The organism is Nonomuraea fuscirosea (genome assembly GCF_035917475.1).
Lineage (GTDB): Bacteria > Actinomycetota > Actinomycetes > Streptosporangiales > Streptosporangiaceae > Nonomuraea > Nonomuraea fuscirosea.
Genome location: NZ_CP109074.1, coordinates 8,717,416 through 8,831,862, shown reverse-complemented (window position 1 = coordinate 8,831,862; position 114,447 = coordinate 8,717,416). Strand labels below are relative to the sequence as shown.

Annotated in this window: 98 protein-coding genes, 1 other RNA gene and 1 pseudogene (2 of these 100 cut by a window edge); 58 read left to right on the top strand and 42 right to left on the bottom strand. The window is 71.4% G+C overall.

What is annotated here, in order from left to right; all coding sequences use genetic code 11:
• Together ptsP and nagZ are read left to right on the top strand one after the other, a co-directional pair.
• On the top strand, positions 1-1,386 hold the 3' portion of the coding sequence (gene ptsP, locus OIE67_RS40125) for a phosphoenolpyruvate--protein phosphotransferase (RefSeq protein ID WP_326630329.1). It extends 294 nt beyond the left edge of the window; the window shows 1,386 of its 1,680 coding nt (coding positions 295-1,680); its start codon lies off the left edge, out of view; the stop codon is at positions 1,384-1,386.
• 59 nt (positions 1,387-1,445) lie between these two features.
• The gene (gene nagZ / locus OIE67_RS40120; RefSeq protein ID WP_326630327.1) at positions 1,446-2,747 is read left to right on the top strand and encodes a beta-N-acetylhexosaminidase; all 1,302 of its coding nucleotides are present in this window, start codon (positions 1,446-1,448) and stop codon (positions 2,745-2,747) included.
• A gap of 18 nt (positions 2,748-2,765) precedes the next feature.
• Here nagZ and OIE67_RS40115 read toward each other — a convergent pair whose 3' ends face one another.
• Positions 2,766-3,560, bottom strand: coding sequence for a F0F1 ATP synthase subunit A (locus OIE67_RS40115; protein ID WP_326630325.1), 795 nt, complete (start codon positions 3,558-3,560; stop codon positions 2,766-2,768).
• Positions 3,561-3,701: 141 nt separating this feature from the next.
• On the opposite strand from OIE67_RS40115, the gene OIE67_RS40110 reads away from it, so the two are divergent.
• The 5 genes from OIE67_RS40110 (at position 3,702) to OIE67_RS40090 (ending at position 7,036) form a co-directional block, all read left to right on the top strand.
• Positions 3,702-4,358, top strand: a complete 657-nt coding sequence (locus OIE67_RS40110) for an HAD family hydrolase (RefSeq protein WP_326630323.1) — start codon at positions 3,702-3,704, stop codon at positions 4,356-4,358.
• Between the two features lie 85 nt (positions 4,359-4,443).
• Positions 4,444-4,953, top strand: a complete 510-nt coding sequence (locus tag OIE67_RS40105) for a DUF6912 family protein (RefSeq protein WP_326630322.1) — start codon at positions 4,444-4,446, stop codon at positions 4,951-4,953.
• A 136-nt stretch (positions 4,954-5,089) separates the two neighbouring features.
• Entirely contained in the window at positions 5,090-5,497 is a 408-nt protein-coding gene (locus OIE67_RS40100) for a DUF2690 domain-containing protein (RefSeq protein ID WP_326630320.1), read from the top strand.
• Between the two features lie 114 nt (positions 5,498-5,611).
• Positions 5,612-6,238: an HAD family hydrolase gene (locus OIE67_RS40095; protein ID WP_326630319.1), complete on the top strand. Its 627-nt coding sequence runs from the start codon at positions 5,612-5,614 to the stop codon at positions 6,236-6,238.
• A 90-nt stretch (positions 6,239-6,328) separates the two neighbouring features.
• Positions 6,329-7,036: an HAD family hydrolase gene (locus tag OIE67_RS40090; protein WP_326630318.1), complete on the top strand. Its 708-nt coding sequence runs from the start codon at positions 6,329-6,331 to the stop codon at positions 7,034-7,036.
• Between the two features lie 40 nt (positions 7,037-7,076).
• On the opposite strand, the gene OIE67_RS40085 is transcribed toward OIE67_RS40090, so the two are convergent.
• On the bottom strand, positions 7,077-8,687 hold the full coding sequence (locus tag OIE67_RS40085) for a penicillin-binding transpeptidase domain-containing protein (protein WP_326630317.1): 1,611 nt from the start codon (positions 8,685-8,687) through the stop codon (positions 7,077-7,079).
• Positions 8,688-8,774: 87 nt separating this feature from the next.
• Here OIE67_RS40085 and OIE67_RS40080 point away from each other — a divergent pair, with 87 nt between their 5' ends.
• From OIE67_RS40080 to OIE67_RS40070, 3 genes are read left to right on the top strand one after another with little or no spacing between them, the layout of a single operon-like run.
• Positions 8,775-9,692, top strand: a complete 918-nt coding sequence (locus tag OIE67_RS40080; protein WP_326630316.1) for a LysR family transcriptional regulator — start codon at positions 8,775-8,777, stop codon at positions 9,690-9,692.
• Entirely contained in the window at positions 9,689-10,546 is an 858-nt protein-coding gene (locus OIE67_RS40075; RefSeq protein WP_326630314.1) for a serine hydrolase, read from the top strand. Before OIE67_RS40080 ends, OIE67_RS40075 begins: the two co-directional genes overlap by 4 nt.
• 58 nt (positions 10,547-10,604) lie before the next feature.
• The gene (locus OIE67_RS40070) at positions 10,605-12,563 is read left to right on the top strand and encodes an acetoacetate--CoA ligase (RefSeq protein WP_326630312.1); all 1,959 of its coding nucleotides are present in this window, start codon (positions 10,605-10,607) and stop codon (positions 12,561-12,563) included.
• A 15-nt stretch (positions 12,564-12,578) separates the two neighbouring features.
• On the opposite strand, the gene OIE67_RS40065 is transcribed toward OIE67_RS40070, so the two are convergent.
• Entirely contained in the window at positions 12,579-14,243 is a 1,665-nt protein-coding gene (locus tag OIE67_RS40065; RefSeq protein WP_326630310.1) for an alcohol dehydrogenase catalytic domain-containing protein, read from the bottom strand.
• Between the two features lie 117 nt (positions 14,244-14,360).
• Here OIE67_RS40065 and OIE67_RS40060 point away from each other — a divergent pair, with 117 nt between their 5' ends.
• Both OIE67_RS40060 and OIE67_RS40055 read left to right on the top strand, forming a co-directional pair.
• Positions 14,361-15,299, top strand: a complete 939-nt coding sequence (locus OIE67_RS40060) for an AraC family transcriptional regulator (RefSeq protein WP_326630309.1) — start codon at positions 14,361-14,363, stop codon at positions 15,297-15,299.
• 296 nt (positions 15,300-15,595) lie between these two features.
• Positions 15,596-16,549, top strand: coding sequence for a L,D-transpeptidase family protein (locus OIE67_RS40055; protein ID WP_326630306.1), 954 nt, complete (start codon positions 15,596-15,598; stop codon positions 16,547-16,549).
• Positions 16,550-16,770: 221 nt separating this feature from the next.
• On the opposite strand, the gene OIE67_RS40050 is transcribed toward OIE67_RS40055, so the two are convergent.
• The 5 genes from OIE67_RS40050 to OIE67_RS40030 all read right to left on the bottom strand — a co-directional run bounded on the left by OIE67_RS40050 (position 16,771) and on the right by OIE67_RS40030 (position 22,165).
• Complete coding sequence (locus OIE67_RS40050; RefSeq protein ID WP_326630305.1) at positions 16,771-17,208, bottom strand: hypothetical protein; 438 nt, start codon at positions 17,206-17,208, stop codon at positions 16,771-16,773.
• Between the two features lie 191 nt (positions 17,209-17,399).
• Positions 17,400-19,028 carry an NADH-ubiquinone oxidoreductase-F iron-sulfur binding region domain-containing protein gene (locus OIE67_RS40045; protein ID WP_326630303.1) on the bottom strand — a complete coding sequence of 543 codons (1,629 nt, stop codon included), beginning with the start codon at positions 19,026-19,028 and terminating at the stop codon, positions 17,400-17,402.
• Between the two features lie 34 nt (positions 19,029-19,062).
• Positions 19,063-19,899 (bottom strand): hypothetical protein, encoded by an 837-nt coding sequence (locus OIE67_RS40040; RefSeq protein WP_326630301.1) that lies wholly within the window; start codon positions 19,897-19,899, stop codon positions 19,063-19,065.
• 71 nt (positions 19,900-19,970) lie between these two features.
• Entirely contained in the window at positions 19,971-21,524 is a 1,554-nt protein-coding gene (locus OIE67_RS40035) for a DUF1996 domain-containing protein (RefSeq protein ID WP_326630298.1), read from the bottom strand.
• Positions 21,521-22,165 (bottom strand): DUF4142 domain-containing protein, encoded by a 645-nt coding sequence (locus OIE67_RS40030; RefSeq protein ID WP_106236724.1) that lies wholly within the window; start codon positions 22,163-22,165, stop codon positions 21,521-21,523. Before OIE67_RS40030 ends, OIE67_RS40035 begins: the two co-directional genes overlap by 4 nt.
• A 117-nt stretch (positions 22,166-22,282) precedes the next feature.
• Here OIE67_RS40030 and OIE67_RS40025 point away from each other — a divergent pair, with 117 nt between their 5' ends.
• The 3 genes from OIE67_RS40025 (at position 22,283) to OIE67_RS40015 (ending at position 28,282) form a co-directional block, all read left to right on the top strand.
• Positions 22,283-22,828, top strand: a complete 546-nt coding sequence (locus OIE67_RS40025) for a sigma-70 family RNA polymerase sigma factor (protein WP_106237069.1) — start codon at positions 22,283-22,285, stop codon at positions 22,826-22,828.
• Positions 22,828-23,028, top strand: a complete 201-nt coding sequence (locus tag OIE67_RS40020; RefSeq protein ID WP_326630293.1) for an anti-sigma factor family protein — start codon at positions 22,828-22,830, stop codon at positions 23,026-23,028. Before OIE67_RS40025 ends, OIE67_RS40020 begins: the two co-directional genes overlap by 1 nt.
• Before the next feature lie 379 nt (positions 23,029-23,407).
• A complete protein-coding gene (locus OIE67_RS40015; protein WP_326630291.1) occupies positions 23,408-28,282 on the top strand; it encodes an NAD-glutamate dehydrogenase in 4,875 nt (1,624 codons plus the stop codon).
• 300 nt (positions 28,283-28,582) lie between these two features.
• On the opposite strand, the gene OIE67_RS40010 is transcribed toward OIE67_RS40015, so the two are convergent.
• Complete coding sequence (locus tag OIE67_RS40010) at positions 28,583-29,602, bottom strand: hypothetical protein (RefSeq protein ID WP_326630289.1); 1,020 nt, start codon at positions 29,600-29,602, stop codon at positions 28,583-28,585.
• A 47-nt stretch (positions 29,603-29,649) separates the two neighbouring features.
• On the opposite strand from OIE67_RS40010, the gene prfB reads away from it, so the two are divergent.
• Positions 29,650-30,765, top strand: a complete 1,116-nt coding sequence (gene prfB / locus OIE67_RS40005) for a peptide chain release factor 2 (protein ID WP_326630287.1) — start codon at positions 29,650-29,652, stop codon at positions 30,763-30,765.
• On the opposite strand, the gene OIE67_RS40000 is transcribed toward prfB, so the two are convergent.
• Positions 30,751-30,942, bottom strand: coding sequence for a hypothetical protein (locus OIE67_RS40000; RefSeq protein ID WP_326630285.1), 192 nt, complete (start codon positions 30,940-30,942; stop codon positions 30,751-30,753). The genes prfB and OIE67_RS40000 overlap by 15 nt on opposite strands.
• A gap of 201 nt (positions 30,943-31,143) precedes the next feature.
• Here OIE67_RS40000 and ftsE point away from each other — a divergent pair, with 201 nt between their 5' ends.
• From ftsE to OIE67_RS55655, 7 genes and pseudogenes are all read left to right on the top strand, one after another.
• Entirely contained in the window at positions 31,144-31,833 is a 690-nt protein-coding gene (gene ftsE / locus OIE67_RS39995; RefSeq protein ID WP_091079803.1) for a cell division ATP-binding protein FtsE, read from the top strand.
• A 20-nt stretch (positions 31,834-31,853) separates the two neighbouring features.
• The gene (gene ftsX / locus OIE67_RS39990; protein ID WP_326630280.1) at positions 31,854-32,762 is read left to right on the top strand and encodes a permease-like cell division protein FtsX; all 909 of its coding nucleotides are present in this window, start codon (positions 31,854-31,856) and stop codon (positions 32,760-32,762) included.
• 47 nt (positions 32,763-32,809) lie between these two features.
• A complete protein-coding gene (smpB, locus tag OIE67_RS39985) occupies positions 32,810-33,277 on the top strand; it encodes an SsrA-binding protein SmpB (RefSeq protein ID WP_106236735.1) in 468 nt (155 codons plus the stop codon).
• 19 nt (positions 33,278-33,296) lie between these two features.
• Complete coding sequence (locus OIE67_RS39980; protein ID WP_326630276.1) at positions 33,297-35,153, top strand: penicillin-binding transpeptidase domain-containing protein; 1,857 nt, start codon at positions 33,297-33,299, stop codon at positions 35,151-35,153.
• Between the two features lie 308 nt (positions 35,154-35,461).
• Positions 35,462-35,845, top strand: a transfer-messenger RNA (tmRNA) gene (ssrA, locus tag OIE67_RS39975).
• 153 nt (positions 35,846-35,998) lie between these two features.
• Entirely contained in the window at positions 35,999-36,703 is a 705-nt protein-coding gene (locus OIE67_RS39970) for a hypothetical protein (protein WP_326630273.1), read from the top strand.
• Positions 36,606-36,977: pseudogene (locus OIE67_RS55655) on the top strand (hypothetical protein); the annotation flags it as partial. The gene OIE67_RS39970 and the pseudogene OIE67_RS55655, both read left to right, overlap by 98 nt.
• Before the next feature lie 44 nt (positions 36,978-37,021).
• Here the strand turns inward: OIE67_RS55655 and OIE67_RS39965 are convergent.
• Entirely contained in the window at positions 37,022-37,177 is a 156-nt protein-coding gene (locus OIE67_RS39965; RefSeq protein WP_326630272.1) for a hypothetical protein, read from the bottom strand.
• 664 nt (positions 37,178-37,841) lie between these two features.
• On the opposite strand from OIE67_RS39965, the gene OIE67_RS39960 reads away from it, so the two are divergent.
• Complete coding sequence (locus tag OIE67_RS39960; RefSeq protein WP_326630269.1) at positions 37,842-39,680, top strand: serine/threonine-protein kinase; 1,839 nt, start codon at positions 37,842-37,844, stop codon at positions 39,678-39,680.
• Positions 39,681-39,714: 34 nt separating this feature from the next.
• On the opposite strand, the gene OIE67_RS39955 is transcribed toward OIE67_RS39960, so the two are convergent.
• Together OIE67_RS39955 and OIE67_RS39950 are read right to left on the bottom strand one after the other, a co-directional pair.
• Positions 39,715-40,125 (bottom strand): hypothetical protein, encoded by a 411-nt coding sequence (locus tag OIE67_RS39955; RefSeq protein ID WP_326630267.1) that lies wholly within the window; start codon positions 40,123-40,125, stop codon positions 39,715-39,717.
• 212 nt (positions 40,126-40,337) lie between these two features.
• Entirely contained in the window at positions 40,338-40,655 is a 318-nt protein-coding gene (locus OIE67_RS39950) for a hypothetical protein (protein WP_326645626.1), read from the bottom strand.
• Positions 40,656-41,387: 732 nt separating this feature from the next.
• Between OIE67_RS39950 and OIE67_RS39945 the strand changes: the two genes are divergently transcribed.
• Together OIE67_RS39945 and OIE67_RS39940 are read left to right on the top strand one after the other, a co-directional pair.
• Complete coding sequence (locus OIE67_RS39945) at positions 41,388-42,311, top strand: hypothetical protein (protein ID WP_146178098.1); 924 nt, start codon at positions 41,388-41,390, stop codon at positions 42,309-42,311.
• Positions 42,308-42,922: a hypothetical protein gene (locus OIE67_RS39940; RefSeq protein WP_106236757.1), complete on the top strand. Its 615-nt coding sequence runs from the start codon at positions 42,308-42,310 to the stop codon at positions 42,920-42,922. Before OIE67_RS39945 ends, OIE67_RS39940 begins: the two co-directional genes overlap by 4 nt.
• A 21-nt stretch (positions 42,923-42,943) precedes the next feature.
• Here the strand turns inward: OIE67_RS39940 and OIE67_RS39935 are convergent, their stop codons facing one another.
• The gene (locus OIE67_RS39935) at positions 42,944-43,357 is read right to left on the bottom strand and encodes a hypothetical protein (protein ID WP_106236758.1); all 414 of its coding nucleotides are present in this window, start codon (positions 43,355-43,357) and stop codon (positions 42,944-42,946) included.
• A 97-nt stretch (positions 43,358-43,454) separates the two neighbouring features.
• On the opposite strand from OIE67_RS39935, the gene OIE67_RS39930 reads away from it, so the two are divergent.
• From OIE67_RS39930 to OIE67_RS39910, 5 genes are all read left to right on the top strand, one after another.
• Entirely contained in the window at positions 43,455-44,423 is a 969-nt protein-coding gene (locus tag OIE67_RS39930; protein WP_106236759.1) for a GlxA family transcriptional regulator, read from the top strand.
• Between the two features lie 38 nt (positions 44,424-44,461).
• Positions 44,462-46,426: a serine/threonine-protein kinase gene (locus OIE67_RS39925; RefSeq protein WP_326630262.1), complete on the top strand. Its 1,965-nt coding sequence runs from the start codon at positions 44,462-44,464 to the stop codon at positions 46,424-46,426.
• On the top strand, positions 46,423-49,494 hold the full coding sequence (locus OIE67_RS39920) for an AfsR/SARP family transcriptional regulator (RefSeq protein WP_326630259.1): 3,072 nt from the start codon (positions 46,423-46,425) through the stop codon (positions 49,492-49,494). The genes OIE67_RS39925 and OIE67_RS39920 overlap by 4 nt, the downstream gene beginning before the upstream one ends.
• A 75-nt stretch (positions 49,495-49,569) precedes the next feature.
• Positions 49,570-50,175, top strand: a complete 606-nt coding sequence (locus OIE67_RS39915; protein WP_326630257.1) for a hypothetical protein — start codon at positions 49,570-49,572, stop codon at positions 50,173-50,175.
• Positions 50,159-50,701 carry an OmpA family protein gene (locus tag OIE67_RS39910; protein WP_326630255.1) on the top strand — a complete coding sequence of 181 codons (543 nt, stop codon included), beginning with the start codon at positions 50,159-50,161 and terminating at the stop codon, positions 50,699-50,701. The genes OIE67_RS39915 and OIE67_RS39910 overlap by 17 nt, the downstream gene beginning before the upstream one ends.
• Positions 50,702-50,789: 88 nt before the next feature.
• On the opposite strand, the gene OIE67_RS39905 is transcribed toward OIE67_RS39910, so the two are convergent.
• The 3 genes from OIE67_RS39905 to OIE67_RS39895 form a co-directional block, all read right to left on the bottom strand.
• The gene (locus OIE67_RS39905) at positions 50,790-51,872 is read right to left on the bottom strand and encodes a S1C family serine protease (RefSeq protein WP_326630253.1); all 1,083 of its coding nucleotides are present in this window, start codon (positions 51,870-51,872) and stop codon (positions 50,790-50,792) included.
• 18 nt (positions 51,873-51,890) lie between these two features.
• Complete coding sequence (locus tag OIE67_RS39900) at positions 51,891-53,321, bottom strand: AMP-binding protein (protein WP_326630251.1); 1,431 nt, start codon at positions 53,319-53,321, stop codon at positions 51,891-51,893.
• Positions 53,322-53,508: 187 nt separating this feature from the next.
• Positions 53,509-53,829, bottom strand: a complete 321-nt coding sequence (locus tag OIE67_RS39895) for a hypothetical protein (RefSeq protein ID WP_326630249.1) — start codon at positions 53,827-53,829, stop codon at positions 53,509-53,511.
• A 223-nt stretch (positions 53,830-54,052) separates the two neighbouring features.
• On the opposite strand from OIE67_RS39895, the gene OIE67_RS39890 reads away from it, so the two are divergent.
• Together OIE67_RS39890 and OIE67_RS39885 are read left to right on the top strand one after the other, a co-directional pair.
• The gene (locus tag OIE67_RS39890; RefSeq protein WP_326630247.1) at positions 54,053-54,979 is read left to right on the top strand and encodes a hypothetical protein; all 927 of its coding nucleotides are present in this window, start codon (positions 54,053-54,055) and stop codon (positions 54,977-54,979) included.
• Positions 54,980-55,053: 74 nt separating this feature from the next.
• Entirely contained in the window at positions 55,054-57,291 is a 2,238-nt protein-coding gene (locus tag OIE67_RS39885; protein WP_326630245.1) for an acyl-CoA dehydrogenase, read from the top strand.
• A 30-nt stretch (positions 57,292-57,321) separates the two neighbouring features.
• On the opposite strand, the gene OIE67_RS39880 is transcribed toward OIE67_RS39885, so the two are convergent.
• On the bottom strand, positions 57,322-59,286 hold the full coding sequence (locus OIE67_RS39880; RefSeq protein WP_326630243.1) for a hypothetical protein: 1,965 nt from the start codon (positions 59,284-59,286) through the stop codon (positions 57,322-57,324).
• A gap of 82 nt (positions 59,287-59,368) precedes the next feature.
• Here OIE67_RS39880 and OIE67_RS39875 point away from each other — a divergent pair, with 82 nt between their 5' ends.
• The 5 genes from OIE67_RS39875 (at position 59,369) to OIE67_RS39855 (ending at position 67,415) form a co-directional block, all read left to right on the top strand.
• A complete protein-coding gene (locus OIE67_RS39875) occupies positions 59,369-61,021 on the top strand; it encodes a hypothetical protein (protein ID WP_326630241.1) in 1,653 nt (550 codons plus the stop codon).
• Between the two features lie 121 nt (positions 61,022-61,142).
• On the top strand, positions 61,143-61,277 hold the full coding sequence (locus OIE67_RS39870; protein ID WP_281262581.1) for a hypothetical protein: 135 nt from the start codon (positions 61,143-61,145) through the stop codon (positions 61,275-61,277).
• Positions 61,278-61,288: 11 nt separating this feature from the next.
• Complete coding sequence (locus tag OIE67_RS39865) at positions 61,289-62,092, top strand: glycosyltransferase (protein ID WP_326630239.1); 804 nt, start codon at positions 61,289-61,291, stop codon at positions 62,090-62,092.
• Positions 62,089-63,285, top strand: coding sequence for a glycosyltransferase family 4 protein (locus OIE67_RS39860; RefSeq protein ID WP_326630237.1), 1,197 nt, complete (start codon positions 62,089-62,091; stop codon positions 63,283-63,285). Before OIE67_RS39865 ends, OIE67_RS39860 begins: the two co-directional genes overlap by 4 nt.
• The gene (locus OIE67_RS39855; protein WP_326630235.1) at positions 63,282-67,415 is read left to right on the top strand and encodes an alpha-(1->3)-arabinofuranosyltransferase domain-containing protein; all 4,134 of its coding nucleotides are present in this window, start codon (positions 63,282-63,284) and stop codon (positions 67,413-67,415) included. Before OIE67_RS39860 ends, OIE67_RS39855 begins: the two co-directional genes overlap by 4 nt.
• Here OIE67_RS39855 and OIE67_RS39850 read toward each other — a convergent pair.
• Positions 67,342-68,487, bottom strand: a complete 1,146-nt coding sequence (locus OIE67_RS39850) for an acyltransferase family protein (RefSeq protein WP_326630233.1) — start codon at positions 68,485-68,487, stop codon at positions 67,342-67,344. The genes OIE67_RS39855 and OIE67_RS39850 overlap by 74 nt on opposite strands.
• A gap of 167 nt (positions 68,488-68,654) precedes the next feature.
• Here OIE67_RS39850 and OIE67_RS39845 point away from each other — a divergent pair, with 167 nt between their 5' ends.
• Positions 68,655-69,578: a DUF3068 domain-containing protein gene (locus OIE67_RS39845; protein ID WP_326630231.1), complete on the top strand. Its 924-nt coding sequence runs from the start codon at positions 68,655-68,657 to the stop codon at positions 69,576-69,578.
• A 162-nt stretch (positions 69,579-69,740) separates the two neighbouring features.
• Positions 69,741-70,847, top strand: coding sequence for an NAD(P)H-dependent flavin oxidoreductase (locus OIE67_RS39840; RefSeq protein WP_326630229.1), 1,107 nt, complete (start codon positions 69,741-69,743; stop codon positions 70,845-70,847).
• A gap of 10 nt (positions 70,848-70,857) precedes the next feature.
• Here the strand turns inward: OIE67_RS39840 and OIE67_RS39835 are convergent, their stop codons facing one another.
• Together OIE67_RS39835 and OIE67_RS39830 are read right to left on the bottom strand one after the other, a co-directional pair.
• Entirely contained in the window at positions 70,858-71,106 is a 249-nt protein-coding gene (locus OIE67_RS39835) for a type II toxin-antitoxin system Phd/YefM family antitoxin (protein WP_326630227.1), read from the bottom strand.
• Positions 71,107-71,155: 49 nt separating this feature from the next.
• Entirely contained in the window at positions 71,156-71,965 is an 810-nt protein-coding gene (locus OIE67_RS39830) for a crotonase/enoyl-CoA hydratase family protein (protein WP_106236787.1), read from the bottom strand.
• Between the two features lie 227 nt (positions 71,966-72,192).
• On the opposite strand from OIE67_RS39830, the gene OIE67_RS39825 reads away from it, so the two are divergent.
• From OIE67_RS39825 to OIE67_RS39805, 5 genes are read left to right on the top strand one after another with little or no spacing between them, the layout of a single operon-like run.
• A complete protein-coding gene (locus tag OIE67_RS39825; protein ID WP_326630225.1) occupies positions 72,193-73,746 on the top strand; it encodes an acyl-CoA synthetase in 1,554 nt (517 codons plus the stop codon).
• Positions 73,736-74,635, top strand: coding sequence for a Zn-ribbon domain-containing OB-fold protein (locus OIE67_RS39820; RefSeq protein ID WP_326630222.1), 900 nt, complete (start codon positions 73,736-73,738; stop codon positions 74,633-74,635). Before OIE67_RS39825 ends, OIE67_RS39820 begins: the two co-directional genes overlap by 11 nt.
• A complete protein-coding gene (locus OIE67_RS39815) occupies positions 74,632-75,651 on the top strand; it encodes a thiolase domain-containing protein (protein ID WP_326630220.1) in 1,020 nt (339 codons plus the stop codon). Before OIE67_RS39820 ends, OIE67_RS39815 begins: the two co-directional genes overlap by 4 nt.
• Before the next feature lie 2 nt (positions 75,652-75,653).
• Positions 75,654-76,802, top strand: a complete 1,149-nt coding sequence (locus OIE67_RS39810) for a thiolase domain-containing protein (RefSeq protein WP_326645624.1) — start codon at positions 75,654-75,656, stop codon at positions 76,800-76,802.
• Positions 76,802-78,388 carry an acyl-CoA synthetase gene (locus tag OIE67_RS39805; RefSeq protein WP_326630219.1) on the top strand — a complete coding sequence of 529 codons (1,587 nt, stop codon included), beginning with the start codon at positions 76,802-76,804 and terminating at the stop codon, positions 78,386-78,388. The genes OIE67_RS39810 and OIE67_RS39805 overlap by 1 nt, the downstream gene beginning before the upstream one ends.
• 101 nt (positions 78,389-78,489) lie before the next feature.
• Here the strand turns inward: OIE67_RS39805 and OIE67_RS39800 are convergent, their stop codons facing one another.
• The 3 genes from OIE67_RS39800 to OIE67_RS39790 all read right to left on the bottom strand — a co-directional run bounded on the left by OIE67_RS39800 (position 78,490) and on the right by OIE67_RS39790 (position 87,381).
• Positions 78,490-85,764 (bottom strand): hypothetical protein, encoded by a 7,275-nt coding sequence (locus OIE67_RS39800; RefSeq protein WP_326630217.1) that lies wholly within the window; start codon positions 85,762-85,764, stop codon positions 78,490-78,492.
• A 108-nt stretch (positions 85,765-85,872) separates the two neighbouring features.
• Positions 85,873-86,499: a LysE family translocator gene (locus tag OIE67_RS39795; RefSeq protein WP_326630215.1), complete on the bottom strand. Its 627-nt coding sequence runs from the start codon at positions 86,497-86,499 to the stop codon at positions 85,873-85,875.
• A 21-nt stretch (positions 86,500-86,520) separates the two neighbouring features.
• Positions 86,521-87,381, bottom strand: coding sequence for a LysR family transcriptional regulator (locus tag OIE67_RS39790; protein WP_326630211.1), 861 nt, complete (start codon positions 87,379-87,381; stop codon positions 86,521-86,523).
• A 110-nt stretch (positions 87,382-87,491) separates the two neighbouring features.
• Here OIE67_RS39790 and OIE67_RS39785 point away from each other — a divergent pair, with 110 nt between their 5' ends.
• From OIE67_RS39785 to OIE67_RS39775, 3 genes are all read left to right on the top strand, one after another.
• Positions 87,492-88,019 carry a cysteine dioxygenase family protein gene (locus OIE67_RS39785; RefSeq protein ID WP_326630209.1) on the top strand — a complete coding sequence of 176 codons (528 nt, stop codon included), beginning with the start codon at positions 87,492-87,494 and terminating at the stop codon, positions 88,017-88,019.
• Between the two features lie 129 nt (positions 88,020-88,148).
• Positions 88,149-88,736, top strand: coding sequence for a winged helix-turn-helix domain-containing protein (locus tag OIE67_RS39780; RefSeq protein ID WP_106236803.1), 588 nt, complete (start codon positions 88,149-88,151; stop codon positions 88,734-88,736).
• A gap of 33 nt (positions 88,737-88,769) precedes the next feature.
• Positions 88,770-88,958, top strand: coding sequence for a hypothetical protein (locus tag OIE67_RS39775; RefSeq protein WP_326630207.1), 189 nt, complete (start codon positions 88,770-88,772; stop codon positions 88,956-88,958).
• A gap of 8 nt (positions 88,959-88,966) precedes the next feature.
• On the opposite strand, the gene OIE67_RS39770 is transcribed toward OIE67_RS39775, so the two are convergent.
• A complete protein-coding gene (locus OIE67_RS39770; protein ID WP_326630205.1) occupies positions 88,967-89,374 on the bottom strand; it encodes an ester cyclase in 408 nt (135 codons plus the stop codon).
• A 90-nt stretch (positions 89,375-89,464) separates the two neighbouring features.
• Between OIE67_RS39770 and OIE67_RS39765 the strand changes: the two genes are divergently transcribed.
• Entirely contained in the window at positions 89,465-89,992 is a 528-nt protein-coding gene (locus OIE67_RS39765; RefSeq protein ID WP_326630203.1) for a TetR/AcrR family transcriptional regulator, read from the top strand.
• A 66-nt stretch (positions 89,993-90,058) separates the two neighbouring features.
• Here the strand turns inward: OIE67_RS39765 and OIE67_RS39760 are convergent, their stop codons facing one another.
• On the bottom strand, positions 90,059-90,913 hold the full coding sequence (locus OIE67_RS39760; RefSeq protein ID WP_326630201.1) for an NAD(P)H-binding protein: 855 nt from the start codon (positions 90,911-90,913) through the stop codon (positions 90,059-90,061).
• An 87-nt stretch (positions 90,914-91,000) separates the two neighbouring features.
• On the opposite strand from OIE67_RS39760, the gene OIE67_RS39755 reads away from it, so the two are divergent.
• Entirely contained in the window at positions 91,001-91,783 is a 783-nt protein-coding gene (locus OIE67_RS39755; RefSeq protein ID WP_326630199.1) for a helix-turn-helix domain-containing protein, read from the top strand.
• 43 nt (positions 91,784-91,826) lie between these two features.
• Here the strand turns inward: OIE67_RS39755 and OIE67_RS39750 are convergent, their stop codons facing one another.
• The gene (locus OIE67_RS39750; RefSeq protein ID WP_326630197.1) at positions 91,827-93,182 is read right to left on the bottom strand and encodes a dipeptidase; all 1,356 of its coding nucleotides are present in this window, start codon (positions 93,180-93,182) and stop codon (positions 91,827-91,829) included.
• 271 nt (positions 93,183-93,453) lie between these two features.
• Between OIE67_RS39750 and OIE67_RS39745 the strand changes: the two genes are divergently transcribed.
• Both OIE67_RS39745 and ald read left to right on the top strand, forming a co-directional pair.
• Positions 93,454-94,836 carry an aspartate aminotransferase family protein gene (locus OIE67_RS39745; RefSeq protein ID WP_326630195.1) on the top strand — a complete coding sequence of 461 codons (1,383 nt, stop codon included), beginning with the start codon at positions 93,454-93,456 and terminating at the stop codon, positions 94,834-94,836.
• Positions 94,837-94,888: 52 nt separating this feature from the next.
• On the top strand, positions 94,889-95,998 hold the full coding sequence (ald, locus tag OIE67_RS39740) for an alanine dehydrogenase (protein ID WP_326630193.1): 1,110 nt from the start codon (positions 94,889-94,891) through the stop codon (positions 95,996-95,998).
• 106 nt (positions 95,999-96,104) lie between these two features.
• Here ald and OIE67_RS39735 read toward each other — a convergent pair whose 3' ends face one another.
• From OIE67_RS39735 to OIE67_RS39700, 8 genes are all read right to left on the bottom strand, one after another.
• Entirely contained in the window at positions 96,105-97,490 is a 1,386-nt protein-coding gene (locus tag OIE67_RS39735) for a tetratricopeptide repeat protein (protein WP_106236819.1), read from the bottom strand.
• Positions 97,491-97,543: 53 nt separating this feature from the next.
• On the bottom strand, positions 97,544-98,443 hold the full coding sequence (locus OIE67_RS39730; RefSeq protein WP_326645623.1) for an urease accessory protein UreH domain-containing protein: 900 nt from the start codon (positions 98,441-98,443) through the stop codon (positions 97,544-97,546).
• 20 nt (positions 98,444-98,463) lie between these two features.
• Positions 98,464-98,664: a hypothetical protein gene (locus tag OIE67_RS39725; RefSeq protein WP_106236821.1), complete on the bottom strand. Its 201-nt coding sequence runs from the start codon at positions 98,662-98,664 to the stop codon at positions 98,464-98,466.
• 179 nt (positions 98,665-98,843) lie between these two features.
• On the bottom strand, positions 98,844-99,137 hold the full coding sequence (locus tag OIE67_RS39720) for an SHOCT domain-containing protein (protein WP_326630189.1): 294 nt from the start codon (positions 99,135-99,137) through the stop codon (positions 98,844-98,846).
• Between the two features lie 244 nt (positions 99,138-99,381).
• Positions 99,382-99,753 (bottom strand): VOC family protein, encoded by a 372-nt coding sequence (locus OIE67_RS39715; RefSeq protein WP_106236824.1) that lies wholly within the window; start codon positions 99,751-99,753, stop codon positions 99,382-99,384.
• Positions 99,737-100,501: a class I SAM-dependent methyltransferase gene (locus tag OIE67_RS39710; RefSeq protein WP_326630186.1), complete on the bottom strand. Its 765-nt coding sequence runs from the start codon at positions 100,499-100,501 to the stop codon at positions 99,737-99,739. Before OIE67_RS39710 ends, OIE67_RS39715 begins: the two co-directional genes overlap by 17 nt.
• A gap of 46 nt (positions 100,502-100,547) precedes the next feature.
• Entirely contained in the window at positions 100,548-101,003 is a 456-nt protein-coding gene (locus OIE67_RS39705) for a Clp protease N-terminal domain-containing protein (protein ID WP_326630184.1), read from the bottom strand.
• Between the two features lie 10 nt (positions 101,004-101,013).
• Entirely contained in the window at positions 101,014-101,217 is a 204-nt protein-coding gene (locus OIE67_RS39700; RefSeq protein ID WP_181449102.1) for a helix-turn-helix domain-containing protein, read from the bottom strand.
• 52 nt (positions 101,218-101,269) lie between these two features.
• Here OIE67_RS39700 and OIE67_RS39695 point away from each other — a divergent pair, with 52 nt between their 5' ends.
• Positions 101,270-102,781 carry an FAD-dependent monooxygenase gene (locus OIE67_RS39695; protein ID WP_326630182.1) on the top strand — a complete coding sequence of 504 codons (1,512 nt, stop codon included), beginning with the start codon at positions 101,270-101,272 and terminating at the stop codon, positions 102,779-102,781.
• Positions 102,782-102,788: 7 nt separating this feature from the next.
• On the opposite strand, the gene OIE67_RS39690 is transcribed toward OIE67_RS39695, so the two are convergent.
• Positions 102,789-103,436 (bottom strand): response regulator transcription factor, encoded by a 648-nt coding sequence (locus OIE67_RS39690; protein ID WP_326630180.1) that lies wholly within the window; start codon positions 103,434-103,436, stop codon positions 102,789-102,791.
• The gene (locus tag OIE67_RS39685) at positions 103,433-104,548 is read right to left on the bottom strand and encodes a sensor histidine kinase (RefSeq protein WP_326630178.1); all 1,116 of its coding nucleotides are present in this window, start codon (positions 104,546-104,548) and stop codon (positions 103,433-103,435) included. Before OIE67_RS39685 ends, OIE67_RS39690 begins: the two co-directional genes overlap by 4 nt.
• A 95-nt stretch (positions 104,549-104,643) precedes the next feature.
• Between OIE67_RS39685 and ggt the strand changes: the two genes are divergently transcribed.
• Positions 104,644-106,389 (top strand): gamma-glutamyltransferase, encoded by a 1,746-nt coding sequence (ggt, locus tag OIE67_RS39680; RefSeq protein ID WP_326630176.1) that lies wholly within the window; start codon positions 104,644-104,646, stop codon positions 106,387-106,389.
• On the opposite strand, the gene OIE67_RS39675 is transcribed toward ggt, so the two are convergent.
• Together OIE67_RS39675 and OIE67_RS39670 are read right to left on the bottom strand one after the other, a co-directional pair.
• Positions 106,379-107,833 (bottom strand): flavin-containing monooxygenase, encoded by a 1,455-nt coding sequence (locus OIE67_RS39675; RefSeq protein WP_326630174.1) that lies wholly within the window; start codon positions 107,831-107,833, stop codon positions 106,379-106,381. The genes ggt and OIE67_RS39675 overlap by 11 nt on opposite strands.
• A 168-nt stretch (positions 107,834-108,001) precedes the next feature.
• Positions 108,002-108,175, bottom strand: coding sequence for a hypothetical protein (locus OIE67_RS39670; RefSeq protein ID WP_326630172.1), 174 nt, complete (start codon positions 108,173-108,175; stop codon positions 108,002-108,004).
• Positions 108,176-108,280: 105 nt separating this feature from the next.
• Here OIE67_RS39670 and OIE67_RS39665 point away from each other — a divergent pair, with 105 nt between their 5' ends.
• Positions 108,281-109,066, top strand: a complete 786-nt coding sequence (locus tag OIE67_RS39665; RefSeq protein ID WP_326630170.1) for an SURF1 family protein — start codon at positions 108,281-108,283, stop codon at positions 109,064-109,066.
• 2 nt (positions 109,067-109,068) lie between these two features.
• Complete coding sequence (locus tag OIE67_RS39660; RefSeq protein ID WP_106236832.1) at positions 109,069-109,380, top strand: DUF3817 domain-containing protein; 312 nt, start codon at positions 109,069-109,071, stop codon at positions 109,378-109,380.
• Between the two features lie 39 nt (positions 109,381-109,419).
• On the opposite strand, the gene OIE67_RS39655 is transcribed toward OIE67_RS39660, so the two are convergent.
• The 3 genes from OIE67_RS39655 to OIE67_RS39645 all read right to left on the bottom strand — a co-directional run bounded on the left by OIE67_RS39655 (position 109,420) and on the right by OIE67_RS39645 (position 111,733).
• On the bottom strand, positions 109,420-109,611 hold the full coding sequence (locus OIE67_RS39655) for a hypothetical protein (RefSeq protein ID WP_106236833.1): 192 nt from the start codon (positions 109,609-109,611) through the stop codon (positions 109,420-109,422).
• Positions 109,612-109,734: 123 nt separating this feature from the next.
• Positions 109,735-110,826 (bottom strand): protein kinase domain-containing protein, encoded by a 1,092-nt coding sequence (locus OIE67_RS39650; protein WP_326630167.1) that lies wholly within the window; start codon positions 110,824-110,826, stop codon positions 109,735-109,737.
• 52 nt (positions 110,827-110,878) lie between these two features.
• Positions 110,879-111,733 (bottom strand): arylamine N-acetyltransferase family protein, encoded by an 855-nt coding sequence (locus tag OIE67_RS39645; protein WP_326630165.1) that lies wholly within the window; start codon positions 111,731-111,733, stop codon positions 110,879-110,881.
• Positions 111,734-111,806: 73 nt separating this feature from the next.
• On the opposite strand from OIE67_RS39645, the gene OIE67_RS39640 reads away from it, so the two are divergent.
• A complete protein-coding gene (locus OIE67_RS39640; RefSeq protein ID WP_245955703.1) occupies positions 111,807-112,490 on the top strand; it encodes a response regulator transcription factor in 684 nt (227 codons plus the stop codon).
• Positions 112,487-114,447: the 5' portion of a DUF4153 domain-containing protein gene (locus OIE67_RS39635; RefSeq protein WP_326630162.1), read on the top strand. Its footprint extends 1,192 nt past the window's final position; only the first 1,961 of its 3,153 coding nucleotides appear in the window; the start codon lies at positions 112,487-112,489; its stop codon lies beyond the right edge, outside the window. The genes OIE67_RS39640 and OIE67_RS39635 overlap by 4 nt, the downstream gene beginning before the upstream one ends.

Here is a 114,447-nt window from a genome sequence, read left to right as displayed (position 1 = left end):
GCGGTCTTCGAAGCTTTCACGAAATATCGGGACGTACTCGCGGGGTCCGGCGGCTACCTGGGCGAGCGGGCCGCCGATCTGGGCGACATCAGGGACCGGGTGATCGCGCAGCTCTACGGGCAGCCCGTGCCGGGGCTTCCGCTGGCGCCCGAGCAGCCGTACGTGCTGGTCGCCAGGGACCTCGCCCCCGCCGACACGGCGCTGCTGTCCAGGGACGAGGTGGTCGCGTTCGTCACCGAGGAGGGCGGCCCCACCAGCCACACCGCGATCATGGCCAGGGCGATCGGCGTGCCCGCCGTGGTGGCCTGCCCGGGCGCGACCGGCATCCCGGCGGGCGTGGAGGTGATGGTGGACGGCACCTCCGGCGAGGTGCGGGTCGCGCCCGCCGAGTCCGACGTGGCCGACGCGGTCGGCGCCGCGACGGCCCGCCGGGCCGCGCTCGCGTCGTGGAACGGTCCAGGGGCGACCTCCGACGGCCATCCGGTGCCGCTGCTGGCGAACCTGGGCGGCCCGGCCGAGCTGGACGCCGCCGTGGCCGCGGGCGCCGAGGGCATCGGGTTGTTCAGGACCGAGTTCCTCTACCTCGACCGCGCCGATCCGCCTTCGGCCGAGGAGCAGCGGCGGGCGTACCGGGCGGCGCTGGCGGCGTTCCCCGGGGAGAAGGTGGTGGTGCGCACGCTCGACGTCGGCGCGGACAAGCCGCTGGCCTTCCTGCCCGCGCCCGCGGAGCCGAACCCGGCGCTGGGGGAGCGCGGGCTGCGCAGGTTCATGCGCTCGCCCGGGATGATGGACGTGCAACTGGCCGCGCTGGCGGCGGAGGCGGCCGAGAGCACCGGCGCGGGGCTGCGGGTGATGGCGCCGATGGTGGCCACCGCCGAGGAGGCCACCTGGTTCACCAGGGAGTGCGCCGACCACGGGCTCACCGACGTGGGCGTCATGATCGAGATCCCGGCCGCCGCGCTGCGGGCCGCGGACCTGCTGGCCATGGTCGACTTCGTCTCGATCGGGACCAACGACCTGAGCCAGTATGCTTTCGCCGCCGACCGCCGGCTCGGGGCCGTGAGCGCGCTGCACGACCCCTGGCAGCCGGGGCTGCTCGACCTGGTGGCCATGACCGCCGAGGCCGCCACGCGGGCGGGCAAGCCGTGCGGGGTGTGCGGGGAGTCGGCCGCCGATCCGGCGCTGGCCTGCGTGCTCGTCGGGCTGGGGGTCTCGTCGCTGTCGATGGCGCCGTCCGCGCTGGCCGGCGTACGCGCCGGGCTGGCCGCGCACTCGCTGGAGCAGTGCCGTGCGGCGGCGCAGGCCGCGCGGGCGCAACCGTCGGCGTCGGACGCGCGCACGGCGGCCCGGGTCCACCTGCCGGGCCTCGCCGGTCTCGGATTCTAGCCCTCGCGTCCGGACGGGCGCGGACCCGGGCGGGTCGTCGGATGGATACCTTGGGAGGCATGCTTCGACGGATCGGTACGGCAGGGCTCCTGGTGATCGCGCTCGCTGCGTGCGGCGGTGGCGGCGGATCGGTGGGGGCGGAGCCGACCGGAGGCAAGGCCGCGCCGCCCGCGCGGATGGCGCAGAGCACGCCGGCCACCCCGGCCGAGCGGACGCCGGCGGCGCCCAGCCCGGTCCAGCGCGCCCTGTCGGGGATGAGCGTCGAGGAGAAGGTCGGCCAGCTCTTCATGCCGGTCCTGTACGGCACCGCCGCCGACACGGTCTCCGGCGAGAACCAGGCCCGCTACGCTGCCGGCACCCCGGCCAAGGTGGTCGCGAAATACCACCTGGGCGGGGTGATCCTCTTCCCGCACAACGTGAAGAGCACCGGCCAGGTCGTCGGCCTCACCAACGGCCTGCAGCGCGGCTCCAAGAAGATCCCGCTGCTGATCGGCACCGACCAGGAGAACGGCCTGGTGTCCAGGATGTCCGCGCTCATGACGGACTTCCCCGGCGCCTCCCAGATCGGCGCGACCAAGGACACCGGCCTGTCGCGGGCCGTGGCCAAGGCGACAGGAGAGGAGCTGCGGGCGCTCGGCGTCAACCTCGACTTCGCGCCCGTCGCCGACGTGAACGTCAACCCGCGCAACCCCGTCATCGGCCGCCGGGCCTTCGGCGACGATCCGAAGCGGGTGGCCACGATGGTGAGCGCGGCGGTCAAGGGCTTCGCCGACGCGAAGATCGCGGCCACCGCCAAGCACTTCCCCGGCCACGGTGACACCTCCGTCGACAGTCACACCGGGCTGCCGGTGATCAAGCACACGAAGGCGGAGTGGGAGCGGATCGACGCGCCGCCGTTCAAGGCCGCCATCGCGGCGGGGGTGGACGCCGTGATGAGCGCCCACATCGTCTTCCCCAAGCTGGACCCGTCCGGCGATCCTGCGACGCTGTCCAAGCGCATCCTGACCGGCCTGCTGCGGGAGAAGCTCGGGTTCAAGGGCGTGATCTCCACCGACGCGCTCAACATGGCGGGGGTGCGCAAGAAGTACGACGACGGGGAGATCGCGGTGCGGGCCGTGCTGGCCGGTGCCGACCTGCTGCTCATGCCGAACGACCTGCCGAAGGCGTACAAGGCGGTGCTGGGGGCGGTGAGGTCGGGGCGGATCTCGCGCGAGCGCCTCGACCAGTCGGTCACCCGGCTGCTGACGCTCAAGCAGAACAGGGGACTGCTGGCCGAGGCGCCGGTGGCGTCGGCTGAGCGGGCAGGCGACGTGCTGCGCTCGTCCGCCCACCGCAAGCTGGCCGCCCGCGTGGGAGGCTAGCGGCGTACGCGGCAGGCGTCAGTGTGAGCCGTGCAGCCCGCTGGCGATGAACATGCCGGCGAGCATGGCGAACAGGAACGCCTGCAGGAACTGGACGAGCAGCTCGAACGCCGTCATCACGATCGCCATCAGCACGCCGAGGACGCCGAGACCGGCGCCGAGCGGGGTGAGCCGCTCGAACAGGAACCAGAAGCCCACCGAGCTGAAGAAGGCCACGATGATGTGGCCGGCGAACATGTTCGCGAACAGCCGGACGAAGTGGGTGAACAGCGAGGTGAGGAACACCTCGGCGAGGATCATCGGCGCGTAGAGCGCGTACGCCCAGCCGGGCAGCCCCGGCAGGTGCACGATGCCGCGCAGGTATCCGCGTACGCCGTGGTGGCGGACGCCGAGGTAGAGCTTGATCACGTACACGCTGATCGCCAGCACGGCGGGGAAGGCGATGTGGGCGGCCACGGGGAACTGGACGAGCGGCACGATGCCCATCAGGTTCCAGCCGAGCACCGTGAGGAAGACCGTCAGGAGCAGGCCCATCCAGCGGTCGGCGTCCTTGCCCAGGTTGGGCCGGGCGATCTGGTCACGGACGAAGACGTAGGCGTACTCGCCGAGGCTCTGCCAGCCACGCGGCACGATCTTCGGTCTGGCGAACGCGGCCCAGCACACGGCGATGACGACGACCGAGCTGAGCAGGGCTATCAGAACGGGTTTGGTGAACCACTCGGGGCCTCCGGGGATGATCGGCGCGAACTGGAAGAGGTCGAGCCCGGGGGCGGTCCACTGGTCAGGAGAGATGATCAGGATCGTCGTCCGCACGGCGGTCCCTTCTGGGGCGCGATGAACGCTGGACGGTCACCTTAACCGGATAAATCGGACGTCCTTTTATGGGGTTAAATCCGGAGTTGAACGGCGTACCCGGCGGTATGACTACATTCCCGGACGCTCTACCCTAGAACGATGGTTACCGGTGTGCTCATCGACTGGGGCGGAGTGCTGACCACCAGCCTCTCCGACTCCATCGCGCGCTGGATCGTGGCGGACAGGATCGACCGCGACCACTACTACGCCGTGATGCGCGAGCTGATCGACCACGCCTACAAGGGCGGCGACGGCGAGAGCGTCGTGCACGCCCTCGAACGCGGCGAGATCGACGGGCCCTCCTTCGAGCGCGACCTGGCCGCCCGCCTGATGACCCTCGACGGCGTGCCGCCGGTGGCCGAAGGGCTGCTGGAGCGGATGTTCGCCGGCTTCGAGCGGGTGGATGCCATGCACGACATGCTGCGCGACGTCCGCGCGAGCGGTGTCAGGACCTGCCTGCTGTCCAACTCCTGGTCGAACACCTACCCCCGGGACGACTGGGACGAGCTCTTCGACGAGATCGTGATCTCCGGCGAGGTCGGCATGCGCAAGCCGGAGGAACGCATCTTCCGCCACGCGCTGACCCGGATCGGGCTGGCCGGCGAGGAGTGCGTGTTCATCGACGACATCGAGGCCAACATCGTCGCCGCCCGCGCGCTGGGCATCGCCGGCATCCATCACCGCGACGCGGACACCACCATCGCGGAGCTGGAGGGCGTGCTGCGGCTCACCCTGCGTGAAACAGGCCGGAAGTAGTCCCGTCCGCACGGTCGTGACCAGGCGCTATGAGTAAGGTTGCGGTCTGGTGAGGCAGGTTCCCCGTGGTTTGGAAAGGTTCTGCATGCGCGTCTATCTGCCGTGCACTCTCGTGGCCCTGGCCGCGGCGGTCGAGGCGGGAGAGCTCGGCCCGGCCCCGCTGACCGGCTACGCGGTGACCCCCGCGCTGACCGAGTGGTACGCCTCCGGCGACACCGAGGAGCTCGAATACGTCGCGCTCACCGAGGCGGCCCGCGCTTCCCTGCGGCTGCTGGCCGCCGGCCGCGCCGACGGCGTCGAGGTTCCGCCCAGGCGGGTGGTGGTCGCGGCCGAGGTGCCGGATCGCGCCGCGAGCGCCGGCGCCGACCTGGAGGAGCGGGCGAGGGTACGCCTCGCCGAGCCGATCCCGATGGCCAAGGTGGCCGCGGTGCACATCGACGACGACTACGCGGCGGCCGACATCGAGGCCGCCGTCGCCGCCCTGCCCGACTCCGACGCGGGCGACGACGACGCGCGCTTCACCGTGGACGGCGCCGAGGCCCACGAGCTGATGTGGTACGCGACCCAGGAGATTCCCGACCTGCTGAGTTTGTAACGGTGAGATCACGCCGGGTGTGCTTCCTGACCGCGCGGTGTCAGGTGTCGCTAGGGTCCCGGACGAAGCACTGTTATCTTCTCAAAGGAGTCGGTTCCACGTGATGCGTCGATTTGCGGCGATTGTCGTAGGAGCGGTGACGTTGCTGGCGGGTTCGCCCGCGCACGCCCAGTCCGCGAAGCCGTACGACCACAAGGACCCCTACAAGAGCGGCTGCGGCACGTCCGCGCGGGTGGTCAAGTCGGCCAAGGTCACCAGCCGGGTGAACGGCGAGGTCGGGACGATCAAGCTCATGTGGTCGGGCCGCTGCAAGACCAACTGGATCGAGGTCAAGACCGGCACCAGCATGACCGGCACGATCAACGTGTACACCAGGGACGGGCGTCACGACGCGTTCCGGTTCAAGCGCGGCAACGGCGGCCGCCACTGGGGCAACATGCTCTGGGCGAACAACATGTGCGCCTGGGGCAGCGTCTCCGTCCAGTGGAACGGCGGTCGTGGCGGCCAGAACGGCTCCGGCACCACCCCCAAGGCCTGCAAGTAGCTCCGGGCCTCTCCGGCGAGGCTCGCAGGGAGCTCCCGGCCGGGGGTGGCGGCCACATGGTCCGCGCCCCCGGTTCACCGGGATGTCACACCCGCCGTCTAGGCTTGGCGGGAAATGACGAAACACATCATCTGGGATTGGAACGGCACCCTCTTCCACGACATCGACGCCGTGGTCGGCGCCACCAACGAGGTCTTCAAGCCGTACGCGCTGCCCGTTCTGACCGCTGACGGATTCCGCGCGGTCTACACCCGCCCCATCTGGCTCGCCTACGAGCGCCTGCTCGGCCGCCCGCTCGACGAGGGCGAATGGGAGCTGCTCGACGACGGGTTCCACGAGCACTACTTCCGGCTGGCCGACATCTGCGGCCTGGCCGTGGGCGCCGAGGCGGCGCTGACCGGCTGGACCGGCACCCAGTCGCTCTGCTCGATGGCGCCGCACGCCCACCTGGTGCCCAAGGTCGACTCGTTCGGCATCACCCGGCACTTCACCAGGGTCGACGGCCTCACCGGCGCCACCGGCGGCGAGAAGGCCGCCCACATGACCGCCCACATCGCGGCCATCGGCGTCGACCCGGCGGAGATCCTGGTGATCGGCGACAGCGTGGACGACGGGCTCGCCGCCCGGCACGTCGGCGCGCGGGCGGTGCTCTACACCGGCGGCATGACACCGCGGGCCGAGCTGGAGAGCACGGGGCTGCCGGTGGTCGACACCCTGGCCGAGGCCATGGATCATGCCTGATCGTGATGAGATTCCCGAGGCGGGAGCCCTGAGGGCGGCGACGGCCGTACCCTTGCAGGAATTACTCAGGAGGCAGCCATCAACCGCCTTGTGCTGTGGAACGTCGACCTGACCCTCGTCGACGTGGCCATCGTGACCAGGGACGCCTACGCCGAGGCGTTCCGCTTCGTGACCGGGCGTCCCCTGGTCAAGCTCGTCCCCCCGATGGGCCGGCCCGACTCGGAGATCGTCTTCGAGACGCTGGCCGTCAACGGCGTCGTGGCCGAGGACGGCCATCTGCCCCAGTTTCTGGCCGCCCTGGCCACCGCGTTCGCCGACCGGCGCGGGCGGCTGGCCAAGGAGGGGCGGATGATGCCCGGGGCCAAGGACGCGCTGAAGTCGGTGTCGCGGCTCGACGGTGTGGTCCAGACCGTGCTGACCGGCACGATCAAGAGCAACGCGGTGCACAAGCTGAAGGCGTTCGGGCTCGACAAGCACGTCGACTTCGAGCTCGGCGGCTACGGCGAGGAGGTCTATCCCAAGGCGACGCTGCTGCAGGTCGCGCAGTCGCGGGCCAAGCAGCGCTACGGCACGCCGTTCACCCCGGCCAACACCGTGGTGATCGGCGACTCCACGCGCGACGTGCAGGCTGCCAAGATCGGTGGGGCGGCGATGATCGGGGTCGCCTCCGGGCGGTCGATGGCGGCCGAGTTGCGCGAGGCGGGGGCCGACGTGGTGCTGCCCGACCTGTCCAACGCCTCCGAGGTGGTGGCCGCGGTCGCGGGCCTGACCTCGCCGCTGGACCGCAAGGCGGGCTGAACGGCCGCCGGCCGCAGCCCGCCCCGCCCGGTCACGGCCGTCAGCCGAGGGCTTTGAGGAAGCGGGCCGCGATCGGGGCCGCCACGGCCGAGCCGGCCCCGCCGCCCTCCACGATGACCGAGAACGCCAGGTCCCCCTGGTACCCGACGAACCACGAGTGCGCGGGCGGCTCCTTGCCCGAGCCGTACTCCGCCGTCCCCGTCTTGCCCGCCGTGCCGGCCGGGAAGCTCACGCCGTGCGCGGTGCCGTCGGTGACGACGGCGGGCATGAGCTCGCGCAGCGCCGTCACCACCCCCTTCTCCAGCGGGCGCGGGTTGCCGGGCTGCCCGTCGGGGATGTGCTCGGCGGTGACCAGCCGGGGCGGGATGTACGCGCCCGAGGCGATCGCGGCGGCCACCGAGGCCATGTTGAGCGGGCTCGCCAGCACCCGGCCCTGCCCGATCGCGGCGGAGGCCAGGTCGGTGTCGTCCTTGGGGTCGGGGAACTCGGCCCGCACGGCCGGCACGCCCGGCGTGATCGCGGAGCCGAAGCCGAAACTCCTGGCCACCTCGGCCAGCCGCCCGCCGTTCAGCCGGGCCACGCTCATCTCCCCGAACGTGGTGTTGCAGGAGTGCGCGAACGCGTTCTGGAACGACAGCGTGCCGAAGTCCTCGAAGCCCGCGTTGTGGAACGGGAAGCCGCCGATGTTCTTCTCGGCCGGGCACGACACCCGCCGGTCCGGCCGGACGCCGTCCGCCACCAGCGCGGAGGCCGTCACGACCTTGAACGTCGAGCCCGGCGGATATTTGCCGAGCAGCGCCCGGTTGAACCCGCCCGGCGCGTTGACCACGGCCAGGATCTCCCCGGTCGAGGCCCGCAGCGCCACCAGGGAGACCGGTTTGTCCACGCCCTTGACCGCCTGGGCCCCCGCCCGGTGCACCTTCAGGTCGATCGTGGTCTGGATCGGCCGGTAGCCCCCGGGCTCGACGACGTTCCTGACCAGCCGGTCGCCCTGGTAGAGGGCGATCCCGGAGCGGATCGGCGAGTCGAAGCGGTCGGGGAAGGTCTGCTTCATGCCCTCGACGAGCTGCTGCACCGAGCCTGGGGCGTCCGCGCCGCCGACGTCGGTGCCGTCGGCGGCCAGGATCCGTACGGGATCGGCCCGCCGCGTCGTCACCCGCAGCGCGAGGCCCTTCTTCAGCAGCGGGTGGAGTGCGGCGGGCGTCCAGGCCACCTTCCACGTGCCGCCGCGCTCGACCAGCCGCAGTTCGCCGTCGTAGTCCCAGTCGAGCGGCCCGGTCAGCTTCGCCTGGAAGGAGACCTTTCCGTCGGGGGAGCTCTCGCTGGCGAAGACCCCCGTCGGGCGCGGACGGACGAAACTCGCCTGGGTGAGCTTGAGGTCGGCGCGGAAGCGGCGGTGCCAGGCTTCGAAGTCGGCCGGTGGGTCCGCGACGAGCTCGCGCATCGCCGCGTAGTCCTGCTCGGCCCAGGCGGCGAGGTAGCGGTCGGCCGTCTCCTCGGGCGAGCCCTCCGTACGCAGCGCCCAGACGACGCCGCCGGCCGCGAGGAGCGGGACCAGCAGCCCCGCCAGGATCCACGGCCATCTCCTGCGGCGCCGCACCGGCCGCTCCGGCCGCAGGTAGGCGTAGTTTGTCCCCGTTTGTGGTGCCATGACGCAGAGGACATCAGAGATGCGACATAGGTGTCCAATACTGATATGAGGGTCACATAGATATAAAGCTGGATATAGTGGCTGGTCATGGACCTGGTCCGGCACCTTCGCTACTTCATCGCGGTGGCGGAGGAACTCCACTTCGGCAACGCGGCCATCCGGCTCGGCATGGCCCAGCCGCCGCTCAGCCAGCGCGTCAAACGCCTGGAGGAGGAGCTCGGCGTACGGCTCTTCGACCGCTCGGCCCGCCAGGTCCGGCTCACCGAGACGGGCCGGCTGCTGCTCGGCGAGGCCCGCGAGATCGTCTCCAGGGTGGAGCGGCTGCACGAGCTGGCCAGGCAGGGCGAGGGCGCCGTGCTCAAGGTCGGCGTGCCGCCCGACCTGGCCGCCACCGTGCTCGCCGCCCTGGTCGCGGGCTTCCGCGAGACCAGCCCCGACGTACGCCTCGCGCCCGCCGAGATCTGGACCGCCGACCAGGTGACCGCCCTGGCCGAGGGCACGATCGACGTCGGCCTCGTCCGCCACCCGGTCAATGCGCCCGGGCTGCGCTTCGGGCAACTGCTGGTGCAGGCCCAGGGCGTGCTGCTGGCCGCGGCCGACCCGCTGGCGGACGTGGGCGAGGTGCACCTGGCCGACCTCGCGGGGCGCGAGCTGCTGATGCCGCCCAAGGAGGGCGAGCCCGGCTGGCACGCCGAGGTGCTGGCGGAGTGCCGCCGGCAGGGGTTCGTCCCCCAGCAGGTGCACGAGGGCGCCGGGCTCGGGCTGGTGCTGGCGGGGGCGGCGGTGGCGTTCGGCCCGAAGATGGAGCTCCCGGGGCTGGCCTGGCGGCCGCTGCTAGGCTCGCCGATCGCGAGCCGGGTCTCCACCGCCTGGCGCGCGGTGACGGTCGCGGCCACCGACTTCTCGGCCATGGCCGTACGGACGTTGAAGGAGAGCGCCGGGATGACGGACGAGGGCGCCGCGACCGCGCGGCGGGTGAGCCGCAGGCCGGGGATGCTGGCATGAGCGCGCCCGACTTCGAGAGCCTGTTCCGCACGGCCGGCGTCTCCGGCTGGCTGCACGCGGCCGACATCGACACCGGGCGCGAGATCGGGATCGGCTCCGACGATCCGCTGCCCATGGCCTCGATGTTCAAGGTGCCGCTGCTGGTGGCGCTGTGCAGGCAGGCCGACGCCGGCCTGCTCGACCCGGCCGAACGGATCACGGTGACCGGGGCCGGCCGCTCGCCGGGGCCGACGGGGATCTCGGCGATGCTCGACGAGGTGACGATCTCGCTGCGCGACCTGGCGTACCTGATGATCGCGGTGAGCGACAACACCTCGGCCGACACGCTGCTCGCCCGGATCGGGCAGGACACGATCAACGCCATGCTCGACGCGTTCGGGCTCGACGGGACGCGCGTCGTGCAGGGCGCGGGGGAGAGCGTCGACAGCCTGGGCCGCGACACCGGCCACGGGTGGCCGTTCGTGGATCCCGACGACATAGAGCGGCTGAGCGCGCTGGATCCGGCCCGGTCCAACCGCAGCACCCCACGGGAGATGACCCGGTTGTTCGGCCTGATCTGGCGGGACGAGGCCGCCTCCGCCGCCTCGTGCGCCTGGATGCGGGGCGTGCTCAACGCCCAGGTGTGGCCGCACCGGCTGGCCTCGGGATTCCCGTACGACGACGTGGCCGTCAGCGGCAAGACCGGCACCCTGCCGACCCTGCGCTGCGAGTCCGGCGTCGTCGACTACCCCGACGGCGGCCGGTACGCGGTGTCGGTCTTCACCCGCTCGTTCAGCACCGCGCTCAACCAGCCGCGCGCCGACGCGGTGATCGGAACCTCCGCGCGTATGGCGGTGGACCACCTACGGAGGTAGCAAGTTATGGGGGAAGGCGGGTATGACATTCCCCTGGACGGGCGACAGGATGGGGCACATGGTTGCTGAGGGTGAGCTTCTGTGGGAACCGGGCGAAGAGATCAAGGCGTCGGCGAAGCTGACCCGCTACCTGCGGTGGCTGGGCAGATCCGGCGACTACGAGGACGCCTGGCACTGGTCGGTCGAGCATCCCGCCGAGTTCTGGACGTCGATCTGGGACTACTTCGAGGTGATCGGCGACCGGGGTGACGGGCCCGTGCTGTCGGGCAAGATGCCGGCGGTCACCTGGTTCGGCGGCAGCTCGATCAACTACGCCGAGAACGCGCTGCGCCGTACGGAGGGCACCGCGCTGGTGTTCGTCTCCGAGGACGGCGGCCGGCAGGAGCTGACCTGGGCCGAGCTGCGCGAGGAGGTCGCCCGCGTCAGGACCGGCCTGGTCCGGCTCGGCGTGGGCCGGGGCGACCGGGTGGCCGCCTACCTGCCCAACATCCCGCAGGCCCTGATCGCCTGCCTGGCCACGGCCTCGCTCGGCGCGATCTGGTCGGCCGGCTCGCCGGACTTCGGCGTGCCGAGCATCGTCGACCGCTTCAAGCAGATCGAGCCCAAGGTGCTCATCGCCGTCGACGGCTACCACTACAACGGCAAGAGCTACGACCGCTCCGCCGCCGTCAACGAGATCGCCGCCGCGCTGCCCACGCTCCGCGCGACCGTGTGGATCCCCTACCTGGCGGCGGCCGACGACGGCCAGGCGCCGCAGCACGCCGAGCCCGGTCCCGGGCACACCGAGGAGGTGCCGCACGGCGAGGTGATCGGCTGGGAGGGGCTGCGCGCCGAGGAGGGGCCGCTGGAGTTCGAACGGGTGCCGTTCGACCATCCGCTGTGGATCCTCTACTCCAGCGGCACGACCGGGCTGCCCAAGCCGATCGTGCACGGGCACGGCGGCGTGGTGCTGGAGCACCTCAAGTCGCTCGCCTTCCACCAGGACCTGGGCGAGGGCGACGTGTTCTTCTGGTACACCACCACGGGCTGGATGATGTGGAACTACCTCATCGGCGGCCTGCTGGTGGGGGCCACGCCCGTGCTGTACGACGGCTCGGCCACCTTCCCCTCGCCGGCCGCGCTGTGGCGGATCGCCGACTCGGAGGACGTGACGTACTTCGGGGTCGGGGCGCCGTACATCATGGCCTCGCTGAAGGCCGGCCTCCATCCCGAAGGGCTCGAACGGCTGCGCGGGGTCGGCTCGACCGGCTCGCCGCTGCCGCCCGAGGGGTTCGCCTGGCTCGCCGCCGAGTTGCCCGGCACGCCGCTCGGCTCGTTCTCCGGCGGCACCGACGTGTGCACCGGGTTCGTCGGGGCCACCATGCTGCATCCGATCAGGGCCGGCATCATCCCGTGCCGGTCGCTGGGGGCGCGGGTGGAGTCGTACGATCCGGCCGGCGAGCCGGTCGTCGGCGAGGTGGGCGAGCTGGTGATCACCCAGCCGATGCCGTCGATGCCGGTGAAGTTCTGGAACGACCCCGGCGGCGAGCGCTACACCGAGAGCTATTTCGACGTCTATCCCGGCGTGTGGCGGCACGGCGACTGGATCAAGATCAACGAGGACGGCAGCTGCGTCATCTACGGCCGTTCCGACTCGACGCTCAACCGGGGCGGCGTCCGGATGGGCACCAGCGAGTTCTACCGCGTCGTCGAGCGGTTCGAGGAGATCGCCGACAGCCTTGTCATCGACACCGGCCAGCTCGGACAGGAGGGTCGCCTGCTCCTGTACGTGACCCTCGCCGAGGGGGCCGACCTCGAAGAGCCACTGCAGCGGGCGATCTGCGACGCCCTGCGGACCGAGCTGTCGCCGCGACACGTGCCCAACGAGATCCACGTCGTGCCCGGCATCCCGCGCACGTTGTCGGGCAAGAAGCTCGAGGTGCCCGTACGCAAGATCCTGCTGGGCACGCCCGTCGAGCAGGCCGCCAATCCGGACGCCATGGCCAACCCCGAGGTGCTGCGGCACTTCGTGAGGTGACCTCGCCGCTCTGGTTCAGGGGATGAGGGTGATCTTGCCGCGCAGGTCGCCCGCCTCGGCCCTGCGGTGGACGTCGGCGAGGCCGGAGAGCGGATGCGACTCCGCGACCTCGACCATCAGCCCGCCTTCGTCGATCAGCTCGGCGAGGCGGGTGAGCTGACCGGGGTCGGCGCGCATCACGAAGTGGGCGCCGCCCTCGATCGGGGTCGCGATCGAGACCGTGACCCGGGCGAGCCCGGCCAGCTCCGCCGCCGTGCCGTCGGCCAGCGGGATCAGGTTCAGCAGGACGTCCAGGTCGCGGGGGAGCGGGGCGGCGGTGTAGTCGATCACCTCGTCGGCGCCGAGCCGGCGCACCGCGGCGGTGCTGCGCGGACTGGCCGTGCCCGTGACGTGGGCGCCGGCCAGCTTGGCGAGCTGGACGGCGAACAGGCCGACGCCGCCGCCCGCGCCGTTGACCAGCACGCGCCTCCCGGGAGTGACGTGGGCGTGCTCGTGGACCGCCTGCCAGGCGGTGAGCCCGGCCACCGGGACGGCCGCGGCGTCGGCGAGCGGAATCCGGCGCGGCGCGCGGACCAGTGACTCCGCCGGGGCCACCGCGTACCCGGCCGCCGCGCCGCCGGCCATCCCGAAGACCCGGTCCCCGGGGGTCAGGCCGGTGACGTCCGTCCCGGTCGCCACCACCGTGCCGGAGACGTCCCAGCCGAGCGTGTGCGGCAGTTCCACCCGGAACACCTCCGGCAGCAGCCCGGTACGCAGGCCGACCTCCGACGGGTTGAACGCGGTGGCGGCCACCTCCACCAGCACCTCTCCCGGTCCGGGCTCGGGCGTGCGGACCGTGTCGTACCGGATCACCGAGGCGTCGCCGAAGCCGTGCATGCGGGCCGCCCGCATCGTGGGGGCGGCCACGGGCACGCGGAAGTCCTCCGCGTGCTCCTCCACCCACTGCCGGAACGGGATCGCCGGCTCCTTCGTGACCTCCTCGACCACCGAGGTGGCCGGCAGCGGCCGCCGGGCCAGCTCCGCCTGCGCGCGCAGCACTTCCTCGACCGCCTCGGGCGGCAGGCCGTCGGACTCCAGGGCCGCGCGGGCGTGCTCGGGCGGGACCTCCACCCAGCGCGCCGGGAGGCCGGTGACCTCGGAGATGATGCGCACCTGGTCGGCCTGGGAGATCGTCTCGGGGCCGGTCAGGTCGTAGGCCGCGCCGTGGTGACCCTCGTCCAGCAGCGCCCGCACGGCCACCGCCGCGACATCCCGCTCGTGCACGGGTGGCATGGCCGCCGCCCCGTACGCGCCGCGGACCGCCCCCGCCCTGATCCGCCTGGCCCAGCGCAGCGTGTTGGCCGCGAACGCGTGCGGGCGCAGGAACGTCCACGCGCCGGCCGTCTGAGCGATCAGCCGCTCGATCTCGCGCTCGTGCTCCCTGCGCGCGGCCGAGGACAGGTAGACCACGCGCCCGGCCCGCCCGGCGACGGCCTCGATCACCTCCCGCGCGCCCTCTGCCGTGCCGAACGGCCACACCAGCAGCGCCGCGCTCACGCCGTCCAGCGGCAGCGTGCCGGGGTCGCGCAGGTCGCCCGTGGCCCTGCTCGCCGGCGCCACCTCGGCTCCGGCCCGGCGCAGCAGCGCCACCGCGGACCGTCCGACCGTGCCGGTCGCCCCGGTGACCAGAATCCGTCCCATCACGCCCTCCTCGCCTCAAATCGCATCGAGGGAAACCGTAGAGGGGCTGGATGAGATGGCCAATGTGTTCTCGTCTCGCTGTCATACGCGAGCGTCTTGCCGATTAGAGTTCTCGGCATGGACGTGCTGAGCGACGTGATCACCATCATGCGGACCGGGCGGCCCCGCTCGGCCCGCGTCGAGTGGCGCGCCCCCTGGGGGCAGCGCTTCCCCTCGGCCCCTGGATCGGCCGGCTTCCAGGTGGTCCTGCAGGGCTCGTGCTGGCTGCTGCCGCCCGGCGAGCCGGCCCTCGCGCTGTCCGCGGGTGACGTGGTCTTCTTCCCGCACGGTCACGGCTACGCCATGGCCGACCACCCGTCCACGCCGGTGACCGAGCCCGCGTGCGACCCCTCGGAGGAGCGCGGCCTGTTCGCCTCCGCGTCGGTCGGCGGGCAGGGGGCGAGCACGGTGCTGCTGTGCGGCGGCTACCGGCACGACCCCGACCGGGCCCATCCGCTCCTGCGCGATCTGCCCGAGCTGATCCACCTGCCCGCGGGGCCGGGGCTCAACTCCGAGGTGCGCGCCGCCGTCCACCTGCTCGGGGCCGAGATCCGCCAGCCCAGACTGGGCGCCGACACCGTCGTGTCGTCCCTGCTCGACATGCTGCTGCTGTACATCCTGCGGGCCCACTTCAGCAACGATCACGGCGACTGCCAGGTCGACGGCTGGGCGGCGGCGCTGGCCGACCCGGGCGTCAGCGCGGCGCTCGACGCCATCCACCGCGATCCGGCCCATCCGTGGACGGTGGCCGAGCTGGGGGCGCGGGCGGGGCTGTCGCGGGCCGCGTTCGCGCGCCGGTTCGCCGCGCTGGTGGGGCAGCCGCCGCTGGCGTACCTCACCTGGTGGCGGCTGGCCAGCGCCGGGCGGCTGCTGCGGGAGACGGACGCGCCGTTGAGCGAGATCGCGGGGCGGGTGGGGTACGGGTCGGAGTTCGCCTTCGCCAACGCGTTCAAGCGGGACTACGGCGTCGCACCCGGCCGGTACCGGCGCACGGTCGCGGAGTGCGTGCGGGAGTGAGTGGCGGTTTCGCGGGATCACTGCCTATTTTTCCACTAAAGGCCGATTTAGCGTGATCGGCTTTATTAGCCGGGACTTTTGCTTGATAAAAACCATGAATTCTCGGCGGTGGGGGTAGGCGTTGATTTATGAGGATAAAGCTTCAAAGAATTGCCGCTCTCGGACTCGGAACCATGGTCGCCTGCGGCCTCCCGGCGGTCGCGGAGGCAGGCACAAGCCGGTCGGAATCGGGTCGGCCTGGGGCGGGCCGGGCCGAGACGGGTCGGACGGAGACGGGCCGGCCAGGGGCGCGACGGATGGACCCCGGCAGGCCGGGGGCGGGGCGCGCGGACACGGGGCGGCCGGGGGCGGACCGGGCGGACGCGCGCAGGTCGAAGAACAGGTGGGCGGACGCGGGGCGGCCGGGCTCCAGGTGGGTGGAGCGGGACCGGCCGGGCACAGGCCGGGCGGGGGCGTCGCGGTCGGACACCAGGTGGTCGGACGCCAGGTGGACGGACACCAGACGGGCGGACACGAGACGGGCGGACACGACGCGAGCGGGCGGCACGCAAACGAGCACGACGCCGACGGGCACGACCCGGACGGGCACAGGGCGGACGGACACCGGGCAGGCGGGGAGCGCGTCCACGGGGGCGGTCGCGGGGGCGCTGCTGCGGCCGGGTGACCGCGGCGAGGCCGTCAGGCTGCTGCAGCGGCGGCTGCACGCCGGCCACTACTACTACGGCAAGATCAACGGCGTCTACGACGAGCAGACCAAGTTCGCGGTGTGGGCGCTGCAGAAGAACCGCAGGATGGCGCCCAAGGGCGAAGTCGGGCGCCAGGTCTGGAACGCCCTCGACAAGCCCGCCCGCCGGCGCCCGCTGGTCCCGAACGGCGGCCCCGACCGGGTGGAGATCAACCTGCGCGACCAGTTCCTCACCGTCTACCGCGACCGCAAGCCGGTGCTGTTCTCGCACATCTCCACGGGCGCCGAGGTGCGCTACTGCGAGGGCGGGCGCTGCGGGACCGCGATCACGCCGGTCGGCGACTTCCGTGTGCAGACCCGCGCGCCGGGCTGGACCACCGGACGCCTGGGGTCGATGTTCAACTCGCTCTACTTCACGGGGGGTATCGCCATGCACGGCTCGACGAAGGTGCCGCTGCGTCCGGCCTCCCACGGCTGCGTACGCCTGCCGATCGAGACGTCCAAGCGCCTGTACGAGATGGTCAAGGTGGGCGAGCCCGTGTACGTCCGAGGCAAGATCATGTGAGCCCGGTGATAAGCATTTCGCCGAATATCCGGATTCGCGCCGATATAACTCGCATGTGCGTAACCCGGGAAATATCGGGATGTGTTGCCGGGCGATATTCACCGGGCCGGCGCGCGCCGAAAAGGGACGACGGCCACGCGCCGGAAAGACGACGGCCGCGCCGAACGCCATCCGCCCCCCACCGTCCGCTGATCCGCGGCGGCGAGAGGGCGGATGACTCGCTACAGCGGCGTGCCGGTCCCGTTCAGCCAACTGCCGTAGAGGGTGCTGGTCCTCGTGCAGCGACCCGCGAAGCAGACGAAGCTCACCTTGATCGACCGGTGCCGGTAAACCGTCGGATTGAACTTGCGGACGATGCGTCCGTTGATGCACTGGTCGTAAACCTTGGCCGTGCGCACACCGTTCTGGTTGTAGATCTCCGTCTTGCTGGTCGACGACGTCTCGGTTCTCTTGTGCCGCTTGACGCTGTGCGTCGCCGGGTTGTAGGTCCTCGTTCCGAGGTAGTTCCTCCACTCGCCACCACAATGACCCCGGTCCTCCGACCAGTAGAGGTAGGGCTTGACGGTGTCGGCAGCGGCGGCCTGCATCCCGCCGGCTCCGGCTGCCATCCCGGAAGCGAGCATCGCCGCCGCCATGAACCTTGTGAGCCACTTGCGCATGATTCGTCCCCATTCCGGAGTAGTCGCATCCTGTGGAACCCGGCTGCCTGCCACAGTGCCGCAGGGCGGAATACGCACAGAACATCTCCGGTACACGCGAGAACCCGGCGGGTCACGGCACCTCCCGACGATCATGAGAGATCATCGGGGAGCCCGCGAACAACCGCCGGGTTCGTCACATACGCGTCAGGTCACGCCGTTCCTCCGACTCCCGAGATCCGGGGGATGCCCACCCGCGTGAGCCGGGGCACACTCTCTCCCGCCTTCTTCAGCACGCCGTCCTTGACCAGCCGCAGCTGCTTGCCCGGGGCCGGCTTGGGAGCGCCGCCGTGGTCGCCGCCGCTCTGGGCCAGGCGCAGGGCCAGCGCGGGGCACATGTCGACGGCCCGGCGCGCCTCCTTGGCCATGAACCCGGGGATCGTGTTGAACGACGGGAAGCCGTAGTCGTCCAGCTCCACGAACTCGGGCAGCAGGTGCGCGCACAGCCCGTGCCCCGCACAGCGGGACCAGTCGACCTCCAGCCGGTACTCCGGCTCGGGCTCGCGCTCGGGCATCGGCAGCACTCCGCGTACGGGGCGGCCGCAGGAGCCGTGCTCCAGGTGCTGGGCGATCTCGATCTCGAACGCGTCCAGCGCGGACAGCACGAACTTGGCCGTGCCGTCCGGGTGGAAGCAGGCCCCGCGTCGCTCGACGCCGCGCACGCAGCGCCGTACGGCGTCCACCGAGCCGGTGCCCTCGACCAGGGCGTACATGGCCCTGGCGATGTCGGGCAGGCCGAGCCGGCACGGCCCGCACTGGCCCGCGGACTCGGCCGCGAGGTAGGCGGCGACCCGGGCGGCCTCGCCCAGGGCGCAGGTGGCCTCGCCGAGCGGGACGATGATCCCGGCCCCGAGGGTGGCGCCGGCCTGCTTCATGCCCTCGCGGGAGAGCACGGCGGTCTCGACGACGTCGGCCGACAGCCACGCGCCGTGGTAGCCGCCGATGAGGACGCCGTCGCCGACCTCCGCCTCGCACAGGCCGAGCACGTCCGCCAGGTACGTCCCGGTCGGCGCCTCGATGACGGCGCCGTTGGCCGCGCCGCCGCTGACGGTGAGCAGGATGGTGCCGGGCTCCTTGGCGGTGCCCACCTCGGCGTACTTCTCCGGCCCGTACTCGGCCAGCAGCGCGAACTGTGCGTACGTCTCGGTGTTGGACAGCAGTGTGGGCAGCCCGTCCACGCCGCTGGTCGCGGCCCGCTTCTTGCGGCCGGGAGGAATGCCCTCCTCGCCGTTCACGGCCTTGACCAGCGCGCCGCCCTCGCCGGAGATGAACCGCTCCTTGATCCCGACCACGCGGATCGGGACCCGGCTCTCGGCTCCGCCGGAGACGTTGGCCGCGCGGCGCTCGGCCACGGCGGCGGCCACGGACGCCTCGGCGACCTCGCCGCCGGCCGTGGCGACGACCACCTCGCGGGCGCCGAGCGCCTCGGCCGCCAGCACCGCGCCGTCCAGCACGAGGTGCGGGTTGCGGGTGAGCAGCATGGCGTCCTTGGAGCTGGCCGGCTCGCCTTCCGCGCCGTTGACCAGCACCACGCACTCGCCGCCTGGGCCGGTCGCGTCGGCCACGGCACGCAACTTGCGGGCGAAGGGGAAGGCCGCTCCCCCTCGCCCGCGCATGTCCACCTCGTTGGCGTACGAGATGAGCTCGCCCAGCTCCCTGGGCTCGACGAGCCCGTGGAGCGTGCGGTGGGCGGGCAGGTCGAGCCGTCGGCAGTGGTCCAGCCCGGCGGTCAGCCGGGCCGGACCCATGCGTAAGACCCGTGGCACTCTGGCCGGAATCACAGTCGCTCCTTGGGACGCGCGAGCAGGACGGTGGTCATCCTGCCTCCCGATATCTGCGCCGGGCCTCTGCGAGGCTCACGGGTGCGGCGGCCGCTCTCGGTCCTGACGCCGCCGCGCCGGCGGCGACAGGAGCCTTCATCGGACGTTCTGACGGGACGCCCACGGCGGCGGCCGCGGTCACCGGGGGCGCTTCGACCTTCTCGGGTACGATCGGCGGCCGGCGCAGCGAGGCCAGCACGCGGACGATCAGCGCACCGCCGACCGCCGCCATGCTGGCCACGTACGACCAGGCCACCCAGCCGGCCGGCGGACGGCCGGCCGTCAGGCCATGCATGATCCCGACGGGCCAGGCCAGGTAGGCGGCCGAGTGGAAGATCCGCCACATCCATGGCCTGCTCCGTGTCGCGAACCGCCCCCTGAGCATTCCCGTCACCACGGCCACGACCATCAGGTCGAAGGCCAGGGTGCCGAACCCCACGTAGATGCCCGCGACCGGCACGACCGCTGCCCCCGGCGGCACGTGACCCAGGCTGATCATGAGCGTGATGTGGGTGATCAGGTACGCCAGGCCGATCAGCGCGGTGGCCCGGTGCGCGAGCTGTGCCCTGACCCGGTTGGCCGGCGACAGGAACACGCGTTCGGTGGTGAGCAGGCCGAGCGCGACGGTCGCGGTCAGCAGCACCAGGGCGAACACGCCCGCGTAGAACTCGAGGAAGCCGACCCCCTGGCCCAGCATCCCGATCCCGCGCTCCGTCCTGGTCAGCGCGAATGCCGACAGGAGGATCGCCATGACCGAGGCGCTCGCCCCCAGCCGGACACTCCTGGTGTCCAGCTTGGTGGGGGCGTGCCGGGGGCTACGTCTGTGGAGCATGTATTTCCCTCCAGGGTCGAGTGAGGGTGCGACTCGGAAGGCTGCGCCGCCCGAGGGGCGGGGGGTTCAGGTCAGCAACGGCGCCCCCGGTTGATGCACGAGACGACGGTCTGCATCAACCGGTCAGGCATGACGTTGACGAAGTCACCGTGGTCCGTGACCGGGTTGTGCTTCTGTTCCGGGAAGGCGTCCACGGCGTACGAGGGGCCCTGGGGCACGGTGTACCCGAGGGTCATACGCAGTCGCGGAATCGCCCTGGTGCCTTGCGGGCAGGCTCCGTTCTGGCCGGGGAAGACAATGTGGTTCCGGTGGTTCGCGCTGTCGGTGTTCTGACCGTCCCAGCAGCTGGGGAAGTCCAGAATACGGAGGACTTGGCTACCGCGCGGGCAAAGCGTGTATTTGTCCGGACTTATGCGGTTTTGGAATCCCGAGCAGCTCCAGCCGGCGCGGGCGTTGGCGGTGCCGTTCGTGGCCGCCTTGGCGTCACCGGTGATGATCCGGATGAACCTCGGCATCGCGACCACCTGGGAGGTGGCGTTGCCGCCGAACTCCAGCCGCACGAAGCGCGGGCGCAGCACGGTGCCGACGTTGCCGTCGGGGTCGTTGGCGTTGACGTCCGACTTGCGGTCCCTGAGCACGGGCCAGTAGTACGTGGACTTGTCGCCCAGCCGGCAGGTCGTGCCCGCCGCCGCCAGGCTCTCGTCGGTGGAGAAGGCGTCCGTCGACAGGTTGCCCACGTAGTCGTGCAGGTGGTGCGCGCCGTTGCTCACACCGGGAGCGACGATGAAGTTGTCGGGGTTGTTGTGGCCGTTACGGTTCGTGCCGCACTGCGAGACGAAGGAGCCGCGGGAGCCGTTGCGGGCGGGCCGCGCGTCGAGGCGCACCTGCCCCACCTGGCGGATGTTCACGAAGTCCTCGGGGAACGGGCCGAGGTCGGCGCAGGCCTCCTCCTCGCCGTTGCCGCCGGTCGCGGTCGGGGAGGCCGAGGGGGAAGCGCTCGGGTCCGCGTCGCCCCCGTCATCGGGGTTCTGCGTCTGGCTGGGGCTCGGGCTGGGGGAGTTGGTCGGCCGGCCGCCGTTGCCGTTGCCGCCGCGGCGGCGGGACTGGACCGTGGGGTTGTCCTCCGGTGCGGTCTGGGAGGCGTCGGCGCCCTGGTCCTGACCCTGGCCTTGATCCTGACCCTGATCCTGACCCTGGTCCTGGCCGTCAGGGTCCTGGGCGGGGTCGAGCGCGACGCTGCCGCCCTGAGGGGCCTGCTGGTCGTCGCCGGTGCCCTGCTGGTCCTGCTGCCCCTGCTGGTCCTGCTGGTCACCGTTCTGGCCGGTGCCCTGCTGATCGCCGTTCTGGCCGTTGTCCTGCTGATCGCCGGTGCCCTGCGGGTCCGGCTGCTGCTGGTCCTGCTGCCCCTGCTGGTCCTGATCCTGGTCCTGGTTCCGGTTCCGCTGGCCCCGCTGGTCGCGGTTCGGCTGCTGCGACTGGCTCGCCTGAGGTGACTGCTCGGCGGGGTCGCAGTGGTCGGCGAAAGCCGGGCTGCCGCTCACGCCGATGACGGCCGCCGATACCAGGCCGCCTGCCGCCATGGCCAGAGCGGATGCGGCCGCGGCCATGCGTCTGGATCTCCTCATGTGTGTCTCCTCTTTTCAACCGCCATTGCGACGGGTGGAGCGGGTGCGGGAGTCGGGGGTTCGGGCAACTGGCTGTGATCGACCAGACCGGTCGACTCCAGGTACGCCATATGGCGCATCACGTAGTTGATGCCTTCTCCGGCGAATTTCCGGATGTCGGAGTTGCGCGTTCCGGCTCGTACGCTCGCCAGGGTGCTGAAGACCTTGCCGTGAGCTGCACGCAACAGGTTCACGTAGTCCTTGTCGAAGGCCGGTCCGCTCTCGGCGGCCATCTGGGCCATCCAGCGTTGCTGGTCGGGATTGGGCTCGTCCGGCAGGGCCACGCCCAGCTTCTTGGCGGTCTGGCGAGTGATCAGGTCGAGATCCATGTGCTCGCCCATGATCAGCTTGCCGACCTCCTTCACGCGCTGGGACTCGGCGCGGGTCTGGGCGTACTCGCCGGCGGGCATCTCCCATAGCCCTGCCTGACGGACTTTGATCAGCAGATCGCGGTCGGCAGCTGTGAGCGGTCCTGACGACGTCTGTGACCATTGGGCGGCCGCGGGATCGATCGATGGTGGCATGACCAGCACGATCGTCACGGCGGCGGCTACGACGAAGCCGCCGAGCATGAACAACTCGCCGCGCAAAAGCCTGTGCATGGTCGGAGGTACGCGCCTGTACCGGTCCTGGTTCACGTATGGCCGGAGATAGTTAGAAATGACTGGAGTTATCGGAGTGGCTACCGCTTGGATAACGAAGGTGTAAAGATGTGCCCCGTGCTAGGTCACCTCGACGGCAGGTTCGAGAGTGCGGATGCCGAGGCGGAGCATCGCATCGCGGTGCTTTACCAGGAGTTCGGCGGCCCTCTGCTGCGACACGTCCGCAAATCCACAGGTAACGACCTTCAGTGGGCTGAAGACGTTGTGCAGGAGACGCTCGTCCGAGCCTGGCGGAACTCGGCAAGACTGCAATGGGAACCGAGCCTCATATGGGCATGGCTGCTTACCGTGGCCCGCCGCATAGTCATTGATGGGCGTCGGCGTAAGAGCGTGCGGCCACAGGAGGTTGAGCCGCCCGAAGTCGACATGATGTCGGTCCCGGACGGATCGGAGCGTGCGCTGTCGGCGATGGTCGTCGCGGACGCTCTCCGGTCGCTGTCCGAAGAACACCGCCAAGTCATTGAGCACACCTATCTCCGAGACCGTACGATAAGTGAGGCGGCGGAGATTCTGGGGATCCCGCCGGGCACGGTGAAGTCCCGGCTCTACTACGGGATCCGGGCTCTCCGCGAGCTGCTGCGGGACAAGGGGGTAGCCGGCTGATGCATGACGGGGTGGCCGCTTACGTCCTCGGTGTCCTCGACGATGAGGAGCACGAGGCCTTCGAACGCCACCTCGACACATGCGAGCGCTGCCAGGCGGAACTGGTCGAGCTCGTCGAGCTGCCGGACCAGCTCGACGAGCTCAAGAACTCCCCCTCCTCGACCTCAGGCGACGACCCCCCGATGTCGATGTCACATTGACGTTTATGTCCTTTTCGGGTGGTATCGGTACGGCGAGGCGTTGCGCCCGGCCCCGCGGCCAGGCGGTCAGGGGGAGGTGTTCGGTGGGCATCGAAGGCGATGCGCCCGTTCCCCCGCGTCGGCGGTCCGGTGATGAAGGCGGCCGGCTGTCGTACAGCGGCCGTTTTCGCATGTTCCGGCCCCGGCCTCTGTCTCGGCCCCATCCCCGGCCCCTCGCCCAGCGGCGCCGCAGGCTCTCCGAGTCCGCGCCGTGGGATGCTGGTCCGACCGCCCTCACCCAGCGTGGTAGCACACGCCCGCACTACTTCCCGCTGCTGTGGGAACCAAGGGCCTGGCTATGAACAGCCATGGCGAACCCTCACAAAGGAGTGAGAGCGAAATGCCGCTCGACGAGGCCAAGGACGAGCTGCTCCAGAGAGCCGCAGAGAGTTGCGCGGTGGGCAGCGAGCATCTGAGCGCCGAGGAGGCTCTGTCCTTCCTCCGGTTCTACTACCGGCATGTCGCGCCGGAGGACCTGCTCGACCGCAACCCCGTTGACGTGTACGGCCCCGCGATGTCCCAGCGCCGGCTGGCCGAGCTCCGCCCCCAGGGCAGGGCCGTGGTGCGGGCCTACACCCCCACGATCGACGAGCACGGCTGGGACCCCGGCCGCTCCGTGGTGGAGGTGGTCACCGACGACATGCCGTTCCTGGTGGACTCGGTGACGATGGAGCTCGACCGGCACGGCCTGGGCACCTATCTGGTGGTCCATCCGCAGATGCGGGTGCGCCGCGACATGACGGGACGGATGCTCGGCCGCGGCCAGGAGGACGTGACCGGCCAGATGCTGGTCGAGTCGTGGATCCACATCGAGATCGACCGCCAGTCCGACCCCGAGGCGCTCAAGCGGGTCGAGGGCGACCTGCAGCGGGTGCTCACCGACGTGCGCCACGCGGTCGAGGACTTCAGGAAGATGCGGGCGCTGGCGGTGCAGACCGCCGAGGACCTGAGCATGAACCCGCCGCCGCTGGAGCCCGCGGAGGTGGAGGACAGCCTCGACCTGCTGCGCTGGCTCGCCGACGGGCACTTCACGTTCCTCGGCTACCGCGAGTACCGCCTGGAGCACACCGACGAGGGCGAGACGCTGCGGGCGCTGCCGGGAGCTGCGCTGGGCATCCTGCGCGACGACAGGGCCGGCTCCGACAGCTTCGCCGCGCTGCCCGCCGAGGTGCGGGCCAAGGCGCGCGAGAAGCAGCTCATGATCATCACGAAGGCCAACTCCAGGGCCACCGTGCACCGCGCCACCTACCTCGACTACATCGGGGTCAAGCTGTTCTCCCCCGACGGCGAGGTGATCGGGGAGCGGCGCTTCCTCGGCCTGTTCACCCACGTGGCCTACAGCGAGTCGATCTCCAGGATCCCCGTGCTGCGGCGCAAGCTGGGCGACGTGCTCGAAGCGGGCGGGCTGACCGCCGACAGCCACGACGGCAAGGACCTGATCGAGATCCTCGAGACGTTCCCGCGCGACGAGCTCTTCCAGACCTCGGTCGACCAGCTCCTGCCCATCGCGATGGGCGTGCTGCGGCTGCGCGAGCGCAAGCAGGTCAAGCTGTTCCTGCGGCGCGACGACTACGGCCGCTACATCTCCTGCCTCATCTACCTGCCGCGCGACCGCTACACCACCAAGGTCCGGCTGAAGATGGAGGAGGTGCTGCTCAAGGCGCTGGGCGGCAGGTCGCTCGACTACAGCGCGATGATCGGCGAGTCCGTGCTGGCCCGGCTGCACGTGGTCGTGCGCGGCGAGCGCGGCACCCCGCTGCCGCGGCCGAGCGTGGACGTGGAGGAGCTGGAGGCGCGCCTGGCCGCCATCACCCGCTCCTGGGAGGACGACCTGGCCACGGCGCTGGGGGAGATGACCTCCGAGGAGGAGGCGCCCGCGCTCATCAAGCGGTACGCCTCCGCCTTCCCCGAGGGGTACAAGGTCGACTTCCCGCCCAAGGTGGCCGTGGTCGACCTGCGGCGGCTCGAACATCTCGTCGAACAGGGCGACGGCGAGCGGGTCGAGATCAACCTGTACGAGCCGTACGACGCCGAGGAGGGCGAGCGGCGGCTCAAGGTCTACAAGGTCGGTTCGCCGATCTCGCTGTCCCAGGCGCTGCCGCTGATCCAGCGGCTCGGCGTGGAGGTCGTGGACGAGCGGCCGTACGAGATCGACCGGGACAACGACCCGCGCACCAAGAACGCCTGGATCTACGACTTCGGGCTGCGGTACACCCCCTCGGACGAGGTCGACAGGAACGACTTCAAGCGCCTCTTCCAGGACGGGCTCACCGCGCTGTGGCACGGGCGGGTGCAGGCCGACGACTTCAACGCGCTGATCCTGGCCGCCGGTCTGACCTGGGAGCAGGTCGAGATCCTGCGGGCCTACGCCAAGTACCTGCGCCAGGCCGGGAGCACGTTCTCGCAGCCGTACATGGAGCAGGTGCTCAGGGACAACGTGCGGCTGGCGCGGCTGCTCGTGCAGCTGTTCGAGGCCAAGCTGGATCCGCGGCGGGGCGAGGACGTGCGGGTGGAGCTGGTGGACGCGCTGCACGAGGAGATCCTCGGGGCGCTGGACGCGGTGGCCTCGCTGGACGAGGACCGCATTCTGCGGGCGTACCTGGAGATGATTCAGGCGACATTGCGCACTAATTACTTCCAAACAGTGGATGGTCGTCGCAAATCGTACATATCACTCAAACTCGACCCCGGGGCCATTAGTGTCCTGCCGTTGCCGCGGCCGAAGTACGAGATTTTCGTCTACTCGCCGCGCGTCGAAGGCGTGCATCTGCGTTTCGGGAAAGTCGCCCGCGGCGGGTTGCGGTGGTCGGACCGGATGGAGGATTTCCGGACGGAGATTCTCGGCCTGGTCAAAGCACAGATGGTGAAAAATACCGTTATTGTGCCGACTGGGTCCAAGGGCGGCTTTGTTGTTAAGCGTCCGCCAAAGTCTGGTTCGCGGGAGGACGTGCTCGCCGAGGGCGTGGCCTGCTACCGCACGTTCATCTCCGGGCTGCTCGACGTCACCGACAACCTGGTGGACGGCAAGGTCGTGCCCCCGCCCGACGTGGTCAGGCACGACGGCGACGACACCTACCTCGTGGTCGCCGCAGACAAGGGCACCGCCACCTTCTCCGACATCGCCAACAGCGTGGCCAAGGAGTACGGCTTCTGGCTCGGCGACGCCTTCGCCTCCGGCGGCTCGATCGGCTACGACCACAAGGCCATGGGCATCACCGCCCGCGGCGCCTGGGAGTCGGTCAAGTACCACTTCCGCACCATGGGCGTCGACGTGCAGAGCACCGACTTCACCGTGGCCGGGATCGGCGACATGTCGGGCGACGTGTTCGGCAACGGCATGCTGCTGTCGCGGCACATCCGGCTGGTGGCCGCGTTCGACCACCGGCACATCTTCGTCGACCCCACGCCGGACGCCGCCCGCACCTACGCCGAGCGGCAGCGGCTGTTCGAGCTGCCGCGCAGCTCGTGGGAGGACTACGACGCCAAGCTGATCTCGGCCGGCGGCGGCGTCTTCCCGCGCACCGCCAAGTCGATCCACCTCACGCCGCAGATGCACGAGGCGCTCGGCATCCCGGCCGGCGTCACCTCCATGGCGCCCAACGACCTGATCAGCGCCATCCTGAAGGCTCCGGTCGACCTGCTGTGGAACGGCGGCATCGGCACCTACGTCAAGTCGGCCGCCGAGTCCAACGCCGACGTCGGCGACAAGGCCAACGACGGGCTCCGGGTCAACGCCTCCGACCTGCGCTGCAAGGTCATCGGCGAGGGCGGCAACCTGGGCTTCACCCAGCTCGCCCGGATCGAGTTCGCGCTCAACGGCGGGCTGGTCAACACCGACTTCATCGACAACAGCGCCGGCGTCGACACCTCCGACCACGAGGTGAACATCAAGATCCTGCTCGACCAGGTCGTCCGCGACGGCGAGCTGACCGACAAGCAGCGCAACCAGGTCTTCACCTCGATGACCGACGAGGTCGCCGACCTGGTGCTGCGCGACAACTACGTGCAGAACGTGGTCCTGGCCGCCTCCCGCTCCCAGGCCGTCGAGATGCTCCACATCCACGCCCGCTACCTGCGCAAGCTCGAACGCGACGGGCTGGTCAACCGGGAGCTGGAGTTCCTGCCGTCCGACAAGACCCTCGCCGAGCGGCGGCAGGCCAGGCTCGGGCTGACCGCGCCGGAGTTCGCCGTGCTGCTGGCCTACACCAAGCTGGTGGCCGACGCCGAGCTGCTCGGCTCCGACCTGCCCGACGACCCCTACCTGGCGTCGTGGCTGGTGTCGTACTTCCCGTCGGCGCTGCGGGAGCGGTTCCGCACGTACATGGACGAGCACCCGCTGCGCCGCGAGATCATCACCACCTGCGTGGTGAACGAGCTGGTCAACTCGGCGGGCACCACGTTCACGTTCCGCTTCGGCGAGGAGACCGGCGCCTCGACGCCCGACATCGTGCGCGCCTACCTGGTCGCCAGGGAGGTCTTCGACCTGCCGAGCTTCTACCGGGCCGTGGAGTCGCTGGACAACGAGATCGACACCGCCACCCAGATCGCCATGCTGCTGGAGGCGCGCAAGCTGGCCGAGCGCGGTGCCCGCTGGCTGCTGGTCAACCGGCGGCCGCCGCTCGACCTGGCCGGATCCGTCAGCTTCTTCATGAAGGGCTTCAACGGGCTCCTGGCCCACATCCCGAAGCTGCTGACCGGGCCCGACCTGGCGGCCTACGAGGACCGCCGCGACTCCTTCGCGGCCCGTGGCGTGCCCATGGAGCTGGCCGAGCGGGTCGCGGGGATGGTGCCCGCGTACTCGACGCTGGACCTGGTCGAGATCTCGTCCCTGACGGGGCGGCCGGTCAGCGAGGTGGCCGAGGTCTACTTCGACCTGGCCGACCGGCTGCAGCTGGCCCGGCTGCGCGAGCGGATCATCGCGCTGCCCCGCGACAACCGGTGGAACTCGATCGCCCGCTCGGCGCTGCGCGACGACCTGTACGCCGCGCACGCCTCGCTGACCCGGGACGTGCTGGCCCACAGCAAGCCGGGGCTGCCGCCGGAGGAGCGGCTGGCCCGGTGGTCGGACGCCAACTCGGCGGCGGTGTCCCGGGCCCGCCAGACGCTGTCGGAGATCTGGGAGAGCGACAACTTCGACCTCGCCACGCTGTCGGTCGCCCTCCGCGCCATCCGCACCCTGGTCGCCGCCAGCAACCTCCCCCACACAGAGGCATAGCTTTTCGTGTTTCGGGCTTCTCCTGCTCGTCCGGGAGAAGCCCGTCCATCCTTTACGCGCTGCCGTGGCCGGCCACCCGCCGTCGTAGGCGGGTGCCTGTCCAGGGAAACGCCCTCTGACCGGTCTGTGGCGCGCCACCGTAACGGAGCGCACGTCGGCCCCGTTCCGTGGTCGTTCGTCGCCTGGCGGCCCCATGGAGCGCCGTGTCACGCCGTTCAAGCCGGCACAGACGCCTGATCTCCGAGAGATGGGCGGGCGCTGATCGCGGTGGCGCGTGAAGGACGGGTCGCCGACAGAGTGTTACTGGCCGACGGCGCCGGTCAGCCCGCCGTCGTGGGCGATCACGGCGGCGGCGGCCGGAGCGGTGAGCGGCGGCACCAGCGTCGCGTACTGGTGGACCTCGGTGAGTTTGAGGCTCAGCCGGACGGTGCCGCCGGTGAGATAGCGGCTGGCCTCCTCCGGCACCGGGATCTTGTACGACTTGTCGACCATGTTCTTCGTCGTGCTCGTGCGCGACAGCGAGTACTGGATCAGCGCCCCGCCGTTCTCCGTCCGCAGCCCGTAGACCGGGTAGTTGTCGGCGCTGAAGATCGAGTCGTAGCTCAGCTCGTTGAACTTGGCGTCGCCGCGCAGGGTGGCGATCTGCTCGGCCACCTCCGTCGTGTAGGGCCCGGGGGCGAGCAGCCCCGCCGTGACCCCCGACTTGCCCGTCTCGGCCACGCTGGCGTGCACAGGGCCCATGAACTGCGGGCTGATCGTCACCGACTTGTCGTCGGCCGCCACCGCCGTGGCGTAGCCGTCGGCGTCGAGCGCCACCGGCGGCATCTCCTGGCCGGGCAGCAGCCGCGCGGCCGAGCTGAGCTGCCAGTTGTCGCCGGACCTGGCGAACGTCACGATCGTCGGCTGCTCGTCGCGGGTGACCAGGGCGCTGAACCAGGGCGCCCGCTCGCCCGGCGCGAACCGGGGGACCAGCAGCGTCGGCGAGCCCCACCGGTAGCGCGGCGGCGCGTAGTCGGTGGTGGAGTAGGCGGCCACGGTGAGCGCGGCCTGGCCGCCGGCCGTGAGGTCTTTCGCGTACTGCAGCCTGCCGCGCAGCTCGCTCTCCACCCGCAGCAGGTCGTCGGTGGCGATGAACTCGGCGAACGCGTCCGCCGCCTCCTCGCGGGTGACGGCCGGCTCCGGCGCCGAGGGCGAAGGCCGGGCCGGGCCGGACTCGGCCGCCTTGGTCGGGGCGGGCGGGGCGCCACCGCTGCAGGCGGTCACCCCGGCGAGCAGGCCGGCGGCGAGCGCCAGCATCATCCGCCGACCGTAAGCACGCACCTCGCCATGTTATTCGGGCCCGCGAGGGTCGCGTACCCTTGGGAGACGTGGCAGGCATCGATCCGGCAGAAGAGATCAACGAGCTCGCGGGCACGGTCCGCAGCATCCAGGACGTGCTCGACCTCGACGCGATGCGCAAGCAGATCGCTGAGCTGGAGCAGCAGGTTGCCGCGCCCGACCTGTGGGACGACCCCGACCAGGCCCAGAAGGTGACGAGCAAGCTCTCCCACCTCCAGGGCGAGCTCAACCGGGTCGAGGGCGTGGCGCGCCGGCTCGAGGACCTGACGGTCCTCTACGAGCTCGCGGCCGAGGAGGCCGACGACGACACGCGGGCCGAGGCCGACAAGGAGCTCGTGACGCTGAAGTCCGACATCGGCGCCCTTGAGGTGCGCACCCTCCTGTCGGGCGAATACGACGCCCGCGAGGCGCTCGTCACCATCAACTCCCAGGCCGGCGGCGTCGACGCGGCCGACTGGGCGGAGATGCTGCTGCGCATGTACCTGCGCTTCGCCGAGCGCAAGGGCTACGCCACCGAGGTCTACGACACCTCCTACGCGGAGGAGGCCGGCATCAAGTCGGCCACGTTCACGATCAAGGCGCCCTACGCCTACGGCACGCTGCGCGGCGAGCACGGCACGCACCGGCTGGTCCGCATCAGCCCGTTCGACAACCAGGGGCGGCGCCAGACCTCGTTCGCGGGGGTCGACATCGTGCCGGTGGTCGAGCAGACCGACCACATCGACATCAACGAGGACGAGATCCGCGTCGACGTCTACCGCTCCAGCGGCCCCGGCGGCCAGGGCGTCAACACCACCGACTCGGCCGTGCGCATCACGCACCTGCCGAGCGGCATCGTCGTCTCCTGCCAGAACGAGCGCTCCCAGTTGCAGAACCGGGCCACCGCGATGAACGTGCTGCAGGCCAAGCTGCTGGAGCGCAAGCGGCAGGAGGAGGCGGAGAAGATGTCGGAGCTGCGCGGCGCCACCACCACGTCATGGGGCACGCAGATCCGCAACTACGTGCTGCACCCGTACCAGATCGTGAAGGACCTGCGGACGGGCACCGAGGCCGGCAACCCCTCAGCCGTGCTCGACGGCGACCTCGACGAGTTCATCGAGTCGGAGATCCGCTGGATGCGGCGTCAGGAGTCAGGCACTGACTAGGTGCTCGGCCACCAGGCTCAGCAGCAGCAGGACCAGCAGCAGGCCGACGACGAGAGCGGGTGACAGCCCGGCGAAGCCGTGGTTGTGCATCCGCTCCCTGTTGGCGCGGCACAGGGGGCAGCGGCCCTCGATCACGGGGTGGGCGCACTGCGCGCATACGAGGTGTTGGCAACTCATGTCAGCCCCAAGTCTAGCCGCACAATCGTTTTGTTTCCGTTATGGACGTTCCATGCCAGTCTTCCCCCTAGACTGTCGTCTGGCCAATCGGAACGTCGATCATCAGTAAAGAGACGCCCCCGATCGGCCGGTGGCGGGAAGTGGGCATGTGCCACCCTCGCTTCCGTCCTGACCCCTAGACTGGCATGCCGTGATGCTCTCGTGATCCATTTCGATAATGTCACCAAGGTCTACGCGAACCAGAACCGGCCCGCTCTCGACCACGTCTCCGTCGACGTGGACAAGGGCGAGTTCGTGTTCCTCGTCGGTCCCTCGGGATCAGGCAAGTCCACGTTCCTGCGCCTGATCCTCAAGGAGGAGCGGCCCAACTCCGGGGCGATCCACGTCGCCGGCAAGGATCTGGCCCGCCTGTCCAACTTCAAGGTGCCGCACCTGCGCCGCCGCATCGGCTGCGTGTTCCAGGACTTCAGGCTGCTGCCGAACAAGAACGTCTACGAGAACGTGGCGTTCGCGCTCGAGGTCATCGGTAAGCCCCGGCGGTTCATCCGCAAGGTGGTTCCCGAGGTCATCGAGCTGGTCGGCCTCGAAGGCAAGGCGCACCGCATGCCCGACGAGCTGTCCGGCGGCGAGCAGCAGCGCGTCGCCATGGCCCGCGCGTTCGTCAACCGGCCGATGATCCTGCTGGCCGACGAGCCCACGGGCAACATCGACCCCGCGACGAGCATCGGCATCATGAAGGTGCTCGACCGCATCAACAGGACTGGCACCACGGTCGTCATGGCCACGCACGACGCGGCCATCGTCGACTCCATGCGCAAGCGTGTCGTGGAGCTGGAGGACGGCAAGATCGTCCGTGACCAGTCGCGTGGCGTGTACGGCCAGGCGTACTGACAGGGAGCTGCAGACAAGACATGCGGGCGAATTTCATCTTCTCCGAGGTCTGGATCGGCCTCCGTCGCAACCTGACCATGACGATCGCGGTGATCATCACCGTGGCGGTCGGCATGGCGATGCTCGGCGTCGGCCTGATGATCAACAGTCAGGTCGGGCTGATGAAGGGCTTCTGGAACGACAAGGTCGAAGTGTCGGTCTTCCTGTGTAAAAAGGGAACGGCCATGCCGGCCTGCAACGGCAAGGCGATCACGCCCGCGCAGACCAAGGCGCTCGAAGCGCACATCAAGGGCACCCAGGGCGTCAAGCAGGTGTTCTTCGAGAACGAGACGACCGCGTACGAGAACTTCAAGCAGTCGTTCTCGTCCAACAAGGCCCTCGTGGACGCCACCAAGGTGGAGGATCTGCCCCAGTCGTTCCGGATCGCGCTCAAGGATCCGGACAACTACGAGTCCGTCATCCAGGCCGTCACCGGTCAGCCCGGTGTCGCCCAGGTGATGGACCAGAAACAGCTGATCGCCCCGTTCTTCAACATGCTCGACAAACTGGCCATCGCCGCGCTCACCGTGGCGATCATCCTGGTGCTGGCGGCGGCGCTGCTGATCGGCAACACGGTCCGGCTGTCGGCGTTCAACCGGCGCCGGGAAACCGGCATCATGCGGCTGGTCGGCGCCTCCAACCTCTACATCCAGCTGCCGTTCGTCATGGAAGGCGTCATCGCCGGCCTGGTGGGCGGCGTGTTCGCGGCGGTCATCCTGATCGTGGCGAAGGTGTTCCTGTTCGACCAGATCGTCGCCTTCTTCGGCGGCGCCACGGCCCTGCTGGGCTGGAACGACGTGGCCCAGACGATCACCATCACCATGATCATCGGTGTCGTGATCTGTATCCTGGCCTCGTTCGTGACGTTGCGGCGCTACCTGAGGGTGTAGTCGTGCACATGGGTCGTCCCCGCCCCGGTCGCCGGTAAAGTCGAACCATGCCACGTGAGACCGGGCGGAAGGTCATCGCCCAGAACAAACGTGCTCGGCACGACTACCACGTCGAGGACACTTTCGAGGCGGGTCTCGTGCTCCAGGGCACCGAGGTGAAGTCGCTCCGCGAGGGTCGCGCCTCGCTCGTCGACGGCTACGCCAGCATCGACGGGAACGAAGCGTGGCTGCTCAACGTGCACATCCCCGAATATTCGCAAGGGACGTGGACCAACCACGCGGCGCGCCGCAAGCGCAAGCTGCTGCTGCACCGCAAGGAGATCGAGAAGCTCGCCGCCAAGACGAAGGAGGGCGGGCTGACGATCGTGCCGCTGGTCCTGTACTTCAAGGACGGCCGGGCGAAGGTCGAGATCGGCATCGCCCGGGGCAAGAAGGACTGGGACAAGCGGCAGGCGCTGGCGGAGCAGCAGGCCAAGCGGGAGATGGCCCGGGCCCTGCGCGGCCGCAACCGATGAGACGGCGGCACCGCAACCGATGAGACGCGCCCGCCGCACCCTGGCCGCGACCGTCACCCTGGCGGTCGCGAGCACCACACTGACCGGCTGCTTCGAGGAGCCCTCGCCGCACGACGCGGTGCGCGACTTCCTCGTGGGCTGGCAGACCGAGGACTACGAGCTGGCCGCCGGCCGCACCGACGGCGACCCGGCGAAAGTGCGCAAGGCGCTGGCCGACACCAAGCTGGAGCTCGACGCGGCCTCGTTCCGCTTCAAGATCACCAGCCTGGGCGTCGAGGGCGAGGAGTCCAAGGCCAACTTCCACGCCGAGGTCGATCTCGGCGAGAACAACCCCCTGTGGGAGTACGAAGGGGTGCTGCCGCTGCACCTGGTCGACGGGATGTGGCGGGTGCGCTGGTCGCCGTCCGTGCTGCATCCGCAGCTCAAGGAGGGCCAGCGCTTCGCGGTCGACACCGAGCCCAACGCGCGCATGCCGGTCGTCGACCGGGTGAACGACCCGCTGCAGAGCGACACCATCCTCTACGTCGCGGGCGTCTACCCGGCCAAGCTGGGCGACCGGGCGGAAGAGGTGGTCGCGCGGCTGTCCGAGGTCACCGGCTACGCCCAGGACCGGCTGCTCAGCCGGGTCAGGTCGTCGCCGCCCGAGAAGTTCGTGCAGCTGGTGACGTTCGGGCGCTCGCGCTATCAGTCGATGCGGGCGAAGCTCGACGCCATCGCCGGGATCGTGGTCCAGCCGCAGGACCAGCCGGTCAACCCCGATCCGCCCCGGCAGATCGTGGGCAGCGTCAGCGCGCTCACCCCCGAGACCGAGCAGAAGCTGGGCGGCCCGCAGCGGGCCGGCGACTCGGTCGGCAAGAGCGGCCTGCAGCAGGCCTACCAGAACTACCTGACCGGCTCCACCGAGACCAAGGTCATCACCCTCGACCTCAAGACCGGCAAGGAGGTCACCCAGCTCAAGGAGTGGCCCGGCCGCCAGAACGTCTCGGTGAAGACCACGATCGACCGGGCCGCGCAGCAGGCGGCCGAGCAGGCGGTGGCCGACACGGAGACGAGCGCGCTGGTCGCGGTGCAGCGCACCACCGGTGAGATCCTCGCGGTCGGCACCAAGGGCCTGCACCAGGAGCGTGACGCGCTGGCCGGCAAGTTCCCGGCCGGCACGGCGTTCTCCATCGTGGCCGCGGACGCGCTGCTCAAGGCCGGCGTCAGCCCCAAGCAGCGGCTGGCCTGCCCGCAGGAGCGCACGGTGGGCGGGGCCAAGTTCGTGCACGTCGGCCAGAACACCGGAGTCACGACGTCGGCCACGTTCCAGGAACACTTCGCCAAGGGCTGCGTGACCGCGCTGGCCTCCCTGGCCCGCCGCGTCACGGCCGGCGACCTCGACCGCAGCGCCCAGGACTTCGGCATCGGGCAGCCCTGGCGGCTGCCGCTGAAGTCGTTCAGCGGCGCCCGTCCCGCGCTGTCCAGCGACGCCGACAAGGCCAAGGCCATCGCGGGCCAGAACGTCCAGGTGAGCCCGCTCAGCATGGCTCTGGTGGCGGCCACGGTCGCCTCCGGCACCTGGCGGCCGCCCGTGCTGGTGACCGAGCCCAAGACGGCCGACCCGGCGGCCGAGCCGGTGCCGGCCACCCAGCCCGCGCCGATCCCGATGGACCCGAAGATCCGCGCGACGCTGACGACGATGATGCGGGCCGGCGCGGCCGGCACCCCCGCCCAGGCGGGCAAGGGCAAGGTCTACGGCGTCACGGCGTACGCCGGCGACCAGCAGACCTGGTTCGTCGGCTGGCAGGGCGACGTGGCCATCGCGGTGCTGGCGAAGAACTACAACGCCGGAGCCGTCGCGGGCAGCTTCTTCGCGGGCCTCGGCAGCTCTTCGTGAATCAGTCGCTACGCGGAGCAACCATTCGCGGGCCCGGTTGCGTCTTACCTGATGACTGGGCCCGCTCGGGGGGTTGCGGTTCCAGTCGCCGTGATGAGATCAGGACTTCATCTCGGGGGAAGTCCTGCCGTCCGGACCGGCTCGACCCTGCCGGTCGGCCCCCGGGAGCGTGTGCCTCTGTGCCGCGCTCCCGGGGGTTTCGCCATGAGGAATTAAGTTGGCGTTGAGGGCGTTGTCCACTGTAGATTCGTGTTGCTCGCCGTGGAGCTCCGGAAGTTCGGGATCCAGGGCGTGTTGACAAGTGCACAGGGGGTGACTGGCTTCGACTTTGGCCTTGCAAGCCAGGTGAAGCGGGCCGAGGACTGCGGACATAACCTCGTTAATCCTGTGACCGCAAACAACAAGTGCCAATTCCAAGAGCACTGTGGCTGCCAGGGATTCCCTGGCGCTCGCTGCCTAAGTAGCGAAACCACTGTCAGCCCGGGAGTGCCTTCGGCCCGGGACCTGGCATCGCTAGAAGGCTCAACCGTTCGACCCGGCCACGGGGAAGATCGGGAAACTAAACAGTGGCTGAGCCCGTCGGCGACTCGCCTGCGTGATCGCCGGGGCTGAGAAAAGCACAGCAGGCTGCGCCCGGAGAAGCCCTGACTTGGGGTTGAAGGACGCGGGTTCGATTCCCGCCACCTCCACTGTGTGAAACCGCCTCTGACCTGCCGATTCATCGACAGGCAGGGGCGGTTTTTGTTTGTGGACGCACCATGGACGCACAGGCCATCGGACGGGGACGTAAGCCCAGGTCCTTGCCTACGTGCACGGAACCGCCCCCCCGAACGGACAAAGGTTCCGTGGCAAAGAAGGCCGAAGGCGTCGACTACAGACGGAAGAAGGACAACTCCGTCTCCTACCGAGTCCGCCGGCGCGAGGGCGGACGCCGTGACGGCCCGACCGGGTCCTACACCTACGACGACCTGGAGTCAGCGAAGATCTTTCGTGGGGCTCTCGTGGCCGACGGCTTCCGAGACCCGTACAAGAACCCCGCGTTCGCTGAGATGCTCGGCTTGGCTGCTCAGCCGGCCGAAGTCCTCACGTTCATCCAGGTCGCCAACAAGTATCTGGCGACGCTCGTGGACGCTGAGCGGCGGACCATCGGTCAGTGCCGCACGACCCTGGAGGACCACTTCTTCTCAGCCGTGGTCACTTTGCCTGACGGCACCAAGGTAGGGCCGCTGGGCCGGTTGCCCATCGACGAGTTCACCGGGGACATCATCCAGGCGTGGATCAACCAGATGCGGGAGAAGCAACACGGGAAGACCGTCCTGAAGCCCTACTCGCCGAAGACGATCCTCAACATCCACGGGACGGTCATCTCGCCCGTCTTCGAATACGCCATCGACAAGGAGTACAGCTCACTGGCAGCCGTGCCGGAACGTCCGGCTGCCCGAGCGGCTGCGAGTGTGTGCTGTGGATTTCGACGCCGGCACGCTCGCCGTGGCCCAGGTCGTCCGCGAGGACGAGAACCGGCGGCCCTACATCGAATCCACGGAGGGTAAGAGCGCGAACGCGTTCCGGACTATCAGCCTGGCCTCAAAGGCGCTGGCTGTGCTTCAGAGGCGCGCGAACGGCAAGGGCAAGCTGGCGCTCCTCTTCCCTGCCCCGGGCACCCGCGGCGGCACCCTGTGGCGAAACGCCAACTTCAACGAGCACCGTTGGCAGAAGGTGAAGGTGATCGCGGCGGAGCGCGGGCTCATCAAGGACCCCAACATTCACGGCTTGCGGCACGCTCACGCGAACGACCTTATCCCCAAGGTGGGGATTGAGCCTGTGTCCAAGCGGATTGGGCACGCCAACGTGACCGTGACCAGCGTGGTCTACTCGCACCTCACGTCCTTGCGGTACAGCTCCCGGTGCTTGTTCAGGTCGGCAGGGGTGACGCCGAGCTCCTGGGAGAGCGCGGCCACCGGGATGTCGCCGGACGGGGTGATGGCGATGGCGATGGCGATCTCGTCCGGCCACGCCATGCGCATGAGGCGGACGGCGCGGTCGGTGCCGACGCCGAGCTCTCACAGTGGGCCGACCGGGGTTGGTCGCCCACCGTGACCGCGTCTCGGCGATCAGGTCAGCGTCTGTCCTGCGGCGCGCGTTGGGCTTCGTGTCCTGGTCGCGGTTGTCCTTGCGCCCGTTGTCCTGACCCGGCTTGCCCTCGTCCTGTCCCGACGGGGCGGGGTTGTCCTGCTGCTTGTTGTCCCGATCAGGCAGTGGGGGCGCCGGTGTCCTGTCCTGGACGGGCTCCTTCGGCGGGACGGGGCGCGACTTGGGACGGCGAGGCAGGACAGGCGGTGTGTCCTGCGGCTGTCCTGTCTCCAGGCCGTGCTCGTGGGCGTTGCGGTACACGCGGGGCAGGGCGTGGTCGCGCATGACGCCTTCGTCGAGCATCCACAGCAGGTCAGCGGGAGCGTCCAATCGCCAGGGGCTGCCGTAGCCGAAGGAGCAGGTGAGGAACGTGCCCTGGTTGATGGCGGGCAGTTTGAGCTCACCGGGCAGGCCGACAACCCTTCGTGAAGTGATTTTGTGGGGACCCTGCCCCTGGGCCAGAACGACTTAGTCGGGCTTGGGCGACAACGCAGGACAGAAGCCTCGAATCCTGGGAATATCAGTTCTTGTCGCGCGTATCTTTCGAAAGGGTGGCGTATGGAGCCGCTGCGGGCGGGTGATCCGCGCCAGGTGGGCCCTTACCGACTGCGGGGGCGGCTGGGTGGCGGCGGTATGGGACAGGTGTTCTTAGGCCGTTCCCGGGGTGGTCGGCCGGTCGCGGTGAAGGTGGTGCGATCGGAACTGGCCCACGATGAGGGGTTCCGGCGCCGGTTCGCGATCGAGGTGGAGGCGGCCCGGCTGGTCGGTGGGTTCTACACCGCGCAGGTGGTGGACGCCGACACCGACGCCGATCAGCCGTGGCTGGCCACGGACTACATTCCCGGTCCGTCCCTGCAGCAGGCCGTCGCCGCACACGGACCGCTGCCGCCCGCCGCGGTCGGTGTGCTGGGGGCAGGCCTGGCCGAGGGCTTGACCGCGATTCACCAGTGCAAACTCGTGCACCGTGATCTCAAACCCGGCAACGTGATCCTGGCCGCTAACGGTCCCCGTGTCATCGACTTCGGCGTCGCCCGTGCCTTGGAGATCACCTCCCACACCGCCACGGGAGCCGTGATCGGCACTCCGGCATTCATGTCCCCCGAACAGATCCGAAGCGATGAGGTCGGCCCTGCCAGCGACGTGTTCTCCCTGGGAGCGGTGCTGGTGTTCGCCGCCAGCGGCCGCGGCCCGTTCGGGGACGGCCACCACCACACGATCATGTATCGCATCCTCCATGACGATCCCGATCTGTCCGGCCTGCCAAGCGACCTGACCGACCTGGTCGGTGCCTGCCTGGCCAAGACACCCCAGAACCGGCCCAGCCTCAACGAACTTCTCGACCAGCTGACCGCACCGGCTGAGAGCGCCACACGGTGGCTCACGTCGGAGGTCACCACGATGATCACCCGGCTCGAACAGGCACGCGCTGACGCGTCCATCAGCCTGGACCAGATCGAGGAGGCCAGGAATCCCGAGCAGGCCACCAAGGTCGACGGTAATGCCGAGCGGATGGCCGTGGCGTTCATCGAACTGGGCTGGCTGGAGAAGACGGCCGGGAACCTGGAGGAGGCCCGCACGCTGTTTCAGCGGGCCGTTGAGACCGGTAACCCCTGGCAGCAGGCCAAGGCACTCATCTGTCTGGGCTGTTTGGAGCATGACGATGCGGGGGATGTGGAGCAGGCCCGCGGGTTCTGGAAGCGAGCGGCCGAGTCCGGTCAACCGGGCATAGCCCCGCAGGCGATGGTGAACCTGGCCTCGCTGGAGAAGACGGCCGGGAACCTGGGTGAGGCGCGCAAGCTCTACCGGCAGGCCAGCGAGACCGACGATCGCGACGCGGCGGCCCAGGCGCTCAACGGCTGGGCCGACCTCGAACGCAACGCCGGGAACCCGGATCAGGCGCGCAAGCTTCACCGGCAGGCCATCGAGGTCGGCGGTGACCTTGGGTGGATAGCCGTGGCGTTCATCGAACTGGGCTGGCTGGAGAAGACGGCCGGGAACCTGGAGGAGGCCCGCACGCTGTTTCAGCGGGCCGTTGAGACCGGTAACCCCTGGCAGCAGGCCAAGGCACTCATCTGTCTGGGCTGTTTGGAGCATGACGATGCGGGGGATGTGGAGCAGGCCCGCGGGTTCTGGAAGCGAGCGGCCGAGTCCGGTCAACCGGGCATAGCCCCGCAGGCGATGGTGAACCTGGCCTCGCTGGAGAAGACGGCCGGGAACCTGGGTGAGGCGCGCAAGCTCTACCGGCAGGCCAGCGAGACCGACGATCGCGACGCGGCGGCCCAGGCGCTCAACGGCTGGGCCGACCTCGAACGCAACGCCGGGAACCCGGATCAGGCGCGCAAGCTCTACCGGCAGATCCTTGACGGCAAGCAGCCACCCGCCGAACCCGGCAAGTGAGAGGGCATTCTGTAAGCCTCCTCAAAACGTCCTCTCACTGCTCAGCCGCCCACAGCAGCGCCGCGGCGGTGATCTCGGCGGCCTCGGCCAGCATCTCCGGGGTGAGGACCTTCATCTCGGTCGGCAAGGCGCTCGTGGCGGTGGAGTCCGGCCGGACGGTCGGCTCGTCCGGCAGCACCTCCTCCTCGTCGATGTTCCGCTCGTCCGGCTCGGTCGGGTCGGAGATGTCGATGCCCGCCCGCCGGAACACCGCCAGCAGCGACGCGACCGCCTGCCGCAGGTCCTTCGCGGTCGCGGACGACAGCACCCTGCCCGCCTTCGTCTCCAGGTCCACGCCGATGTGCTTGACGGCGGACGCCGCCTCCTCCAGCACCGCCACGAGCGCGCCCCCGTCCGGCACGCCGGACGGGGCCACCTCGACGGGGACGGGCTCGCCGATCGTCACATCGCCGACGGGGTGACCTCGTACGGCACCTGGACGGTCTGCTCGATCTCGCTGTCGTCGTGGATGCACACGAACGCGACGTCGGCGAACGTGGCCACGAGGTTCACCCAGCCAGGTGCGCGGAGGCACGCGCCGTCCTGCGCGACGACTACCCGAGGCGCACGAGCGGGGGGTGGATGACGCGGCCGGCGGCTGGCCGCCATCCGCGACCGCTACGCGCGCGAGGGACTGAGCCTGGAGGCGCCGTACGCCGAGCCGGTGCCGGTGTCATGAGCGGAACGACGGACGCCGCCGGCCGGACCGCCGGTTACGCAGAAGGCGGCACCGGCCGGCGCCTCCGCCCTGTTCGCCGCTCCCTTCCGCGACTCCAGCCGGACCCGCGATGGGTCCACCGCGGTGAGGCAGCGACGCAGCCGGGAGGCATAGGTGCGCAGGTTGGAACGGTATCCGGCCGGCGGCTCGTCCCAGAGCAGCCCGGCCAGCGTGGTGTGGGCCACGAACCTGTTGGGCCGCAGCAGCAGGGCGGCCAGCAGCCCGCGTACCCGATGCTCGGGAAAGCTGCTCGTCGGCCGTCTTCCGCGCGGTCTCCTGCCGGGTCAGCACGCCGACGGGGCCCAGGATCGTGAATATCACGGTGTGATCCGCGCGGGCGTCGCGGGCCGACGCGGAGATCCGATCGACAAGACCTTCGTCGCCAGGAGACACCTCCGGCTTTTCTCGGCATTCCCATGCCCGGCCGGGATCGCGGCGGATCGCCCCCGCACCGGTGTTTCCTGGGGAGCATATGGTCGTCCACCCGGGCGCACTATCCGCGGAGCGTTGACGCGCATTCGCTTGCCGGACACCTCGCCAGCGGCGGGTCGTCGCACAGCACGGTGAGATTCGCCCGTTCTGCGGTGGCGGCGATCAGCAGGTCAGCGGGACCGGCTGACCTGTGCTGTCCGGTATCGGTGAGCAACTGCTGAACCTCTGTGGCACGGTCCCAGGCGTGTCCGCTCATCGGTACCCAGCCGAACAGATCATGGAGCAGCCGAATCTTCTCCAGGCGGTCCGCCAGCGATCTCGCGGAGATATCTCTTCTAGATGTCTCGGATATCCGAAGGCGTTCGAGGTTGTCTCGGTCGGCCGTGCTCGTGCGGCGGTCCGAGGGGTGTGGTGGTTGGGGGAGAATAGGTCACAGAACTGCCACTCCGTAACCAAATATTGCTGTACGTGTGCTTAGGTGTTCCCCTGACAAGTCGTGTGCGGAGTGGGGTTGAAGGGTGTCAAGGTTCGACTGGCGTCACTCGGTGTTCGCACCGGTGGTGGGCCTGCTGGTGTCCGCTGTACTCATGGTGGCGGGAGCGGTCAAGGCGCTGCTGGAGGTGGTGGGCGCCACCACGGCCCCGGCGGCGGCGGAGCTCGTGGTCACGCTCGTCATCGCGGTGTTCCTGATCACGGTGCTCAGGATCGCCAGGGCCGTACCGGACATCCGGCGGGAGGCTGAGGCCACCGAGCGGGCCAGGACCAACATCGGGTCGGTGAAGCCGAACGAGGACACGCTGGTGGCCCGGCGGCTCAAGCTCTTCAAGGAGGCGGCCGAGGCCGGGAACGACTGCGAGTCCGTGCTGAGCGCCCGCTCCGCGCTGGACGAGAGCGAGATGAGCAACAAGCACCACATCGACCACGCGCTCATCTGGGCCCTGCCGGTCTTCGGGTTCATCGGCACCGCGCTGACCATGGCCGCGATGGTGAGCTCGTTCTCCAACGCCCTGGACAGCCGGGGCGACCCCGGTGTGCTGATCACCGCGCTCAAGCAGCACGTGCTGCCCGAGCTGGCGTCGGCGTTCGGCGTCACCATGATCGCGCTGTTCCTGAGCGTGCTCGCGTTCGGGGCGATGGCCCTGGTCGAGCGGGCCGAGCGGGCCTCGGTGGTGGAGGCCGACGAGGTCTTCCTGATCTACATCGCCCGCCTGCCCGCCAAGCAGACCGGCCCCGCGCTGCAGGGGCTGACGCGCGAGCTGTCCCACATCCAGGGGCTGGCCAGGGAGATGGGCCACATGCAGGGGCTCACGCAGGAGCTGGCGATGTCCAGGGGCGGGACCGAGGAACTGATCAAGGGCATGGACGCGCTGCGTACGGCGGTCGAGCGGCTGAGCGCTGCCGAGACCCGGCCGCAGAAGTACACGCTGGTGAGGGAACCGTGAGAAGGCGGCCGCCCAGGTCCTTCGCGCCGCCGCTCGACCTGCGCTTCATCGACCTGTTCATGGCCATCGTGCTGGCGCTGTCGTTCGTGGCGATCATGCTCACCGTGGTGGCCCGCATGCTGCCCACCGAGGACGCCACGCCGCCCTCCCGGCCGCAGAAGAGCGTGGCGCAGCTGGAACGGGAGCTCGACGCCGCCGTACAGGCCCAGCGCCAGGCCGAGGCCGAACTGCGCACCACGCGCGAGCAGATCGCCGAGCAGAACGCCTTCGCCCTGCCGTGGTGGCTGATCGGGTTCTGCGCCCTGCTCGGCGTGCTGACCGTGTTCATGAACTGGCGGGTCCGGCTGTGGAACAACGGCAACCTGCCCCGGCTGCGCAGCTGGCTGCTGGTCACCTTCGTGGTGGCGGTCGTCACGGTGGTGATCAGGTCGCTGAGCGACGGCCAGGGGTATCTGCTGCTCGCCGAGATCCCCTGGTGGGCGGCCGACATCCTGTGCCTCGGGCTGCTGCTGGTCGCACACGTGTTGATCTCCGACATCCGGGACAGGAACGCCGCGCTGGGCGCCATCAGGAAGCGGCCGGCACGCGAGCCCGTACCCGAGCGTCGGTGACGTACGTTCTCCCGGTGGTGCTCAGTGGGCGCAGCCGGCGTACTCGTCGAGGCGGCGCAGCATCGCCACCAGCATGAGCGGGAACATCACCACGTGCGAGACGAGCATGAGGACGCCGCCGTCGATGATCCCCAGCCACAGCATGGGGAAGAGCGGCACGACCGGCGCGAACATGATCCCGCACATCTCCAGCGTCGGTGCCCAGCCGTGCCCGCGGAACCGCATCCACGCGGCCATGCCCACGGACATCTCGAACGCCATCACGAGGTACCAGAGCTCCGGCTGCTCGGCGGGGGAGATTCCGAGGCCGACAGCGGACCTGAGCATGCCGAGCCCGATCATCCCGACGAACATCGCGATGATCATCTCGACGTAGTGGAGGGCGAATCTGCCCCAGCGGCGGCCTGACTTGGGGGTGGTGGTCGTCGTCGTCATGCTTCGACTGTGGCCGGGGCCCGCCGGGGGGCCAAGGAAAGCGGCGGAGGAGGTCCGGAAACTTGGGATCCACGTCCTTCGGACCTACAGTCGGGGCATGGAGCCGAGACGGGTCGTGGTGGTGGCGTACGAGGCGGCTGAGTTACTGGAGGTCGCCTCCGTCACCTCGACGCTGGAGAGCGCCAACTGGCACGGCGCCCAGCCCTACTACGAATACCGCGTGGCGACCCCCGGCGGCCACCCCGTCACCACCGCGACGGCGCTGACCCTGCACGCCCAGCTCGCCCTCGAACGCGTCACCGGGCCGCTCGACACGCTCGTGGTGGCGGGCGGGATCGGCCACGAGGACGCCGCCGCCAATCCGCTCATCGTCGGCCACGTCCGGCGGCTGGCCCGCGAGAGCCGGCGCGTGGCCTCCGTCTGCACGGGTTCGTTCGTCCTGGCCGCGGCCGGCCTGCTCGACGGGCGGCGCACCACCACCCACTGGGGCCAGGCGCAGCGGATGGCCGCCTGCTACCCCGGCGTGATCGTCGACCCCGACCCGATCTTCATCAGGGACGGCAACGTCGCCACCTCGGCCGGCATCACCGCCGCGCTCGATCTCACCCTGGCCTTCATCGAGGAGGACAACGGCACCGAGCTGGCCAGGACCGTCGCCCGCAACCTGGTCACCTACCTGCAGCGGCCCGGCAACCAGGCGCAGATGAGCATGTTCGTGGACGCGCCGTCCCCGGCCAACAGCCTGGTCAAACGGACCATCGAGTACATCTCCGCCCACCTGCGCGACGACCTCACCACGCCCGCGCTGGCCACCGAGGCGGGCGTCAGCGAGCGGCACCTGACCCGGCTGTTCCTCAAGCACCTCGGGCTGACGCCGGGCCGCTACGTGCGGCAGGCCCGCACCGAGGCCGCCGCCCACCTGCTGGCCTCCACGTCGCTGCCGATGGCGGCGGTGGCGGTGCGCTGCGGATTCGGTACGGCGGAGACGCTGCGGCAGGCGTTCATCGACCGGTACGGCATCCCGCCCTCCCGCTACCGCCTGGCCCAGGCGCCCGCGGTCGGATGAACCGGCTGAACACCTCGAATCTGGCTAATGTGTCTGCGATGGACGGAGACCGGGTCATAGGCGGGTACGCGCTGCGGCGCCTGCTCGGCCAGGGCGGCATGGGCGAGGTGCACCTCGCCGCCACGCCCACCGGTGGCCTGGCCGCGGTCAAGCTCATCCACCCGGCGCTGGCCCGCGACCCGGCGTTCAGGCGGCGCTTCGAACGGGAGGTGGCGGCGGCCCGGCGGGTGGCCAGGTTCTGCACCGCGCCGGTGCTCGACGCCGGGATCGACGGGGGCGTCGCCTACCTCGTCACCGAATACGTCAAGGGTCCCGACCTGGCCCAGGCCGTACGCGACCAGGGGCCGCTGTCGGGCGGGAACCTGGAGGCGCTGGCCGTCGGCATCGCGACCGCGCTGAGCGCCATCCACGGGGCCGGGGTGATCCACCGCGACCTCAAGCCCTCCAACGTGCTGCTCTCGCCGCTCGGGCCCCGGGTGATCGACTTCGGCATCGCGCAGATCGTCGACCAGGCCAGCCTGGCCAGCCAGGCCATCCTCGGGACACCCGCGTTCATGGCGCCCGAGCAGGTGCGCGGCGACCCGCTCACGCCCGCCGCCGACGTGTTCGCGTGGGGCGGGGTGATCGCGTACGCCGGGACTGGGCGGCTGCCGTTCGGGGGCGGGGCGCCCGGGGAGGTGCTGTACCGGATCGCGCACGAGCAGCCGCGCCTGGACGGGCTCGACGACGGCATCCGTGGGGTGGTGGAACGCGCCCTGTCCAAAGACGCCCGCCTCCGGCCTGCGGCGCAGGAGCTGCTGGGGGAACTGGTGGGGGGTACGCGGCTGGCGGCGGCGACGGAGGTGGTGGAACGCACGTGGACGGAGTCGATCACAGCCGACGTCCGCCCGCCCGCCGCCCCTCCTGGCCCGCCCCTGGCCGGTGCCCCGGGACCGCCTGGGGCTGCTCCTGCCGGCCGGCCACCGACTGCCGGCCAGGGGGTGTCGGGGCCTGCGGACGTCCGCACTGCCCCGCGACCGACCGCTGTGCTCGGGGCGGGGGTAGGTCGGTTCGGCGATGCTGAGGGCCGTGTGGTCGGTGCCGGTCGTGGGGGCGAGGCGCCGGGGCGGAGGCGGTGGTTGCCGTGGGTTGTCGGGGCCGGTGCGCTGCTGGTCACCGCCGCTGTCGTCGTCGCGAACCTGCCGGGGCTCACCTCGCAGACCTGGCCGTACGAGGCGGGGTTCGAGTCCTGGGACACCGGCGCTTCCGAGGGCGGTGACGCCCGCCTGGACGGCGCCGGCTACCGGCTCACCGTCAAACCGGGCTGGCGCCTGTGGAAGTCGGCGCCCGTACGCGAGCCGGAGAACGGCGTGATCGTCAGCGCGAAGGCCACCCTGGAGCAGGGTGCGGGTGAGTACGGTGTGTGGTGCCACGGCGCGGCCGGCTCGGGTGACCGTTACGAGTTCGGGGTGAGCGGCGAGGGCAAGGTCACGATCGTCAAGCGCCGTGCGGGCGCCGAGGCCAAGGTCCTGTACGGCCCCGCCGACGCGCCCAAGGCGGCTGCCAACCGGGTCGTGGCGGAGTGCGGCCGGAGCGGAGGCAAGGTGACGCTGCGGATGTGGCTGAACGAGAGCCTGGTCGGCGAGGCCTCCGACACCGACGACCCCCACGGCCACGGCGAGACCGGCGTCTACGCGGCCCCGTCAGCCGACCAGCCCACCGCCGGCTCAGGCATCCAGGGCGACGCCCCCCTCGGCCCTGCGAGGTCGGGCGGCACCCGACCCAGGGCCACGGAGCCCGCCGACACCCGACTCGCCGTCACGGGGCCCGGCCTCATGCGGTCCGGGACTGCCGCGTTCGGTGGTGTGGGTTCCGGTGTCATGCGGTCCGGGGATGCCGTGTTCGCCCTCACGCGGTCGAACGTCGTGCGGGGTGGTGGGGTGGGGTTCGGGGTGGATGCTGGGGTTGAGGCTATGCGGGTGCGGTTTGAGTCTTTCGCCGTTAGACCGGCGAACGGCACGTGAGGCCGCAGGTGCGGTTCGGGGTGTTGGGGCCGCTGCGGATCGAGAGGGGTCAGGCTCCTGGGCCCGCCAAGCACAGGACGTTGCTGGCGGCGTTGTTGTTGTCGGCGCGGGAGCAGGTGCCGGTCGATCGGCTGATGTCCGTGGTCTGGGACGACCGGCCGCCGGCGTCGGCCGAGTCGGTGCTGCGGGTGTACGTGAGCGCGCTGCGCAAGGTCGTGGACGGGATCCGTACCGTGCCGGGCGGCTACCTGCTCGACGTGGAGCCGGACGACGTGGACTGCCATCGGTTCGAGCGGATGGTCGGCGAGGCCAGGCGGGCGCGGGCGGAGGGCCGGGTGGCGCAGGCCGCCGGTGGGTTCGGGGCGGCGCTGGGGCTGTGGCGGGGGCAGGCGCTGGCGGACGTGGAGTCGTCGGTGCTGCGCCGGACGTACGGCGTACCGCTGGAGGAGTTGCGCCTGACCGCTCTGGAGGAGCGGGTGGAACTGGACCTGCGGCTGGGCCGGGGCGCCGAGGTGGTCGGCGAGTTGCGGGCGCTGGTCGGGGCGCATCCGCTGCGCGAGCGCGCCTGGGTGCGTCTCATCGAGGCGTTGCACCAGGCCGGGCGCAGGTCGGAGGCGCTGTCCGCCTATCGGGACGCGCGCCGCACGCTGGTGGAGGAGCTGGGTCTTGAGCCCGGCGCCGAGCTGGTCGCGGCCCATCAGCGTGTGCTGAACGACACCCCGGAGGCGGGCGCGGGTGCGGGCACGCGCCACCGGGGAGGAGTCGCTGTCCGGGGTGGCGGTCCCGGTGGGGAGCGAGGGTCGTCGGTGGTGCGGGGTGGGCAGGGGCGGGGAGGGGTGGCGGTTGATGAGTTGCCGCCGGATATTTCCGACTTCGCGGGACGAGAGCCGGTGCTCGGCTGGATCGCCGCGATGGTGGGGGAGCGGGCCGCCGCACCGGTGCACCTGGTCCTGCACGGCCCGCCCGGCTGCGGGAAGTCCGCCGTCGCCGTGCACGCCGCCACCGCGCTCGACCTCCCCGACGGCCGCCTCTACGCCTCGCTCGGCGCCAGGCCGCCGAGCGCCGTGCTGGAGGACCTGCTGCGTTCCCTCGGTTGCCCCGACGGCGCGGTGCCGCCCGCGCTCGACGATCGGGTACGGCTCTACCGCAGCACGACGGCCCGCAGGCGGCTGCTCGTGCTGCTGGACGACGCCGCCGACGAGGCCCAGGTGCGGCCCCTGCTGCCTACGGGGCCGGGCAGCCTCACCCTGGTGACCAGCCGGTCGCCGCTGGCCGGGCTGGAGGCGGCGCGGGCGTACGAGCTGGGCCTGCTCGGCGAGGAGGAGGCCGTGGTGATGCTCGCGGGCGTGGCCGGGCACGAGCGGGTACGCGCGGAGCCCGAGGCCGCGCTGCGCATCGTCCGGCTCTGCGGCCACCTGCCCCTCGCGCTGCGCATCGCCGGGTCCCGGCTGGCCAGGAAGCCGGGCTGGACGCTCGACCACCTGGCGGGGCGGCTCGGGGACGAGCGGCGCAGGCTCGACGAGCTCAGCGCCGGAGACCTGGCCGTACGGGGCAGCCTCGCGCTCGGCTATCGCGGCCTGCCGGATCCGGAGCGGCGGCTGCTGCGGAGGCTCGGCGCGCTGTCCGCGCCCGACTTCGCGCCCTGGGTGTTCGGGGTGGACCTTGAGCCGCTGGCGGAGGCCGGGCTGCTGCAGTCGCGCGGGCTGGACGAGGCCGGTCAGGAGCGGTTCGGCTGGCACGATCTGACCCGCCTCTACGCCGCCGAACGTCTGTCCGAGGAGGACGGCGGCCCCGCTGGTGTGCTTGCCGCCATCGCCGGTGAGATTCTCGAACGTGCCCGGCAGGCCAGAGCCTCTCTGCTCCCGGCCGAACCCGGCACCGGCCGCACCGAGATCCACCCGCCCGGCCCCGCCTCGCCCGGCCTCACCCCGCCGTACCTCACCCCGCCGGACCTCGCTCCGTCCGGCCTCACCCCTCCCGGTCTCGCCCCGTCCGATTCCTCCGTGGGGTTCGGTTTCCCTGAGGAGGCGGGTCTGGCGACCGGCTGGTTGCGGCAGGAGGCGCGGTGGCTGAGCGCCGAGCGCCGGTTCCTGGCCGCCTGTGTCGGCGACTTCTACCGGGCCGGCCTGTACGAGGCCGCGTGGCGGCTGGCCTTCTACCTGACCCCGCTGTTCGAGCTGGGTGCCCACCACGACGACTGGCACGCGACGACGGCGACCGGGCTCGACGCGGCCAGGGCGGCGGGTCACCGTCACGGTGAGGCCCTGCTGCTGCGCGGCCTGGCGGACCTGCACCGGGCTGAGGGCCGTACGGACGCGGCCGCCGCCGCGCTGCGGGCGGCCCAGCCGCTGGTGGAGGGCCTGGAACTGGCCAGGATCACGCTCCGGCTCGGCCTGGTGCAGGCAGCCGAGTCCGGAGCGGTACGGCAGCGACCGGCCCAGGCGCCCGAAACCGGAAGCCCGGGCAGGAGCGAGGGCAGGGGCGCGGAGGCTGAGCGGGCGTTCGTACGGGCGTTGCGGGTCTTCGAGGAGGCCGGTGATCGGCGCGGCCGGGCGGATACCCTGCGCGCGCTGGGTGCCCTGCGCCGGGACGAGGACACGCTGCGGCAGAGCCTGGCCGCCTACCAGGAGCTGGGCGACCCGAGAGGCGAGGCCGAGGCGCTGCTGGACCTGGCCAGGCAGCAACTGGCCGCCGGCCGGCCCGACGTGGCCCGCGACTGCGTGGAACGGCGGCTGAGCGTCAACCGCCGCCTCGGCGACCGGCTGCCGGAGGCGGTGGCGCTGCTCGTGCTGGCCGAGATCGAGGCGGCGCGCGGTGACGGGCGGGCCGCGACGGAGGCGGCGCGGTCGGCGGTGGAGACGTTCACCGCGTACGGCGACCGCAGGAACACCGCCAGGGCCCTGCTGGCCCTCGCCCGAGCCGAGCTGCAGGCCGGCCAGTCAAATGTCGCAGTTGAGACACTTAGGCGCACTATGGGAGAGTTTGACGGTCTCGGCGACCCGCAGGGCAGAGCCGAGGCGGAACAGCTCGCGCAGGAAGCCCGCAGGCGGCCTGATCGGCATATATAGCGGACTATGCGGATCCTGAAGGTCGCCTCCCTAGGGTGAGAGCCACATCCCCGAATGCACGAAGGTGATCACATCATGCGTAAGACGATCGCATTGGCTTTCGCGGCCGCCGCGCTGGCAGGTTGCGGCGTGATCCCGGGTCAGCAGGGCGCGGGCGGCGAGGAGAGACAGCCTGAGACCGCACCGGCCACCGCCTCCGAGCAGGCCGCCTCCGAGCAGGCCGACGCTGCGGAGGCCACACCCGCGCAGAGCGCGCCGCCCCAGGACGCCAAGGTGATCGCCACTCGCGAGGCCAGCACCGGCGCGGGCGACCAGTACGGCAAGGCGCGGGTGGACATCACCGCGCTCAAGCGCCAGGGCAGGACCGTCAGCCTCAACTGGACGGTCACCGCGACCGACGGCAAGGTCAACGTGCACAACGGCCTGGGCGGCGGCGCGCTCGACTTCACCGTCTCCGGCGTCTCTCTGATCGACCCGGTCAACGCCAAGCGCTACCGCGTGGCCCGCAACGGCACCGGTGAGGACGCGGAGTGCGTCTGCTCGGGGACGCAGGGTCAGTTCCTGGAGCCGGAGGAGGCGTCCACGCTGTACGCGGTGTTCGCGGCCCCGCCGGCGGACGTCACCAAGATCAACATCGAGATGCCGATGTTCGGCGTGCTGACCGATGTTCCGATCTCTTAGCGTCGTCCTGGCGCTCCTGCTGTCCCCGACGCCGCCGCCCAGCGCGCCGCCGGACGCCACCGGGGCCGTCGAGGACCTCGTGTTGCCCATCGAGGACATCGTCGGCGAGGTCGAGTCGATGGACGGCACCGAGAGCGAGACCAAGCAGGGCCGGCAGGTACGAGTGGCCGTGACCAGCGACGTGCTGTTCGCGCTGGACAAGTGGCAGCTCACCGCCAAGGCCAGGCAGCGGCTGGCGAAGGTGGCCGAGCGGGTCGAGGCCGAGGCCGCCGGCGGGGTGGTCACGATCGAGGGGCACACCGACGACCAGGGGACGGACGCCTACAACCGCACGCTGTCCGAGCGGCGGGCGCAGTCCGTGCGGCAGGCCATGGGCGGGCTGCTGACGGACGCGGGCGTGCGGCTGGAGTCGCGCGGGTTCGGCGAGAGCCGTCCCAAGCTGCCCAACGTGGTCGAGGGCAAGCCCGTCGAGAAGAACCGGGCCAAGAACCGGCGCGTCGAGATCGTCTTCACCGCCAAGCAGTGACAGCTCGCGGGTCAGCCGCCCGCCCAGCCGCCCAGCCGCCGCCCGCCGGCAGACCACCGACCGCCGGACGGCCGCGCGCCCTGAGGGCTCAGTCGCCCTGTAGCTGGCCCAGTCGTACGTTCACCGTCTCCTTCGTCCCGTCCGCCCGGATCAGCCCGACCTGGGCCTGATCCCCGGTCTTGAGCATGGTGATGGTCTCGGCCAGGGCCGCCATCGTCGGCGTCTCCTTGCCGTTGATCGAGACGATCACGTCACCGGCCCGGATCCCGGCCCGCTCGGCCCCGCTGCCCCGTTCGACCGAGGCCACCCCGACCCCGCTCGGCTGCCCGTCCGAGCCGATCACCGTGCTGCCGCGGATGCCCAGCGCGGCCCGGTGGCTGTTGGTGACCTTGCCGTCCTTGACGATCTGGCGGGCGATGTCGGTGGCGGTGTTGCTCGGGATCGCGAAGCCGATGCCGGGCGCGGCTCCGCCGCCCAGGTCGGGGTCCGTGGCCGCGAGCGTCGGGATGCCGATCACGTGGCCGGACAGGTCCACGAGGGCGCCGCCGCTGTTGCCGGGGTTGATCGCGGCCGAGGTCTGGATGGCTCCGGCGATGGTGGCGCCGGGCGATCCTGGGTTCTGCGGCTCGGTCACCGTACGGCCGAGCGCGGAGACGATGCCGTTCGTCACGCTGCCCGACAGGCCCAGCGGGTTGCCCATGGCCAGCACGATCTGTCCCACCCGCAGTTTCGCCGAGTCGCCGAACCGGGCCGGCTTCAGCCCGTCGGGCCGGTCCACCTTGATCACCGCGAGGTCCCCGGCGGGGAACGACTTGACCAGCTTGGCCGGCCGGGGCGCGCCGCCGGTGGCGATGGTGACGTTCATCTGCGTGGCCTGCCCGACCACGTGGGCGTTCGTGACGATGTGGCCCTGGGTGTCGAACACGATGCCCGAGCCGAGCCCGACCTTCGTGGTGATCTGCACGATGGACGGCAGGACCTCCGCGATGACCCGCTCGTACGCCGCCTCAAGGGCCTGCGGCGACGCCGTGGCGGAAGCCGTGGGAGAAGCCGACGGCGTCGCGGAGGTGGGGGTCGCGGACGGCGAGGCCGTTCGCGTGGTCCCAGGAGGAGGGCCGCAACCGGTCAGCAGTACGGCGGCGGCGACCAGTCCGGCGGCGATCTCCCTCATGGAAGCTCCCTGCCCAGCTCAGCTGGAAAGATACGCCTCCCGGACGTTCCGCCTGCTCAGCTTGCCGGTCGGCGTACGGGGCAGCGTCTGCCGGTACTCGATCAGCCGCGGGTGTTTCAGCCTGGCCAGCCGGGGCGCGCAGTGCCGCAGCAGCTCGGCCGTGAGCTCCTCGTCACCGGAGACCCCGTCGGCCGGCTGGACGAGCGCCACCACCTTGTGCCCCCACTCGGGATCGGGCACGCCGATCACGGCCACGTCGGCCACCGAGGGATGTTCGAGCAGCGCCGCCTCGATCTCGGCCGGGTAGATGTTGACCCCGCCGGAGATGATCAGGTCGGTCCGCCGATCGAGCAGGAACAGATAGCCGTCGTCGTCGAGGTAGCCGATGTCGCCCGGCGTGTACTCCCGCCCGCGCATGGCCGAGGCCGTCTTGTCCGGGTCGCGGTGGTACTCGAAGCGGTTGATCCCGCCGATGTAGACCAGGCCGGGCTGTCCTGGCGCCGCCTCCTCGCCGTCGTCCCCGATGATCGTGAACGACATGCCGTCCAGCGCCCTGCCGACCGTGCCCGGCCGCTCCAGCCACTCCCGCGAGGACACCATGGTCGCCACGGCCGCCTCGGTGGAGCCGTAGTACTCCCACACCACGGGCCCCAGCCAGTCGATCATCGCCTGCTTGGTGGCCGGCGGGCAGGGCGCGGCTCCGTGGTAGAGGTGAGTGAGGGACGACAGGTCGTACGACTCCCGGTCCGGCACGGCCAGCAGCCGATGGAACATCGTCGGCACCATGAACGCGTTCGTCACCCGGTACCGCTGGATGAGCTCCAGCGCGGCGGCCGCCTCGAACCGCTCCGGCGCCACGATCGAGTGCCCGAACTGCAGCGCCATCATGGCCTGCCCGTACGGCGCCGAGTGGTAGAGCTGCGAGCACACCAGGTGCACGCCGCCCATCGGCAGCCCGAAGTGCCGCCAGCTCTTGCGCATCAGGATCGGGTACAGCTCCTCCGGTGTCAGGTCCAGCAGCCGCCGCCGCACGCCCTTGGGCCGGCCGGTGGTGCCCGAGGTGTAGAGCATCATCGAGCCGGCCCGCCGGTGGCCGGGCGCGGTGGCCGGCTGGCCGGCGACGAGCTCGGCGACCGTGAGGGCGTCCGGCGCGATCACCACCTCGGCGCCGCAGTCGGCGACGATGTAGGCGATCTCCTCGGCCGTGAAGTGCCAGTTGACGGGTACGAGGTAGACCCCGATCTGGTACGTCGCCAGCATCATGACCAGGGCGTCGGCCCCGTTCTTCAACACGGTCACGACGCAGTCGCCGGGGCGGACTCCGCGCGAGGTCAGGCCGCCCGCGGCCTGGTTGGCCCGGTCGAGCAGCGCTCCGTAGGTCATGCCCTCGTCGCCGAGGAGGGCCGGGCGTTCCGGGTCTTCGGCCGCGATCTCGTAGAAACCCCTCATGTTCGCCGACCTTACAGAATTAGATTCTGCAGGGGGAATAGAGGAATTATCCCGCTCCGTGGTGACGTAATCTCAAGGCCATGGCGGACGACGGCGAGCGCAGACGAACCTATGATTCACCCACCACTCCGTTCCGCAAGATCGTCGTGCCCGAGATGCCCGAGGTGTCCGAGGAGCAGCAGGCAGATCAGACGATCAGGATCTCCCGGCCGCCGGCGGCCGGCTCGTCCGCCCCGGTGAAGCCGCAGACCCCGCCGTCCGCGCCGTCCACCTCCGACCAGACCGCCCCGAGCCAGACCGCCCCGAGCCGGCCCGCCCCGAGCCGGCCCGCCCCGAAGCAGTCCGGCCCGAAACCGGCCACCCCACAGCCGGCCACCCCACAGCCGGCCACCCCGAAGCCGGTCGCTCCCGAGCCCGCCGCTCCCGAGCCCGCCGCTCCCAAGCCGGCCGCCCCGAAGGAGCCGGGCTCGAAGCCGGCGCCTCCGAAGCAGTCCGGCCCCAACCCCACGGCGCCGCCCAAGCCGGGGCCGAGCCCCGCTCCGACGCGTCAGGGCCCGCCACCGTCCGCGGCCGCGAGCCCGGCCCAGGCGCCGAGCCAAGCGCCCCGACCGTCCCAAGGGCCAGGACCATCACAAGGGCCAGGTCCAGGTCAAGGGCCAGGTCCAGGTCAAGGGCCGGGTCTAGGACAGGGGCCGGGTCAAGGGCCAGGGCCGGGGCAGGGATTCGGGCCGGTGCAGGGGCCGGGGTCGATGCAGGGCGCGGGTCCCGTGCAGGGGCCGGGGCCGATGGGCCCAGGGGGGCCGCCGCGGCAGCCGTTCGGGCAGCAGCAGGCGCACCAGCACCCCGTGCCGACGCTCCCGCCCGTCCCCCCGCTCCCCGCCGCGCCCCCGTCCCGCCGGCTCGGCGACATCCCGATCAGGGCCGTCTATCTTCTCGGCTCCATCCTGGCCACAGTCCTGGCCGTGCTGCTCATCTTCGTGGTGTTCTCCGGCGACGTGCCCACCAACCAGCAGCCGGGCGAGCAGGTGGTCTCGGTGGCGCCGGTGCCCAGCGCTTCGGTCACGGCGACGCCGTCGGCCAGTGCCAGCGCCAGCCCGACCGTGAGCGCGGTCGTGCTGCCCCCGGTGCCGGCGAGCAAGACGCTGGAGGCGTTCTCCGGGACTGCGTCCCTGGTCAGCGGCGTCATCACCGACAAGACCGTGGGCATCACCTACCCGAGGCTGGCCGCGCCGTGGAAGGCCAAGTCGTTCCCGCCGTTCTCGATCGCGCAGCGGATGGGCAAGGTGGAGGTCCCGCACACGGTGATCGCCTCGGCGATGTACCCGGGCGACTCGCCGGAGAAGAAGCCGTCGTCGAACGCCGACTACCGCAAACTGGCCACCGAGGCGGTCCGCTGGGCGATCCGCACCCAGTACCCGAAGGGCGCCCGGCTCGACGAGTGGACCGCGTCGCAGAAGATCCCGGTCGGCAAGGGGTGGACGCTCGGCTACAAGGTCGGCTACACCTTCGGCGGCAAGAAGCAGGAGGCGCAGGCCGTGGTGACGGTGGTCGAGGTGGGCAAGACCAAGCCCGGCATGCTGCTGGCCTCGATCCCCGAGCCGAACAAGAAGTACTGGCGCGACCTGAACACGCTCGTCCAGCAAGTTCGCCCGCTGTGACAGGCTGACACGCCAGAAGCATCCTCTAGAATATGGTTCTGGGCATACCCCCGGACCTGGCTGGAGGATGAGCAATGGCTATCGGGTTGAGCGAGGAGCATGAGGCGCTCCGCGAATCGGTGCGCGGCTGGGCCGAGCGGAACATCCCCGCGGAGCTGCTGCGCGCCGGGGCCGGCGGACGCCCCGCGTTCTGGCCTGGCCTCGCCGAGCAGGGGCTGCTCGGCCTGCACGTGCCCGAGGAGCACGGCGGCTCGGGCTACGGGTTGCTGGAGGCGGCCGTGGCCATCGAGGCGCTGGCCGAGCGGGTGGCGCCGGGCCCGTACGTGCCGACCGTGCTGGCCGGCGCCGTGATCAACGCCTCCAAGCGCCCCGAGCACCTGGAGTCGTTCGCCGACGGCACGCTGACCGGCGCAGTCGCGCTGAGCGGCGCCCTGCGCGGCACCCGCCGCGAGGACGGCTCCCTGGTCGTCTCCGGTACGGCGGAGCCCGTGCTGGGCGGCTCCCTGGCCGACTCGCTCGTCCTGCCCGTGGCCACGGCCGACGGCGAGGAGTGGGTGCTGATCGACGCCTCCTCCGCCACCGTCACCGAGCTGAAGTCGCTCGACCTGACCAGGCCGGTCGCCAAGGTGGAGCTGACCGATGTGGTCGTCCCCGCCGAGGGCATCCTGGACGGCGTCGGGAGCGCCGACGTGCGCAACCTGGCCGCGATCCTGCTCGGCGCCGAGGCGGCGGGCCTGGCCTCGTGGTGCGTCACCGCCGCCGCCGAGTACGCCAAGGTACGCGTGCAGTTCGGCCGCCCGATCGGCCAGTTCCAGGGCATCAAGCACAAGCTCTCCCGCATGCTCGTCGCGCTGGAGCAGGCCCGCGCCACCGTGTGGGACGCCACCCGCGCCGCGGAGCGCAGGGCCGGGGCCGAGCGGGCCGCGGAGGGCGGCGACAGCGCGGCCGTGAGCGCGGACAAGGAGCTGGAGTTCGCCGCCGCCGTGGCCGGGGTGATGGCCCCCGACGCGGCCGTGCAGTGCGCCAAGGACGCCATCCAGACCTTCGGCGGCATCGGCTACACCTTTGAGCACGACGTCCACCTCTACTACCGCCGCGCGCTCACCCTGCGCGCCCTGCTCGGCTCGTCGGCGGACTGGGCCGGCACCGTGACCGCGCTGTCCCTCCAGGGCGTCTCCCGCGAGATGGAGATCGACCTGCCCGCCGACGCCGAGGAGCTGCGCGAGTCGATCCGCGCCGAGATCGCCCGCATCGCCGAGCTGGAGGGCAAGGAGCAGAAGCGGGCCCTGGCCGACGGCGGGTTCGTCATGCCGCATCTGGCCAGGCCGTGGGGCCGCGACGCCAAGCCCCTGGAGCAGGTGCTGATCGCGCAGGAGCTCAAGGCCGCCAAGGTACGCCTGCCCGCGATGATCATCGGCGCCTGGGTGGTGCCGTCGATCGCCGCGTACGGCACGCGCGAGCAGCAGGAGCGCTTCCTGCCCAGGACGCTCAGCGGCGAGATCATCTGGTGCCAGCTGTTCTCCGAGCCCGGCGCCGGCTCCGACCTGGCTTCGCTGCAGATGAAGGCGGAGCGGGTCGAGGGCGGCTGGAAGCTCAACGGCCAGAAGATCTGGACCTCCGTCGCCCACGTGGCCGAGTGGGGCATCTGCATCGCCCGCAACTCCAGTGAGGGCTCCAAGCACGAGGGCATCACGTACTTCCTGGTCGACATGAAGGCCCCCGGCGTCACCGTCAGGCCGCTGACCGAGATGACCGGCGAGAACCTGTTCAACGAGGTCTTCCTCGACGACGTCTTCGTGCCGGACGACCTGGTCGTGGGCGAGGTCGGCGAGGGCTGGAAGGTGGCCCGCAACACGCTGTCCAACGAGCGCGTCTCGCTGTCGTCCGGCTCGGGCGGCACCGGCTCGTCGGTGCCCGACCTGCTCGGCCTGGTCGGCCGCCTGGGGCGGGAGCTGACGCCGGTCGAGGCGCAGCGGGTGGCCGAGGTGGTCTGCGAGGGCCACTCGATCAACGCGCTGTCGCTGCGGGTGACGCTCAAGCAGCTCGCGGGGGCGGAGCCGGGCGCGGACGCCTCCGTACGCAAGCTGCTGTCCACCTCCCACGCCCAGCACGTCTCCGAGACGGCGGTGGAGCTGCTCGGCCCCGCCGCGGTGGTCGCCGCGGACATGAAGCTCGGCGACGCCGGCTACTGGAACCGGGCGGTGCTCGCGACCAGGGCGATGACCATCTACGGCGGCACCACCGAGGTGCAGCTCAACATCATCGGCGAGCGCATGCTGGGCCTGCCCAGGGACCCGGAACCGGGCAAGTAACCGCGGCTCCGAAGGCTCGGGCGGCCGCGGTCATCCCCCCACCTGCCGCGGGGGGATGGCCGCGGCGTGCTCGTCGGGGACGGGGGTGCCGATCCTGATCTCGCCGACGCAGGCGCCGGGGCCGCCGGTCGTGCGCAGGGCCAGCTCGCCGCCCTCCCCGGCGATCTGTACGAACGTCCTGCCCAGGTCCTTGCCCGCCGCCGCCTGGGCGACGCCGAGCCCGAGGCGTACCGACAGGGTGGTCTCGGCCGCGTTCAGGTAGGAGATCTGCGCGGTGTACTCGCCACCAGGCAGCCGCGCGGGCAGGCGGAAGCGGACCTCCCGCGGGCCGACCGGCACGCAGGCAGGGCCCTGCGGGATCGTCAGGCCCTTGACGGCCACCGGCCGCAGCCGCCCGCGCGCGTCGAACGTCATCGGGTTGCGCAACGGGCCGGAGAGGCGGGACGTCCAGGTCACCGGCCAGGGATCCGGTACGCCGAGCAGCCGGGAGTGGCGGGCGTACTCGTGGAAGAAGGCCGCGGCGGCGACGCCGGGCGGGACGTACGTGTCGAGCACGACCGTGCCCTCGGGCACCCGCGAGAGCGCCTGCCTGGCGGTCTCCACGTAAGCGCGCACGGGGGCGCCGAGCGGCCGGTCGGCGTAGGCGGTCACCGACCAGACCGAACCCGCCGCGAACGTGGCGACCAGCGGGACCCAGACCCACCTGAGCCGGCTGCACCTGAGCCGGCTGCACCTGAGCCGGCTCCACCTGAGCCGGCTCCAGCTGGGTCGCGTCCGCCTGAGCGGCGTCTCTTGGAGTCGCGCCTCTTGGAGTAGCGTCCTCTCGCGCGGGCGCAGCCACGGGTGTCGCTCGCCGGACAGCGGGATGAAGGCCAGCCCGATCACGACGGCGACGACGGTGGCGGTGGCGGCCAGGTAACGCAGCTCGTGCCCGAGCACCCCGGGCCCGAGCACGTCGATCCGGCCCAGCAGCACCGGCACCACGTCGGCCGCCAGGAAGTAGCCGAGCAGCAGCAGCCACGCCGCCCAGGCCCGCCGCCGGTGGCGCACCGACACCGCCACCACCGCCGCCGCGACGGCCAGCCCGGCCCAGACCAGCGGCTCGGGGGCGGCGGCCATGGCGTAGTCCTCGCCGACCGGCTGCCACGCCCACGGCCCGCCGAGCGCCGACGGCACCAGCCCCCGCGAGCCCAGCAGCCAGGCGAACTCGCCGGCCACCTCCAGGGACGGCAGCGTCGGGGTCTGCGTCGAGTGGTTGATCTGGACGGAGCCGTACAGGCCGGTGAAGAAGATCCACGAGTACGCCGCCAGGACCGCCGCGTAGGCCGCCCAGGCCCGCCACAGCCGCCACAGGCCCCGCCACGACGGCGTCAGCCAGCACGCCGTGACCACCAGCGCCAGCACCGGGATGAACGCGGCCTTGACGAAGAACGCCAGGCCGAACACCGTCCACGCGCACGCCGCCACCAGGTGCCTGGCCCGCCCGTCGCGCGCGTACAGGACGTGGGCCGACAGCGCCATCGGCAGCGCCAGCTGCAGCGGCAGTGTCTCCAGCACCGCCGCCCACCACGACAGCGACGGCACCGTCATGGGCGTCAGCAGATAGAAGCCGAGCGGCACCAGGATCGCCGGCCGCGCCCCGAACAGCACCACGAGCAGCCGCAGCAGCGCCAGGCTCGCCCCGGCCTGCAGCGCCATCGTCATCGTGTGGGCCAGCACCTCGTTGTAACCGCCGAGCCTGGCCATCGCCCACGAGATGCCGAACCCGCCGGGCAGCAGGTGACCGACGTCCACCCACATCAGGTAGTCCCAGGTGAAGCCGCTCTCCTGGCCCCTGATGAGGTAGTGGAAGTCGTCCTGGCGGAAGTAGGTCCGCCTGACCAGCTCGAACTTCCACACCAGCTGCGCCACGACCATCGCCAGTCCGGCCGCCAGCACGGCGTCGGCCGCGCGCGGCCGGTGGCTCACCTCCGGTGCCGCCTCCGCCGTCGTCATCGCCCCGTCCTCACCGGCGCAGCGTAGTCACGCGGAGGTCGCCGGTGGAATGGCCGTGGCCCGGTTGTGATGTCATAGCGCAATGCTCCGTACGGTCCGCGCCGGGCCCGCCTCCGCCCTTCTCGGGCTGGCCCTGGGCTGCCTGGCGCTCGGGCCCGCGTTGGGCTGGGGGTTCACGCTGCTCCAGGACATGGTGTTCGTGCCGGAGCCGGAGTTCTCGCCGTTCACGTTCGGGCTGGCGGGCGGGGCGGCGCGGGTCGTGCCGAGCGACGCCGTGGTGACCGCGCTGGCTCAGGTGCTGCCGGCCGAGCTGGTGCAGAAGGCGATCCTGGTGGCCGTCTTCGTACTGGGGTGCTCGGGGGCGGCGCTGCTGCTGCCGTCGGCGTCGCTGGGGCCGCGGCTGGTGGCGGGGGCGTTCTACGTGTGGAACCCGTACGTGGCCGAGCGGCTGCTGATCGGGCAGTGGGCGCTGCTGCTCGGGTACGCGGGGCTGCCCTGGGTGGTGCGGGCCGTGTGGGCTGGGCGGCGGGTGGCCCTGGCGATGCTGCCCGCGGCGGCGGGCGGGTTCGCGGCGATGACGGTCACCGCGATCACGTCGGTGCCGGTCGCGTTGTCACGCTGGAGGGTCGGGGCGCGTGATCAGGCGGAGCCGCTTGATCAGGCCGGGCCGCGTGCTCAGGATCAGGCCGGGCCGCCTGAGAAGCGCTGGTGGGGTGTCGTGCGGGTGGTCGGGGTGCTGGCGCTGTTCAGCCTGCCGTGGCTGGTGCCGACCGCGCTCAGGCCGCACGGCATCGCGGGCGACCCGGTGGGCGTCGACGCCTTCGCCGCGCGGGCGGACACGCCCTTCGGCGCCGTGGGCAGCCTGCTGTCACTGGGCGGGATCTGGAACAGGTACGCGGTCCCGCCCGGCTACGAGAGCGTGGTGGGGGCCGTGGCCCGGCTGGCGCTCACGCTGGCCGGGGTCGTCGCGTTCCTGCGGTCGCGGGCGCCGTACCGGACGGGGCTGGCCGTGGCCGCGGGGGCCGGGCTGGCGGTGGCGTGCGCCGGGGTGAGCGAGCCGGGCCGGGAGGCGTTCAAGTGGCTCGTGCAGGTGTGGGGCGGGTTCGCGGTGTTCCGCGACGCGCAGCAGTTCGTCGCGCCGCTGGCCCTGGTCGCGGCGCTCGGGCTGGGCGCGCTGGCCCAGCCGATGACGGGGCCGGGGCCGGTGGCGGGGTCGGCGGTGGGACGGCGGGCGTGGACGGTCGCGCTGGTGCTGGTGCCGCTGGCCGTGCTGCCGACGATGGCGTGGGGGTCGCTGGGGCGGCTCGGCAGCGTCTCCTATCCGGCGAGCTGGACGGCCGCGCGGGAGATCATCCGGCGTGATCCCGCGCCGGGGGACGTGCTGGTGCTGCCGTTCGAGTCGTACCGGCAGTTCCCCTGGAACGGGGGGCGGGCGGTGCTGGATCCGGCCCAGCGCTTCTTCGCGACGCCGGGGCGGCGGGTGGTCTCCGGCGACGCCGTACGGGTCGGCGGGCTCGTCGTCAGGAGCGAGGATCCCCGCGCCCGCGAGGTAGAACGCGTACTAGAAGGGCCCTCGCCCAACCTCGCGGCGGCCGGATTCCGCTACGTCATTGTGGACGCGGGGACACTTGAGGAGCGGCGCCGGTTCGGTGTCTGGCTACGGAGCGCGAGGGTCCTGGTCGATACCGGTGACCTGGGGTTGTACAGATTCGAACGGGTCGGCGGCCGAGCCTGACTCCGGATCGCACCCTGATCAGGCTCTTTGTTAATATTTCCGCTAGCTACTTCCGAGTAGCAAGAATTGGTTCTAAGTTGAGGGACGCCCGCACCGCTTGCCCGCATGAGGAGGAACCCCGGTGATCAAGATCCTCTTAGCGGCGATGATCGGCATCGCCGTCGCGGCACTCGTGGCGACGGTCACCACCGTCACCTTCACCGGCGCCACCGCCACGCCGGTCAACCAGCCGCTCTACAACTACGGCGACCGGTAACCCGAGCCGAGATGCCGCCCTCTCCGCAAGGGGACGAGCGGACGAGTCGACCACCACTGCTTGAGATCGTCATTCCCGCCTACAACGAGGAAGGGCGACTACCCGGGGGGCTCCTGCAGCTGTGCGCGAAGCTTGCCCGCATGCCGTTCCCCAGCTCCGTCATCGTCGTGGACAACGACAGCACCGACCGCACGGCCGAGATCGTCGAGACCTGGCCGCGCGGTCCCGTTCCCGTCCGGCTGATCCGGTGCGCGACCCCGGGCAAGGGCGCCGCCGTACGCGCCGGGCTGCTCGGCACGAGCGCGCCCTTCGTCGGCTACCTCGACGCCGACATGGCCACCGACCTCGGCGCCATCGACGTGGCGCTCGGGCTGCTGCTGTCCGGTGAACGCGTCGTGATCGGATCGAGGGGTCACGACGGCTCGCTCGTGGAGAACCGGCACAGCAAGGTCCGCGAGCTGGGGGCCTTCGGCTTCCGCGGGCTGGCCGGCCTGCTCGTGCACGGCGTGAGCGACACCCAGTGCGGCTTCAAGTTCTTCGACGGCGTACTCGCCCGCGACATCGCCGCCCAGTTGCGCACGCCGGGGTTCGCCTTCGACGTCGAACTGCTCGCGCGCTGCCTGCGGCAGGGCTCGGAGGTGACGGAGATCCCCGTGTGCTGGCGGGACATGCCGGGCTCGCGCTTCTCCCCGGCCCGCCACACGTTCGGCATCGTGCTGGAGCTCGGCCGGATCTGGCTGCGGCTGCGCGTCCGGCCACGGCCCGCCGCGCGCCCGGCCTGGGAACCGCCGCTCGACCCCGTCGGATATCCGTGAAGATCGCGGTCGTCAACTGGCGTGACCCCTGGCATCCGCAGGCGGGCGGTGCGGAGACGTTCGCCTGGGAGCTGGCCCGCCGCTTCGCGCGGGCCGGCCACTCGGTGTGCTTCGTCACCGCGCGGGCGCCGGGGCAGAGCGGGCGCGAGAGCGTCGAAGGGGTGCGTTTCGTCCGCATGGGTGGCGTCTTCACCGTCTATCCGCTGGTGCTGGGCTGGCTGCTGCTTCGCCGCGGGCGCTTCGACGCCGTGCTCGACTGCCAGAACGGGATCCCGTTCTTCACCCCGTGGGTGCTGCGGCGGCGTACCAGGGTGCTCTGCGTCGTGCACCACGTGCACGACCGGCAGTTCGGGGTGCACATGCCGGGGTGGCTGGCGGCGGTCGGGCGGTTCCTGGAGGGGCCGGTGTCGCGGTGGAGCTACCGGCGGCACGCGAGCGTGGCCGTCTCGCCGTCCACGGTGCTGGCCATGCGCGAGCGGCTCCGGTGGCGGGGGCCCGTGCACATCGTGCCGAACGGGGTCAGCGTCGCCGAGCCGGATGTGCCGTACGAGGCGAGCGCCGCCCAGCCCGGCGAGCCCGTGGAGCCTGTGAAGAGCGGTGTTCCGCGGATCGTCTGCCTCGGGCGGCTGGTCGCGCACAAGCGTGTGCACCTGCTGCTCGACGCCGTGGCGGAGTTGCGTGAGCGGTGGCCCGGCCTGGTCGTGGACGTGATCGGCAGGGGGCCGGAGGAGGCGGCGCTGCGGGAGCGGCTGCCCGAGGGCGTGACCCTGCACGGGTACCTGCCGGAGGAAGACAAGGCGCGCCTCGTCGCGCGGGCATGGCTGCACGTCAGCGGCTCACAGGGGGAGGGCTGGGGGTTGAGCGTGCTGGAGGCGGCCGCGCTCGGCGTGCCCACCGTGGCCTTCGACGTGGACGGGCTGCGGGACGCCGTACGGCACGGGGAGACGGGCTGGCTGCTGCCCGAGGGCACGGACCTGGCCAAGGGCATTGCCGCGGCACTCGACGAGCTGGACCACACTTATACCGTGAAATGTCGGGAATGGGCGGGCCGCTTCTCCTGGGACCGCAGCGCGGAACGCCTCATCACCCTCATGCACGGCCATGACCCCGGCCCAGCCCCCGGCCTCGATCCCGGCCCAAGCCCTGGGCGCGGCCTTGTCGCAGATCAAGGCCCCGGCCAGGAGGCGTGGTGAGCGAGCCGACGGGCGCGCGGCGGGCCATGAGCCTGCTTCCCACCGACAAGCTCGTCGCAGGACGGCGCACGGGAGCCGGCCGGCCGGTCGGCGAGCCGGCCAGGCGCCGTCTGTGGCTGCTGCTGTGCTGCTTCGGCTTCGCCCTGATGGCCTTCACCACCAAGCCGGGCCACCTCATCTCCGACACCAAGATGGACCTGGCGCTCAACCCGGTCGGCTGGCTGGAACGCGCCGCCCACCTGTGGGACATCCAGCACTTCGGCCAGCTGCAGAACCAGGTGGCCGGCTACGTCTTCCCGATGGGCCCGTTCTTCGCCCTGGGCGACCTGGCCGGCGTCGAGCCGTGGGTGACGCAGCGGCTCTGGCTGACGCTGCTCATGAGCGTCGCCTTCCTCGGCGTGGAACGGCTGTCGCGGCAGCTCGGTATCGGCACGCCGGGCACGCGGATCGCGGGGGCGCTGGCGTACGCGCTGGCCCCGCGCACGCTGTCCATCCTGGGCGAGATCTCCATCGAGTGGCTGCCCGCCGCGATGCTGCCGTGGATCCTCATCCCGCTGCTCACCGCGTCGGAGACGGGCCAGCGGGCGCGCGGGGCGGTCAGGTCGGCGCTGGCGGTGGCGCTGTGCGGCGGCGTGAACGCGGTCGCCGTGCTGGCCGTGCTGGTCGCGCCCGTCCTGTACATCCTGACCCGGCCGCGCCCGGTGCCGCGCTGGCGGCTGCTCGCCTGGTGGTCGGGCGCGGTGGCCGTGGCCACCCTGTTCTGGACGCTGCCGCTGCTGCTCGTGGGCCGGTACGCGTTCTCGTTCCTGCCGTACACCGAGACCTCCGAGACCACCACCGCGGTCACCTCGCTCACCAACGTCCTGCGCGGCGCCTCCGACTGGGTGCGTTACCTGCCGCTGAACGGCGTCTTCGAGCAGCCGCCCGGCTTCGCCATCGCCACCTCGGCCACGATGGTCGTGGTCACCGGCGTGCCGGCCGCGCTCGGCCTGGCCGGGCTGGCCCGCCGTGACCTGCCCGCCAAGGGGTTCGTGGTGGCGCTGTTCCTGGTGGGCGTGGTCGCGCTCGTGGCGGGGCACGCGAGCGCGCTCGAACCGGTGCTGGCCGAGCCGGTGCGCTGGCTGCTGGACGGGCCGCTCGCGCCGCTGCGCAACCTGCGCAAGTTCGACCCCTTGATCCGGCTCGCGCTCGCCTTCGGCCTGGCCCACCTGCTGGTCAGGGCCAGGATCCCGCTGCGCGCGGTCGCGGTGGCGGCCGCCGCTGCGCTCGTGCTGCCCGTCTTCAACCAGGGGCTGGCCGCGCCCGGCGACTTCGAGCGGGTGCCGTCGCACTGGCAGGAGGCGGCGGACTGGCTCAACCGCAATGCCGGCGACGACGGCGTGCTGGTCGTGCCGGGCGCCAAGTTCGGCGAGTACGTCTGGGGCCGCCCCATGGACGAGCCGTTGCAGGCCCTGACCACCGCGCGCTGGACCGCCAGGCAGATCACCCCGCCCGGCTCGGTGGGCCTGACCAGGCTGCTCGACGTCATCGACCAGCGCCTGGCCGCCGGGCACGGCTCGGCCGGGATGGCGACCGTGCTGCGCCGGCTGGGCGTGCGCTACCTGCTCGTCAGGAACGACCTGATCAGGCAGAACCTCCAGGGCGCCTGGCCGTCCCGCGTCCACGAGGCGCTGCGCGAGACGCCGGGCCTGACGAAGGTGCGCTCGTTCGGCGAGCCGGTCGGCGACAAGGAGACCGACGACGCGGTCAACCAGCTCGACGCGCCGTTCCCCGCGCTCGACCTGTACGAGGTCGCGGGCAGCAGCGACCTGGTCTCCGTGCAGGCCGCGGCCGACGCGGTGGCCGTGCGCGGCGGGCCCGACTCGCTGCTCGCGATGGGCGACCTCGGCCTGCTCGGCGACGCTCCGGTCCTGGTCAACGGCGACGCGGGCACCCGCGAGGCGCCGACCGTGGTCAGCGACGCGCTGCGGCTGCGCGAGCGTTCCTTCGGCGAGATCAGGACGAACCTGTCACCCACGCTCACAGCGGGCAGCAAGGCGGACTTCGCCGGGGTCAGGGCGCTGGACCTGCTGGAGAACGGCTGGCTGGGCGAGACGGCGGTGGCCGAGTACCACGGCATCTCCGGCATCAGCGCCTCCTCCTCGGTCGCCGACCCGTACGCGATCGCGGGCATCAGCTCCACCGGCCGCAGCCCCTGGGCGGCCATGGACGGCAACGTCCGCACCGGCTGGGAGAGCGACGGCTCCAGGCGCCCGGTGGGCGAGTGGCTGCGGGTGGACCTGCCGGGCAGCACGCGGATCCCGTACGTGAACGTGATGTTCGCCCCCGACCTGCTGCTCGGCCAGGTCATCACCAAGGTGGCCGTGGAGAGCGAGGCGGGCGGTCTGGTCCAGGACGTGCGGCGCACCACGGAGCCGCAGCGGCTGCGGGTCCCGGACGGGACCACGAGCTGGGTGCGGATCAAGGTGGCCGGCACCGCGTCGCAGGAGTGGAGCTACGGGCAGCGGGTCGGCATCGTCGAGCTGTCGATCCCCGGTGTGACCGCGGGCCGTTCGATCCGGCTGCCCGGCCAGGGCGGCGACGTGTACGTGATGGACCGAGGGCTGGACGAGCGGCCCGCGTGCATGCGTAACACGTACCGGTGGGTGTGCAACGAGGTGATGCTGGCCAAACAGGGTGAGGAGACCGGGTTCGACCGGACTTTCCGTGCGGAGTCCGCCTCGGCGGCGAACGTGCGCGGAACGGCCGTGCTGAGGGATCCGAAGCTGGTCGACCGGTTCACCCGGGTCCGTGCGGACCTGACCACCGTGACCGGCTCGTCCCAGCTCAGCGAGGACGCCGTGGTGTCGCCCAGGTCGGCCTTCGACGCCGACGGGAGCACCACCTGGATCCCCGCCTCCGACGACGCCGAGCCCACGCTCACCATCGCCTGGAAGGGCAGACGTACGATCTCCCGCGTCCAGATCGGCCGTCCCGGCGGCGACAAGCAGCCCATGGACGTGATCGTGAGCGGCGACGGCGGCGCGGTGCGCGGCGGGCGGGTGGACGAGCGGAACGTGCTCACGTTCAAGCCCATGAAGACCTCGAAGATCAAGCTGCGCTTCACCCCGTTCTCCCAGCGGCTGCAGGTGACGGAGCTGGTGGTGCCCGGCGTCGACCCGGTGGGCCGGCCCGCGGACATCCCGCTCAGGCTGGACTGCGGGCTCGGGCCGAACATCGAGGTGAACGGCCGCAGCGTCGCCACCAGGGTCGTCGGCACCCATGCCGACCTGCTCGAACAGCGGCCGGTGCGGATCATCGGGTGCTCCAAGGCAGGGCTGGCCGCCGGTGACAACCGGGTGCGGGTGGCGGGCTGGGACCCGTACGCGATCGACTCGCTCGTGGTCGGATCGCTGGCCGAGAAGCCGCGCGGCGTGGAGGGCGCGGCGGTGCAGAGCGTCTGGACCACCACGGCGCGCGAGGTCACGGTGAGCGCGCCCAAGGACGCCTTCCTGGTCGTCAACGAGAACTACAACGCCGGCTGGCGCGCCCAGATCAGCGGCAAGACGCTCAAACCGGTGCGGATCGACGGCTGGAAGCAGGGCTGGGAGCTGCCGGCGGGCACGTCGGGGACGGCCGAGCTGGAATACCTGCCCGACCGGGCCTACCGGCTCGCGCTCCTGCTCGGCCTGGCCGGCATCGCGCTGCTCGCGCTGGCCGCGCTCGTGCTGCGGGGGCCGCGGCCCGAGCACGTACGCGAGACCGCCCCGGCCTCGGTGGCGCGGATGGCCAGGCCGAGGGCCCCGTACGTGATCGTGCTGGCGCTGGCCTTCGGCGGCTGGGTGGCGAACTGGCCCGGCATGATCGCGGTGCTCGCGGCGGTCCTGGTGACCCTGCTCCTGCGTTCCCGCGGGCTGCCCGCCCACTGGGCGGCGGCCGGCGTCTTCGGCGCGGCCACGGCCGCGCTGGCGGCGGCCATGGTGCTGCGCGAGTACGGGATCGACGTGGCCCTGCTCATGGACGAGGCGCCGCAGCTGGCGGCCTGCGCGGCCGTGGGCGTGCTGTTCGGCCAGCTCGTCACGGAGCCGGAGCGGCCGGCAGCGGAGCCGGAGCGGCCGGCCGCGGAACAGGTGCTGACCGGTGTCGGCTGAGCTTGAGCGCGCTCACCTCGACGAGGTGGTAGCTGCCGACGCTCAGCAGCATCGTGACGACGAACGACACCACCGCCACGCTGGCGAAGTCGCCCTGGAACGGCTGCGCGCCCATGATCTTGAGCTGCAGCGTGATCACGGGGGCGTGCCAGAGGAAGAAGCTGTAGGAGATGCGGCCCAGGTAGGCGCAGACGGGGTTGCCGAGCACGCGGTCGCGCAGCGAGCCCGGATGGGAGGCCAGCGCGAAGGGCGCCACCACGAGCACGGCCACGGCGGTCTCCAGGCTGATCCGCCAGAGCGACTGCGACAGGGTGGGCAGCGTGAGCGTGCGCGGCCCGGCCAGCCCGGTGCTCAGCAGCGCGTACAGCAGGGCGGCCAGCACGAGCAGTTGCGGGGCCAGCGAGTCGATCACGCGGCTGTGCCCGATCCACACCGACAGCACCGCCATGGCCATGCCGCAGGCGAAGAAGACCAGATGGTACGGCAGCAGCAGGGCGAGCTGCGGCTGCGCGAGCTCCCTGGCCGCGATCACGGTGGCGACCGAGATCGCCGGCAGCACGGCGATGCCCGCCAGCAGCCGCACCGGCCGGTTGCCGCCGCGCGCCCACCGGTGCAGCACCCAGGCCAGCACCGGCAGCAGCACGTAGAAGGACATCTCGATGGGCAGCGTCCACATCTGGTAGAGCCCGTCGGGCACCGGGTCGCCGGGGAAGAAGTTCTGCAGCAGCAGCAGCCACTTCGCCCAGCCCGTCCAGTCGAACGAGTTCCACGCCCACAGCGCCAGCCCGGTCACGAGCCAGTAGACCGGCATGACGCGCAGCACCCGGCGCCACAGGTAACGCAGCGGTCTCGGGCGTGGCGTATCCTCGATCACCGCGCGCGCCCACGGGCGGTAGAGGAGCAGGCCGGACAGGAGGAAGAAGATGGGTACGGCGATGCCCAGACGGCTCATCATCCAGGGGAACATGCCCTCGCGGTACATGACCCCGGTGTTGCTCCCGACGTGCAGCAGCCAGACGCCGAGCGCGGCGAACGCGCGGATGCCGTCGAGGGCGGCGTCCCTGCTCCTCATCCCTGCTCCCACTTTCTCGCTTTCCAAGCCGAAACCACGATAGAACTTGTTTCTATCAATTTGGTTGCGGTGATAGGGGCGCCCGTGACGGGCATCACCCCCTGTCATACTTTGTTGCTCGACGATCGCACCAGACGACAACGTGTTCTACTAAGGCGGAGGCCTCGATGGGTCGTATCTCAACGCTCGTCCTCATCGGGTTCGGGGCTTTCTTCATCGCGCTGGCGCCGCTGCTGAAATTCTGGGCGGCCGGCCAGATCATCTCGGCCCCGGCCGACCAGTTCGGCATCTCGCGGCTGGAGGCCAAGGGCGCCCAGTACTTCTCGCTGCAGGACCTCAAGGTGCTGACCGGCGACCTCGACATCATCGTCACCACCCGCGGTGACGTGAAGGAGGCCACCAGCGACCGGGTGGTCTGGGACGAGGCCATGGTCGTCAACGACGTCACCAACAAGCGGCCGCAGATCGACATCTCCGAGCGCCGCAGCGCCTTCAACCGCTACACGGGCGCGGGCGTGAACTGCTGCGGCACCAGCGTGGAGAAGGCGCCCGTGACGATCGAGGGCCAGGTCTACAAGTTCCCGTTCGACGTGGAGAAGAAGACGTACAAGGTGTTCAACTCCACGGCGGGCAAGGCGTTCGACGCCACGTTCGTCCGCGAGGACAACGTCAACGGCCTGCCCGTCTACGTCTTCGAGCAGTCCGTGCCGCCGACCAAGACCGAGACCCGCACCGCTCCCGCCAACGTGCTCGGCATGACCGGCACCACCGGGGACGTGCAGGTGGACCGCTGGTACGACGGCAAGACCACGTACTGGATCGAGCCCGTCACCGGATCGCCCGTCCGCCAGGAGGTGCAGCGCCACGAGGTGCTGAAGACGCAGGACGGCGTCGAGCGCTCCGCGGCCTTCATCGCCACCGCGAAGATGACCGAGAAGACCGTCGAGGAGCTGGTCAAGGACGCGCAGGACGGCAAGAGCACGATCAACCTGCTGCGCAACACGATTCCGCTGGTCCTGCTCGTCGTGGGCGTCTTCCTGGTCCTCGCCGGGATCATCGTGGGGCGCCGCCGGCCGGCCGCCGGCGAGTGACGTCCGCGCATTTGTCCCAGGGCCCGTGAGAACGGGCCCTTTTTCTTTTCCGGAAAGCGAACTAGAACGAGTTATAGTGCAAGGTTACCCGTGAGTACCAGACGAGAAGTTCTAGTCTAGAACGCGTTGCAGTTTGCCGGTCGGCGGACGTATGGTCGGGCCATGCGGACACGTGTCACGGACATGTTCGGAATCGACTTGCCGATCTTCGCTTTCAGTCACTGCAGGGACGTGGTCGCCGCGGTGAGCCGGGCGGGCGGCATGGGCGTGCTCGGCGCGCTCTACTTCACGCCGGAGGAGCTCGAACAGGAGCTCAAATGGATCGACGACCACGTGGACGGCAGGCCGTACGGGGTCGACGTGGTCATGCCGGCCTCGTACGAGGGCGCCGACTTCGCACCCGAGGAACTGGTCGGCCGGCTGCGCTCGATGATCCCCGACGGCCACCGCGCCTTCGTCGAGGACCTCCTGGCCAAGCACGGCGTCCCGCCGCTGTCGGCCGACGCCGAAGCCGGCCGGGTGCTGCTCGGCTGGACCGACGCCACCGCCCGCCCCCAGGTGGAGGTGGCCCTGCGTCATCCCATCGCGCTCCTCGCCAACGCCCTCGGCCCGCCGCCCGCCGACGTGGTGAAGCTCGCGCACGATCACGGCGTCAAGGTCGCCGCGCTCGCCTCGACCCCGCGCCACGCGCTCAAGCAGGTGGAGGTGGGGGTGGACGTGGTCGTCGCCCAGGGCACGGAGGCCGGCGGCCACACCGGCGAGATCTCCACCATGGTCCTCATCCCGCAGGTCGTGGACGCCGTGGACGTGCCCGTGCTGGCGGCGGGCGGCATCGGCAACGGCCGCCAGATGGCCGCCGGGATGGCGCTCGGGGCCGACGGGGTCTGGACCGGCTCCCTGTGGCTCACGGTCGAGGAGGCCGACACCCCGGAGATGGCCAAACGCCGCATCCTCTCGGCCACCTCCCGCGACACCGTCCGCTCCCGCAGCTGGACCGGCAAGCCGGCCCGGCTGCTCAAGAACGAGTGGACGCAGGCGTGGGAGTCGGAGGAGTCGCCCGGGACGCTGCCGATGCCGCTGCAGTTCATGCTGGTCTCCGACGCCCTGCGCCGCATCGGCCGCTCCGACGCCACCGAACTGGCCACCTTCCCGGCCGGCCAGATCATCGGCGTGATGAACCAGGTACGGCCGGCCAAGGACGTGGTCTTCAGCCTGGTGGAGGAGTACGGCGAGGCTTTGGACCGCCTCGCCCGCCTCACCGACGACTGACCACCCGCCGTCAGCGGCCCGGGTCCTCCGTCCCGAAGAACTCGTCCGCCTCGCGGCGCATCTCGGCGTAGTCGATGCGAGGGAGCAGCCGAAGCTTGGCGACCAGCTCTTCGGCGCTCGACCGCCGGCTGCGCGCGAGCGGCCGGAGCTCCGCCATCTCGACGCCGTCGCGGGTGATGCGGAAGATCTCACCCGCGACGACCTGATCCATGACGGCTGCGGCGTTGTCGAGGAGCTCCCGCCGGCTGATGACCTTCATCGTGCGCCTCACTGTAGCCGCTCGCGGCTTCGGCGCTGCGGAATCTTGGTCAGTGGCCGCGGTAGGTGGCGGGGCGCTTTTCGCGGAAGGCCCTTGTGCCTTCCTTGGCGTCCTCCGAGCCGATCACCGGCCAGCCGAGCTCGTCCGAGACCTTCAGGGCGTCCACCTCCGGCATGCCGAGCGTGTCCCGGTACGTGCGCAGAATCGCCTGGACGGCCAGCGGGCCCGAGGAGGCCACGTTCTCGGCCAGTTCGCGGGCCGCCGTGAGGGCCTGGCCGTCCGGGACCACGCGGTTGACCAGGCCCATCGACAGCGCTTCCGCCGCCGTGATGGGGCGGCCGGTGAGCAGGAGGTCCATGGCGTGGCAGTACGGGATCTGCCGGGGCAGCCGGACGGCGCTGCCGCCCATGGGGAACAGCGCGCGCTTGGCCTCGAACAGGCCCAGGGTGGCCGACTCGGCCACGATCCGCAGGTCCGTGCCCACCAGCAGTTCGGTGCCTCCGGCAACGGCGTAGCCCTCCACCGCGCAGATGATCGGCTTGGTCGGCAGGTCCTCGCGCAGCAGGCCCTTCCAGTGGAAGTTGGCGATCTGGGCGGCCCTGGCCTGCACCTCAGGGTCCGCCGACGGCTGGCCCATGGCCTTGAGGTCGGCGCCGGCGCAGAAGGTGCCCTGCGCCCCGGTCAGGATCGCGACTCTGATCTCCGGCTCCTCCGACGCGTACGCCCACGCCGAGGCCAGCCCGATCAGCATGTCCGAGGACAGCGCGTTGCGGGCCTCGGGCCGGTTCATCGTGACGGTCAGGACGTGGCCGTCACGCTCGATCCGGCAGTGGGGGGTGCTGATCGGCAGGAGCTCCACGGATGCCTCCGAAGTGACTTAATCAAGCGCTTGCTACGGACTTTGGCCCAGGATACGCTCCCATGAGCAAACGAGAACAGGTTCCTGTTTTGCTCGCGCGACGACGCGAGGGAGCGCCGTCGTCTGGAGGAGCGGCGAGAGCGGAGCCACCAGAGCGGGGGAAGACGGCGGCATCAAGGCGACCGAGCCCGCTTCACGGAGTGAAGCCATGAGCAGAGGAGAAACAGATGGGCACGCTCGGTTTCTGGAGGCTCGCGCAGGCGGATCCCGAGTGGATCGCGGCCGTGGACCCCGACGGCACGCAGCACCGCGCGGGTGACCTGCTGGCCCGCTCGAACCGCCTCGTCCACGGGCTGCGCGAGCTCGGACTCCAGCCCGGCGACGGCATCTGCGGCCTGGTGCCGAACGGCGCCGACGGGCTCGTCCTGTATCTCGCCGCGCTCCAGGCCGGCTGGTACTACACGCCGGTCAACTGGCATCTGACCGGGCCCGAGATCGCGTACATCGTCTCCGACAGCGAGGCGAAGGCGTTCTTCGTGCACCCGCGCTACCTGGGCGAGGGGGTCAGGGGAGCAGAGGCCATCGAGCCCGAGCGCCGCTTCCTCATCGGCGCGGCCACGGGGGTGGAGGGTTTCCGGGACGTGAGCGAGCTCACCGAGGGGCAGCCCGACACCGCCCCCGCCGGCCGCACCGCCGGCGCCACCATGCACTACACCTCCGGCACCACGGGCAAGCCCAAAGGCGTCAGACGGCCGCTCAGCGGCATGGATCCGGACGAGTCCGCCGAGCTCATGACGTTCCTCCTCACCTTGTTCGGCATCACCCCCGGCCGCCCGAACGCCCACCTGGTGACCTCGCCGAGCTACCACACGGCGGTGACCCAGTTCGGCGGCACGGCCCTGCACATGGGGCACACCCTCGTCTACATGGACAAGTGGGACGCCGAGGAGATGCTGGCGCTGTGCGAGCGGCACCGCGTCACCAACTCGCACCTGGTCCCCACCCACTTCAAGCGGCTGCTCGCGCTGCCGGAGCAGACCCGCGCGAAGTACGACCTCTCCTCGCTCTCCTGGATGATCCACGCCGCCGCCCCCTGTCCAGTCCCGGTCAAGTGGGCGATGCTCGAGTGGTGGGGCGACTGCGTCTACGAGTACTACGCGGCCACCGAGGGCGGCGGCACCCTGGCCACGCCCGAGGGCTGGAAGGCGCACCCGGGCACGGTCGGCTCGGCCTGGCCGATCAGCGAGCTGCTCATCGCGGACGACGAGGGCGAACCGGTGCCCACCGGCACGCCCGGGACGATCTACATGAAGATGATGGGCGCCACGTTCGAGTACAAGGGCGACCCCGCCAAGACCGCCGCGAGCCGGCTGAAGGACTACTTCACCGTCGGCGACATCGGCTACCTGGACGAGGACGGCTTCCTCTACCTGTGCGACCGCAAGGCCGACATGATCATCTCCGGCGGGGCGAACATCTACCCGGCCGAGATCGAGAACGAGCTGATGATCCACCCCAAGGTGGCCGACGTGGCCGTGTTCGGCATCCCGGACGAGGAGTGGGGCGAGCAGATCAAGGCCGTCGTCGAGCCGGCCCAGAACGCGGAGCCGGGCCCCGAGCTGGCCGCCGAGCTGCTGGCCTCGCTGGAGGGCCGCCTGTCCAGGATGAAGTGGCCCAAGAGCATCGACTTCATCGCCGAGATGCCCCGCGAGCCCAACGGCAAGCTGCTGAAACGCAAACTCCGAGCCCCGTACTGGGAGGGACACGACCGTGCCATCTGATCCCCTGGTCGCTCAGCACGTCCTGGAGTTCCCGGGCGGCTACACGCGGACGACAGGACCGGTGATCGGCCGGTTCCTGACCGAATTACGCGCTCGCCGCATCGTGGGGGTCAGGACGGCGGAGGGCCGGGTGCTCGTCCCGCCCCTGGAGTACGACCCCGAGACCGGCGAGCCGGTCACCGGCGAGTACACGGAGGTGGGCCCGGCCGGCACGGTGAAGACGTGGGCCTGGGTGGAGCGGCCGCTGGACGGCCACCCCCTCGACCGCCCCTTCGCCTGGGCGCTGATCGAGCTGGACGGCGCGGACACCGCGCTGCTGCACGCCGTGGCCGCGGACAACGCCAAGGCGATGGCGGCGGGCATGCGGGTCTGGCCGGTCTGGAGCGACCGGCCCACCGGCCACATCACCGACATCTCCCACTTCGCGCCCGAGGTCACGAAGATCGTCTCGAACGTACGCGCCGAGTACCGCCTCCAGGCCGGCGGCGCGCTGCGGATCTTCCTTGAGGGCGTCGAGCGCGGCGTCCTCCTGGCCGGCCGGTGCGAGCGGTGCGCGAAGGTGTACGTGCCCTACCGGCTGAACTGCCCCGAATGCGGACAGAGCCTGGGGGACACGTTCGAGGTGCCCGACACCGGGACGATCACCACGTTCGCCATCAACAACCTGCCCGATCCCCGGGCCCCCGAGGTGCCGTTCGTCTCGGCGTACATTCTGCTCGACACCACCGACATCCCCATGATCGCCCTCATCGGCGACGTTCCCGCACACGAGGTGCGCCAGGGGATGCGGGTCAAGGCGGTCTGGGTGCCCGAGAGCGAGCGCACCGCGTCCATGGCGAACATCCGCTGGTTCGCCCCCACCGGCGAGCCCGACGTGGAGCTGTCATGAGAGATGTGGCGATCGTCGCGTTCGCCCAGACGCGGCACACCGATCACGACACCGGCCTGACCGAGCCCGAGCTGATCGCGCCCGTGATCAACGAGATCAAGGAGCGCACCGGGCTCAAGCGGTTCGGCTTCACCTGCTCAGGCAGCTGCGACTACCTCGCCGGGGCCCCGTTCTCGTTCGTCTCGGCCCTCGACGCGCTGGCCGCCTGGCCGCCGATCTCCGAGAGCCACGTCGAGATGGACGGCGCCTGGGCCCTGTACGAGGCGTGGGTCCGGCTCCAGCACGGCGACATCGACTCGGCCCTGGTCTACGGGTTCGGCAAGTCGTCGCTCGGCGACCTGCGGACGATCATGACGTTGCAGCTGGACCCGTACTATCTGGCGCCGCTCGGCCTCGACCAGCTCTCCTACGCCGCGCTCCAGGCCAACGCGGTCGGCGCGGACCGGGCGGAGCTCGACGAGATCGTCCGGCGCAGCCGGGCCGACGGCCGGGGCAACCCGTACGCGCTCGATCTGCCCGAACCGGACGGCGAAGACTTCGCCGTACAACCACTCAAGAAGACGGACGTGCCCCCCATCACGGACGGCGCCGCCGCGATCGTGCTGGCCACCGGCGACCTGGCCACCCGGCTCTGCTCCACCCCCGCCTACATCAGGGGCATCGCCCACCGCACCGAACCCCACTACCTGGGCCTGCGCGACCTGTCCGGCTCGGCCTCCGCCGCCGACGCCGCCCGGGCCGCCGGAGTCGGCAAGGCGCCCGTCGAGGTGGCCGAGCTGCACGCCCAGTTCCCGCACGAGGAGATCATCCTGCGGCGGGCGCTCGAACTCGGCGGCGGCACCCTGATCAACCCGTCGGGCGGGCCGCTGGCCGCCAACCCCGTCATGGCCACGGGGCTCATCCGCATCGGCGAGGCCGCGCGGCACATCCACGACGGCCGGGCCCGCCGCACGGTCGCCCACGCCGCGAGCGGCCCCTGCCTGCAGCAGAACCTCGTGACCGTCCTGGAGGCATGACCATGGGAAACCGGTGCGCGGTCATCGGCGTCGGGCAGACGCACTACACGACCAAGCGCAGGGACGTCTCGATCGCCGGCCTGGTCCGCGAGGCCGCGCTGCGGGCGCTGGAGGACGCCGGGCTGACGTTCAAGGACATCGACGCCGTGGTCATCGGCAAGGCGCCCGACCTGTTCGAGGGCGTGATGATGCCGGAGTCGTACCTGGCGGACGCGCTCGGCGCGGCGGGCAAGCCCATGATGCGCGTGCACACGGCGGGCAGCGTCGGCGGCTCGACCGCGCTGGTCGGCGCCTCACTCATCCAGGGCGGCGTGCACGAGCGGGTGCTCGTGGTGGCGTTCGAGAAGCAGTCGGAGTCCAACGCCACCTGGGCGCTGTCCACGCACCTGCCGTTCAGCGCGTCGCTGGTGGTGGGCGCGGGCGGCTACTTCGCCCCGCACATCCGCGAATACATGCGCAGATCCGGAGCACCCGGGCACATCGGGACGCTCGTCGCGGTCAAGGACCGGCTGAACGCGCTGAAGAACCCGTACGCGCACCTGCGGATCCCCGGCATCGACCAGAAGATGGTCGAGTCCACGCCCATGCTCTGGGAGCCCATCCGCTACCTGGAGACCTGCCCGTCCAGCGACGGCGCCTGCGCGATGGTGCTGTCGTCCGAGTCGGCGGTCACCGGCACGCCCGCCTGGGTGCACGGGACGGCCATGCGCTCCGAGCCGATCTTCCGCGCGAGCCGCGACACGGTCAGCCCGCAGGCCGGCAAGGACTGCGCCGCCGACGTCTACCGGCAGGCCGGGATCGCCGACCCGCGCCGGCAGATCGACGTGGCCGAGGTGTACGTGCCGTTCTCCTGGTACGAGCCGATGTGGCTGGAGAACCTGGGGTTCGCGGCGGAGGGGGAGGGATGGAAGCTCACCGAGTCGGGCGCCACGGCACTCGACGGTGACATCCCGTGGAACGCCTCGGGCGGGGTGCTGTCCAGCAACCCCATCGGGGCGTCGGGGTTGATCAGGTTCGCCGAGGCCGCGCTCCAGGTGCGCGGGATGGCGGGCGAGCACCAGGTGGACGGCGCCCGGACGGCGCTCGGCCATGCCTACGGCGGGGGAGCCCAGTTCTTCGCGATGTGGATCGTCGGACGGGAGAGACCCTGATGGAGTTCAACCACGCTGACCTGTTCGAAGGGCTCGCGGACACGATCGGGGACAGGACGGCCGTCGTCTGCGGCCGGGAACGGCGCACGTACGCCGAACTCGAGGCCGAGGCGAACCGGCTCGCCCACTACCTCACGGACCTCGGCGTCCAGCCCGGCCAGCACGTCGGCCTGCACCTCTGCAACGGCGTCGAGTACGTCGCCGGCATGCTCGCCGCCCTCAAGATCAGAGCCGTGCCGATCAACGTCAACTACCGCTACGTCGAGGCCGAGCTGCTCTACCTCTACCGGGACTCCGACCTACGGGCGCTGATCTACGACGTGGAGTTCGAGCCACGGGTGGCCGCCGTGGCCGGTCAGGCGCCGCTGCTGGAGCACCTGATCTCGGTCGGCGGGCCGCCGTCGATCGGCTCGGCGGTCCCGTACGGTACGGCGCTCGAACGAGGCAAGCCGGAACGCGGCTTCCCCGCCCGGTCCGGCCAGGACGTCTACATCATCTACACCGGCGGTACCACCGGCATGCCCAAGGGCGCGATGTGGCACGTCGAGGACCTGTTCATGGGCTTCGGCGGCGGCAACCCGTACGGCGAGCCGCGCACCACCCCGCAGGAGGTCGTCGACGAGGCCGTCAAGGCCACCCCCATGATCATGATGGCGGTGCCGCCGCTCATGCACGGGGCCGCGCAGATGACCACGTTCATCTCCTGGTGGATGGGCTCGACCACCGTGTTCGTGCGCAAGTTCGAGGCCGCCGAGGTGTGGCGGACGGTTGAGCGCGAGCGCGTCTCCACCATGAACATCACCGGTGACGCCATGGCCAGGCCCCTGACCGAGGCGCTGGAGGGCGGCGACTTCGACCTGTCCTCCCTGTTCGTGATCAGCTCGACCGGCGCGATCCTGTCCGGCGCGGTCCGCGACCGCCTCCAGGAGCTGCTCCCGAACGTGATGATCCTCGACAGCTTCGGCTCCACCGAGTCCGGCTACACCGCCTCGGGCGTGGCCGGCTCCTCCCCGGAGAAGGGCCTGCGCTACAAGCCGAACGCCGTCGTCACCCTGGCCGTGCTCGACGAGAAGAACCGGCCGGTCGAGCCCGGCTCCGGCCAGATGGGCACCGTGGCCAGGTCGGGACGGGTCGCCTTCGGCTACTACAACGACCCCGAGAAGACCGCCCGCACGTTCGTCACCGACGAGGACGGCACCCGCTGGCTGCTCACCGGTGACCTGGCCACCGTGGACCCCGACGGCACCGTGAACGTCTTCGGCCGCGGCTCGCAGTGCATCAACACCGGCGGCGAGAAGGTCTTCCCCGAGGAGATCGAGGCGGTGCTCAAGGGCCATCCCGGCGTGTTCGACGCGGTGGTGACCGGGGTGCCGGACGAACGCTGGGGCACCAAGGTGGCCGCCGTGATCGAGCCCCGGCCCGGGACCGAGGTGACGGCCGCCGAGCTGGACGCGCACTGCCGGGGGTTGCTGTCGGGGTACAAGGTGCCGCGGACGTACGCGTTCGTGGGCGAGATGGTACGGTCACCGGCCGGCAAGGCCGACTACCGCTGGGCCAGGGAAACCGTCGAGAACGCCGGCGGCTGAGCGGCCTGTCGCGTCGGCTTTGGGGCCGCGTCGGGTTTTGGGGCCGCGTCAGGTCGGGCGGCTCGGCGCGGCCTCGACCGTTGCCCGGCCGGGGACGGTGGTCAGGTCAGGCGGCGTAGCTCGGCCTCGACCGCCTTCGCGTCCGCGCCCTTTCCGGCCTTCTCCAGCAGCTTCAACCGGCCGAGCAGCACGTCCCGCAACAGATCGCTCTCCCCCGCTGGCAGCTCGCGCAGCAGGTCGGCCGAGACGCGCAGGGCGGCGTCGGCGGCGTCGTCCCGGCCCAGCTCCTGCTGGCAGAAGCCGAGCCGGGCGTGCGCCACGGCCCTGGTCAGCTCGTCCCGCGTCACCTGGGTGGTGCGGTGGAAGACCAGCCCGGCCTCCAGCGCCCGCCCCGCCTCCATCAGCGCGTCGCCCAGCATGAGCATCGCCCGGGACAGCAGCCCGCCCTGCATCGGATTGCCCGGCGAGAACCGTTCCAGCGCCGCCACCGCCTCCCGCAACGGCTGGATCGCCTCAGCCGCCAGCTCCCGCATCCGCAGCGCCCCCGCCAGCGTGAGGCAGGCGCCCGCCCGGCTCGTGTGCACGGCCTGCGCGTCCATGCCGGTGGTCAGCAGCTCGTCGTAGATCGCGATCGCCTCACGCGCCCTGGCCTCGGCCTCGACGCCGTCGTCCAGCCGCAGCAGGGGCAGCAGCTCGGAGCTCTGCGCCAGGGAGTCCGCCAGCACCGCCCGGTACGTCAGGTCGTCGGGCGACCGCCTGGCCTGCGGGATCAGCTCCTCCACCAGGGCGTTGGCCTGCTCCAGCTCACCCAGCATCATGTGGCACCCGGCCAGCCGCTGAGTCGCCAGAACCCGCTTCACCGTGCCCGCCTCGTGACCGTTCGCGGCGATCTGTGCGTACTCGGCCGCGTCCTGCGGCCGCCCGGCCGCGAGGAGATCATCGGCGATCAGCCCAGCCGTCTCAGCCGCCGCCAGCGGTTCGGGCAGCCCGCTGAACAGTCGCAACGCCTCGACGAGATGCGCCATCGCCTCCTGCTCCCGCCCGAGCGCCCGCAACACCCGCCCCCGCACCTGCACCGCCTGCGCCCGCACCAACTCCAACCCCACCGACGCAGGCCCGTCCAGCCCCACCACATCGGCTCGCTCCAGCCCGGTCCCGTCCAGCCCGGTCCCGTCCAGCCCGGTCCCGTCCAGCCCGGTCCCGTCCAGCCCGGTCCCGTCCGGCTCGGTACCAAGCGGCTGAGTCCTGTACAGCTCGGCCCCAAATAGCTGAGTCCCGTGCGGCTCAGTCAGGTACAGCTCGGTCCCTTGCCGTTGGGCCCTGTGCAGCTCCGCCCCTTGCATCTCGGCTCGGTCCAGCTCCGCCAGCGACCAGGCGATCGCCTCCAGAGCGGCCTGCGGGCGGTCCAGCGCGGCCAGGGTCGAGCCGAGCTGGGCGTAGGTGACGGCGGCCACGGCCGGGTCCTCCAGCTCGTCACAGAGGTCGGCGGCACGCTCGCAATGGGCCAGCGCCTCGACCGCGCGACCCTGTTCGAGCAGCCCGGCCGCGTAGTGGTTCAAGGCCATGGCCAGCGTACGATCCTGCCGTTCACCAAGAAGATCGATCGCCTGCTCGACCACGGCCGGCCCGGCCCGTTCACCCCGCCTGCCCGCACCCCCGCCCCGTTCCCGCACCGCCACAGCGACAAGCGCCGCCAACGCCGACCCGAGCGACTCCCGATGGGCACCGGAGACAGCGGCAAGCCCCCGATAAACGCGGACAGCCAGCTCCTGAAGGTGCACAGCAGCCGCAACGTCTCCAGCCCGCTCCGCCGCCACCGCGAACTCCCCCGAACACCGCCCGAACTTCTCATGCACCCCCAGCCCACCCCCCACCAACGCCTCGCGCTTGGCCGGCGTGGAGCCCGTCGCTGACGCCTCGTGCCTTGCCGTCGGAGACGCGATCACCGGCCCCTCATGCTCGGCCAGCGTGGTCGGCGTCAGTGGCACCTCGCGTTCCAGTGCCTCGGTGAACCCCGTCAGGGGCCCCAGCAGCCCGGCCGCACCTTCTCCCGTGTCCGCGAACCAGGAGAGCCGCTCGACGACCGTGTCCAGCACCTCGATCCCGGGAAGCGGGCGTACCCCGAGCACCTCGGCGTACAGGCCGGTCGCCGCGGCCGGTCCCGTCTCCTCCACCCGCAGCTCGGCCAGCCGAAGCAGCGCGCGCACATGCACCTCGGACAGGTCACCGGGAACGGGTCCGAGCCGCGCCATCGCCGATGTGCCCGCCGTCAGCCGCTCCCTGGCCGCGTCGCTCTCGTGGAGTTCAGCCAGGCACAGTCCGGCCAGCTCCAGGCATGTGGCGGTGAGCAGTTGCTCGCGCTCGCCCTGCTCCTCCGGCGAGGACGGCAGGAGGCCGAGCGCCCGTGTGATCGACTGGAGTGCGGCCTCGGCGTTCTGCCTGGGATCCGCGTCGCGCCTTGTCCAGCGGATCTCCGCCTGCAGCCGCAGCGCCCCCGCCAGAAGGAGCGGCGGCCGCAACTCCTCTGCCACCAGCGCCGAGCAAAGCCGCACCAGCCGGTCCACCGCCTGCACCGCGCCTACTTGCACTTGCACCGCGCCTGCCTGCGTAGCGCCTGCGTGTGCGGTGCGGGCCTCAGCCGCGCCTGCCTGTGCTGCGAAGGCCGCCTCCGAGTGGGCCTTCGCCTCCGCCGTCGTCGCTTCTGCCGTCACCTCCGCGTCGGCCTTCGCCTTCGACGGGCAGGCGGCGCGCGACAGGGCGGCCGTCTCCAGGATCATCAGCTCGGCCAGCTCGGTACGGAACTCGGCGCTCGTCGCGGCGTGCGGCCCGTACGAGTCGATGGCGGTCCGGAGATACGGGACGGCCTCCTCGGGACGCCCGAGTCCCACGAGCGAACGGCCGAGCGCAGCTGCCACCATGCCCACCGCGATGGCGTGTGGTCCGTCGGGCGCGGCATGCCGCTGGAGCAGCTCGGCCGCCCGCGTCGCCAGCGCGAACCCGTCCGCCGGCCGCCCCGCGTCCGCCCATGCCCGGGCAAGCATGGCCTGTGCCGACAGATGCGCATGAACCAGCTCGACCCCGGCCGTATCGTCCAGCTGGCCCTGCGCCTTGAGCCGCTGCTCGGCCCTGCTCACGGCCTCCTCCGGCCGGTCCAGGAGCAACGTCAGCAGCCACGGCAACCCGGCTCTAGGCGGTCTGGTCCTCGGCAACCCGGTTCTAGGCGGTTCTGTTCTGGGCGGTCCGGTCCTCGGTAAGCCGGTCCCCGACGGGCCGGTCTCGGACGGGCCGTTCTCCGGCAGGCCAGTGCCCGACGGGTTGACCCCCGGCAGGCCAGTGCCCGACAGTCCGATGCCTAGAGGGCCCGATAGCCCCGGCAAGCCCGGCAAGCCCGATAGCCCTGGTGGGTCTGGCTCCAGTCTCCTGCGGATCCTGGCCCGTACCTCGGCATGATGGCGGGTGTAGTCAGCGTCCACGGCGCTCAGCAACCCGTACCGCTCAGCCGCGAGTTCCAGCTGGGCCAGGCCGTCAACCGGGCGGCCCAGCTCGTCCAGGCAGAGGGCCAGCAGCCACGTGCCCCTGGCCTGCGTGGCCGGATCCGGTTCGGACGGCAGCGCCATGGCCTCCTGCAACGGCCTCAGCGCCTCCTCCGGGAGGTCGTCCACCAGTAGCAGCTCGCCGAGATCGAGCAGTTGCCCGGCCAGGGCGGGGCGGTGCTCATCCGGTTCGAGGGTGACGAGGGCACGCAGGTTGCGTACGGCCTCCGCGGCGTACCGGGCGGCGGCGTCGAGATCGTCCAGGCGGGCGTGCAATCTGGACAGGACGGAGGCGGCGAACGCCAGCAGGACCCGCAGCCCGGGCTCCTCCGCCGCCAGCGTCCGCAGCCGCCCGACCGCCTCGGTGGCCGGCCGCAGCGCGTCGGCCGGTCTGCCGTGCGCCTCCAGCCACGTGGCGATCAGGTGCAGCCGATGGGCCACGTCCCTGCTGGTGGGGGCGGCGCTCCTGACGGCGGAGGTGACGGCGACGGCGATACAGGCGGCCAGCTCGGGCAGCGCGGCGGCGGCGCCGATCCCCTCGAAGGGGGTCAGCGGCTCGGGGGCCTGGAGGGACGGAGCAACCGGCACCTGCACCGACCGCCCCGCCAGCGTTCGGGACAGGGGTGTGAACGCCTCGAACCCACCCACAACGCCCTCCGCCTCTCCAGCCAATCCATGGATGGCTGCCTGCGGGTGCGGGGCAGGCGGGCGTGCGGATGGGCGCGGGTCTCGGGCGGATGCGCCTCCGGGTAGCTGCGCGGCTGGACCGACCCCGCCTGCACGCGTCGACTCGGCCGAGCCGGGCCTACTCGCTGAAGGCTGCCAGGTTGGAGCGAACGTGCTCGTGGGAAGCGGCTCGGTTGGGCCGGGCGTGCCTGGGAGAGGCGGCTCGGTTGGGCCGGGCGTGTCTGTGGGTGGCTGCCGGGTTGGGGTGGGCGTGCTTGTGGGTGGCTGGGGGAGCGGGGTGAGTGTGTTTGTGTGTGGTGGTCGGGTCAGTGGGTCGTCTTCGGTCACGGGGTCTGCTGGTGGTAGGACCGATAGGACGACTGTCACGTTCGTCGCGAAGTCCGCGTCGCCGCCTGCTGCCTCGAATGCGGCCACCGCCTCGTCCAGGCGACCGACCCCCAGGAGAGCGCAGGCGACGTTGTAGTGGGCCCGGGCGGTCTGCTCCAGGTAGCGGGGGTCGTCCTCGGCCAGGATGCGGAACCGGGCCGCCGCCTCCTGGGCGGGCTTGAGTGCGCCGCCGGCCTCGCCGCCGAGCAGCAGGCACGCTCCCAGTCCGAACGCGGCCTCCGCTCGCCCGGCCGCCTCCTCGTACGGGGGTGCGCCCGCGTACACCTCCACTGCCTCCGCCGCGGTGACGACCGCCTCGCCCACCCGGCCGACGGCGGCCAGGGCGCTCGACAGGTCCGTCAGTGCCTTGGCCTGCGCGGTCCGCTCGTCGCTCGCCCGCCAGTGGCGCACCCTCAGCTCGGCCAGCGTCACCTCGAGCGCCCGCAGCCCTGGCCCGGCGGCGGCTGGGGTACGTGGGTCCGGTCGCGCGGTGCCAGGAATCGGTCGGGGCGGCAGCGGTAGCGGCAGTGTGGCCACGGACGCGGCGATTCGCTGGTCGGTGGCGAACAGCAGGAGCGCCGCGTTGAGCATGTCGCCGAGCCGGCCGGAGGGGTTCGCCTTCGCCTGTGCGACCAGGGGGCCGAGCCGGTGGGTGATCAGCGTCCACAGTGCCGCCCGCACCCGTTCCCGGCCGGCGCACGATCGCAGGACGGCCAGCATGCGTACGAGCTGCTCGACCGTCCGGCCCTCATGGTCGTGGACGGCCAGCACCAGCGCGTCCAGGCCTTCCGTCGTGGCGAGAAGCTGCTCGGTGAGGAGGTCGGGCCCGAGGGGAGTCAGCCGCTGGTCCGGGTGCGAGCCGGAGGCGGGCGGGGGAGCGGGGAAGATCCGGCTCAGCCAGCCGGCCGCGTTCGAGGCGGCGCTGCCGTGCAGGCCGAACGCGCCGCCCGGTGCGCGGTTCCTGATCCCCGGTACGGCGGCCGTCAGCAAGCCGGGCAGCTCGGCGACGGTGGGCGCGGTGAGGGTGAGAACCGCGACGGCGCGGCGTGCCGTCACGTCGGGCAGACGTTCCTGGCCGTCCGGCCAGACCCGCGCCCACTGATCACACTCCCGCCTCAGAAACCGCCCCAGCAACCCGCCCCCGCCCGCGTCGGTACGTGCGCTCGTGCTGATTCGTCCGTCTGTATCGGTACGTCCGCTTCCGCCGGTGTATGCGTCCGTGCCCTGGCCTGCGTCCGTTTCGCCGTCCCCGTTCCCGTCGCAAAGACGCAGGAGGGCGGCCAGGTGGACGTGGAGGGGGAGGCCGTATTCGGGGTCGTCGAGGCGTGGCGGGCTGGGGAGTGCGGCGCGGCTCGGTGCGAACGCCTTCATGGCCGCGAGTGCGTGTTCGGTCCGTTCCGGGAGCGTGAGGGGGCGGCTGTTGAGGCGTACGGTCGTGGTGTTGAGCCGCCGCAGCCATCCGCCGGCCGCCGTGTCGAGTCGCCGCCACCAGTCCGCCTCGCCGGGTTCACGGACCAGTAGCAGGAGGCGTACGCGGGGGTTGTGGCCGTGCTTGGCCAGCCGTCGGATCAGCTCGCCCACGAGGGGTGCCGACGGCTCGGGATGGTCGACGACGAGGAGGGTCGGCCGCAGCGCCTCAAGGGAGATGTCCTGGTTAGTCAGGGGATCTGGTGCAGTGCCCCGATCGGCTGAGGGACCTGCCACAGCGCCTCGGTCGGTCAGGGGGTCTGCCACCGCGTCCAATGGCAGGAATCCTGCGTCCCAGCCCTCGCTCTCCAGCTCCACGCACAGCTCGCCCGCCAGCCGGGTCTTCCCCATGCCGCCGCGTCCGCTCAGCACCGCGATCGACAGCGGGCCCGGCTCGGTGGTGGCCCACGCACGCAGCTCGGCGAGCTCCTCGCGTCGTCCCAGGAACGGCACCACCGCGTGCCGCGCCATCAGCAACGTCCAGTCGGGGCAGTCCGGCGGCAGCTTCTCCCGGGCCGGCGTCATCAGGGCCGGCAAGGGGACGGCGTGGTCGCTTCCCGCCACGGTCTCCAGCCAGCCGGGCGACACGCCCGCCAGCTCCCGGAACCGTTCGTCGCCCAGTAACGCGGTCACGGGAACGACGTCCAGCCGGCCCTCGGCGTGTCCGGCCGTCGTCGGGGTGACCACCCCGATGAGCTGTCCAGCGGGCTCGGCGACCAGGACGGCCCCGCACATACCCCGCCAAAGCGGCTCAGGAGTCGCGGAGGACGGAACGCCGGCCGTCAGAGTCTTCGAGACCGCGCCCGTGGGTGGGGAGACCAGGCCGGGCAGTGTCTCGGCGATGCGGAGCCCGCCGCGCCGGATCTCCTGGGCGAACCCCCTGGCGACGCAGCGCACCGGAGGGGAGTCGCTCGCTATCCGGGCCCAGCGGTTGTGCTCGATGCCCGGAAGGTCGGTCCACATCGGTTCGGAGGTCCGGAGCAGCACCACGTCCGCGCTGCCGCGTCCCCGCCACACCGGCTCGGCCGCCGACCAGCGCGCCGACCCGGGCAGGCGTACGTGACACGAGGCTCGGCGGCTTCCCTCCGGCCCTTCGCCGTTTCCCACCGGCCGTCCACCGGCCTGAGGTGGTGGCCCACCGGTGAACGCCGGCCGTTCGCCCTCATGGGCTGATCGTCCAGGATCGGGTGTCAGGCGGGCGGAGGTCAGCACCAGGTCCGGGCCGATCACATAGCCGGAGCCGGTCACGCCGACGAGGTCGTCATGACCGGAGAAGACCTCGACGACCCGTTCGAGTCCGAGGCGGTGCGGTGGCGTGTCCATGGGTCCGCCTATGAGCTACGTCTTAGCCACGTCCCGGCGTGCCGTCTTTCTGGTCAGTGCCTGATCCCATCTCACTATCGCACTATGGCCAGGAAATTTCCCGGCTTGTCATGCCTTCTCGGTTGTGAGCCATGCCGCCAGCCCGAGGTACACGAGCCCGCTCCCGACGTCCAGCCGCCGCCGTGCGCGTACCGACTGGCGGACCCGGCCGGCCAGGGCCGAGGCGAGCATCGCGTACGTGCCGTCGGAGGCCATCCCGAGCAGGATCCACACCGCGCCGAGCAGGAGGATCTGCGCCGCGATGGGCCCGGCCGCGGGATGCACGAACTGCGGCAGGAACGCGAGGAAGAAGATGGCGGTCTTGGGGTTGAGCACGTTGACCACGAAGCCCTCCCAGAACAGCCGCCGCTTCGACTGGACCTTGAGCTCGATCGCCTCGCCGCCGTCGCCCCCGCGCATCAGCTTGCGTACGCCGAGCCAGAGCAGGTAGGCCACGCCCGCGTACTTGACCACGGTGAACGCGGTGGCCGAGGCCGAGATCAGGGCGCTGATGCCCAGCGCCGCCGCGGCTACGTGGACGAGGGAGCCGGTGTGCACACCGAGCACGGAGATCAGGCCCGCGGACCGGCCTTGGGCGACGCTCCTGGTGACGATGTAGAGCACCGCGGGCCCGGGCACGATGAGCAACCCGAGCGTGGCCACGCAGAAGACGGCGAGCGTCGTGATTTCCGGCATGGGGCCATCGTAAATACGGCGTCAAAGGCTTTCCGTGAGCGCCGACAGGAGCGCTTCGACGGCGGGCGGGTGGGGCGGCTCGCCGTAGACGGCGGCGTACACGTGCCTGGTCGAACCGGGCACCCGGGCGACCTCCACCTCCGGATGGCGGTGCGCGGTGAGCGCGAGCCCCGGCAGCATGGTCAGCCCCAGCCCGGCCGCCACCAGCGCCTGCACGGCCACGATGTCGTCGCTGGTGAACGAGATGCGCGGCTCGAACCCCGCCTTGTCGCAGATGTCGAGCAGATGGCTGCGGCACCGGTCGCACCCGGCGATCCAGGACGACTCGGCGTGCCCGGCGAGCTCGCCCGGCGGTGCGCTGGACACCAGGTAGCTGGGGTCGTCGAGGAGGTGCACCATGTGGATGCCGTTGTCCTCGGGGGCGGTGTCGTCGTAACGGAACATCACCGCCACGTCCACCCGCCCGGCGCGCAGCAGCCGCAGCGCCTCGGGCGGCTCGGTCTCGGTGAGCTGCAGGCGCAGCCCGGGGTGCGCGCCGGCCAGCAGCCGGGCCGCCTTCGGGATGAACGTGCCCAGCGCCGAGGGGAAGGCGGCCAGCCGCACCCGGCCGGAGCGCAGCCCCACGTGCGCGGCCAGTTCCTCGGCGGTGGCGTCGAGCCGGCCGATGATCTCCGCGGCCCGTTCGGCCAGCAGCCGGCCCGCCTCGGTGAGCCTGATGCCGCGCCCGGCGCGCTGGACGAGCTTGGCCCCGGTCTCGGCCTCCAGTCTGGCCAGGTGGTGGCTGACCGAGGGCTGGGAGTAGTGCAGTTCCTTGGCCGCCGCGGTCAGCGAGCCCTTGCGGGCCACCGCGACGAGGACGCGCAGGCGTACGACGTCGAGCATTCATCAATCATATCTATCGATCAACCAGAGAACTTCTGTTGGACCTATCGGTCGGAACGGAGGAGCGTAGGGAGAGAAGGAACAACCGCTGCAGCTCCAGGGAGAAGCCCATGAACCTGGCCTCCACGACCGTCCGACCCGGACTGGACGTCCTGGTGCGCGGCGTGTCCAGCATCGCCGCCCGCCGGCTCGCCCGCCGCGAGAGCGCGCTGGCCGTGGCCGCGTTCCTGCGCGAGCACCTGCCCGCCCTCGACATCCTCACCCCGCAGGAGCGCGCGGGCTCACCCGACGGGTACGTCTCCCACGTGCTGCACGCCGAGGAGGACTTCTCGATCGTGGCCGTCGTCTGGCGGCCGGGCCAGGACACGGTGATCCACGACCACGTGTCGTGGTGCACGTTCGGCATCCTCAGCGGGATCGAGCACGAGACCCTCTACCGGGACAAGGGCGACCACCTCGTGGAGATCGGCCGGGTCGACAACCGTCCGGGGGAGGTCAGCGGGTTCGCGCCGCCCGGGGACATCCACAAGGTGCGCAACACGAGCGACGAGGTCGGCGTGTCCCTGCACATCTACGGCGCGAACGTGGCCAAGCTGGGCAGCAGCGTGCGCCGCGTCTACGACCTCCCCGTCAGGTAGCCGCCTCACCCATCCCGAGCCATCCTGGGCTGCCCTGACCTGTCCGACGGCCGCCGGGGCGGCGCCATACGGCCGCGCAGATGAGAAATTTTATTTGCGCAAATTTATTTTCGCTTCTATGGTGGTGTCATGGCGCCCACCGAGAAGACCCACCGCGTCAAGGACCTCGACACGCTCAAGGCCCTCGGCCATCCGCTGCGCATCCAGCTCTACCGCGCGCTCTCCGTCGCGGGCACGGCCACCGCCTCGCAGCTCGCCGACCAGGTCGACGAAGCCGTGTCGCTGGTCAGCTACCACCTGCGCAAGCTGGCCGCCCACGGCATCATCGAGGAGGCGGAGGGGCGCAGCGGGGATGCCAGGGAGCGCTGGTGGCAACCGGTGTCCACGGTCATCACCACCAAGGACGAGGACTTCGACGCGCCCGAGCGCGCCGCCGTGCACACCGCCGTCTCGCGGGTCTACGCGCGCCAGCGCAGCGAGCTTTACGAGCGCTACCTCGACGAGAAGCAGGCCTGGCCCGCCGACTGGCGCGGCGCGGCCTTCGCCTCCGAATACCTGCTCCGGCTCACGCCTGCCGAGCTGGAGCGGCTGAAGGAGGAGCTGGACGAGGTCGTGGTGCGGTGGCGGCGGCATGGGCTCGCGGCCCGTGAGGCGGGCGACACGGAGGGGCGGGAGAACGTGGCCGTGCACGCGAACGGCTTCCCGTTCCGTGCGTAGGACTTACTCGAACGTTGTGGAGGAGGGGAAGGGATGTATCCGGACTTATATCTGTATGTCGAACGGGCGAGGGGCCGGGAACTGCGGGCGGAGGCCGAGCGTCAGCGCCAGTGCCGTAGGGACAGGGGCGATTCGCTGGTCCGCGGGCTGGAGAAGCGTCTGGGCTGGGTGCTGGTGGAGGCGGGCCTGCGGCTCGTGCACCGCCGCGCCGTCGACTACTGATCGCGCCGTCAATCATCCAGCCCGAGCTGATGACGTCTGGCCGTCGCGTCCATGACGGCCCAGTGCTCGACGATCCTGCCGTCCCGTACGCGGATCATGTCCAGGCCGCGCACCTCGTACTGGCGGCCTGAGGCGGTGTGGGTGCCCCGGCTGAGGTAGAGGTTGGCCGACCTCTCCTCGTCCGAGACGTTCTGTTCGACCGTGACCGACAGGTCGTGGAAGCCCGTCTCGCCCGATCTCATCAGCTCCCACTTCTCCCGCCACGCCCGCAGCCCGTGGTGGTCTCCCGCGGCTCCGCCCCGGTGGTCGATCACGTCGGGGTCGATGAGGGCGAGCGCCTCGTCCATCTGCCCGGTGGCGAGCATGTGGGGGTAGAGCTCGACGATCCGTCGATGTACCTCTCCCGCGGTCGTCATCCTGATGTGCTCCTCGGCTAAATGGGGAACTCCCCGTTTCGGTGTCGCCGCTACACTAAACGGGGAAGTCCCCACTTAGCAAGGAGCACGATGCCACGTCCTCTGCGGGCGGACGCGCAGCGCAACCGCGACCTGCTGCTGGCCGCGGCCGCCGACGTGTTCGCCGAGCGCGGCGCCGACGCGCCGATGGACGAGGTCGCCCGCCGCGCCGGGGTCGGGAACGCCACGATGTACCGGCATTTCCCGACCCGTTCCGACCTGCTGGCCGCCGTCTACGCCGACGAGGTGGCCCAGCTCCGCGCGAGCGCGGAGTCATTGCGGGCCGCCGGATCTCCGGGGGAGGCGCTGCACGCGTGGCTGCGGCTGTTCATGGACCACCTGACCACCAAGCGCGATCTGGCCCTGGCCGCGACGGACGACACGGCCCTGCACGCCGCCTGGCACCGCACCATGATCGAGGCCGCCTCCATGTTGCTGGAGGAGGCCGGACAGGCCGGCCTCGTCCGGGCCGATCTGGACGTACGCGACCTGCTCACGCTGGTCAGAGGCATCACCCTGGCCACCACCGACCGCGAACAGGCCGAACGCCTGCTGTCGCTCGTCGACTGGAGCGCCTGACCGGACGCGGGTGGAATCAGCCGGCGGGTCAGCCGGTAAATCCAGCCGGTGGGTCAGCTGATGGGATCAGCCGGTGAAGGCGGTGCGATGGTCGTGGGCCCAGGTGCGGAAGGCGCGCGGCGGGCGTCCCAGCGCCAGCTCCACGTCCTGCGTGAGCCGGGCGTTGCCGCCCTCCGCCACCAGCCTGGCCCCGTTGACCGCGATCTCCGCGAAGTCCGCGCCGACCCCGGCCCCGAGCAACTGCTCACGGTACGTCTCCAACGGCACGTCGACCGTCGCCAGCGCCCGCCCCCCGACCGTCTCCTCCAGCACCTTCACCATGTCGGGGACGCTGAGCAGTTCGGGCCCGGTCAGCGTGAGCACACCCCGCACGCTCTCCTCCGACGACGTCAGCGCCCGTACCGCGACCTCGGCCACGTCCAGCGGATCGATGACGCCCTGCCTGCCGTCGCCGCTCATGTTGGGGATCGGCTCGCCCGCCAGGATCCGCGGCGCCCAGCCCAGCGTGTTGGAGGCGAAGCTGGACGGCCGCAGCGCCGCCCACTCCAGGTCGCTCGCCCGCAGCGCCTCCTCGCCGGGCAGATGCCAGTCGCCGACCCTGGCGCCCGCCCGCTCGCCGGTGCCGATGGCCGACACCTTCACCACCTTCCGCGTCCCGGCGGACCGGGCCGCCGCGAGCATCGCCTCGTCATGCCGCACCACCCAGGGGCCGGGCGCGCTGAGCAGGAAGACGCTCTCGACGCCGCGCACCGCCTCGGCCAGGGAACCGGGCTCCTGGAAGTCCCCCCGCACCACCTCGACAGCGGGAAACACGATCTTCGACGGCTCCCGCGTCATCGCCCGCACCCGCTCACCGCGAGCCGCCAGCGACCGGACCACCTCACTGCCGACGGTGCCCGTGGCACCCGTTACCAGAATCATGCCGACCAGCGTGCCCGCCCGCCCACCAGCCCTTATAGGAAGTTTCGGCACACTCGGCCGCCTCGCCGGGCGGATAGCGTGAGGGGCATGAGCGCCGAGGTGACAGTGCCGGAGAGACTGAGCGGGCTGGTGAGCGAAGTGACCGTCCTGGCGGCGGACGGCCGCGGGCCCGGTCAGCCCCTCGTGCACCTTCCCGACGCCGGCACCAGCCTGATCTTCCGTACGACGCCCGCCGGGCGGGGTGACCTGCTGGTGATCGGGCCGCGCACCCGGGCCTCGTACCACGTCGGCAAGGACCTGCCGTTCTGCCTGCGGCTGCGCCTGTGTCCCGGCGCCGCCCGGCCCCTGCTCGGTGTGCCGGTGAGCGAGCTGGTCGACCGGGTGTCCGGCCTGGAGGAGCTGTGGGACGGCTCGACGGCGGCACTGACGGACGCGCTGAGGGAGGCCGGGCGTGATCCCCGGCGCGTTCTCGCCCGGCTCGGAACGGCGCTGGCCGAGCGGATCGAGCGCAGGTCCGCCGGGGACGTGACCCGGGGCGAGCTGGTACGAGCCGCCGCCGAGGCCCTGGACGGGCGGACGGGCAGGCGTGAGCCGGTTCCCGCCATCGCCCGGCGGCTGGCCGTCAGCGAGCGGCACCTGCGCGGCCTGTTCGAGGACGGCGTCGGCCTGCCGCCCAAGCGCTTCGAACGCATCGGCCGCGTACGCGAAGTGCTGGCGCGGGGCGGCCGGCGCCGCCAGGGGTGGGCGCAGGTGGCGGTGGCGAGCGGCTATTACGACCAGTCGCACATGGCGGCCGAGTTCCGCCGCCTGATGGGCGTCACCCCCGTGGCCTTCTTCGCCGGCCGCCTCCCCACCCTGCACACCTGCTGAGCCGCCGCACAACGCCCCCCACGCCTGCTGAAACCGCCCGGAGCTACACGCCCAGGGCCGAAGGAAGGCTCAGCTCGTTCAGGAAGAGCGCCTCGGTGGTCGCCACCTTGCGCAGCTCCTCCAGATCGACCCGCTCGTTGGGGGCGTGGATGGCCGCCTCCTCGTCCTCGGCCCCGAACAGCAGGATCTCCGCCGCGGGGAACTGCTTGAGCAGCGTGCTGACCAGCGGGATCGACCCGCCCGCGCCCACGTCGCGCGGCGGGCGGCCGAAGGCGCGCTCCATGGCCCGGTTGAGCGCCGCGCGGGCCTTGCCGCCCGAGTCGGCCTGGAAGCCGGAGCCGACCGTGAAGTCGCCGAACGACACCTGCACGCCCCAGGGCGCCACCTGCCGCAGGAACTCCACGATGGCGTTCACCGTCGTCTTCGGGTCGCCGGCCGGAGGCACGCGCACGGTCACCCGCGCCCTGGCGGCGGGCTGGACGGCGTTGATCGCCCCGGACACCGTCGGCACGTCGAGGCCGGTGACGGTGATCGCGTACGACGACCAGAGCCGGTCGGCCAGCGAGCCCGAGCCCACCAGCGACACCCCGTCGACGACCCCGGCCGTCCTCCTGAACTCCTCCTCCGACGGCCCGTGTCCGAGGAAGGAGCCGCGCGGCAGGCCGGGCACCCGGATGTCGCCGTTGTCGTCGTGCAGCGAGGTGAGCATGCGCATCAGCGCCGCCAGCGCGTCGGGCGCCGCGCCGCCGAAGGAGCCGCTGTGGACGGCCTCCCGCAGCGTACGGACCTCGACGGTGAATCCGGCCATGCCGCGCAGCGACGTCGTGACCGCCGGGTCGCCCACGCGCGGGTTGCCGGTGTCGGCCACCACGACGGCGTCGGCCCGCAGCAGGTCGGGGTTGCGCTCGACGAACGCCTCCAGCCGGTCGCCGGCGTATTCCTCCTGGCCCTCGATGATCACCTTGATGCCCACGGGGAACTGCCCGTGGAAGGCGCGCAGGGCCGTGACGTGGGAGATGACGCCCGACTTGTCGTCGGCGCAGCCCCGCCCGTACAGGCGGCCGTCGATCAGCGTCGGCTCGAACGGCGGCGTACGCCATGCGGCCGGGTCCCCCGCCGGCTGCACGTCGTAGTGCGCGTAGAGCAGGACGGTGGGCATGCCGGGAGGCGCCGGCGCCTCGCCGAAGACGGCGGGAAAGCTGCCGTCGACGGGCACCTGCTGCACCCGCGGCAGCCCGGTGGAGCGCAGCAGTTCCTCCGTCATGGAGGCGGCGGCGAAGACGGGCTCCTCCGGATGACCGGGAAAGGCCACGGACGGTATGGCGGCGAACCGTCTCAGCTCCTCGATGGCCTGGGGCATCGCGGCGGAGACGGCGCTCTCGATCTGATCAGGAGTCACGGAGGGTCCCCCGGGGGTCGTTCTCAACAGTGCACAGTTGTTCACAGGAGTTAACAGCAGTTTGTCTCATTGCATCACAACGGGCCCTGCGCTGTGGAAACGGGATCCGGCAGGCGGGACCACGTGCGTCAATGTACCTGCGGATTTCGTTGCCGTTACAAAGGGGTTCTGCGGATCTCGATTTTCTTGCATAGTGCTGCGACCGATTCGCTTGGCAAGGTGCCCGTGAGCAGGCAGACTGTGGGAAGTTCAGACACGAGGGAAGATAACCATGACGCAGCCGGAACACGACGTCCTCAAGGCCGCGCAGGACAACCTGTGGTTGCACTTCACCAGGCACAGCGCCTACGACACGTCCGAGATCCCGACGATCGTGCGGGGCGAGGGATCCTACGTCTACGACATCCACGGCAAGCGCTACCTCGACGGTCTGGCGGGGCTCTTCGTGGTCCAGGTGGGCCACGGCCGCCAGGAGCTGGCCGAGGCCGCCGCCAAGCAGGCCCAGGAGCTGGCGTTCTTCCCGCTGTGGTCCTACGCCCACCCCAAGGCGGCCGAGCTGGCGCAGCGCCTGGCCTCCTACACCCCGGGCGAGCTGAACCGCGTCTTCTTCACCACCGGCGGCGGCGAGGCGGTCGAGACCGCCTGGAAGCTGGCCAAGCAGTACTACAAGCTGGTCGGCAAGCCGCTCAAACACAAGGTCATCAGCCGCCAGATCGCCTACCACGGCACCCCGCAGGGCGCGCTGTCGATCACCGGCATCCCGGCGTTCAAGCAGATGTTCGAGCCGCTGGTGCCCGGATCCGTGCGGGTCCCCAACACCAACCACTACCGTGCCGACGAGATCACCGGCGTCAAGGGCATGACGCCCGAGGAGTACGGCATCTGGGCCGCCGACCGGGTGGCCCGCGCGATCGAGATGGAGGGCCCCGACACGGTGGCCGCCGTCTTCGCCGAGCCCGTGCAGAACGCCGGCGGCTGCTTCCCGCCCCCCGACGGTTACTTCCAGCGCCTGCGTGAGATCTGCGACGAGTACGACGTCCTGCTCGTCTCCGACGAGGTCATCTGCGCCTTCGGCCGGCTGGGCACCATGTTCGGCGGCCAGAAGTTCGACTACGTCCCCGACATCATCACCTGCGCCAAGGGCCTGACCAGCGGTTACTCGCCCATCGGGGCCATGATCGCGCACGAGCGGCTGTTCGAGCCGTTCAAGGACGGCGACACCATGTTCGCCCACGGCTACACCTTCGGCGGGCACCCCGTCTCCTCGGCCGTGGCCCTGGCCAACCTCGACATCTTCGAGCGCGAGGACCTGCTCGGCCACGTCACCAGGAACGAGCCGGTGTTCCGCCAGACCCTCGACGACCTGCGCGACCTGCCGATCGTCGGCGACGTGCGCGGCGCCGGCTACTTCTGGGGCATCGAGCTGGTCAAGGACAAGACCACGAAGGAGACCTTCGACGCGGCCGAGTCCGAGCGGCTGCTGCGCGGGTTCCTGTCCAAGGCGCTGTTCGACGCGGGCCTGTACTGCCGCGCCGACGACCGCGGCGACCCCGTCATCCAGCTGGCTCCGCCGCTGATCGCGGGCCAGAAGGAGTTCGACGAGATCGGCTCGATACTCCGCGGCGTGCTCACCGAGGCGTGGGCACGGCTGTGACACCCCTTAATCCGGTACGACGGCGTGCCGGTTCCCGAAAGGATCCACCGCAATGAAGATCGGCGTTCCCGCCGAGGTCAAGAACCACGAGTATCGTGTCGCCGCCACCCCGGCCGGCGTGCACGAGCTGGTGCGTCACGGGCACGACGTCACCGTTCAGCGGGGCGCGGGCCTGGGCTCGCAGATCCCGGACGAGGAGTACCTCGCGGCCGGTGCCAAGGTCCTCGACAGTGCCGACGCCGTGTGGGCGCAGGCCGACATGGTGCTCAAGGTCAAGGAGCCCATCGCCGAGGAGTACCACCGGCTGCGCGAGGGGCTGGTGCTGTTCACGTACCTGCACCTGGCCGCCTCCCGCCCCTGCACGGACGCGCTGCTGGAGGCGCGTACCACCGGCATCGCGTACGAGACCGTGCAGGTCGGCCACTCGCTGCCGCTGCTGGCCCCGATGTCGGAGGTCGCCGGGCGGCTGGCGCCGCAGGTGGGCGCGTACAACCTGATGCGCTTCAACGGCGGCAGGGGCGTCCTGCCCGGCGGCGTCCCCGGCGTGGCGCCGGCGAAGGTGGTCGTGATCGGCGGCGGCGTCTCCGGGCTGAACGCCGCCCAGATCGCCGTCGGCATGGGCGCCGAGGTGACCGTCCTCGACACCAACATCGACCGGCTGCGCTTCATCGACGCCGTCTACCAGGGCCGGCTCAAGACGCTCGTCTCCACCTCGTACGCGATCGAGCAGGAGGTCCTCCAGGCCGACCTGGTCATCGGCGCGGTGCTCATCCCCGGCGCGAAGGCCCCGACGCTGGTCTCCAACGACCTGGTCGCACGGATGAAGCCGGGCTCCGTGCTCGTCGACATCGCCATCGACCAGGGCGGCTGCTTCGAGGACTCGCGCCCGACCACGCACGCCGAGCCGACGTACAAGGTGCACGAGTCGGTCTTCTACTGCGTGGCCAACATGCCGGGCTCGGTGGCCAACACCTCCACCTACGCGCTGACCAACGCCACCCTCCCGTACGCGGTCAAGCTGGCCGACCTGGGCTGGCGCGACGCGCTCAAGGCGGACGCCGGGCTCGCGGGCGGGCTCAACACGCACGACGGGCGGCTCACCAACGAGCCGGTCGCCCAGGCGCTCGGGCTGCCGTACACGCCGGTCGCCGAGTTCGTCTGACTCCGCGGCCTGCCCTCTGTCGCAGGCCCGGCGCGACGGCTGCCGGCCGAGCGCTGGTCCAGCCGGCGGCCGCCGGCCGAGTGCGGGTCCAGGCGGGTTCTGCCGGCTAGTGCAGGCCCAGCCGGCGGCGCAGGTCGCGGGCGGTGGTCAGGACGTGCTGCAGCTCGCCGGGGCTCGGCCACGGCGCGCTGCCCGGCCGTACCAGCGTGCCGCGTACGGACGCCAGGTGCTCGACCGCGCTCTCGTGCACCCCGCTCCGCTCGGCCAGCCAGGCCAGCACGTCGGACAGGTCGTGCAGCGGCCGGGTCACCACGTCCCACGTGCTGAGCACCTCCGCGAGCTCCGCCGCGACCAGCGGGACGCCGCCTCCTCGGGCGGTGGCGGCCGCGGCCAGCTCCGCCCTGGCGGTCAGCTCCGGTTCGGCCGGACGGTCCCAGGCGGGTGGCGGGGGGTCCGACAGCCACTCCTGCGCCTCGCCGTGCTCGCCGGCCACCGACAGCAGCCCGCCCAGCTCGACGGCGGCACCGTGGTGTCCCGCCCGCGCCGCCTGCCGGAACCAGTGCCGGCCGCCCGCCAGGTCGCCGAACTCGGCGATGAGCAGCAGGCCGTAGTTGAAGGCCGCCTCGGCGTCTCCGCCGGCCGCGGCCCGGCCGAACCAGTGGCTGGCCGCCGCCGTGTCGCCCAGCTCCACGCAGACGAACCCGGCCATCCGCTGGTCCTCCGCCCGCCCCGCCCCGGCCGCCTGCTCGAACCAGCCCCGCGCGGTACGCAGGTCGCCCCGCGTCAGCGCGATCCCGCCGAGCCGCGAGGCCGCGCCGGGATGCTCGCTCCTGGCCGCCAGCCGGTAGTACGCCTCGGCTCCCTCGGGGTCGCGGCAGGCGTGCAGGTAGAGGCCCAGGTAGTAGGCCGACTCGGCGTGCCCGCCCCTGGCCGCGCACTCCCACCAGCGCACGGTCTCCGCCTCCTCGCCCGCGCAGTAGGCCAGGAAGCCCAGGTCGTGGGCGGAGGCCGCGTCGCCGTCCGTGGCCGCCCTGCGGTGCCACTCGCGCGCCAGGCCCAGCTCGCCCGCGTCCTCGCACATCAGCGCCAGCCTGCGGGCGGCCCTCCTGGAGCCCGCCTCGGCCGCGCTCTCGTACCAGACCCTGGCCGCGCCGGCGTCGCCGCGCTGCTCCAGCAGGAGCGTGGCCAGGTTCGTCGCGGCCTCGGCGTCACCGGTGCTGGCCGCGGCCTCGTACCAGGTGACGGCGTCCTCCAGGCTGCCGTGCATCTCGTGCCAGATGCCCAGGTTGTACGCGCTGTCGACGCTGCCGCCGGCGGCGGCCCGCTCCCACCACATCCGGGCGGCCGCGCGGTCGCCGTGCTGGGCGTAGAGCCGGCCGAGCCGGTGCGCCGCCTGCGCGTCACCCGCCCGCGCGGCGGCCAGCAGCTCGGGTACGTCTCCCGCGCGCGGCGCCGGTACGGCCGGCACCGCCGCCTCTCCTTGCCAGGACATGGCGACAGAGTGGCACGTGATCGCCCGATCGCGAACCGTAATCGCCGAAGGCACTAGGAGAAGTTGATGAAGCCCGCGTACATCCCCATTCCGCACACGTACCGCAGCAGGCCGGGTGGCTGGGGCGGCAAGCGTACGGTGGCGGGGACGGAGACGTCGCGCCCGCCGATCACGACGGTGCCGGTGCAGCCGCGGTCGAGCAGCTTGAAGACCACGTCCACGGGCTCGCCCGCCCGCGCCTCCACCATGGCCGGCCGGTAGCCCTCGCGCGTCGCCCACACGGTGACCGACGGCACGGCGCCCGGTTCCGCCGCGGCGACGGGAGCGGCGACAGGAGCGGCGGCAGGTGTGGCGGCGGTGGCCGCCCAGCCGCCCAGGCTGACCCCGGACCCGGCCGTCCAGAGGCCGGCGGCGAGCGCCACGACCCCGGCCAGCCGGGCCAGCCGGGTCCGCGAGACGCGCCGCAGCACGTAGCCGAGCAGCGCGAACGCCGGCGCGGTGCCGGCCACGAACCCCGCCATCGCCGCCGCTCCCGCCAGCGGCGAGCCGCTGGAGATCGCCAGCATCTCGACGCTGAGCGTCACCCCGCAGGGCAGCAGGACGGTGGCCGCGCCCAGCAGGGGTGCCCGGTAGCGGGGCGGAGTCGCCGGCTCCGGTGCGGCGCAGGCTCCATGGCCGCGCCGCAGCAGCCTGACGGCGAAGCCGGCCACGGTGAGCCCGGCCGCGACGAGCAGCGCCGCCCGGGCCTGGGGCGGCAGGCTGACGGCCGAGCCGAGCAGCCCGAGCAGCGCCCCCGCCAGCGTGTACGAGACCAGCCGTCCCGCCAGGAACCAGCCCACCAGCGCCCGGTCCCGCCCGTGACGGCCGTCGGCCAGACCCATGAGGAGCCCGCCCTGCGTGGCGGTGCACGTGGCCGCGCCGGCGACGAGGCCGGCGGCGACCCCGCCCGCCAGCAGTGTGACGGCCTGGGCGCTCAGTGGACGAGCGCCAGGCTGTCCAGAGCCCCGCTCTTGGCGGCCTCCACGATGGAGCCGAACTGGTCGTGGCTCATCTCGACGCGCTGACCGAAGTCGTCGACGATGATCACCTGGCGCTCGTCGGGCGCCGTGGCGTCGACGAACAGCTCCGGGCAACCGCAGCTGCACTGGCCGCAGAACTTGGTGATGGACCGCATCTGTCGTCCCCACTTCCTTGAGACCATCACCCGGAACCTAACGCGGACCCATGGGTACGACCAGTGACAGTTGCCGCACTCAAGGTGACGTTTATGCCGCATCGTCCTCAGCGTTCTGCCGCATCGCCGCCGGCGTCAGACGGCATCACCGCCGGCGTCAGGCGGAACTGCCGCCGGCGTTACGCGGAGCCGCCCCTGAGGACGGACATCTTCTCGAAGTACTCGTCGTCGCTCATCTCGCCGCGGGCGTACCGCTCGGCCAGGATCTGCTCGGCCGACGCGGTGGGAGAGCCGCCGGGCGCGCCGGGAGCGTGGGCGGCGGCTCCGCGGCGCGGCCCCCACCAGCCCTTGCGCCAGCCCGTGACGGCCAGCGCGATGACGGCGATCCAGAACAGGCCCCAAACGGCCGGGAAGATCGGCGCGAAGCCGATGCCAGGACCCCAGTGCGGACCCCAAGTGGCGATCGTGTTCATGTCTCCTCCTCCTTGACGTGTACCTCAAGGGTCCGCCGGAAGCAGACGCGGCGAATCGCACCACGGGCGCTCTCGCGGCTGCGCCCGCTGGAGTGTTCGGCGGGGCCGCGCGTACGACAGCGGGGGTAGGGCGCCGGCGTGGCTCCTCGTCCTCAGGACGGGGGCGGCCTCATGCCCGCGATCGCCCGCCCCGCGGCGGCCCGGCCCTTGCCGGAGGCTCCCGACGCCTCGGTGGCCGGGTGGGTCAGGCCAGGCAGAACTCGTTGCCCTCGGGGTCGGCCAGGACGACCCAGTCGTCGTGGGTGTCCAGCAGCACGGCCCCGAGCCCGATCAGCCGGTCGATCTCCGCGTCGACGTCGTCGGCGCGCAGGTCGAGGTGGAGCCGGTTCTTGACGATCTTGCGTTCCGGCACCCGCTGGAACCACAGCCGCGGCGACCCGCCCTCGACCAGCACGGTCGGGTCGTCCTCCGGGTCCTCGATCCCCTCGCCGCGCAGCCGCTGCAACTCAGCCTCGTCGTAGGGCGCCACCGCGTAGCCGTCGAGCGCCTCGGCCCAGAACCGGGCCAGCGAGGCGGGATGCCGGCAGTCGACCACCACGTCACGCAGCCTGGCCATCGGGCCTCCTCGCCTCGATGAGGAACCGGGCGGAGTGGGCCACGAACGGCCCGTCCGCCTCGATCAGATCGTGCAGCTCGCGCAGCCGGCCGGCGTAGCGCTCGACCGAGAACCCGGGCACGGTCCAGATCACCTTCCGCAGGAAGTAGATCACCGCCCCGATGTCGCGGAACTCCATCCGCAGCCGCTCGAAGCGCAGGTCGACGACCTCCAGGCCGGCGGCCTCCGCCTCGGCCACGGCGTCGTCGGGCTGACGACGGCCCTCGCCCTGGGGCCCGAGGAAGTATTCGTACAGCTCGGCCACGCTGCGCGGCCCGACCTGCTGGGACAGGTAGGTCCCGCCGGGCTCCAGCACGCGGGCGATCTCCTCCCACCAGGTCTTCACCGGATGTCGGCTGGTCACCAGGTCGAAGGTGCCGGCGGCGAACGGCAGGCGGGCGTCCTCGTCGCTCGCGACCACCCGGGCGCCGCGCGGGCGCAGACGGGAGGCGGCCAGCCTGAGGTTGGGCGGCCACCCCTCGGTGGCCACGGTCACCGGCGGCAGGGAGGGCAGACCGGCCAGGATCTCGCCGCCGCCGGTCTGGATGTCGAGCGCGGCCCTGGCCCCGGCCATGCGCTCGCCGATCAGCCGGGAGTAGCCCCAGGAGGGGCGCTCCTCGGTGGCCCGCCCGTCGAGCCAGGAGAAGTCCCAGCCGTCCACGGACACCTTCTCGGCCTCTTGGACCAGGTCCTCGTACGTGCGCCGCATCCTTCGACCCTCTCAACGGCCGGGCCCGCCGATCAACCAATTTTCGTCAAGCGATGCGGCTGCGTACGGCCGCCCGGTCGATCCCGAGCTGGTCGATGACCTGCGCGGCCGGGTCGGGCTGTTTGCGCTCCAGCAGCCCGAGCACCAGGTGGCGCGGCGCCTGCGCGTCTCGCGTCTTCATCGTGGTGGCCTTGATGGCCTCGTTGAGCACGGCGCGGGCGCTCGACGTGAGCGCCGTGCTGGGGACGCGCGGATGCTTGCGCGGCCGCTCGGGCAGGTCGCCCACCTCCAGGCCGAGCATGCGCAGCGAGGCCCGGTCGAGCTCGACGAGCGCCGCACGGCCGGCGGCCAGGTCCACGCCCAGCGTGCGGGCGGACTCCTCGTGGTGGAGCAGGCCGAGCAGCAGGTGCTCGGTGCCCATCCGGCGGTCGCCGCGCAGCTGGGCCTCCTCCAGCGCGCCCTTGATGATCACCGACACGGGGCTCTTCTGCTTGCCGAACATCGTCATCCCCTCACTTCCCGTATTTGGCGTGCACCGACTGCCGTGACATGCCGAGCGCGTCGCCGATCTGCTCCCAGGTCCAGCCCTGCTCCCTGGCCAGGGCCACGGAGACGGCCTCGACCTGCTCGGCCAGCCGGTGCAGCGCGCCGACCGCCCGCAGGCCCATCGCCGGGTCGTTGGCCCTGATCCGCTCGGACAGCTCTGTTACGTCCACGGTTGTCAGGCTAGCTTGACAAGCCGGATTTTGTCAATCTAGCCTGACGGGCATGGAAGATGTGCTGATCGTGGGGGCGGGCCCGGTGGGGCTGATGCTCGCGTGCGAGCTGAGCCTGGCCGGAGCCCGCCCGATCGTGCTGGAGAAGAGGGCCGAGGCGAGCGGACTGCCCAAGGCCAACGGGCTGGGCGGGCAGATCGTCGACGTGCTCGACCACAGAGGGCTGCTCGATCGCTTCAGCGCGGGCAGCCCGTTCTCGGGCCGGGCCCCCGGGTTCCCGTTCGGGGCGGTGCCGCTGCGGTTCGACGGGATCGACGACGTCCCGCTGCGGATGCTGCTGATCCAGCAGCCCCGGCTGGAGCGGCTGCTGGCCGAGCGGGCACACGAGCTCGGCGTCGAGATCAGGAGAGGGTGCGAGGTCCGCGACCTCGCCCAGGACGAGGAGGGGGTGACGCTCGACACCGGGGACGGGCCGATCAGGGCCCGGTACGTGGTCGGCTGCGACGGGGCGCGCAGCGTCGTCCGCGAGCGGGCCGGGATCGCCTTCCCCGGCACCAGCGAGGCGGATGGGCTGCTGTTCGGCCACTTCAAGGCCGACATCAAGGTCTTCGAGTCGCTGGAGGGCGAGGGCCTCGAACCGGGCTGGAACCGCCGGCCGAACGGGCGCGTGCTGCTCACCTCGCTGCAGGACGGCGTGCTCATCGCCGGCGTACGGGCCCCCGGCGCGTTCACCGAGGAGGAGGTGAGCCTGGCGGACTTCCGCGCGGCCGTCCGCGACGTGCTGGGCGTGGACGTGCCGCTGGGCGAGCCGATCTGGATGTCGCGCACGGTCGCGCAGGGCCGGCTGGCCGAGCGGTACCGGACCGGCCGGGTGTTCCTGGCGGGGGACGCCGCCCACCTGTTCCCCGCGGGCGGCTCGGCGCTCAACGTCGGCATGACGGACGCGGTCAACCTCGGCTGGAAGCTGGCCGCCGTGCTGCGCGGGCGGGTGCGGGAGACGTTGCTGGACACGTACGAGCCGGAGCGCAGGGCGATCGGCGAGCGCACGCTCCTGCACAGCCGGGCGCAGTCCGCGATCGACCGGGCCGAGGGCGAGGACGGCGCGGCGCTGCGCGAACTGCTCGGCGAGGTGTTCGCCTTCGCGGAGCCCGCCCGCCACCTCGCCATGCTGCTGCACGACTCCGGCATCCAGTACGGATCGCCCGGCGGACTCGATGGGGTGGCCGGCGGATCGGACGGCGGATCGCCCGGCACGGCGGGGGACGGCGGGGAGAAGGACGGCGGGGCGGTCGTCGGGCGGTTCGTGCCCGATCTGGTGCTGGCGGGCGGCGGGCGGGTGGCCGAGCTGATGCGCGCGGCCCGTCCCGTGCTGCTCGACCTGGGCGGCGGCGCCGGCTCCGCGGCGCTGCTCGGCGACGACTGGATCGACGTGGTCAGGGCCCGCTGCGACGACCCGCCCGCCGACACGTTGCTGATCCGCCCCGACGGCTATGTGGCCTGGGCCGGGGCGGACGGGATCGAGGAGGCCGCCCGCGACTGGTTCGGCCTGGCGACCGCCCGATGACCAGGACTCACAGCCAGCCGGGTTTGACCAGGCCCGACTCGTAGGCGATGACGACGAGCTGGGCCCGGTCGCGGGCGTGCAGTTTCATCATGGCCCGGCTCACGTGCGTCTTCGCCGTCGCCGGCGACATGAACAGCTTGGCCGCGATCTCGTCGTTGGTCATCCCGGTGCCGACCAGGGCCAGCACCTCACGTTCGCGTTCGGTGAGCTGGTCGAGGCCGTCGGCGGCGAGCGGCTCCTTGGCGCGAGAGGCGTACTCGGCGATCAGGCGCCGGGTGACGCTGGGCGACAGCAGCGCCTCCCCGGCGGCCACCACCCGCACCGCCTGGATCAGCTCGGCCGGCTCGGTGTCCTTGACCAGGAAGCCGCTGGCGCCGCCGCGCAGTGCCTCGAAGACGTACTCGTCCAGCTCGAACGTGGTCAGGATGATGATGTGCGGCCCCGGCGGCATCTGCCGGGTGGCGGTCAGGCCGTCGGTGCCCGGCATGCGGATGTCCATCAGCACGACGTCGGGCCGGTGCTCGCCCGCCAGCCGGACGGCCTCCGCGCCGTCGGAGGCCTCGGCCACCACGGTCATGTCCGGCTGGGCGTCGAGCAGCGCCTTGAACCCCGCCCGGACCAGCGCCTGGTCGTCCGCCAGCAGCACGTTGATCATGAGGTCTCCTCGTCAGGTAGTGGCAGCCGGGCCTGGACCTGGAAGCCGCCGCCGCCGGAAGGGCCGGCGACCAGTGTGCCGCCAAGCGCGGAGGCCCGCTCGCGCATGCCGGGGATGCCGTTGCCGCTGCCCGCCTCGGCCAGTACGGCGGGGGTAGTGGCGCCCGTGTCGGAGACCTGGACGACCAGCTCCCGCTCGCCGTACTCCAGGCGCACGCCGACCTCGGAGCCGGGTGCGTACCGGGCGGCGTTGGTGAGCGATTCCTGCACAATCCGGTACGCAGCCCGTTCCACCTGCGGCGGCAGCGGCCGGGAGCCCACGCGCTTGAGCGACACCCGCAGCCCGGAGCGCTCGATCAGCTCGTCGAGCCGGTCGAGCCCGGCGGTCGGGGAGCGCGGGGCGCCCTCGCGCAGCACGTTCAGCACCGAGCGCATCTCGCCGAGCACCTCCTTGGAGGCCGTCTTGATCGTGGCCAGCGCGGTCCTGGCCTGCTCGGGGTTGGCGTCGATGAGGTGGAGCGCGGTGGAGGCCTGCACGTGGATCAGCGAGATGTTGTGCGCGAGCACGTCGTGCAGCTCCTGGGCCATGGTCAGGCGCTCCTCGCTGGCCTGCCGCCTGGCCTCCTCCTCGGCGATCCGCTCCTGCTCCATGCGCCGTTCGCGGACGATCCTGACCAGCTCGCCGACCACCATCAGCAGCATGATCGCGGTCAGCACCCACACGCTGTGGAAGAGGTCGGGGCGGCCCACCAGCCAGGCGTAGGACAGGAACGACAGCAGCGTCATCAGCGCCATGAACCAGGCCATCAACCGCTTGCCCCGCGTGACCAGCAGGAACAGCATGACCGCCGGGCTGATGAAGCTGGGGCCGTAGGCGTACCCGCCGATCAGGAACAGGTCGCACGCGGCGAGCGCGGCGGCGGTGGTGAGCAGCGGGAAACGGCGGTGGACGAGGAGCGCGAGCGGGCCGACCAGCAGCAGGAGGTGCGGGTAGGGGCCTACGAGCGGCTCACGGAACGAGCGCTGCCCCCAGCTGGCGCCCCTGGCTATCACCATCTGGGCGACCGCCACGATCAGGGCGAGATATGGATCGAAACCGTACTTCCTGCGCACCTCACCCACGCTAGATCACCCCTCCGACCAGCGCATCACCCCTGCGTCTGAGGGGGCCCTACCACTATGGGGGTATGTGGTCCAAGGTGAGAATCATGCGCCGTGTGCTCATTCCCGCAGCAGCAGTCCTCATCTCGCTCGTGCCCGCGCAGGTCGCGCTGGCCGGGCCGCCCCATCATCAGCCGCCGCCCCAGAAGGTCCCCGTCGCCGAGGGGTACGGCGGAGCGGTCGCCACCGTCGACCTCGACGCCAGCAAGGCCGCCATCTCCGTGCTCAAGAAGGGCGGCAACGCCATGGATGCCGCCGTCGCCGCCGGCGCGGTGCTCGGCGTCACGGAGCCGTACTCGTCGGGCCTGGCCGGCGGCGGCTTCATGGTCTACTACGACGCCAGGCAGCGGAAGGTCTTCTCCATCGACGGCCGCGAGACCGCGCCGCGCGCCATGACCGCCACCACGCTGGAGGGCATCCCGTTCGACGAGGGTGTGACCAGCGGCCTCTCGGCGGGGGTGCCGGGCACGGTCGCGAACTGGGAGCTGGGCCTGCGCCGGTTCGGGACGATGTCCCTCAAGCAGGCGCTCCAGCCGGCCATCGAGGTGGCCTCCAAGGGTTTCGTGGTCGACCAGACGTTCCACGACCAGACCGCCCAGAACGCCGACCGGTTCAAGGACATCACCTCCACGGCCAAGCTGTACCTGCCGAACGGCGCCCCGCCTCCGGTCGGGTCGGTCTTCAGGAACCCGGAGCTGGCGGCCACCTACCGCGAGCTCGGCAAACGCGGCCCGGAATGGCTGTACGGCGGCCGGCTCGGCCAGGAGATCGTGGCCACGGTCAAGAGGCCGCCGGTCACCCCGGGCAGCACCCGTAACGTGCGCCCCGGCCTGATGGAGCTGTCCGACCTGCGCGCCTACCGGGCGCTGCTCCGCGAGCCGACCAAGATCTCCTACCAGGGCATGGACGTGTACGGCATGGCCCCGCCCTCCTCCGGCGGCTCCACGGTCGGCGAGGCGCTCAACATCCTGGAGGCCCTGCCGCAGGTGGGCCTGCACGAATACCTGGAGGCGTCCCGGCTGGCCTTCGCCGACCGCGGCAAGTACGTCGGCGACATCCCCGGCGTGCCGCTCAAGGAGCTGCTGTCCGACGGCTTCGCCAAGGAGCGGGCCTGCCTGGTCGGCGACACGGCCATGGCCCACCCGGCCGCGCCGGGCAACCCCGACGGCCGCTACGAGCGCTGCGACCGGCCGACGGGCGAGGCGGCACCGCCCGCGCAGGAGGGCCCCGAGACCACCCACCTGGTCGTCGCCGACCGCTGGGGCAACGTGGTCGCCTACAACCTGACCATCGAGTCCACCGGCGGCAACGGCATCGTGGTGCCGGGACGCGGGGTGCTGCTCAACAACGAGCTGACCGACTTCACCTTCGGCCCGGCGCCCGGCGACCCGAACCTGCCGGCTCCCGGCAAGCGCCCGCGCTCGTCGATGGCCCCGACGCTGGTCTTCGAGCACGACAGGCCGGTGCTGGCGGCCGGTTCGCCCGGCGGCTCCACCATCATCACGACCGTGCTGCAGATCCTGGTCAACCGGTACGAGCTCGGGATGAACCTGCCCGAAGCGCTGGCCGCGCCGCGCGCCACGCAGCGCAACACCGCGCAGACGCAGGCCGAGCCGGCCTTCCTGGCCGCGCACCAGGCGGAGCTGGAGGCCAAGGGGCACACGTTCGCGCCCAACCCGGAGATCGGCGCGGCCACCGCGCTGGAGTTCCTGGGCCGGGACCGGATCCAGGCCGTGGCCGAGCCGACCAGGCGCGGCGGCGGCAGCGCGCTGGTGGTCTCCGCTAGAAGATGAGCTCGTAGGCGCCGGGCTTCACCTTCCGCGTACGCGCCCAGTACTCGAAGGTGAAGCCCGGCCAGAGCGTCCGGTTCACGCCGTGCTCGTCCAGGTACCAGGACCGGCAGCCGCCCGCGCTCCAGACCAGCGGGTCGAGCCGGGCGCGCAGCCGGTCGTTGTAGCCGCGCTGCGCCCGCGGCCGCACGTCCAGGGCCCTGGCCCCGGTGCGGGAGAGCAGGCGCAGGCACTCGATGACGTACCTGACCTGCGACTCGATCATGAACACGACCGAGTTGTGCCCGAGGCCGGTGTTGGGGCCGAGCAGGAAGAACAGGTTGGGGAAGCCCGAGGCGGTGATGCCGTGGTAGGCCTCCACGCCGCCCTTCCAGGCGTCCTGGACGCTCAGTCCGTCCCTGCCGGTGATGTGCCGGTCGGTCAGCGCGTCCACCACCTTGAAGCCGGTGCCGTAGACGATCGCGTCGGCCTCGTGCTCCACCCCGGCGGCGTCCACGATCGAACGCTCCCGGATCTCGGTGATCGCCTCGGTGACCAGCGAGACGTTCGGCCTGGTCAGGGCCGGATAGTAGTCGCTGGAGATGAGGATGCGTTTGCAGCCGATCACGTAGTCCGGGGTGAGGGCGCGGCGCAGGACGGGGTCGGGCACCTGGGCTTCGAGGTGGCGCAGGGCGAGGCGCTCGTGGCCCTTCATCAGCCGCGGGTCCACCGCGAAGCCCAGCGCCCGGCTCTCCAGGGCCCAGTAGATGCCGCCGCGAAGGGTCCTCGCCGCGCCGGGCAGGCGCAGGAGCCGGCGGGCGGCGGGGGAGAAGGCGAAGTCGGGCTTGGGGTGAATCCAGGGTGGCGTGCGCTGGAAGACGGTCAGGTGGCGGGCGGCGGGGGCCAGCTGCGGGATGAACTGGACGGCGGAGGCGCCGGTGCCGATGACGGCGACGCGCTTGCCGGTCAGGTCGGCGGAGTGGTCCCATTCGGCGGAGTGGAAGGCGGGGCCGGCGAAGGACTCACGCCCCACAATTTCCGGAAATTTCGGTATATGGAGGGCGCCTATGCCGGAGACGACCGCGTTGGTGCGCAGGACCTCGCCGTCCTGCGTGGTGACCGTCCAGTCGCGGCGGCCGTCGTCGTACTCCAGCGCGACGACGTCCTTGCCGTACCGGAGATGCGGGGTGATGCCGTACTTGGCCGCGCAGGCGCGCAGGTAGTCCTGGATCTCCTCGCGCGGCGCGAACATCCGCGACCAGTCCGGATTCAGCTCGTACGAGTAGGAGTACATGTGCGAGGGCACGTCGCACGCGCAGCCCGGATAGGTGTTGTCCCGCCAGGTGCCGCCCAGTTCGCCGGCCTTCTCCAGGATGACGAAGTCGTGGTAGCCGGCCTCCTTGAGTTTGACGGCCATGCAGATGCCGGCGAAGCCGGAGCCGACGATCACCAGTCCTGGCTCGCCCACGGGTCCTCCTGAAGGTCGCGCGCTTATTGGACGCTGAATCCAATGTAAGAAGCGCTGCCCGGCGCGGTCCAGAGTGATCCCGCTCACGCACCCTGTTCTTCCCCGCGCCACGCCCGGGAACGACGAAAACCCGCCACGGCCTCCGCGGCGGGTGATGCTGTCGGCTGACTACTGGAGCAGCAGGAAGGCGGCTACGCCGACGATCACGACCGCGGCGACGACCGCGATGATGGGGATGAGGGGCGACTTCTTGGGCTTGGCAACGGCCTCCTGCTCGCGCGCGTTCGCGAACGCGCGGAAGGCCTGGGTGTTGCCCGCCGGGTCAATATGCTGGTCAGACATGGGCAGCAGCCTAGCGTGCTCGCCTGTTCCGTTTGTGCCTTTTAGTGTGATCCGTAGGTATGGGCTGATTAGCAGACCGCCCCACCCGGCGGATACTTTGAAGGCATGCTGAGGACCCTGCTCTCACCCCGCATCCTGGGGCTGCACCTGCTCACGATCGGGGTCCTCATCGCCTTCATCCTGCTCGGCCGCTGGCAGCTCGGAGTCTTCCAAGATTCGGGAAAGCCTCATGCGGCCACCGATCCCGCGCCCGTCACGGTCGCCACGCTCGCCGGGGTCGGCACCCAGATGGACGGCGAGGCGGTCGGCCGCAGGGTCACCGCGCAGGGCGTCTACGAGGCCGGCCGGCAGCTCCTGGTCGCCGACAGGAAGCCCGATGTCGACGCCCCCGGCGGCAACGTCTCGCGCGACGAGGGTTACTGGGTGCTCACGCCGCTGCGGCTCGACGACGGCACGCTCATCCCGGTCGTCCGCGGCTGGACGGCCAAGCCCGACGACCCGGCCGTGGCCGTGGTGCCGCAGGGGCAGGTCGCGGTGACCGGGCGGCTGCGGCCGCAGCAGGGCACCGACAGCGTGCAGCGGCGCTCGGAGGGCCTGCCCGCCGGCCAGGTGCAGACCGTGTCCACGGGCGAGCTGGTCAACCTGTGGAGCGGGCAGCGGGTGCGCACCGGCTATGTGGTGGCGCAGCCGGCCTCGGGCTCGCTGGCGCCGGTCCAGGTGAACCCGCCGGTGGTCGGAGGCACGTTCACCTGGCGTAACCTGGCATATGCCGCCAACTGGTGGATCTTCGCTGGATTCGCCGTCTTCATGTGGTTCCACTTCGTCCGCGACGCCGTACGAGCGGATCGGGACCGCGGCAAGTCGTCCCCTGAGATGGTTCTGGAAGGTTAACGGTGGAATCGGCTCTGAAGCCCTTCCGGGCACTCGCGTACGTGGTCGGCGTCATGCTGCTCGTGCTCTGCGTCGGCATGGTGCTGCGCTACGGCTTCGACCAGCCGGCCATGTCGAAGATCATCGCCCCGATCCACGGCGGGCTCTACATGATCTATCTGATCACGGTGATGAACCTGGGCATGAAGGCACGCTGGGCGTGGCCGTACATGCTCGGTGTCATGCTCGGCGGCACGGTGCCGTTCCTGTCCTTCTACGTGGAGCGACGGGTGACCCAGCGCGTGCAGACGGCGCTGGCCGCGGCGGAGGCCTGACCGGGCTTCGCCCGATCGGGCCCCGCCGCCCCGAAAGCCTCAGCGGCCGATGCCGCGCCTGCGGGCCCGCTTGAGCCGCTCACGCTGCGACGGGTCGAGCATCAGGTAGCCGACCACAGGGGCGGCGACCAGGCCGAGGACGACCAGCAAGGTGACCCAACCGGGCAAGAAGATCAGCGAGAGCAGAACCGCGGCGCCTGCGCCGATGGCGTACTTCTGAACTGGCGACATCCTCAACTTCCTCCGAACGCGGAGCGCGCGCCCCGCCTCTCCCACATTCTGCGTCCTCTGTCCAACGTGTGAACCCGTCGCTGAGGTTCCGTTCGCGATGTATCGCAATCGTTGTGCCGGAGGTCAAGCACTTCCTGAGGCGATCCTGAGCAGGTCGCGGCGGAGCTCGTCCAGTGTGGGACGTTCCAACGGGTTGCCCGACAGGAGCTGGAAGAGCACCGGAGCCAGCGGGCCCGCCCGCCGCAACGGCGCGCCCGGCGCGGGCGGCCCGCCCTCGACGGCGGTGAACAGGGTGGCCCCGAGCGACCACAGATCGGCGGCCTGGGTGGCGGCGCCTTCGGGAGCCGTGTACGCCGGGAGCGTTCCCGGCCCCGGCAGCGGCGTCAGCCGGGCCCGGCCCCAGACGTCGATGAGCACGTTCCCCGGCTGCACGCCGCCGTGGAACCCGCCCCAGTCCGCCAGCCGGTCGAGCACGGCCAGCCCGATCGCGGCCACCTGGGCCGGCGGCAGCGGGCCCGACGCCCTGACGACGGTGTCCAGCGGCCGGTCCACCGCCAGCCGCTCCAGCGTCTCGCGCACCACCTCCGCCGGCGGCGGCCCCAGACTTCCCGACGAGCTCTTCACCGGCCGGAGCATCGCCCTGACCAGCGACCTGAACGGGTCGGCGCCCTCGGTGGGCGCCCGGCCCGGCGGCCGGCCCTCGACCGCGAAGTGCAGCGTGGCCGCCAGCGCCCACAGGTCCGCGGAGGGCAGCATGCTGAGACTGGGGAAGCCGAACCCGGTGAGCACCGCCCGGCCGGTCGTGGTCAGCAGCACGTTGCCGGGATCGACCCGGCCGTGCACGATCCCCGCCGCGTGCGCGGCGGTCAGCGCCGACAGGACGCAGACGCCGATCCTGGCCGCCTGCGGGACGGGCAGCGGACGGCGCGAGCGGACGGTCTGCTCCAGCGACGCCCCCGAGACGAACTCCATGACCAGCCACGGCTCGCCGTCCTCGACCAGCACGTCGAGCACCCGCACGACGAAGGCGTGACGCAGCGCGGTCGCCCTGCGCGCCTCCTGCAGAGCGGCCTCGCGCAGCTCAGGGGGCACCCGTAGGCGCCTGACCGCGACGTCGCGGTGTTCCGCCTCGTCGAAGGCCAGCCGTACGGATCCCGCCCCCAAGGGATTCAGCAGCCGGTAGCGACCGTTCAGTTTCCTGGTCTCATCAGCCATTCCGAGTCGCACGATAGCTCCCCGGCCGCCGCATGACCATGGGCCTGAGCGATCAATCCGAACCGCCGCGCGACCAGCTCTCGTGGGCCGCGCGCACCTTGTGCCAGAGCCGGTCCTTCTCTTCGGCGCTCACGTCGTCCAGCGGCAGCAGGAACACGTCCGCCAGCGCCGCGTAGTAGTCGCGCGACGTGCACAGCGTCACCGACTGCGTGCCGTTCCCGAGGCGCTTCAGCTGCAGCCCGCGCAGGACGTCCACCCCGTAGGCGTCGCGCCGCTGCACCGTGGCCACGCGGACGAAACCCGAGGCCGGCGACGTGGTCAGGTGGCGGTGCATGTCCGCGAACGCCGACATCTGGGCCGGTTCGAGCCCGAAGTCCATGCCCTCGAACGAGCCGCCGGGGTCGTGGTCGAGCCGCCAGCCGCCGGGCGCCACCTCCGACGGGCGCAGCACGTACCGGAACGGGCCCTGCCGGTAGTCGCCCGCGACCAGCGGCAGCGGCTCGTGCAGGGCGTCGCCGAGCCCCACGTCCACCAGCCACGCACCGCCCGGATTGGCCTCCGACGGCAGGCCGCGCACGGTGAGCACCAGGTGGTTGCCGGTGACGCCGGGCTCGCCGCCCCGGTTCTGCACGCCGCCGACGTGCCGGGTCACCTCGTAGCCGAGGGCCGCGAGCAGCTCCGAGAACGCGCCGTTGAGGTGGTAGCAGTAGCCGCCCCTGCCACGCAGGATGCGCTCGGCCGACTCCAGCGGATCGACGGTCGTGGTGCGGCCGAGCCAGATCTCCAGCGCTTCGTAGGAGACCTTTTCGATGTGCGCGGCGTGCAGGGCGCGCAAGCCCTCCGCGCTCGCGGGAGCGCCGAGCAGCGCGGGCAGGCCGAGGCGGCGGAGGTATCCGGGGGTGTTCACGCCGCCAAGTCTGCACGGATTGTGCACGAATCGGGGGGTGTCGTCTGCACAGGCCGCTCGTAGTCTTTCGTACGTGGCAGAGCAGCGACGCATTCTCGTGGTCGAGGACGACGTGACCATCGCGCTCGCCGTACGGAACAGGCTGGCCGCCGAGGGCTTCGACGTCAGGGTGGCCGGCGAGGGGCAGGACGCCCTCGTCCAGTACGGCAGCGCGGAACCGGATCTGGTGGTCCTCGACCGGCTGTTGCCCGGCATGGACGGGCTGGAGGTGTGCCGCAGGATGCAGGCGGCCAGGCCGGTGCCCGTCCTCATGCTGACCGCGCTGGGGGAGGAGACCGACGTGCTGGTCGGGCTGGGGGTCGGGGCCGACGACTACCTGACCAAGCCGTTCAGCATGCGGGAGCTGGTGGCCAGGATCCACGCGCTGCTGCGCCGGGTGGAGCGCGCGGCCCAGCTGGCGGCCGAGGACACCGTGATCAGGGTCGGCGAGGTCGAGATCGACACCGCCGCCCGCCGCGTCTTCGTCCGCGGCGCGGAGGCCCAGCTCACGCGGACCGAGTTCGACTTGCTGCGCCGCCTGGCCGAACGTCCCGGGCAGGTCTTCGAGCGTGACCGGCTGCTGTCGGACGTGTGGGGCTTCTCCGAGGCGGCGGCGACCAGGACCGTCGACAGCCACGTCCGCGCGCTGCGCCGCAAGCTCGGCTCCGACGTCGTCCGCACGGTGCACGGCGTCGGATACGCCCTGGTCCGGCGATGAACCCGCTCGATTTTCTCGGCCGGATCAAGGTCAAGCTCGGCATCGTGATCGTGCTGGCCGTCGGGACCGCGTTCGTGGTGAACGAGCTCGGCATCCAGTCAGGGCTCACCCGCGAGACGCGCATCGCGGTCGCGGTCGTGCTGGCGCTGATCATGGTGCAGGTCCTGGCCATGGGCATGACCAAGCCGCTGCGCCAGATGGCCAGCGCCGCCCAGACCATCGCCAAGGGCAGCTACACCCTGCGCGTGAACGCCACCTCCCGCGACGAGGTGGGCGAGCTGGCCAGGGCCTTCAACGCGATGGCGGCCGACCTCGGCGAGGTCGACCGCCAGCGGCGCGAGCTCGTCGCCAACGTCAGCCACGAGCTGCGCACCCCCATCACCGGGCTGCGCGCCGTGCTGGAGAACGTGGTGGACGGCGTCTCCGCGCCCGACCCCGTCACCATGCGCACCGCGCTCGCCCAGACCGAACGGCTCGGCCGGCTCGTCGCCCAGCTGCTCGACCTGTCGCGGCTGGACTCCGGCACCCGCCTGATCGAGGCCGAGGCCGTCGAGCTGGCGCCGCTGATCGAGCAGGCGGTACGCGAGGCGTCGCTGGCGCGCGAGGACGTCGTGATCCGCTCGTCCGTCCCGGCCGGCCTGGTCGTGCGCGCCGACCCCGACCTGCTCGCCCAGGTGCTGGCGAACCTGCTCGACAACGCGGTACGGCACAGCCCGCCCGCGGGCGAGGCGGTCATCCGGGCCGCGGCGTCGGGCGCCGAGGTGCGGCTGGAGGTCGCCGACCAGGGGCCCGGCATTCCGGCGTCGGCCAGGGCGCGCGTCTTCGAGCGCTTCTCCCGGCTGGACGCGGGGCGGGCGGCCGACTCGGGCGGGGCCGGGCTGGGGCTGGCCATCGTGAAGGAGATCGTCGAGCTGCACGGGGGATCCATTCGAATCGACGACGGTGCGGGTTGCCGGATGGTCGTCGAGCTACCAGGAAGGACGACGATGGCTGAGGCGCCATTAGAGGGTGCACGCGACACGGGGGACGTGGAGCGCTCACTGCCCGCCGGTGCCGCCGAACCGGCGGAGGAGGCCCTACCTGCTCCGGCCGGGCAACCGGTTGACGCGGTGCACGCGTCCGGGCCGCCGGCGAGTCCGGTCATGGCGGCGGGCGCGTCCTCGGACGGTGTGCCAGCTGAGAAGGCCCCGATGGCGACCGCCACGGCCGGCCCTGCCGCGGCGGCGGTCGTACGGACCGAGGTGCCCGGTGGTGGCGGGCCGGTCGGGGCCGGTCCGGCAGGGGGGCACGCCTGGCCGATCGCGCCGGGCGGGGGCGGGATGCCGCCGGTGGGGATGCCGGTCTATCCGCCGCCGCGTGAGCCGTTCGCCGGTGGGCTGGGCCGGATGGTCGTCGGCGGCGTCCTCGGGCTGCTGGTCGGGCTGGTCGGCGGCATGTTCGCCGCCGTGCTGGCCAGCGTGGTCGTGGGGGACGGGGCGGCGCTGGTGACGCTCATCGGGTGCACCGCGCTCATGGGAGCACTCGGCGCCTCACTGGGAGCGGGGTCCGGCAGGAGGGCGATGGAGGCGTACCAGGCGGCCACCCGGGCGGGCCTGCACGCCGGCACCCCTGAGGGAAGCCAGGCCGGGGCGCCGGGCGGGGAGCCGTACCGGGGGCAGATGGGGCCGCCGCCGGCCTACGTGCCGCCGCCGCTCTTCCCCAGGCCCGAGGTGCCCGATCCGCCGCGCTGGCTGCTGCCCGCCGCCGTGGGCGCCGGCGTGTTCGCCGCGGTGGCGCTGCCGGAGGCGCAGGTCGGGCTGGGCATCGTGCTGGTCGCGATGGTGGTGGGCGGCGCGGCGCTGCCCGCGCTGCTGCACCGGATGACGCCGTGGACGCTGGCGTTCGGGCTCACCGCGTACTGGCTGATCTCGATGGCGGCGGTGCGGGACGCCGACTGGCTGGTGGCCATCCTGCTCGT

Bases quoted from the DNA above. Each gene is read 5' to 3' on its own strand.
- OIE67_RS39925 (WP_326630262.1), top strand. From the start codon at position 44,462: ATGGACGGAGACCGGGTCATAGGCGGGTACGCGCTGCGGCGCCTGCTC.
- OIE67_RS39650 (WP_326630167.1), bottom strand. From the start codon at position 110,826: ATGGCTGATGAGACCAGGAAACTGAACGGTCGCTACCGGCTGCTGAAT.
- OIE67_RS39825 (WP_326630225.1), top strand. From the start codon at position 72,193: ATGGGCACGCTCGGTTTCTGGAGGCTCGCGCAGGCGGATCCCGAGTGG.
- OIE67_RS40105 (WP_326630322.1), top strand. From the start codon at position 4,444: ATGCGCGTCTATCTGCCGTGCACTCTCGTGGCCCTGGCCGCGGCGGTC.
- OIE67_RS39715 (WP_106236824.1), bottom strand. From the start codon at position 99,753: ATGGCCAGGCTGCGTGACGTGGTGGTCGACTGCCGGCATCCCGCCTCG.
- OIE67_RS39815 (WP_326630220.1), top strand. From the start codon at position 74,632: ATGAGAGATGTGGCGATCGTCGCGTTCGCCCAGACGCGGCACACCGAT.
- OIE67_RS40070 (WP_326630312.1), top strand. From the start codon at position 10,605: ATGGTTGCTGAGGGTGAGCTTCTGTGGGAACCGGGCGAAGAGATCAAG.
- OIE67_RS39790 (WP_326630211.1), bottom strand. From the start codon at position 87,381: ATGCTCGACGTCGTACGCCTGCGCGTCCTCGTCGCGGTGGCCCGCAAG.
- OIE67_RS39800 (WP_326630217.1), bottom strand. From the start codon at position 85,764: ATGGACACGCCACCGCACCGCCTCGGACTCGAACGGGTCGTCGAGGTC.
- OIE67_RS39795 (WP_326630215.1), bottom strand. From the start codon at position 86,499: ATGCCGGAAATCACGACGCTCGCCGTCTTCTGCGTGGCCACGCTCGGG.
- OIE67_RS39835 (WP_326630227.1), bottom strand. From the start codon at position 71,106: ATGAAGGTCATCAGCCGGCGGGAGCTCCTCGACAACGCCGCAGCCGTC.
- OIE67_RS40085 (WP_326630317.1), bottom strand. From the start codon at position 8,687: ATGGCACCACAAACGGGGACAAACTACGCCTACCTGCGGCCGGAGCGG.
- OIE67_RS39930 (WP_106236759.1), top strand. From the start codon at position 43,455: ATGGAGCCGAGACGGGTCGTGGTGGTGGCGTACGAGGCGGCTGAGTTA.
- OIE67_RS39980 (WP_326630276.1), top strand. From the start codon at position 33,297: ATGAGACGCGCCCGCCGCACCCTGGCCGCGACCGTCACCCTGGCGGTC.
- OIE67_RS39960 (WP_326630269.1), top strand. From the start codon at position 37,842: ATGGAGCCGCTGCGGGCGGGTGATCCGCGCCAGGTGGGCCCTTACCGA.
- OIE67_RS39850 (WP_326630233.1), bottom strand. From the start codon at position 68,487: ATGAGGAGCAGGGACGCCGCCCTCGACGGCATCCGCGCGTTCGCCGCG.
- ggt (WP_326630176.1), top strand. From the start codon at position 104,644: ATGCGCCGTGTGCTCATTCCCGCAGCAGCAGTCCTCATCTCGCTCGTG.
- OIE67_RS39840 (WP_326630229.1), top strand. From the start codon at position 69,741: ATGCGGACACGTGTCACGGACATGTTCGGAATCGACTTGCCGATCTTC.
- OIE67_RS39755 (WP_326630199.1), top strand. From the start codon at position 91,001: ATGAGCGCCGAGGTGACAGTGCCGGAGAGACTGAGCGGGCTGGTGAGC.
- OIE67_RS39705 (WP_326630184.1), bottom strand. From the start codon at position 101,003: ATGTTCGGCAAGCAGAAGAGCCCCGTGTCGGTGATCATCAAGGGCGCG.
- OIE67_RS39655 (WP_106236833.1), bottom strand. From the start codon at position 109,611: ATGTCGCCAGTTCAGAAGTACGCCATCGGCGCAGGCGCCGCGGTTCTG.
- OIE67_RS39770 (WP_326630205.1), bottom strand. From the start codon at position 89,374: ATGACGACCGCGGGAGAGGTACATCGACGGATCGTCGAGCTCTACCCC.
- OIE67_RS39670 (WP_326630172.1), bottom strand. From the start codon at position 108,175: ATGTCTGACCAGCATATTGACCCGGCGGGCAACACCCAGGCCTTCCGC.
- OIE67_RS39710 (WP_326630186.1), bottom strand. From the start codon at position 100,501: ATGCGGCGCACGTACGAGGACCTGGTCCAAGAGGCCGAGAAGGTGTCC.
- OIE67_RS39665 (WP_326630170.1), top strand. From the start codon at position 108,281: ATGCTGAGGACCCTGCTCTCACCCCGCATCCTGGGGCTGCACCTGCTC.
- OIE67_RS40020 (WP_326630293.1), top strand. From the start codon at position 22,828: ATGCATGACGGGGTGGCCGCTTACGTCCTCGGTGTCCTCGACGATGAG.
- OIE67_RS39690 (WP_326630180.1), bottom strand. From the start codon at position 103,436: ATGATCAACGTGCTGCTGGCGGACGACCAGGCGCTGGTCCGGGCGGGG.
- OIE67_RS40035 (WP_326630298.1), bottom strand. From the start codon at position 21,524: ATGAGGAGATCCAGACGCATGGCCGCGGCCGCATCCGCTCTGGCCATG.
- OIE67_RS39935 (WP_106236758.1), bottom strand. From the start codon at position 43,357: ATGACGACGACGACCACCACCCCCAAGTCAGGCCGCCGCTGGGGCAGA.
- OIE67_RS40065 (WP_326630310.1), bottom strand. From the start codon at position 14,243: ATGGGACGGATTCTGGTCACCGGGGCGACCGGCACGGTCGGACGGTCC.
- OIE67_RS39785 (WP_326630209.1), top strand. From the start codon at position 87,492: ATGAACCTGGCCTCCACGACCGTCCGACCCGGACTGGACGTCCTGGTG.
- nagZ (WP_326630327.1), top strand. From the start codon at position 1,446: ATGCTTCGACGGATCGGTACGGCAGGGCTCCTGGTGATCGCGCTCGCT.
- OIE67_RS39880 (WP_326630243.1), bottom strand. From the start codon at position 59,286: ATGACGACGGCGGAGGCGGCACCGGAGGTGAGCCACCGGCCGCGCGCG.
- OIE67_RS39910 (WP_326630255.1), top strand. From the start codon at position 50,159: ATGTTCCGATCTCTTAGCGTCGTCCTGGCGCTCCTGCTGTCCCCGACG.
- OIE67_RS39780 (WP_106236803.1), top strand. From the start codon at position 88,149: ATGGCGCCCACCGAGAAGACCCACCGCGTCAAGGACCTCGACACGCTC.
- OIE67_RS39735 (WP_106236819.1), bottom strand. From the start codon at position 97,490: ATGTCCTGGCAAGGAGAGGCGGCGGTGCCGGCCGTACCGGCGCCGCGC.
- OIE67_RS39885 (WP_326630245.1), top strand. From the start codon at position 55,054: ATGGCTATCGGGTTGAGCGAGGAGCATGAGGCGCTCCGCGAATCGGTG.
- OIE67_RS40015 (WP_326630291.1), top strand. From the start codon at position 23,408: ATGCCGCTCGACGAGGCCAAGGACGAGCTGCTCCAGAGAGCCGCAGAG.
- OIE67_RS40095 (WP_326630319.1), top strand. From the start codon at position 5,612: ATGACGAAACACATCATCTGGGATTGGAACGGCACCCTCTTCCACGAC.
- OIE67_RS39765 (WP_326630203.1), top strand. From the start codon at position 89,465: ATGCCACGTCCTCTGCGGGCGGACGCGCAGCGCAACCGCGACCTGCTG.
- OIE67_RS39965 (WP_326630272.1), bottom strand. From the start codon at position 37,177: ATGCGCATGGCGTGGCCGGACGAGATCGCCATCGCCATCGCCATCACC.
- ald (WP_326630193.1), top strand. From the start codon at position 94,889: ATGAAGATCGGCGTTCCCGCCGAGGTCAAGAACCACGAGTATCGTGTC.
- OIE67_RS39845 (WP_326630231.1), top strand. From the start codon at position 68,655: ATGGGTCGTATCTCAACGCTCGTCCTCATCGGGTTCGGGGCTTTCTTC.
- OIE67_RS39810 (WP_326645624.1), top strand. From the start codon at position 75,654: ATGGGAAACCGGTGCGCGGTCATCGGCGTCGGGCAGACGCACTACACG.
- OIE67_RS40050 (WP_326630305.1), bottom strand. From the start codon at position 17,208: ATGCGCAAGTGGCTCACAAGGTTCATGGCGGCGGCGATGCTCGCTTCC.
- OIE67_RS40055 (WP_326630306.1), top strand. From the start codon at position 15,596: ATGGACCCCGGCAGGCCGGGGGCGGGGCGCGCGGACACGGGGCGGCCG.
- OIE67_RS39695 (WP_326630182.1), top strand. From the start codon at position 101,270: ATGGAAGATGTGCTGATCGTGGGGGCGGGCCCGGTGGGGCTGATGCTC.
- OIE67_RS39745 (WP_326630195.1), top strand. From the start codon at position 93,454: ATGACGCAGCCGGAACACGACGTCCTCAAGGCCGCGCAGGACAACCTG.
- OIE67_RS39865 (WP_326630239.1), top strand. From the start codon at position 61,289: ATGCCGCCCTCTCCGCAAGGGGACGAGCGGACGAGTCGACCACCACTG.
- OIE67_RS40000 (WP_326630285.1), bottom strand. From the start codon at position 30,942: ATGAGTTGCCAACACCTCGTATGCGCGCAGTGCGCCCACCCCGTGATC.
- OIE67_RS39875 (WP_326630241.1), top strand. From the start codon at position 59,369: ATGCTCCGTACGGTCCGCGCCGGGCCCGCCTCCGCCCTTCTCGGGCTG.
- OIE67_RS39725 (WP_106236821.1), bottom strand. From the start codon at position 98,664: ATGCGGTCCATCACCAAGTTCTGCGGCCAGTGCAGCTGCGGTTGCCCG.
- OIE67_RS39775 (WP_326630207.1), top strand. From the start codon at position 88,770: ATGTATCCGGACTTATATCTGTATGTCGAACGGGCGAGGGGCCGGGAA.
- OIE67_RS39900 (WP_326630251.1), bottom strand. From the start codon at position 53,321: ATGAGGGGTTTCTACGAGATCGCGGCCGAAGACCCGGAACGCCCGGCC.
- smpB (WP_106236735.1), top strand. From the start codon at position 32,810: ATGCCACGTGAGACCGGGCGGAAGGTCATCGCCCAGAACAAACGTGCT.
- OIE67_RS40040 (WP_326630301.1), bottom strand. From the start codon at position 19,899: ATGCTCCACAGACGTAGCCCCCGGCACGCCCCCACCAAGCTGGACACC.
- OIE67_RS39760 (WP_326630201.1), bottom strand. From the start codon at position 90,913: ATGATTCTGGTAACGGGTGCCACGGGCACCGTCGGCAGTGAGGTGGTC.
- OIE67_RS40080 (WP_326630316.1), top strand. From the start codon at position 8,775: ATGGACCTGGTCCGGCACCTTCGCTACTTCATCGCGGTGGCGGAGGAA.
- OIE67_RS40110 (WP_326630323.1), top strand. From the start codon at position 3,702: ATGGTTACCGGTGTGCTCATCGACTGGGGCGGAGTGCTGACCACCAGC.
- OIE67_RS39905 (WP_326630253.1), bottom strand. From the start codon at position 51,872: ATGAGGGAGATCGCCGCCGGACTGGTCGCCGCCGCCGTACTGCTGACC.
- OIE67_RS40030 (WP_106236724.1), bottom strand. From the start codon at position 22,165: ATGCACAGGCTTTTGCGCGGCGAGTTGTTCATGCTCGGCGGCTTCGTC.
- OIE67_RS39915 (WP_326630257.1), top strand. From the start codon at position 49,570: ATGCGTAAGACGATCGCATTGGCTTTCGCGGCCGCCGCGCTGGCAGGT.
- OIE67_RS39805 (WP_326630219.1), top strand. From the start codon at position 76,802: ATGGAGTTCAACCACGCTGACCTGTTCGAAGGGCTCGCGGACACGATC.
- OIE67_RS39720 (WP_326630189.1), bottom strand. From the start codon at position 99,137: ATGAACACGATCGCCACTTGGGGTCCGCACTGGGGTCCTGGCATCGGC.
- OIE67_RS40075 (WP_326630314.1), top strand. From the start codon at position 9,689: ATGAGCGCGCCCGACTTCGAGAGCCTGTTCCGCACGGCCGGCGTCTCC.
- ftsX (WP_326630280.1), top strand. From the start codon at position 31,854: ATGCGGGCGAATTTCATCTTCTCCGAGGTCTGGATCGGCCTCCGTCGC.
- OIE67_RS40060 (WP_326630309.1), top strand. From the start codon at position 14,361: ATGGACGTGCTGAGCGACGTGATCACCATCATGCGGACCGGGCGGCCC.